This window comes from Muribaculum sp. NM65_B17, assembly GCF_004793735.1.
In the GTDB taxonomy this organism is placed as follows: Bacteria; Bacteroidota; Bacteroidia; order Bacteroidales; family Muribaculaceae; genus Muribaculum; species Muribaculum gordoncarteri.
The window spans coordinates 230,685-346,027 of the sequence record NZ_SRYY01000003.1; the positions used below are offsets into that span (position 1 = coordinate 230,685).

The 115,343-nt window shown below is 52.6% G+C and carries 91 protein-coding genes and 1 pseudogene (1 of these 92 only partly in view); 41 read left to right on the forward strand and 51 right to left on the reverse strand.

Going from position 1 to position 115,343, the window contains the following annotated elements:
* Positions 1–229: 229 nt before the first annotated feature.
* The gene (locus tag E5354_RS05555) at positions 230–1,669 is read left to right on the forward strand and encodes an ammonium transporter (RefSeq protein ID WP_135946721.1); all 1,440 of its coding nucleotides are present in this window, start codon (positions 230–232) and stop codon (positions 1,667–1,669) included.
* A 192-nt stretch (positions 1,670–1,861) separates the two neighbouring features.
* Positions 1,862–2,752 carry a GTPase Era gene (gene era / locus E5354_RS05560; protein ID WP_123395590.1) on the forward strand — a complete coding sequence of 297 codons (891 nt, stop codon included), beginning with the start codon at positions 1,862–1,864 and terminating at the stop codon, positions 2,750–2,752.
* A 134-nt stretch (positions 2,753–2,886) separates the two neighbouring features.
* Here era and E5354_RS05565 read toward each other — a convergent pair whose 3' ends face one another.
* From E5354_RS05565 to E5354_RS05575, 3 genes are read right to left on the reverse strand one after another with little or no spacing between them, the layout of a single operon-like run.
* A complete protein-coding gene (locus E5354_RS05565) occupies positions 2,887–3,678 on the reverse strand; it encodes a hypothetical protein (protein WP_135946722.1) in 792 nt (263 codons plus the stop codon).
* 29 nt (positions 3,679–3,707) lie between these two features.
* Entirely contained in the window at positions 3,708–5,357 is a 1,650-nt protein-coding gene (locus tag E5354_RS05570) for a RagB/SusD family nutrient uptake outer membrane protein (protein ID WP_135946723.1), read from the reverse strand.
* 34 nt (positions 5,358–5,391) lie between these two features.
* A complete protein-coding gene (locus E5354_RS05575; RefSeq protein ID WP_135946724.1) occupies positions 5,392–8,601 on the reverse strand; it encodes a SusC/RagA family TonB-linked outer membrane protein in 3,210 nt (1,069 codons plus the stop codon).
* A 540-nt stretch (positions 8,602–9,141) separates the two neighbouring features.
* Here E5354_RS05575 and E5354_RS05580 point away from each other — a divergent pair.
* The 5 genes from E5354_RS05580 to E5354_RS05600 all read left to right on the forward strand — a co-directional run bounded on the left by E5354_RS05580 (position 9,142) and on the right by E5354_RS05600 (position 17,668).
* Positions 9,142–12,156, forward strand: a complete 3,015-nt coding sequence (locus tag E5354_RS05580; RefSeq protein ID WP_135946725.1) for a SusC/RagA family TonB-linked outer membrane protein — start codon at positions 9,142–9,144, stop codon at positions 12,154–12,156.
* A 20-nt stretch (positions 12,157–12,176) separates the two neighbouring features.
* On the forward strand, positions 12,177–13,697 hold the full coding sequence (locus E5354_RS05585) for a RagB/SusD family nutrient uptake outer membrane protein (RefSeq protein ID WP_135946726.1): 1,521 nt from the start codon (positions 12,177–12,179) through the stop codon (positions 13,695–13,697).
* A gap of 39 nt (positions 13,698–13,736) precedes the next feature.
* Positions 13,737–14,630, forward strand: coding sequence for a Calx-beta domain-containing protein (locus E5354_RS05590; RefSeq protein ID WP_135946727.1), 894 nt, complete (start codon positions 13,737–13,739; stop codon positions 14,628–14,630).
* Positions 14,631–14,873: 243 nt separating this feature from the next.
* Positions 14,874–16,505, forward strand: a complete 1,632-nt coding sequence (locus tag E5354_RS05595) for a C10 family peptidase (protein WP_135946728.1) — start codon at positions 14,874–14,876, stop codon at positions 16,503–16,505.
* Positions 16,506–16,516: 11 nt separating this feature from the next.
* Positions 16,517–17,668, forward strand: a complete 1,152-nt coding sequence (locus tag E5354_RS05600) for a fimbrillin family protein (RefSeq protein ID WP_168353834.1) — start codon at positions 16,517–16,519, stop codon at positions 17,666–17,668.
* A 104-nt stretch (positions 17,669–17,772) separates the two neighbouring features.
* Here the strand turns inward: E5354_RS05600 and E5354_RS05605 are convergent, their stop codons facing one another.
* On the reverse strand, positions 17,773–18,189 hold the full coding sequence (locus tag E5354_RS05605; protein ID WP_135946730.1) for a hypothetical protein: 417 nt from the start codon (positions 18,187–18,189) through the stop codon (positions 17,773–17,775).
* Between the two features lie 519 nt (positions 18,190–18,708).
* Between E5354_RS05605 and E5354_RS05610 the strand changes: the two genes are divergently transcribed.
* The 6 genes from E5354_RS05610 to E5354_RS05635 all read left to right on the forward strand — a co-directional run bounded on the left by E5354_RS05610 (position 18,709) and on the right by E5354_RS05635 (position 28,896).
* Entirely contained in the window at positions 18,709–20,751 is a 2,043-nt protein-coding gene (locus E5354_RS05610) for a M13 family metallopeptidase (protein ID WP_123395600.1), read from the forward strand.
* 221 nt (positions 20,752–20,972) lie between these two features.
* Entirely contained in the window at positions 20,973–24,032 is a 3,060-nt protein-coding gene (locus E5354_RS05615) for a sialate O-acetylesterase (RefSeq protein ID WP_135946731.1), read from the forward strand.
* Between the two features lie 79 nt (positions 24,033–24,111).
* Entirely contained in the window at positions 24,112–25,410 is a 1,299-nt protein-coding gene (locus E5354_RS05620; RefSeq protein WP_135946732.1) for a BNR repeat-containing protein, read from the forward strand.
* A gap of 117 nt (positions 25,411–25,527) precedes the next feature.
* The gene (locus E5354_RS05625) at positions 25,528–26,559 is read left to right on the forward strand and encodes an OmpA family protein (protein ID WP_135946733.1); all 1,032 of its coding nucleotides are present in this window, start codon (positions 25,528–25,530) and stop codon (positions 26,557–26,559) included.
* Between the two features lie 165 nt (positions 26,560–26,724).
* Positions 26,725–27,099 (forward strand): BlaI/MecI/CopY family transcriptional regulator, encoded by a 375-nt coding sequence (locus E5354_RS05630; RefSeq protein WP_168184370.1) that lies wholly within the window; start codon positions 26,725–26,727, stop codon positions 27,097–27,099.
* 6 nt (positions 27,100–27,105) lie between these two features.
* Positions 27,106–28,896 (forward strand): TonB family protein, encoded by a 1,791-nt coding sequence (locus E5354_RS05635; protein WP_135946734.1) that lies wholly within the window; start codon positions 27,106–27,108, stop codon positions 28,894–28,896.
* 174 nt (positions 28,897–29,070) lie between these two features.
* Here E5354_RS05635 and E5354_RS05640 read toward each other — a convergent pair whose 3' ends face one another.
* The 10 genes from E5354_RS05640 to E5354_RS05685 form a co-directional block, all read right to left on the reverse strand.
* Positions 29,071–29,307, reverse strand: coding sequence for a hypothetical protein (locus E5354_RS05640; protein WP_135946735.1), 237 nt, complete (start codon positions 29,305–29,307; stop codon positions 29,071–29,073).
* Between the two features lie 124 nt (positions 29,308–29,431).
* Positions 29,432–31,144 (reverse strand): SulP family inorganic anion transporter, encoded by a 1,713-nt coding sequence (locus E5354_RS05645; protein WP_135946736.1) that lies wholly within the window; start codon positions 31,142–31,144, stop codon positions 29,432–29,434.
* Positions 31,145–31,264: 120 nt separating this feature from the next.
* Positions 31,265–32,926: a putative transporter gene (locus tag E5354_RS05650; protein WP_135946737.1), complete on the reverse strand. Its 1,662-nt coding sequence runs from the start codon at positions 32,924–32,926 to the stop codon at positions 31,265–31,267.
* A 4-nt stretch (positions 32,927–32,930) separates the two neighbouring features.
* Complete coding sequence (gene neuB, locus E5354_RS05655) at positions 32,931–33,938, reverse strand: N-acetylneuraminate synthase (protein ID WP_135946738.1); 1,008 nt, start codon at positions 33,936–33,938, stop codon at positions 32,931–32,933.
* A 6-nt stretch (positions 33,939–33,944) separates the two neighbouring features.
* Entirely contained in the window at positions 33,945–34,904 is a 960-nt protein-coding gene (locus E5354_RS05660) for an ATP-grasp domain-containing protein (protein WP_135946739.1), read from the reverse strand.
* A complete protein-coding gene (locus tag E5354_RS05665) occupies positions 34,901–35,893 on the reverse strand; it encodes an NAD-dependent 4,6-dehydratase LegB (protein ID WP_135946740.1) in 993 nt (330 codons plus the stop codon). Before E5354_RS05665 ends, E5354_RS05660 begins: the two co-directional genes overlap by 4 nt.
* 1 nt (position 35,894) lies before the next feature.
* Positions 35,895–36,347, reverse strand: coding sequence for a lipocalin-like domain-containing protein (locus tag E5354_RS05670; protein ID WP_135946741.1), 453 nt, complete (start codon positions 36,345–36,347; stop codon positions 35,895–35,897).
* The gene (locus E5354_RS05675) at positions 36,344–37,867 is read right to left on the reverse strand and encodes a capsule assembly Wzi family protein (protein ID WP_135946742.1); all 1,524 of its coding nucleotides are present in this window, start codon (positions 37,865–37,867) and stop codon (positions 36,344–36,346) included. Before E5354_RS05675 ends, E5354_RS05670 begins: the two co-directional genes overlap by 4 nt.
* Positions 37,858–38,808, reverse strand: a complete 951-nt coding sequence (locus E5354_RS05680) for a GNAT family N-acetyltransferase (protein WP_123395613.1) — start codon at positions 38,806–38,808, stop codon at positions 37,858–37,860. The genes E5354_RS05675 and E5354_RS05680 overlap by 10 nt, the downstream gene beginning before the upstream one ends.
* A gap of 16 nt (positions 38,809–38,824) precedes the next feature.
* Positions 38,825–39,658, reverse strand: a complete 834-nt coding sequence (locus E5354_RS05685; RefSeq protein ID WP_123395614.1) for a 1-acyl-sn-glycerol-3-phosphate acyltransferase — start codon at positions 39,656–39,658, stop codon at positions 38,825–38,827.
* Positions 39,659–39,771: 113 nt separating this feature from the next.
* Here E5354_RS05685 and rpoN point away from each other — a divergent pair, with 113 nt between their 5' ends.
* From rpoN to ispG, 4 genes are read left to right on the forward strand one after another with little or no spacing between them, the layout of a single operon-like run.
* On the forward strand, positions 39,772–41,196 hold the full coding sequence (gene rpoN / locus E5354_RS05690) for an RNA polymerase factor sigma-54 (RefSeq protein ID WP_123395615.1): 1,425 nt from the start codon (positions 39,772–39,774) through the stop codon (positions 41,194–41,196).
* A 46-nt stretch (positions 41,197–41,242) separates the two neighbouring features.
* Positions 41,243–41,842 carry a hypothetical protein gene (locus E5354_RS05695; RefSeq protein WP_135946743.1) on the forward strand — a complete coding sequence of 200 codons (600 nt, stop codon included), beginning with the start codon at positions 41,243–41,245 and terminating at the stop codon, positions 41,840–41,842.
* Positions 41,843–41,878: 36 nt separating this feature from the next.
* Entirely contained in the window at positions 41,879–42,385 is a 507-nt protein-coding gene (gene purE / locus E5354_RS05700) for a 5-(carboxyamino)imidazole ribonucleotide mutase (RefSeq protein ID WP_123395617.1), read from the forward strand.
* Between the two features lie 22 nt (positions 42,386–42,407).
* Positions 42,408–44,069, forward strand: a complete 1,662-nt coding sequence (ispG, locus tag E5354_RS05705) for a (E)-4-hydroxy-3-methylbut-2-enyl-diphosphate synthase (protein WP_135946744.1) — start codon at positions 42,408–42,410, stop codon at positions 44,067–44,069.
* Between the two features lie 79 nt (positions 44,070–44,148).
* On the opposite strand, the gene E5354_RS05710 is transcribed toward ispG, so the two are convergent.
* From E5354_RS05710 to ribD, 15 genes are all read right to left on the reverse strand, one after another.
* Positions 44,149–44,697, reverse strand: a complete 549-nt coding sequence (locus tag E5354_RS05710) for a hypothetical protein (RefSeq protein ID WP_135946745.1) — start codon at positions 44,695–44,697, stop codon at positions 44,149–44,151.
* Positions 44,698–44,715: 18 nt separating this feature from the next.
* A complete protein-coding gene (locus tag E5354_RS05715; protein ID WP_135946746.1) occupies positions 44,716–45,210 on the reverse strand; it encodes an RNA polymerase sigma factor in 495 nt (164 codons plus the stop codon).
* 68 nt (positions 45,211–45,278) lie between these two features.
* Positions 45,279–46,058: a peptidoglycan editing factor PgeF gene (gene pgeF / locus E5354_RS05720; protein WP_168353835.1), complete on the reverse strand. Its 780-nt coding sequence runs from the start codon at positions 46,056–46,058 to the stop codon at positions 45,279–45,281.
* A complete protein-coding gene (gene obgE / locus E5354_RS05725; RefSeq protein ID WP_135946748.1) occupies positions 46,033–47,220 on the reverse strand; it encodes a GTPase ObgE in 1,188 nt (395 codons plus the stop codon). Before obgE ends, pgeF begins: the two co-directional genes overlap by 26 nt.
* A gap of 52 nt (positions 47,221–47,272) precedes the next feature.
* On the reverse strand, positions 47,273–48,328 hold the full coding sequence (locus E5354_RS05730) for a nucleotidyltransferase family protein (protein ID WP_135946749.1): 1,056 nt from the start codon (positions 48,326–48,328) through the stop codon (positions 47,273–47,275).
* Positions 48,325–49,026, reverse strand: a complete 702-nt coding sequence (locus E5354_RS05735; protein WP_135946750.1) for a cytidylyltransferase domain-containing protein — start codon at positions 49,024–49,026, stop codon at positions 48,325–48,327. The genes E5354_RS05730 and E5354_RS05735 overlap by 4 nt, the downstream gene beginning before the upstream one ends.
* A gap of 9 nt (positions 49,027–49,035) precedes the next feature.
* Positions 49,036–50,205, reverse strand: coding sequence for a UDP-N-acetylglucosamine 2-epimerase (gene neuC, locus E5354_RS05740; RefSeq protein WP_135946751.1), 1,170 nt, complete (start codon positions 50,203–50,205; stop codon positions 49,036–49,038).
* Entirely contained in the window at positions 50,202–51,056 is an 855-nt protein-coding gene (gene murI, locus E5354_RS05745) for a glutamate racemase (RefSeq protein ID WP_135946752.1), read from the reverse strand. Before murI ends, neuC begins: the two co-directional genes overlap by 4 nt.
* 127 nt (positions 51,057–51,183) lie before the next feature.
* Entirely contained in the window at positions 51,184–51,678 is a 495-nt protein-coding gene (locus tag E5354_RS05750) for an OmpH family outer membrane protein (protein WP_135946753.1), read from the reverse strand.
* A gap of 100 nt (positions 51,679–51,778) precedes the next feature.
* A complete protein-coding gene (locus E5354_RS05755) occupies positions 51,779–52,294 on the reverse strand; it encodes an OmpH family outer membrane protein (protein ID WP_135946754.1) in 516 nt (171 codons plus the stop codon).
* A gap of 75 nt (positions 52,295–52,369) precedes the next feature.
* Entirely contained in the window at positions 52,370–54,991 is a 2,622-nt protein-coding gene (locus E5354_RS05760; RefSeq protein ID WP_135946755.1) for an outer membrane protein assembly factor, read from the reverse strand.
* A 47-nt stretch (positions 54,992–55,038) separates the two neighbouring features.
* Complete coding sequence (locus tag E5354_RS05765) at positions 55,039–55,785, reverse strand: isoprenyl transferase (RefSeq protein WP_135946756.1); 747 nt, start codon at positions 55,783–55,785, stop codon at positions 55,039–55,041.
* A 16-nt stretch (positions 55,786–55,801) separates the two neighbouring features.
* On the reverse strand, positions 55,802–56,503 hold the full coding sequence (locus E5354_RS05770) for a DUF6089 family protein (protein WP_135946757.1): 702 nt from the start codon (positions 56,501–56,503) through the stop codon (positions 55,802–55,804).
* Positions 56,504–56,528: 25 nt separating this feature from the next.
* On the reverse strand, positions 56,529–58,058 hold the full coding sequence (locus tag E5354_RS05775; RefSeq protein ID WP_135946758.1) for a DUF6242 domain-containing protein: 1,530 nt from the start codon (positions 58,056–58,058) through the stop codon (positions 56,529–56,531).
* Between the two features lie 172 nt (positions 58,059–58,230).
* Entirely contained in the window at positions 58,231–59,244 is a 1,014-nt protein-coding gene (gene ribD, locus E5354_RS05780; RefSeq protein ID WP_135946759.1) for a bifunctional diaminohydroxyphosphoribosylaminopyrimidine deaminase/5-amino-6-(5-phosphoribosylamino)uracil reductase RibD, read from the reverse strand.
* Between the two features lie 58 nt (positions 59,245–59,302).
* Here ribD and prmC point away from each other — a divergent pair, with 58 nt between their 5' ends.
* From prmC to E5354_RS05795, 3 genes are read left to right on the forward strand one after another with little or no spacing between them, the layout of a single operon-like run.
* Positions 59,303–60,178 (forward strand): peptide chain release factor N(5)-glutamine methyltransferase, encoded by an 876-nt coding sequence (gene prmC, locus E5354_RS05785; RefSeq protein ID WP_123395634.1) that lies wholly within the window; start codon positions 59,303–59,305, stop codon positions 60,176–60,178.
* A complete protein-coding gene (locus tag E5354_RS05790) occupies positions 60,171–60,659 on the forward strand; it encodes a regulatory protein RecX (RefSeq protein ID WP_135946760.1) in 489 nt (162 codons plus the stop codon). Before prmC ends, E5354_RS05790 begins: the two co-directional genes overlap by 8 nt.
* A gap of 18 nt (positions 60,660–60,677) precedes the next feature.
* Entirely contained in the window at positions 60,678–61,376 is a 699-nt protein-coding gene (locus E5354_RS05795) for a ComF family protein (protein ID WP_168353836.1), read from the forward strand.
* A gap of 9 nt (positions 61,377–61,385) precedes the next feature.
* On the opposite strand, the gene E5354_RS05800 is transcribed toward E5354_RS05795, so the two are convergent.
* Complete coding sequence (locus tag E5354_RS05800) at positions 61,386–62,165, reverse strand: DeoR/GlpR family DNA-binding transcription regulator (RefSeq protein WP_135946762.1); 780 nt, start codon at positions 62,163–62,165, stop codon at positions 61,386–61,388.
* Positions 62,166–62,744: 579 nt separating this feature from the next.
* On the opposite strand from E5354_RS05800, the gene glpA reads away from it, so the two are divergent.
* From glpA to E5354_RS05840, 8 genes are all read left to right on the forward strand, one after another.
* Positions 62,745–64,400 carry an anaerobic glycerol-3-phosphate dehydrogenase subunit A gene (gene glpA, locus E5354_RS05805; protein WP_135946763.1) on the forward strand — a complete coding sequence of 552 codons (1,656 nt, stop codon included), beginning with the start codon at positions 62,745–62,747 and terminating at the stop codon, positions 64,398–64,400.
* Between the two features lie 12 nt (positions 64,401–64,412).
* Entirely contained in the window at positions 64,413–65,654 is a 1,242-nt protein-coding gene (glpB, locus tag E5354_RS05810; RefSeq protein ID WP_135946764.1) for an anaerobic glycerol-3-phosphate dehydrogenase subunit GlpB, read from the forward strand.
* A gap of 4 nt (positions 65,655–65,658) precedes the next feature.
* Positions 65,659–66,933, forward strand: a complete 1,275-nt coding sequence (gene glpC, locus E5354_RS05815; RefSeq protein WP_123395639.1) for an anaerobic glycerol-3-phosphate dehydrogenase subunit GlpC — start codon at positions 65,659–65,661, stop codon at positions 66,931–66,933.
* Positions 66,934–66,959: 26 nt separating this feature from the next.
* Positions 66,960–68,354, forward strand: a complete 1,395-nt coding sequence (gene pgtP / locus E5354_RS05820; RefSeq protein ID WP_123395640.1) for a phosphoglycerate transporter protein PgtP — start codon at positions 66,960–66,962, stop codon at positions 68,352–68,354.
* A 27-nt stretch (positions 68,355–68,381) separates the two neighbouring features.
* Entirely contained in the window at positions 68,382–69,860 is a 1,479-nt protein-coding gene (locus E5354_RS05825) for a glycerophosphodiester phosphodiesterase family protein (protein ID WP_123395641.1), read from the forward strand.
* A 33-nt stretch (positions 69,861–69,893) separates the two neighbouring features.
* Complete coding sequence (locus E5354_RS05830) at positions 69,894–71,231, forward strand: porin (RefSeq protein ID WP_123395642.1); 1,338 nt, start codon at positions 69,894–69,896, stop codon at positions 71,229–71,231.
* Between the two features lie 198 nt (positions 71,232–71,429).
* Positions 71,430–72,212: a HipA family kinase gene (locus E5354_RS05835; protein WP_123395643.1), complete on the forward strand. Its 783-nt coding sequence runs from the start codon at positions 71,430–71,432 to the stop codon at positions 72,210–72,212.
* Positions 72,190–72,573 carry a DUF3037 domain-containing protein gene (locus E5354_RS05840; RefSeq protein WP_123395644.1) on the forward strand — a complete coding sequence of 128 codons (384 nt, stop codon included), beginning with the start codon at positions 72,190–72,192 and terminating at the stop codon, positions 72,571–72,573. The genes E5354_RS05835 and E5354_RS05840 overlap by 23 nt, the downstream gene beginning before the upstream one ends.
* Positions 72,574–72,617: 44 nt before the next feature.
* On the opposite strand, the gene E5354_RS05845 is transcribed toward E5354_RS05840, so the two are convergent.
* The gene (locus tag E5354_RS05845; RefSeq protein ID WP_123395645.1) at positions 72,618–73,349 is read right to left on the reverse strand and encodes a hypothetical protein; all 732 of its coding nucleotides are present in this window, start codon (positions 73,347–73,349) and stop codon (positions 72,618–72,620) included.
* Positions 73,350–73,749: 400 nt separating this feature from the next.
* On the opposite strand from E5354_RS05845, the gene nifJ reads away from it, so the two are divergent.
* The 3 genes from nifJ (at position 73,750) to E5354_RS05860 (ending at position 78,871) form a co-directional block, all read left to right on the forward strand.
* Entirely contained in the window at positions 73,750–77,259 is a 3,510-nt protein-coding gene (gene nifJ, locus E5354_RS05850) for a pyruvate:ferredoxin (flavodoxin) oxidoreductase (protein WP_370463596.1), read from the forward strand.
* Between the two features lie 221 nt (positions 77,260–77,480).
* Complete coding sequence (locus E5354_RS05855) at positions 77,481–78,284, forward strand: KilA-N domain-containing protein (RefSeq protein ID WP_135946766.1); 804 nt, start codon at positions 77,481–77,483, stop codon at positions 78,282–78,284.
* 155 nt (positions 78,285–78,439) lie between these two features.
* Complete coding sequence (locus E5354_RS05860) at positions 78,440–78,871, forward strand: hypothetical protein (RefSeq protein ID WP_123395647.1); 432 nt, start codon at positions 78,440–78,442, stop codon at positions 78,869–78,871.
* A 427-nt stretch (positions 78,872–79,298) separates the two neighbouring features.
* Here the strand turns inward: E5354_RS05860 and E5354_RS05870 are convergent, their stop codons facing one another.
* The 3 genes from E5354_RS05870 to tyrS form a co-directional block, all read right to left on the reverse strand.
* Positions 79,299–79,493 carry a hypothetical protein gene (locus E5354_RS05870; RefSeq protein WP_135946767.1) on the reverse strand — a complete coding sequence of 65 codons (195 nt, stop codon included), beginning with the start codon at positions 79,491–79,493 and terminating at the stop codon, positions 79,299–79,301.
* On the reverse strand, positions 79,472–80,497 hold the full coding sequence (locus E5354_RS05875; RefSeq protein WP_135946768.1) for a glycosyl hydrolase family 8: 1,026 nt from the start codon (positions 80,495–80,497) through the stop codon (positions 79,472–79,474). Before E5354_RS05875 ends, E5354_RS05870 begins: the two co-directional genes overlap by 22 nt.
* Positions 80,498–80,705: 208 nt before the next feature.
* Positions 80,706–81,998, reverse strand: coding sequence for a tyrosine--tRNA ligase (tyrS, locus tag E5354_RS05880; protein WP_135946769.1), 1,293 nt, complete (start codon positions 81,996–81,998; stop codon positions 80,706–80,708).
* A 173-nt stretch (positions 81,999–82,171) separates the two neighbouring features.
* On the opposite strand from tyrS, the gene E5354_RS05885 reads away from it, so the two are divergent.
* The 6 genes from E5354_RS05885 to E5354_RS05910 all read left to right on the forward strand — a co-directional run bounded on the left by E5354_RS05885 (position 82,172) and on the right by E5354_RS05910 (position 88,813).
* Positions 82,172–83,602 carry an ATP-binding cassette domain-containing protein gene (locus E5354_RS05885; protein ID WP_135946770.1) on the forward strand — a complete coding sequence of 477 codons (1,431 nt, stop codon included), beginning with the start codon at positions 82,172–82,174 and terminating at the stop codon, positions 83,600–83,602.
* Positions 83,603–83,683: 81 nt separating this feature from the next.
* The gene (locus E5354_RS05890) at positions 83,684–84,679 is read left to right on the forward strand and encodes a M28 family peptidase (protein ID WP_135946771.1); all 996 of its coding nucleotides are present in this window, start codon (positions 83,684–83,686) and stop codon (positions 84,677–84,679) included.
* A 19-nt stretch (positions 84,680–84,698) separates the two neighbouring features.
* Positions 84,699–85,142, forward strand: coding sequence for a SufE family protein (locus E5354_RS05895; RefSeq protein ID WP_135946772.1), 444 nt, complete (start codon positions 84,699–84,701; stop codon positions 85,140–85,142).
* A gap of 61 nt (positions 85,143–85,203) precedes the next feature.
* Positions 85,204–86,895, forward strand: a complete 1,692-nt coding sequence (locus E5354_RS05900; protein WP_135946773.1) for a peptide MFS transporter — start codon at positions 85,204–85,206, stop codon at positions 86,893–86,895.
* A 158-nt stretch (positions 86,896–87,053) separates the two neighbouring features.
* Complete coding sequence (locus tag E5354_RS05905) at positions 87,054–88,013, forward strand: acetylornithine carbamoyltransferase (RefSeq protein WP_135946774.1); 960 nt, start codon at positions 87,054–87,056, stop codon at positions 88,011–88,013.
* A 5-nt stretch (positions 88,014–88,018) separates the two neighbouring features.
* Positions 88,019–88,813 (forward strand): formate/nitrite transporter family protein, encoded by a 795-nt coding sequence (locus E5354_RS05910; protein ID WP_135946775.1) that lies wholly within the window; start codon positions 88,019–88,021, stop codon positions 88,811–88,813.
* Positions 88,814–88,898: 85 nt separating this feature from the next.
* Here E5354_RS05910 and E5354_RS05915 read toward each other — a convergent pair whose 3' ends face one another.
* On the reverse strand, positions 88,899–90,086 hold the full coding sequence (locus E5354_RS05915; protein WP_135946776.1) for a MalY/PatB family protein: 1,188 nt from the start codon (positions 90,084–90,086) through the stop codon (positions 88,899–88,901).
* A 140-nt stretch (positions 90,087–90,226) separates the two neighbouring features.
* On the opposite strand from E5354_RS05915, the gene E5354_RS05920 reads away from it, so the two are divergent.
* From E5354_RS05920 to E5354_RS05930, 3 genes are all read left to right on the forward strand, one after another.
* Complete coding sequence (locus E5354_RS05920) at positions 90,227–92,470, forward strand: RelA/SpoT family protein (RefSeq protein ID WP_135946777.1); 2,244 nt, start codon at positions 90,227–90,229, stop codon at positions 92,468–92,470.
* 11 nt (positions 92,471–92,481) lie between these two features.
* The gene (locus tag E5354_RS05925; RefSeq protein WP_135946778.1) at positions 92,482–94,602 is read left to right on the forward strand and encodes an HD family phosphohydrolase; all 2,121 of its coding nucleotides are present in this window, start codon (positions 92,482–92,484) and stop codon (positions 94,600–94,602) included.
* A 162-nt stretch (positions 94,603–94,764) separates the two neighbouring features.
* Positions 94,765–95,484, forward strand: coding sequence for a DUF4919 domain-containing protein (locus tag E5354_RS05930; protein ID WP_123395659.1), 720 nt, complete (start codon positions 94,765–94,767; stop codon positions 95,482–95,484).
* Between the two features lie 79 nt (positions 95,485–95,563).
* On the opposite strand, the gene creD is transcribed toward E5354_RS05930, so the two are convergent.
* The 14 genes from creD to E5354_RS06000 form a co-directional block, all read right to left on the reverse strand.
* Entirely contained in the window at positions 95,564–96,955 is a 1,392-nt protein-coding gene (gene creD / locus E5354_RS05935; protein WP_135946779.1) for a cell envelope integrity protein CreD, read from the reverse strand.
* Positions 96,956–96,985: 30 nt separating this feature from the next.
* The gene (gene meaB / locus E5354_RS05940) at positions 96,986–98,083 is read right to left on the reverse strand and encodes a methylmalonyl Co-A mutase-associated GTPase MeaB (RefSeq protein ID WP_135946780.1); all 1,098 of its coding nucleotides are present in this window, start codon (positions 98,081–98,083) and stop codon (positions 96,986–96,988) included.
* Positions 98,084–98,107: 24 nt separating this feature from the next.
* A complete protein-coding gene (locus E5354_RS05945; RefSeq protein WP_135946781.1) occupies positions 98,108–99,187 on the reverse strand; it encodes a DUF1573 domain-containing protein in 1,080 nt (359 codons plus the stop codon).
* A 6-nt stretch (positions 99,188–99,193) separates the two neighbouring features.
* Complete coding sequence (locus E5354_RS05950; protein ID WP_123395663.1) at positions 99,194–99,574, reverse strand: DUF1573 domain-containing protein; 381 nt, start codon at positions 99,572–99,574, stop codon at positions 99,194–99,196.
* 82 nt (positions 99,575–99,656) lie between these two features.
* Entirely contained in the window at positions 99,657–100,439 is a 783-nt protein-coding gene (locus E5354_RS05955; RefSeq protein WP_246863750.1) for a TIGR02757 family protein, read from the reverse strand.
* Positions 100,436–101,623, reverse strand: a complete 1,188-nt coding sequence (locus E5354_RS05960; RefSeq protein ID WP_135946782.1) for a mechanosensitive ion channel family protein — start codon at positions 101,621–101,623, stop codon at positions 100,436–100,438. The genes E5354_RS05955 and E5354_RS05960 overlap by 4 nt, the downstream gene beginning before the upstream one ends.
* An 87-nt stretch (positions 101,624–101,710) precedes the next feature.
* Positions 101,711–102,436 carry a YebC/PmpR family DNA-binding transcriptional regulator gene (locus E5354_RS05965; RefSeq protein ID WP_135946783.1) on the reverse strand — a complete coding sequence of 242 codons (726 nt, stop codon included), beginning with the start codon at positions 102,434–102,436 and terminating at the stop codon, positions 101,711–101,713.
* A gap of 45 nt (positions 102,437–102,481) precedes the next feature.
* Positions 102,482–104,944: a phenylalanine--tRNA ligase subunit beta gene (pheT, locus tag E5354_RS05970; protein WP_135946784.1), complete on the reverse strand. Its 2,463-nt coding sequence runs from the start codon at positions 104,942–104,944 to the stop codon at positions 102,482–102,484.
* A gap of 178 nt (positions 104,945–105,122) precedes the next feature.
* Complete coding sequence (locus E5354_RS05975) at positions 105,123–107,945, reverse strand: TonB-dependent receptor (RefSeq protein WP_135946785.1); 2,823 nt, start codon at positions 107,943–107,945, stop codon at positions 105,123–105,125.
* A 162-nt stretch (positions 107,946–108,107) separates the two neighbouring features.
* Entirely contained in the window at positions 108,108–110,705 is a 2,598-nt protein-coding gene (locus tag E5354_RS05980; RefSeq protein ID WP_135946786.1) for a TonB-dependent receptor, read from the reverse strand.
* Positions 110,706–110,713: 8 nt separating this feature from the next.
* Complete coding sequence (locus E5354_RS05985) at positions 110,714–111,628, reverse strand: GLPGLI family protein (RefSeq protein WP_135946787.1); 915 nt, start codon at positions 111,626–111,628, stop codon at positions 110,714–110,716.
* Between the two features lie 279 nt (positions 111,629–111,907).
* The gene (locus tag E5354_RS05990; RefSeq protein ID WP_135946788.1) at positions 111,908–112,384 is read right to left on the reverse strand and encodes a cytidine deaminase; all 477 of its coding nucleotides are present in this window, start codon (positions 112,382–112,384) and stop codon (positions 111,908–111,910) included.
* A 49-nt stretch (positions 112,385–112,433) separates the two neighbouring features.
* On the reverse strand, positions 112,434–113,486 hold the full coding sequence (locus E5354_RS05995) for a PspC domain-containing protein (RefSeq protein ID WP_135946789.1): 1,053 nt from the start codon (positions 113,484–113,486) through the stop codon (positions 112,434–112,436).
* A gap of 11 nt (positions 113,487–113,497) precedes the next feature.
* Entirely contained in the window at positions 113,498–113,824 is a 327-nt protein-coding gene (locus tag E5354_RS06000) for a PadR family transcriptional regulator (RefSeq protein ID WP_123395672.1), read from the reverse strand.
* 235 nt (positions 113,825–114,059) lie between these two features.
* On the opposite strand from E5354_RS06000, the pseudogene E5354_RS06005 reads away from it, so the two are divergent.
* Positions 114,060–114,170: pseudogene (locus E5354_RS06005) on the forward strand (DUF3873 family protein); the annotation flags it as partial.
* Positions 114,171–114,296: 126 nt separating this feature from the next.
* Here E5354_RS06005 and E5354_RS06010 read toward each other — a convergent pair.
* Both E5354_RS06010 and E5354_RS06015 read right to left on the reverse strand, forming a co-directional pair.
* Complete coding sequence (locus tag E5354_RS06010) at positions 114,297–114,833, reverse strand: GNAT family N-acetyltransferase (protein ID WP_123395673.1); 537 nt, start codon at positions 114,831–114,833, stop codon at positions 114,297–114,299.
* A gap of 240 nt (positions 114,834–115,073) precedes the next feature.
* Positions 115,074–115,343: the 3' portion of a beta-ketoacyl-ACP synthase III gene (locus E5354_RS06015; RefSeq protein ID WP_123395674.1), read on the reverse strand. The gene runs 714 nt beyond the window's last position; 270 of the gene's 984 nt are visible here — the last part of the coding sequence; the start codon falls outside the window, past its right edge — the gene reads right to left on this strand; it ends in the stop codon at positions 115,074–115,076.

Sequence of the window (115,343 nt, forward strand, 5' to 3'; positions counted from 1 at the left end):
GTGACAACAGGCAATTTTGACAGCTGTTTTTGATGTAGGAACAAGTGTTGATAATGGTTGAAATGGTTGTATAACATGACTATGTGTGATGACATATTTATATTTATAGGTGATAAATATTAGAAAAATGAATGCGTTATGAAATATTTTAAAGAAAATTGCTAAAATATTTGCTATTTTAATATCATTTGACTTATTTTGTGCCAAATGATTTTAACTTATTGTTGTTATGAGTTTCTTTACAGCTAAAAAGATTGATTTAGGATGGCTCACGGCATTTGTGCTTATGATTGCCATTAGCGTTGTTGGCTTGTTTGTTAGTCCCGGAGAAGGCATTTTCGATATGCCTAACGATCATCTGTATGCCAATGTGGCATGGATGATAACCGCTACTATTTTTGTGTTGATGATGACTCCGGGGCTTTCGTTTTTCTACGGAGGCATGGTCAGGGTCAAGAATGTGATTTCGACGATGCTTCAAAGTTTCATTGTCATGGGATTTGTAAGTGTAATCTGGGTTGTGTTTGGGTTCAGCCTCGCTTTCGGAAATGATGTGTGGCATGTCATAGGCAATCCTGCCGACTTCTTCATGTTTGAGAATGTGGGAGTGCTCAATGTCACCGATCCGAGCCGTGAGGGCATGAGTCAGATTGGCATTGCCACGACCACGATTCCGCTTGCGTTGTTTGCGCTGTTTCAGATGAAATTTGCCATCATCACCCCGTCGCTTATCACCGGATCCTTTGCCGAGCGAGTGCATTTTGCGGGCTATCTGCTGTTTATGGTGTTGTGGACGGTGTTTGTCTACTGTCCTCTTGCTCACTGCACGTGGCACCCTGACGGCTTGTTTGCCATGCTTCATGTGCATGACTATGCCGGAGGCATCGTGGTTCATGCCGCATCGGGTATTGCGGCTCTTGCCGGAGCGATATTTCTCGGCAAGCGTTCATCGAAGCGTGACGCCAAGCCGGCCAATGTGCCGTTTGTGTTGCTTGGAGCTGCGTTGCTGTGGCTGGGATGGTTCGGATTCAACGGCGGTAGCTCGCTTGCCGCCGACGGCATCGCGGTTTCGGCATTCTTGAACACCAACACTGCAGCTGCAACGGCCATGGTTACATGGGTGGTGTTTGACGCATTGCGCGGCCACAAGCCGTCGGCAATGGGAGCGGCCATCGGTGCCGTTGTGGGGCTGGTCGCCATCACTCCGTGTGCCGGATGGGTCACTGTGGGACAGAGCGTGTTCATAGCCTTCGTGATAACGATATGCTGCAACATGGCAGTGAGCTGGAAGAGTTACGGACAGATGCTTGACGATGCACTCGATGTGTTTCCCACTCACGGACTTGGCGGAATTCTGGGAACGGTGCTGACAGGAATATTCGCATACGACTTTTTTGCAGCCGGCGATGCCGAGATGATTTCGCGCACCGAATTTTTCTGGAATCACATCCTGGTGCTTTTGATGGTGTTTGCCTATACGTTTTTAATGAGTTACGGTCTTTATTGGATAACCAACAAGTTGGTTCCGCTGCGAGTTTCACGCCGCAGCGAGGAAATCGGCCTTGACCGCTCGCAACATGACGAGGAGTACGGCATAGAGGGCGTCACGGGCCTTGCCGAGGATACCCCTACAGTCGATGAGTGGTTCAGAGGCATGGAGGAGAGTTGATCCCCTAACCGAAGGGAGTCTAATCCTTATCATTATTTCGGTTCAAAATCCGGTTGCGGCCATGATGTCGCGGCCGGATTTTGTACTTTAATCATGTCACGCACTCTTTTTTAATGACATGACGATAACTTTCGGCTCGATTTTTGTTATATAGGATAGAAAAAGAATATTAACATACAAAATTCAAGTATTATGAACGAAAACCATAAATCGGGTTTTGTTAACATCGTAGGCAATCCAAATGTGGGAAAATCGACGCTTATGAACGACCTTGTGGGTGAGCGTATAAGTATAATAACCTCAAAGGCGCAGACTACGCGTCACCGCATAATGGGCATAGTCAACACCGACGACTACCAGATAGTGTTCTCCGACACCCCCGGAGTGCTGAAGCCCAACTATAAGATGCAGGAAGCTATGCGTGAGTTCTCGGAGGGTGCATTGACCGACGCCGATGTGCTGCTCTATGTGACCGATGTTGTAGAGGATCCCACCAAGAATGCCGACTTCCTCGCAAAGGTGGCAAAGGAAACCGTGCCCGTGCTGCTTGTCATCAACAAGATTGACTTGCTGAAGGGCAACGATGAACTGGAGTCGATAGTGGGTCGCTGGAAAGATCTGCTTCCCAACGCCGAGGTGTTCCCCACATCGGCCAAGCTGAAGTTTAACACCGACACGCTGATGAACCGCATCATCGAGCTGCTTCCCGTGGCTCCGCCATATTTCGGTAAGGATGCGCTGACCGACAAGCCGGCCCGATTCTTCGTCACCGAGATAATCCGCGAGAAGCTGTTGCTGAATCTCGACAAGGAGGTGCCTTACTCGGTTGAGGTCGTGGTGGAGAAATTTGAGGAAAAGGAGGACTCCATCCACATAATGACAGTGATCTACGTTGAGCGTGACTCACAGAAGGGCATTATCATAGGCAAGGGCGGCACAATGCTCAAGCGCATAGGCACCGAGGCCCGCAAGGACATCGAAACCTTCTTTGGCAAGCACGTTTATCTCGAACTGTTTGTCAAGGTGGAGAAGGACTGGCGCAACCGCGAAAACAAGCTGCGTTCGTTCGGATACATAGAGTGACGACTGCCTGCCACCGGGCGGCATGTCACGCGACAGCATAAATCCACAGATGTAAAAAAATGAGAATCGGAGGAGCCGTTTTACCGACTTCTCCGATTCTGCTGTCTTTAAGGATTGTTGTTGCTTTTATTCAATCAGTTGTTCCAACCGGCAGGCATTGTTATTGACTCCCAGCTGCGGGCGAGCAGTGCGAGATTGGCACCGCTGTAGTAGGCGAGCTGCTGAAGGAACACTACATCGTCGCCGTCGACATAGGACTGGCTCAGATTGGGAAGATAGTAGGTGAGGTCGCCTTGGTCGTAGTAGCCTGTGGCCTGAAGCGGGTAGTACTGTACCTGCGAGTAGGTGTCGTCGAGCATGAACCAGATGTTGTAGCCTGTCGCGATGAGATTCTCAAGCATGAAGGCTTGAGGATTCTCCTGTGCGCGATAGACGGGCTGAGGCCACTGGTCGCCGAATATGTTGGTAGTGTAGACACCGTCGCCTATGTAGTTCCATGTGAAGTCTTTGTACAGGCTGACTGTGATTGCGCCGATTCCCGAAATCGAAGTGTCATCATCGGTAATTGCCAGTTTCACTGTTATGTCCTCGGCAAACGGGATGGATGCTGCATCGACAGTTATAGGATATTCCACGCAGCTGACTCCGGCAGGGAATGTGACCTGCGAGGGGCATGAGATTCCCGCAGCGTCGGTTGTGGCGGTTACGGGGAGTGTAGCCTCGCCGTTGGAGTCGTCACGTGTTATCTGAACCGTTATGGTCGACGGGAAATCGGGACTGCTGTACTTGTAGGATACGCTCGATTGCTGGAAGCTGAACTTGTTGTCGGCTTCGGAATACTGATCCCAGTATCCGTCCTCGCTGCACGACGACAATGCGGCCATTGCAGCCAGGGCAAAAACAATATGTGATTTTAAGAATTTCATTATTCTGAATGGTTAAAGTTGAGTGATTGTTACTTCACCGCACTCGGGCGTGTAGCCGCAGGATTGATTTCTCCGAGCAGCGGGTTGCCGTTTTGCTCGCCTTGCGGAATCTGGAAAATCAGACACGGGTCGCCGGCGGGGATGTTGTAGGTCTGCGCTGCGGCAAATCCGGCTCCTCGGCGATCAACACCTCTCTTGAGGCGCATCATGTCGTACCATCCGAGTCCCTCGCCCCAGAATTCGATGCGACGCTGGCGATATACTTCATTCTGTACTCCTTCGGCCGATGCCTCGGTGCACACATAATCGGGGTCGCGATAGGTCTGGACGAAGTTGGTGAGTGTCTGTGCTCCGAGCGACGGGTTTCCACCCATTGCCTGAGCCTCGGCGATGATGTGATACATCTCCTCGACACGCATCAGCGGCACATCGCAGGCGTTGTTGCTCTGGTACATCAGATTCTCATAAGGAGCATACTTTACCTGGAGGTAGCTGCTTGAGCCTCCCGAAAGGTAGTAGAGATACTCGTCACACTGCATCTGTCCCTTGTACCATGATTGCTTGGACAGAGAGCTTGACACGGGAAGTGACGCTATGCCGGCATAGCTGCCATTTCCGCTCTCGTCGATCCACCATCCGCTGCGCACATCAGTTTTCGAGAGTGTGCGGTAAAGATTCTGGTTGACGCGGCGCCATCCGCCTACTGATGCATATCCGTAGCAGAGCGAACCCATCATCGACGGGAAGTTGCATATACCTGTGGTGACGCAACGGTCGGACGGCTCGATGTTGACCGACCACATCCATGAGTGCTCGCTTCCCGAGTTGAAAGCAGGAGCCGAAAGCTCGTCAAAGCTGTAGGGAGTGGCCTTGGAGTTGGTGATGGCATATTGAGCGTCGGCTGCGGCCTCGTCCCAACGGCCCATGCACATGTAGACACGTGCACGTAGTCCGTGAGCGGTGGAGGCGGTGACAAATTTCTTGTCGTTGCGTGAGGTGGTGCCGAGTCGGCCCGAGTTTTCAAGAAGTTCGATTGCGGTGTTGATGTCGCCCAGAATCTGAGTGTAGACATCCTCAACCGATGCGCGGGGCATTCCGTTGGCGGCAGCCTCGGCTTCGTTCTGCTCGGTGATTATGGGCACGCAGGGCTTGGTTTCGTTGCCGAGGTAGGTGTGCTGATAGAGCTGTGCGAGTACGTGGTAGTCGAAAGCTCTCACGGCGTAGGCCTGACCGAGATAGTACATGTTGGTCTTGTCGGTCGACTCTTTGTCGAGCGATGAGATGAGGCTGTTGCAGGCATATATCTGCTTGTACATCGTGTACCATATAATGTTGGTAATCGATGAACCTGCGGTAATGTCGCTGTAGGCCACCTGTGCGTAATAACGGTTGTAGCCGGTGTAGGCGCTCACCATGTCGGCGCCTCTCACATCGAGAGCAAGCATTATCGAGGGGTATCCGAAATCGGTGTGCTCGTCGGAGTAGACCTTTCCGTATTGCTTGAAGTTACTTGCTATGGTGTTGACTCCGGCCTCGGCCATTGCCGGGTTTCCTCCAAGCACCTCCTCGCGCTGGTCGGAGGTGATGGTGCTTCCCATCGGGGCGGTGTCGAGGTCGTTGCATCCGACCACGGCGATTCCCGCAACGGCTATGGAAAATATCTTGTTAAGCAGTTTCATTGTTCAATAAAATTCAATTGGTTGTTAATCATTATCAGAACACGACTTTCACGCCACCCGATATGCAACGCATTGCAGTGTAGGTTGATGTTGTCGATGATGTGTAGCTCTGTCGCGGGTCAAGGCCCTTGCGTGCGCTCCAAAGAGCGAGGTTGTCGGCTGCTCCGTATACGCGTATGCTTTCGATGCCTATGCGCTTGGTGACGGAAGAGGGCAGCGTGTAACCCAAGGTGATGTTGTTGATGGCAAGGTAGTTGGATGTTATAAGACCGCGAGTTGTCGTGTAGTTGAAGAAGGGGTAGGCTTCCTCGGCGTCAAGACGGGGAACATCGGTGTAGGGATTCTCGGGTGTCCATGCGTTGAGAATGTCCTTGTGGAATGTCTGTCCGTATTCGCCCGATGTGCCGGTACCCATCATTTCCTGATAGCCCGAATCGAATATCTTGCCTCCGAGCTGGTAGGAGCATGCTATGGCGAGGTCGAAACCGTAGACTTTCAGCGTAGTTCCGAAACCTCCGTAGACTACGGGAAGAAGGTTGCCGGTGGCGCAGCGGTTGGCCTGGGCTCCCGAAGCGGTGTCGCCGTTGTAGGCTACCGACCAGTCGGTGGTGGGGAACTCGTTGCCTTCAGCGTCCTTGCCCCAGTAGAGTGCGCGTCCTGTTGCGGGATCCACGCCTGCATACTTGACCATGTAGAGCTGATACATCGACTCGCCTTCGCGGTAGATGCGTGAGCCCGAGATGAGTTCTCCTTCAAGTTCGGGAGCGAGTTTCAGGATCTTGTTGTTGACAAATGTAGCGTTATAGTTGATGTCCCATGTGATGTTGCGTGTGGTTACGGGACGGTAGTTCAGCTCTATTTCAAAACCGCTGTTGCGCATCGAGCCGATGTTCATCGGTATCGATGAGTAACCGAGCGACGGAGCCACGGGCTTGTTGTAGAGCATGTCGCTCGTCTGGCGGTTGAAGAATTCAGCGCTACCGCTGAGCATTCCCTTCCACAGGCTGAAGTCGACGCCTACGTTGAATGCGTTGGATGTTTCCCATGTGAGGTCGGGATTTCCCTTGTAGCTCAGCAGTCCGTCGCTCCACTCGGTGGCACCTGAAATGGTGAACTGGTCGAGGTAGGCGTAGTTGTTGCCTATGCCGTCGTTACCCTGCTGGCCGAATGACGCGCGCAGTTTCAACTGGTCGAGCCACTCGCTTGTCGACATCATGAATGCTTCGTGGGCAATGTCCCAGGCTGCCGACACGGAGTAGAAGTTACCCCAGCGGTTCTTGGGATGGAAGCGTGACGAACCGTCGCGACGGTAGCTGAAGCTTGCGAAGTACTTGCTGTCGAAGTCGTAGTTGATGCGTCCGAAGTAACCGCGGGTAGAGTAGGCACCGTAGGAGCCGTAGCCCTTGCGTCGGTCGTCGTTGAGGGTGTTGTTTACCGCCCAGCTGCCGGGATTGTAGAGGTTGTTACCGATGGCCTGGGTGTACTCGTCGTTCCACTCGTAGCTTTCGTAACCGAGGAGGAAGTCAAAAGTGTGCTTGTCGAAGAATGTCTTGCGGTAGTTGGCAAGTGCCTGCAGGTTGAGTCCCTTGATGCGCTCGGCCACCTGAAGAGCTTGACCGTTGTAGGATGCCGACTGTCCGTAGAGGGGATTGGATATGATGTGGGTGCGGGTGTTGTCGATTGTCAATCCCACGTTGCCGGTAATCGAGAGGCCTTCGATGGGTGTAATCTGTACAAACCACTTTCCGTTGAACAGGTCGGTGAGATACTCCTCGGTGTCGTAGAGAAGCGACGACGCGGGGTTGGCCATCGACATGTAGGCGCGGGTGAAGTTGGTGCTCTGTCCGTCACCGTAGTCATATACAGGACGGTTGTAGGTAGTGTTCATCATCAGCGAGCCGTCGGCGTTGCGCACGAAGATGGGGTAGACGGGTGCAATGTAGTTGGCCACCTGGAAGGCGTTGCCCGATGAACCGCTTTCGGTCTGCAGGTCGGGATACTTTGACTTGCTGAACGAGTAGGAGATGTTGGTGCCGATCTTCAGCCACTTCTTGGCCTGATACTCGACGCTTGCACGTGTCGACAGACGGTCGAATGCCGAGTTGTCGATGATACCCTCGTCGTTGAGGTAGGCGGCCGACACGTAATAGTTGAATCGGTCATTGCCTCCCGACACGCTCACGTTGTACTCCTGACGGAGTCCGTTGCGGAATGTGGCCTTGCTCCAGTCGTCGGGGGTGTAATAGTAGGTGCCGTCGCTGTAGCCACGTGTGGCGTTGGGGTTGAATGTTCCGTCGGGGTTGATGAGCGACTGTCCGTCGGGAATTGTGTAGATCAGATAACCTATGGGGCCGTTCTCGGAAGTGTCGAGAAGCTTGCGGTTGGCGTAGACATGTGCGTCGGCAGCGCTGTAGCCGAGGTGGTATATGGCTGCGTTACGCTGAGCCGCATAGGTGAGCTCCATGAACTGCTCGGGGCTTGTGATGACATCGTAGTTTGACACCTGGCGTGAGTTGGAACCCCAGCGGGCGTCAAATGTCACCTTGGCGTTGCCTTCCTTGCCTCGCTTTGTGGTGATGAGGATTACACCGTTGGCACCGCGCGCTCCGTAAAGGGCGGCTGCGGCTGCGTCCTTGAGCACAGTCATCGACTCGATGTCGGCTGGATTGAGTCCTGCGATGTCGCCGTCGTAGGGCATTCCGTCAAGCACATAGAGGGGAGTCATGGATGCGTTGATTGAGCCCACACCGCGTATGCGCACGGTCGACGATGTACCGGGCTGGCCGTTGCTGTTGAGTGTCTGCACACCGGCCACCGTACCGCTGAGGGCGTTGGTGATGTTGGACACGAGGCGATCCTCGATGTCGGCTGCGCTTACCACTGATGCCGCACCGGTGTAGGCCGATTTCTTGGCTGTGCCGTAAGCTACTACCATGACTTCGTCAAGCTTGTTCTCCGAGTTGGTAAGACGGATGGTCATGTGCCCGTCGGTGATGGGCACCTCCTGCGTGAGCATTCCCACGTAGGATACCAGGAGTTTAGTGACGCTTGACGACACTTTCAATGAAAATTCGCCTTCGATGTCGGTAGCAGTTCCGAGGCCGCCACCTACGGGGAGGATGGTCGCGCCGGGAAGCGGCTCGCCGTCGCCGGCATACACGACTGTTCCCGTCACGGTGCGTGTCTGTGCCGACACGGCCGTCACGGTCAGGAGTGCAAAAAGTAAAAGAATGAACTTCTTCATACTACAATTTTTAATTAGACATATAAAGTTTTTAAATGTTGTATAGAACTGAGCTTAATGTTAAGCCTTATTTGCACATTTGGATAGTATCTTTTGCCGAGAGATACTAATCGGTGATTCTGTGCGCGTCTAATCAAACGATTCCCACTGCGTTACTTCCCGCTTTTGCAACATCAATTGTGTTAAAATAGTGCTATTTGAGCCATAAAATGTGAAATTTTCCTGTTAGCTTATTTTATTTAAAATGACAAAATGGATTTTTGAACATGAATAATTTTAGATACGTATAAATATGTGATTATTAGGAGCATATCGGTGGTGAAATGTGCAAATGAGTGCGTTTTCAACGGTGCCAAAATGTTAAAACAAAGAAAAAAAATGCTACAAATTGTTTATATTACAGCTTTTTGTACTAACTTTGTAAGGTGTTTTAGTATCTCTCGGCAAGAGATACTACGTGTAAGTGCAAATAAGGCTTAACATTAAGCTCAGTTCTATACAACATTTAAAAACTTTATATGTCTAATTAAAAATTGTAGTATGAAGAAGTTCATTCTTTTACTTTTTGCACTCCTGACCGTCGTATCGGTTTCGGCGCAAAGCCGCAGCATACGCGGAACAGTCGTGTCGGCGGCTGACGGCGAGCCTCTCGTGGGCGCGACGGTAGTCCCGGTGGGAGGCGGCAGCGGAACGGCTACCGACCTTGACGGAAAATTCCACCTGACAGTATCCAACAAAGTAAGTCAGCTGACGGTTTCCTATATAGGAATGAAGCCGGTGACCGTGCCCGTACAGGACAACATGACCATTCGTCTTGAAACCTCGGACACTCGCCTCGACGAAGTAGTGGTGACCGGTTACGGTTCGGGCAAGAAGCTCGGTTCGATCGTCGGTTCAGTGGCTGTTATCGGTGAGCAGAATTTCGAGAACCTTACCACTCCTACTTTCGTAGACGCCCTTCAGGGTCAGGTGGCCGGTCTTTCGATTTTCTCGTCATCGGGTGACCCCTCTTCGGTTGACAACCAGATTCGTCTTCGTGGTTTGAACTCTCTTAACGCAGGCACCACTCCGTTGTTTATCCTCGACGGTGCCCCCGTTACCCAGACAGTGTTCACGACCCTTAACCCTAACGACATCGAGAGCATCACCGTGTTGAAGGATGCCGCATCGGTAGCCATCTACGGTTCACGTGCTGCCAACGGTGTTATCGTTATCACCTCAAAGAAAGGTAAATACGGACAGCAGGCCCGCGTTACCATCCGTGCAAAGTATGGTTGGTCGCAGCTTACTCCCGACAAGGTCGACATGATGAACTCTGACCAGTACATCGAGTATCGCGACAAAATCGGTCAGCCTGTTTCTCAAGGCATCAAGGATCTCGTAAACAAGCATGGCATCTCCACCAACTGGCGTGATGAGATATTCGACGGCAGCGCTCCCACCTATTCACTTGAAGGAGCTGTTACCGGCGGTACCGAGCGTACATCTTATTATATATCGCTCAACCACCTGAATCAGGAAGGTATCATCGCTCAGTCGGGCATGCGTCGTGAAACTATGCGCGTAAGCGTTGACTCAAAGGTTACCGACTGGTTCCGCGTAGGCTTGCAGACCAACCTCGGTTATACCAAGTATGAAACCAACAACGAGTCAGGTGCATCCTACTCGGGCGACGGTCTCTATGCTACCAACCCGATGGTGTTTGCCCGCAAGGCTCTCCCTTACGATTCTCCTTATTATTATACATTCGACGACAATGGTAATATAATGTGGGGCGACCGTGCCGAATATCTACACTATTCCGGTATGCCTACTCCCGACTACATCCGTAGCGGCCGTAGCGTGCTTCGCAATCGTCTTACTATCAACGCCGCTCTCTATGAGGCGTTCACTCCCATAAAGGGTCTTACCCTCCGCGCTCAGCAGGCTGTCGACGCTTACGACACCCGACTGAAGAACCTCGGTTTCCCGAACGAAACCCTCTACACCCCGATGGGCGATGTATATGCCAACGGTGGTACTGCCGGCGAGCTTGTAACCGGTTACAACCAGCAGTCATTCTCACGCTACTATGCGTTTACCTACACCAACACTGCCGAGTATAACTTCAACATCGCCGATGTTCACAATGTAAGAGCTCTCGTCGGTGAAGAGTCGATCATCTCTCAGAGCGAAGGCTTCGGAGTATTCTCGGAAGGTCAGAGCGACCGTCGTCAGATGCTCCTCACTCAGGGTACAAGCGTCGCCATCAGCGACTTGAGCGAAAGCCTCGTTCGCACTGTGATGAACTCTATATTCGCTCAGCTCAGCTACGACTACGACAGCAAGTATTTCTTTGACTTCACTTATCGTCGCGACGGTAGCTCGAAGTTTGCTCCCGGTCACCGTTGGGCCAACTTCTTCTCGGTAGGCGGTATGTGGAACATCAAGTCAGAGAAGTTCCTCCAGCCCTACACATGGCTCGACGACCTTAAGTTCCGCATCAGCTACGGTACTACAGGTAACTCTTCAATCGACAACTATATGTACTACGGCCTCATCGGTGCCGGAAAAGTATATAACGGACAAGGCTCACTCGGCATCTCACAGGCCGCCAACAGCGACCTCACCTGGGAAACCGTGAAGTCATTTGACCTCGGCTTGAACTTCGGCCTCTTCAACATCCTTGATGTCGATGTCGACTTCTACAACAAGCAGACTTGCGACATGCTTCTTGAGATTCCTTACAGCTACACTACCGGTTTCGACGGTGGCTGGGGTAACGTAGGCGGTATGCGCAACCGTGGTGTCGATGTTGATGTAAAGGCCAACATCATCAATACCCGTGACTGGACATGGAATGTTCGCGCCAACTTCAACTACAACAAGAATGAGATCACCGACCTCTACGACGGTCTTGATGAACTTCCGTTCCTCAACGCCAACGTTATCTATAAGGTCGGTCACGATGCAGGTTCGTTCTATTGCGTGAAGTACGCAGGTGTTGACCCCCGCGACGGTCAGCAGATGTGGTACACCAAGGACGGCAACCTCACCAAGGTGTTTAACGAAACCCGCGATTCACAGATTCTTGACAAGTCGCAGTATTCACCCTGGTCGGGCGGTTTCGGAACCGACTTGCGCTGGAAGGGTCTTTCACTCCGCATGGACTTCACCTGGGCAGCCAAGAAGTACATGATCAACAACGATCTCTACTTCATCACCAACAATAACTTTGCTACATCCTACAACCAGCGCGTTGAGATGCTTAACGTGTGGACCAAGCCCGGTGACATCACCGACATCCCTGCTCCCGGTCAGGCTCTCCAGTTTGACGACCGCTGGCTTGAGGACGCTTCATTCGTTCGTCTGAAGAACCTCACTCTTCAGTACTCACTTCCTAAGGCATGGGTGAAGAAAGCTTGTCTGTCAGGCGTAAATCTTCACTTCACCGGCCGCAACCTGTTGACCTTCACTTCGTTCACCGGCTACGACCCCGAGCCCGAACGCAACCTTGTGGCATTCTTCTATCCCAATACCCGTCAGTACGAGTTTGGTATTGAAGTTAGTTTCTAATCTATTATTGAAATCGTAATATGAAAAAATATCTTTTATACGCATTGTTCGCTGTGGGCTTGCTCTCATCATGTAACATGGACGAGGCACCTTACGGAGCACTTGATGACGACAACGCCATCCAAAGCGCAAACGACGCACAACGCTATCGCAACGGATTCTACAGCGGATTCCGTTCGATGACCTCGGGCTCTTATATCACCAAGCCTGAGCTTCAGGCCGATATGTTCAACGGCATCACCATCAACGGTAACCGTAACGGAACAATCGCCAACGGAAATCTGCTTGCCGGCGACGGCGACGTGCTTTCATTGTGGAGCACCTGCTACAGCCGCATAGCATCGGTCAACTACTTCCTGTCAAAGGCCGAGCCCCTTCTGGAGAATACCGAGGATGCCGACGACCGTCTTGACATTGAGCGTTACATCGGTGAGGCTCACTTCACCCGTGCATTCTACTACATCGCACTTTTCGATCGCTTCTGCCAGGTATATTCTGCCGACAAGGGCGACACTCCCGCTCTCGGTGTGCCCATCACACTTGAGTACAATCCTACTGCCGACCGTAGCAAGTACCCCGGCCGCAGCACAATGAACGAGTCGGTAAAGCTTATCAACGACGAGCTTAACCTCGCTCTCACTGCAATGCAGACCTACGAGGCTTCCGACAAGAAGCACGTTGCTCCCATGTCGCCCTACATCTGCTCTTACACCGTAATGGCAATGCAGGCACGCTTCGCCCTCATGATCGGTGACTACCCCACCGCTATCAGCAAGGCTGAGTCGGTTATCAACTCCAAGGTCTACACTCTTGCCAATACCGATAACTATATCGACATGTGGGTCAATGACGAAAGCTCGGAAATCATCTTCCGTCCCTTCGCTTCAAGCTCTGAGCAGCCCAACTTGAATTCTACCGGTAGCGCCTGGATTTCAATCTATGACGACCGTGCCGATTATATCCCCGGCTTCGAGGCTCTTGCCATGTATGAGGACGGTGATGTTCGCTTCGATGCATTCTTCAACATTCGTGGCCTTACCGTCGACGGTGCCGAATATCCTTGCTACAACTTCAACAAGTTCCCCGGCAACCCCGCGCTTAAGACTTCGACTGCCAACAACCTCATGAACATGCCCAAGCCCTTCCGCTTGAGCGAGCAGTATCTCATCCTTGCCGAGGCCGCTGCCATGAACAATCAGCCCGACAAGGCCAATGCAGCCCTCAACACTCTTCGTGCCAACCGTATAATCGATTGGGAGGATGCCAACTACTCAGGTCAGGTTCTTATTCAGCAGGTTCGCGACGAGCGCACCAAGGAGCTTATCGGCGAAGGATTCCGCATCACCGACCTCCGTCGCTGGAAGCAGGGATTCAAGCGCAGCTACGACTATCCCGCTGCCTGGGGTCTTGATCCTATACTTGTAACTGCCGGACTTTCGGTTCAGTACTCAGCCGACGACCACCGTTACACTTGGCCCATTCCTTCTGATGAAATCCAGGTTAATCCTCAGTTGAAGGGTCAGCAGAATCCCGGTTACTAATCAATGTAATTGTAACATTCTAAAACATTATTATTAGTCATGAAATTAAGCAAAATATTAGCAATCGGGTTAGCTGTCCTGACCATGACTGCCTGCTCCGATGACGACGAATTCAATTTCAACTCCGACGGCAACGTGACCGTTGACATGGCTCAGCCTTCAATCACATTGAAGGAAAACAAGGGCTACTTCAATGTTCCCGTAGTCGTTTCGGGTGAAGCCAACGGATATGTACAGGTTACTGTCGAGGTTCAGGAGGCTACAGGCAATCCCGCCATGGACGATGTTCACTATATCGTAACATCAAAGACTATCAACATTGCCAGCGAAGACAAGGTGGGCAATGTTGAAATCAAGACCGTTGATGACGGTGAAATCAACGAGAACCGCGAGTTTATCGTGACAATCGTTGACGCAAAGGGCGCAAAGATCGGTAACGAGCGCTCTACCACCGTTACAATCCGCGACAACGACTCTGAGTTCTATGAAAAGCTGATGGGCAAGTGGGCTCTCAACTTCGTTTCAAAGGGTGCTCCCGACAAGTGGGATGTTAATGTGGTAGGTTATGAAGAAACTGAGGCCGGTTACAACGAAACCCTATACATAACCGGTATAATGGGTTATAGCTGGGCTCAGCTCGAAGTAAGCTACTTCTTTGACAAGGCCACCAATGTAGGTTATCTCGAAGTGCCCCTCGGAACACTTGTTGCCGACGGTGTAGACTTCGGAAGCTTTACCGGCACAGTGCTTGCAGCTACGGTTGAGAACGGATATGTGGTTACCGACGGAACATTACGCGCCGAGTGGAACGACATGTTCACTGAGATTACATTCCAGGATTCACCCGTGCTCTACCTCGCAGTGTTTGACGAGGCTACCGGTGACTTCATGGGAGGATGGAAATCGCTGAATCTTGTCAACATGACACGATAAATTATCTCATACCCAATTTGAATATTAGGGAAAGGCGTGCGAGTCATTGCACGCCTTTCTTTTTTTGTATGTAATCATCGTGAAATTATGCCGGGGACCCCGTTTGTTTATAAATAAAATGCTATCTTTGTGATACGCACCGACTGTCATGTCATCGCGTTTCAACGTAACTTATGTTTTAATCTCGGATAACAACCAATCTGACAATCACTTAAAAAATCTGATATAAGTAAATTTCAATTCATGACAAAGCGAATACTATCAATTCTCTTGTTGACGGCCGCCACCGTTGTGAGCGTGTGGGCCGGCCCGGTCGACCGACAGCGTGCCGAGGCCGCCGCCGTGGCACATATCAAGGGCGTGACAGGAAAGAGCCGCACGGTTAAGCAGGTGCAGGCTGTGGGCGATGCGTTTTATGTCGTCAATCTCGCTCCCCAAGGATGGGTGATGGTGTCGGCCGACGACAAGGTCGACCCTGTAATCGGATATTCGGCCACGGGTGCGTTGTCCATGTCGGCGATTCCCGACAATATGGCCTATATGCTCGATTCCTACAAGAAGCTCGTCAAGCTTGGCACCGACGAGGAGTTGTCGCCGCGCATCCGTCAGTGGGAGTCGGTTGGCAAGGTCTTGTCACGTGCATCGGGATCTGCCGTAGAGCCTCTTATCAAGGTGAAGTGGAACCAGCCCGCGCCTTTCAACAAATATTGTCCCGGCGAGGGTGACAACAAGGCTATCGTGGGCTGTGTGGCCGTTGCCATGTCACAGGCCATGAGCGTGCAGGCCTATCCTTCGCGTCCCACAGGCTCGGTGAAGTACACTCCGGTAGGCTACGGACAGCTCAGCATCAACTTTGACGAGGAGCGCGCCTACAATTGGGACGACATTCTTTCGGGTGCCAACACCTATGATGAGGCTGCCCGCCTGATGTGGCATGCCGGCATGAGCGTGAGAATGGGCTACGGCCCCGACGGCTCGGGCATCCCCTCCAACGAGGTCAATCGTATAACCAACGCCCTCCGCGACAACTTCGGCTACGGCGACGAAGTGGCCTATGTGTGGAAGGACGCTTATCAGGGCGATTGGGAACGCCTCGTGCTCAACGAGCTTAACGCCGGCCGCGCCGTGATATACAATGCTGTCGACACCAAGCTCAGTGCAGGTCACAGCTTCAATGTCGACGGCTATGACGGCAATTCGGGCTATCATGTCAACTGGGGATGGGGCGGCAACGGCGACGGTTACTTCCGTCTTGACAACCTGCGTGACTCTCCCTACTACTTCGACGACTATCACGTGATTGTGATAGGCATCGGCGCTCCCGACCGTCTGCTGCGCAGCATCGGGCTGAGCGGTACGGTGATCGAGGAGGGACTTCCCGCCGGATCTACCGTGGCCACCGTCACGGTCAACGGCGAGGCCCCCACATCGGGCATGACATTTGAGCTTCGCGGACTATATAACGCCGGCACCGACAGCTATGCCGAGGCTCCCTTCGTAATCGAGAACGGAATGTTGAAGACCACGCGCACTCTCTCATGCTCGGCCGACGGCGTGATCGCTGTCGACATAACGGTCACCGACAATGCATCGGGCGAATCGCTCACCCAGGGATTCTCTATCGAGGTTCAGCCGTGGCGCAGCATCGCCGAGGCAACATCGATGTCATTTAACCGCACGACAGGCGAATTCCTCCTGAAGACAAAGCACAACGTGAGCTACACGCTCAAGTCACCCACCGGCACCGTAATCGCATCGGGCGCTCTCGACCCGCTGCCGCAGCTGCAGTTCAACCGCTCGCAGCTTGCCGATGGAGTTAATGTGCTCGAGCTTCGCTGCAGCACTGAAGTCAAGACTATTAAAATCACCAAATGAAACACCCGATTATGAAACTATACAATCTTATCAACGGATGCACCGCTCTCCTTGTGGTCGCCCTAATGACAGCTTGTAGCGACAAAGGCGGCGACTCGCCCGACACGGGCAACACCGGCAATCCCGACGACGACCAGACCGTTGCCGTGGGCATCACTACCGAGGTCATCACCCGCGCCAATGTCACCACCGAGTTTACATCGGGTGCCGAGATGAACATATACCCCAAGACCTACGGACGCCTCGATGCGCCCAACATGGTTGAGAACGTGAAGGCCACCATGGGTGGCTCGGGCTGGACGATAGCCCCCGAGATTCGCATCAAGAAGGGTCAGAATGCATTCCTCTACGCCGTGGCTCCGTTCAATGCCGCCTATACCGACCCTGCGGCGATTCCCGTCAACATCGCCGAGCAGGTCGACCTGCTCTACTCGGGCGAGTATGTCCCCGCATCGTTCACCACCCACAACGTGAAGCTCAACATGAAGCATGCGCTCGCTCTCGCCGCCTTCAACATTGCGTCGCAGGGCTACACCGGTGCCGGCACGCTGACTTCGCTCGGCATCTCGGGCGAGGAGGTCTACACCTCGGGTAAGATGAATGTAAGCACCGGAAAAATCACGGTCGAAGGCAAGGATCCCCTGAATGTGGGCGTTAGCAAGACTGTTGCGGCCGGCGGATGGAACTCCGATTTGCCCCGCGTGTGGGTGATTCCATTCTCGACCAAGGGCAAGCCCGCCACTCTCACTGCCGTGATCGACGGCAAGAGCTATGTCATCGACTTCCCCGAAGTGGAGATGCGTACCGGATTCCAGTATGTGTTCCACCTTGTGCTCACCAACACCGGACTCGTGTTCATCCCGTCCATGACCGAAATCGTGTCGCTTAACGTGGCCGATGACGCAATGGAGGCGATGGAGGGTTACGGAATATTGAAATTCGGATTCACCGGCAGCACATTCACGTTCCCATATTTCACGGGCGACAACGTGTTTGGCACTATTCTTCCGGCATCGGGTGCGGGTGCAAGCTACGCAATAGGCGGTTCGCTCGATCTCGCTACTCCCGACACCAAGGATATTGTAGTTGAAACATGGAATTCGACAGGCTTTGAACTGAACAATCTCGAAGGTATCGAGTCAATCGACATCTCGGGTTATTGATGTAATCTGTCACCATTGAAATAAAGGACTCCGCGCCCCTTGTCACACTCGACGGGCGCGGAGTCTTTTTTATGAGCCGGCTCTTATGCCATGTCGGCCGACATTCAATGACGCTCTATTCCCATGGCGCGTCTGTCGAGCTGCGAGTAGCGGCAATTCAGTATCAGACATTCGTTTCCTATTATCGACATGATTATTTTGGCCTTGTCGCTCGATGTCGACAGCTTTATCAGCAGGGCCGCGCTTGTGCCTCCGGCCACACACCGGGCGGTAATCGATATCTCGTCATCTGACCGCGAGCGGTTTATCTCTACGAGCCTTCCGAGAGGCGACAGATTGCCGTTGTCGTCGGGGCTCATCAGAAACAGTGCCCCCGATGCCGTGCGGTGTATTTCGATAAGCGCATAGTAGTTGTCGGGCGGCATGGGGCTGCCCGTGTCGATGCTTACGCTGTTTACCGTAAACCGGCACGCGGTTACTATGCCGGCCGATGGCTTCAGATGCTTGATTAGTGATTTCAACCGATTTTTAATCATCGCGATGCGAGAGGCCTCTCATCCTCGGTTGAGGCCTGCAAGTACACAAAAAAGGTGTGAGGAATTTCATTGTCCTATCGTCACCTCAGGCTCTCGCATGGCCTTGTTCCACCGATAAGACAATAGCCCCACACCGTATGCGTATATCGTTCTCGCCATAGTGATGGCAAGAATAATAGGCACGCGATGCAGGTGCCATTGTCAATCATCTTTGTGGAACAGTCAAATTTGCGAGATTTGAGTTGAAAAAGATAATTTCAATAACACCTTTCAATATATATGTGCAGATAAGGAGGTCAACTCTATGGCCTCCGGACTATCTGTTACAAAGATAAGGAAAAATGTCATTGGTGGGGCACTATTTAGTACACTTTATTGCGTTTTGGGGGATAAATTTAACGACAACTGTTGATTAAATTGCTACTGATGATGATTTTTTGACTACTTTTGCAGGATGTTTCATTCATGGACATCAATTAAGAATCACAATATTGCTTATTTATTATGAAATCATTAAAATTTCTTGCACTTGCCGTAGCTTTCGGTTTCATGCTGAGCGCTTCGGCCGAGGAGCATCTCAAGAGCCTCAATCCGGCCTACTTTGACAAGTCGACACCCGCCGGCGAGGATTTCTACAAGCATGTCAACAAGGGTTGGCAGGAAAGCCATCCGCTTACACCCGAACATGCACGTTACGGTAACTTCAACATCCTCAGCGATTCGAGCGAGGCTCGCGTGAAGGACATCGTGCTCAATCTCGGAGCTACAAATCCCCAGCCCGGATCAGTTGCCTTCAAGGTGTGGACAATCTACAGCCAGGCCATGGACTCGGTTAGACGCAACGCCGAAGGCGCAAAGCCCATCCTTGCCGACCTCAAGAAAATCGAAACCGCTCCCGCCGACAGCATGGAGAACCTCTTCTTGTGGCTGCACGCCAACTATGCAAGCCCCTTCTTCAGCGCCGGCCCCATGGAGGATCTCGCCGACAGCAAGGTGTATGCCATGTATGTAAGCGGTGGCGGCATGGGTCTTGGCGACCGTGACTACTATCTGCTCGACGACGCCCGCAACAAGCAGGTGCGCGAGGCTTACAAGAAACTCATCGTAACGCAGATGCGTAACGCCGGTTACTCCAAGAAGGATGCCAACCGCGTTATGAACAACGTGATGAAGATTGAAACCGCGCTTGCCGATTCGGCCTGGACACGCGAACAGAGCCGTAACATTCCGGCCATGTACAACCCCCGCTCATTCGAGCAGCTCAAGGCCATGTATCCCAATGTCAACTGGGACCGCTTCTTCATCGAAACAATGGGTATCAAGTCGCCCGAGAGCGTCATCGTGACCGAACTCAGTTCGGTGGCTCAGGCCAACAACCTCATGGGCTCGCTCACCGATCGCGAAATCAAGGACTACTACCTGTGGAAATATGTGAGCCAGGCTGCCGGAATGCTCAGCGACGACTTTGCCAATGCCGCATTTGAATTCAACAAGGTGGTGAGCGGCGTGCAGCAGCAGCGTCCGCGCTGGAAGCGTGCCCTCGGTGCCGCTGAAGGTGCAATGGGTGAGGCAGTCGGACAGCTCTATGTCGAGAAGTACTTCCCCGAATCGTCAAAGCAGTATATGCTCGGTCTTGTCGAAAATCTGCGCACCGCACTCGGCAAGCACATCATCAATCTCCCCTGGATGAGCGACGACACCAAGCTCAACGCTATCAAGAAGCTCAACGCCTTCACCGTGAAGATCGGTTATCCCGACAAGTGGAAGGACTACAGCTCGATGACAATCGACCCCAAGTTGTCCTACTACGAGAATATGCACAACGTGTCGATGTGGCACCAGAAGGAAGAGCTCGCCAAGTGGGGCAAGCCCGTCGACAAGACAGAGTGGGGTATGACTCCTCAAACAGTCAACGCCTACTATAATCCTCTTGCCAATGAAATCGTGTTCCCCGCTGCCATTCTTCAGGCTCCCTTCTTTGACCCGGAGTCGAGCGATGCCGAGAACTACGGCGGTATAGGCGTGGTGATCGGACATGAAATGACTCACGGATTTGACGACCAGGGCCGTAACTTCGATGCCGAGGGCAACATGGTCAACTGGTGGACTCCCGAGGACACCGAGGCATTTGCCAAGCTCACACAGGGTCTTGTGGATCAGTTTAACGAAGTGGAAGTTCTGCCCGGCCTCCATGCCAACGGACAGTACACTCTCGGTGAAAACATCGCCGACCAGGGCGGCCTTCGCGTGGCAATGACCGCATTCCTCGACTCACAGAAGAAGAAGGGTGTCGACATCAACAGCCCCGAGGCCAAGATCGACGGTTACGACCCCATGCAGGTGTTCTATCTGAATTACGCCAACCTTTGGGCACAGAATACCCGTGAGGAGGAAATTCGCTCGCTCACTTCGGGTGATGTACACTCGCTCGGCGAAAACCGAGTTAACGTAACGTTGCGCAACCTCACTCCCTTCTTCAAGGCGTTCGGCATCAAGAAGGGTGACAAGATGTATCGTCCGGCTGAGGAACTCGTCGTTATCTGGTAAAAAGTTATCTCGTAAAATCGACTCTATAAACGCGGGTCGGGGCTTTAAGCCTCGGCCCGCTATTTTTTGCATCTTCGTGATGGTCAATTGCTTTTATTTCCCAAAAAATCGTGTCAGGAATGGGATTTTTCACTGATTTACATTGCCGATTGGCGTTTTTTTTGATAGTTTTGTATTTATTATCACATAATACACTCATCAATTTCAAGACAGATTCTATCATGAAAAGGAAAATCCCATTTCTTGTGATGGCACTACTTGCCATCCTGCCAATTTTCAAGGTCTCAGCGGCCGCGGAGAGTAAGCCCGACCCCAAATTTTACATCTACCTCTGTATCGGTCAGTCCAACATGGAAGCCGGTGCCACACCTGCCGAGCAGGACAAGGATTTCAACGATCCGCGTTTCCAATTCATGGCAGCCGTCGACATGCCCAACCTCGGGCGTGAGATGGGGAAATGGTACACTGCCGTGCCGCCTATCTGTCGTGAAGGCAACAACCTCGGCCCGGTGGATTTCTTCGGTCGAAAAATGATTGAGGTTCTTCCTCCCGACTATCGTGTGGGCGTAATCAATGTTTCGGTTGCGGGAGCTAAGATCGAGCTTTGGGACAAGGACGACTATAAGGAGTATATCGACAACGAGCGCGACTGGATGAAGAACATCGTCAGCCAGTATGGCGGCAATCCTTATGAGCGTCTTGTGAAGATGGCAAAGCTTGCCCAGAAGGACGGTGTCATAAAGGGCATCCTCATGCACCAGGGCGAGTCCAACTCGGAGGACCCCCTATGGCCCGAGCGCGTAAAGAGAATCTACGACAACCTGTGCAAGGATCTTAATCTCAACCCCAAGCAGACTCCTCTTCTTGCCGGTGAACTTAAGTATGCCGAGCAGGGTGGTGTGTGCGCGGCGTTCAACACCACCATTATGCCCAACCTTCCGAAGGTACTTCCCAACGCACACATAATTTCGGCTCTCGGTTGCGAGAGCACGGGCGACCAGTTCCACTTCAGCACCGAGGGAATGAGGCTTCTCGGACAGCGTTTCGCCGACAAGATGCTCCAGCTTCAGGGATTCAAGCCCGAGGAGAAAAGATCCCTCACCCTCAAGCCCGACAAGCTCGGAATCGAGATTAGCCCGACTCTCCGGGGAATATTCTTTGAGGACATAAACAATTCGCTTGACGGCGGTATATGTGCGCAGCTCATCCAGAACAATTCGTTCCAGGCCTACAATGTGCCCGATGCTCCGGCTCACGAATTTTCAACTTGCGACAGCGTGTTCTTCGGTTGGACGGTCGTAAGCAAGGGTGATGCCAAGGGTAGCGCAAGGGCTGTCGCCGACAAGCCTCTCGTGAAGAATCTGAAGCGTCACTACGATTTCGACCCCAATGACAAATATGACGACGAACAGCGTTACAAGCAGTACAGCGTACGCTTTGAAGTGGAGAATCCCGGCGACGGTTTTGGAATTGCAGCCAACGGCTTCGGCATCGCCGAACACGGAAGAGGCAAGGAGTTCTACTATTCCAACAATACTCAGACCCCGTCGATTCCGGCCGTAAAGGATGTAAGTTACGACCTCGGAATGTTCCTTCAGGGTGAGGCCTACAAGGGTGGTTTCAAGGTCTATCTTGAGGATAAGGACGGTAATATAAACTCCAATGTACTCACATTCACAGGCATCCCCGACGACTGGAAGAAATATGAAGGAACCCTGAAGGCACTTAACAGTGCTGACAGCCGCCTTTGCATCGTCGCCGATGCTCCCGGTGTCTTCTACCTCGATTTCGTCACTCTGCTTCCTGAAGCGTCACAGCTCTGGAACAATGGAAAGAGCGGTCCCTTCCGCAAGGACCTCATGCAGGCGCTCGCCGACCTTAATCCCACGTTCATGCGTTTCCCCGGCGGATGTGCTTCCGAGGGACCCAACTATTTCGGACAGGTGTTCTGGAAAAACTCCATCGGCTCTCCTGAGGAGAGGATAGGATTCCGTAACCATTGGGGCTACTGGACTTCACAGTATGTGGGCTTCTACGAGTATCTCCTTATGGCCGAGGCGCTCGGCGCAACTCCGCTGCCCGTGCTTAATAACGGCGTTACGTGCCAGTTTGCCGGACATCAGTATGTAGCACCCCTCGATACCGACGAGGATAGGGCAAGATTCAACAGCATATTCGTACAGGACGCTCTCGACCTTATTGAATTCTGTAACGGCCCCGTCGACAGCAAATGGGGTGCGCTGAGAGCTGAAATGGGACATCCCGAACCCTTCAACCTCAAATATCTCGGCATCGGCAACGAGAACAGGGGCGATGCTTTCTGGGAACGCTTCGACATCATGTACAATGCTGTCAAGGAAAAGCATCCTGAGATTGTTGTCGTTTCAACTTCCGGTGCCGCTGATGCAGGCCGGGAGTTTGACGCCAACATGAAGGAGATCGATTCAAAGTATGCCAATACGATAGTCGACGAACACTACTATAAGAACAACGACTGGTTCTACAGCCACCGTGACCGATACAACTCTGACAAGACTCGCGGTGCCGAGGGACTTACCTACGACCGCAACCGTCCTACGAGAGTATTTGTAGGCGAGTTTGCCAACAACATGACCAACAATGACTATGCTTCCGCCATGGCCGAGGCCGCCTATTGGACAGGACTGGAACGCAATTCCGATATGGTTGTCATGGCGGCTTATGCACCTCTTTTCTGCAAGAAGGGCTACAACAAGTGGAACTCCAACCTTATATGGTTTGACAACCGCGGAATGTGGCGCTCATGCAACTATTACTATCAGAAACTGTTCTCCGAAGCAGGTGACAGAGCATTCTTCATGTCCGATGCCATGAAGGGCAGCGCTCCCGACACCACTATATACACATCGCCCACTATCGACACCGCCACAGGTGAGATTTTCATCAAGTTTGTCAACTCGGAGGCTGTCGACAAGCGCATCACCGTCAATGCCGGTTCGGGAACACGTTATGAGGCCGAAATGGAATTCATCTCGTCGCATGACACTTCGATTAAGAATCAGAAGGAGCAGAACTACTATTCCAGCCATCCCGAATATAATAAGGATCCCATGGATAACGTTCCTCCGGGCCTGAAAGAGCGACCCGGCATGCGGGAAATGGCATGGCGCTTTGCCAAGAGAGTGTCATATAACGAAGCGGTGGTTCCCCACACAGTCGATCTCGGCACGGTTAAGGGCAAGTTTGAATTCACCATGCCTGAAAATTCGGTCGGAATCCTACGCTTGAAACCGGTGAAGTAAATTTATCTTCCCCGGAAAATACACTACATTGTCAATATTTACATATATTATATAAATCCATTATCCATTTCACACATCTATGAATCTGTTAAAGAATTTATTTATCCTATCATTCGCGACAGCCGGAACCCTATGGGCTTCGGCTGTCGTTCCACGTCTTGTAAAGGCAGCCGACAACGGGTGGGGAAGTACCTCGGTCAACACCACGGTGTTTCGCAACAACTCACTCGTCACCCATGACGGCGTGCAGTACATCAGTTACTATGATGCCGACGGCTATCTCACGCTCGGCAGCCGCGATGTCGACGCCGATCGATGGAATATTCACCGCACTCAGTATAAAGGTAACGCCGCCGACGCCCATAATGTCATAAGCATGATGGTCGATGGCGACGGCTATCTTCATGTTTCGTTTGACCATCACGGCCATCCGTTGAAGTATTGTCGCAGCGTTAAGCCGGGGTCGCTTGAACTTGGTGAGCTGGAGTCCATGACCGGCATCGACGAGGACAATGTCACCTATCCCGAATTCTATACGCTTAAAGGCGGCGACTTGCTTTTTGCGTTCCGCTCGGGATCATCGGGCCGTGGCAACCTGGTCATGAACCGCTATGACCTGAAGAGCCGCAAGTGGCATCGCGTGCAGGATGTGCTTATCGACGGCGAGGATGAACGTAACGCCTACTGGCAGCTCTATGTCGACGCGGCGGGCACGATACACCTGTCTTGGGTGTGGCGTGAAACGTGGCTTGTGGAAACCAATCACGACCTGTGCTATGCGCGTTCGCTCGATAACGGCGTGACATGGCAGCGTTCCGACGGCACCCCTTACACTCTGCCCATAACGCAGGACAATGCCGAATATGCTTGGCGCATACCCCAGAACTCCGAACTGATAAACCAGACGAGCATGAGCGCCGATGCCGAGGGACATCCTTACATAGCTACATATTGGCGTGACGCCGACAGAGAGGTGCCGCAGTATCGCATCGTGTGGAACGACGGCGCGAAGTGGAATGCTCGTCAGGTGACGCAGCGCACACAGCCCTTCTCGCTCGCGGGCGGAGGCACCAAGATGATTCCCATAGCGCGTCCGCGCATGGTGGCCCACGGTGACTCCATATATTATATATTCCGTGATGCCGAGCGTGGAAGCCGCGTGTCGCTGGCTTATACCGATGCCGGCCCGTCGGGTGAATGGAAGGTTGCCGACCTCACCGACTTCGCAGTTGATGCATGGGAGCCCTCGCTCGACTCCGAGTTGTGGAAAAGCTCACGCCGTTTGCACGTATTCGTGCAGCCGTCGTTGCAGGGCGACGGTGAACGCATGGTCGACTCGCCCGAGCAGCCCGTCTATGTGCTTGAAGTGACGAAATAATCGGAATTTTAGAACATTTTAGCTTGTAACCCACCGATTTTTAACAATATATGTCAGTCAAAGGCCGATAATGATGTGTTTTAAATACATCATTAATCAATTAAAACGGACAAAATTATGGCTGACAAGGATTTTACCCACCGAAAGCTTCAAGGGCATCCACAGCCCAAGAGCCTGAATGCCAAGGAGGTTCAGAAAGAACTGCCGGGGCATATACAATCAAAGGAGTTGGAAGTGCATCCCGAACCGATGGGGCTTCCCGCTCATGAAAATAGCGGCGCTGCGGATGCTGCAGGAATCGCCGCTGCGGCAATGGGAGCGACAGCTGCCGCCGCAGGTGCTGCAAACAAACCGTCGGCCGACGTTGAAACCGCCGATGTTGACAATACTCCAAAATATGTGAAGTGGGGCGCTATCGGCGTGCTTGCTCTCGTTGTGGCCGCTTTGGCCGGATTGTTCCTGGGTGGCCGTCACTGGAATCTCGCTTCGTCGGAACCGCAGATGGCACGTAACACTGTCGTCACTAAGGTAAATTCGCCTGCAGGCACTTCGTCGACCGTCGACTCGCCTGCTCCCACATCACTGTTCCTCGTCGTCATGGGCGATGACAAGAATGTGGAGATAGGCGATGAAAATGCCGATGTCGCAATTAACACTACATCGGTCACACTCCCCGATGTCGATGTCATAGCACAGTATGACGAAGGCGATAACGTTGTCGCTGCTCCTTCCGATGCCGCCACGGCTTCGGCAACTGCAGTCACAGCCCCGACAACTTCGGCCACCGCTGCCGCCCCGACAACTTCAGCAAGCAATAACGTTGACGCTTCCGGTGCATCGGCCGATAAGATGAATGTTATTTGCCTTTTCGGATTTGACAGCTCCGAAGTACAGGATACCAAGGCTCTTGAGAACCTTGCGACCGAAGCAAGGAATAGCGGGCGCAACGTAGTTATAAAGGCCTATACCGACGAAGTGGGCAATGTCGAATACAATAAGGCATTAAGCATGCGTCGAGCAAAAGCTGTCAGCGATTATCTCGTGGCTCACGGCGTTCCTGCCGATCACATCTCGACTCAGGGTATGGGCCCGACTCACGCATTTGCAACCAATACACGCGACCGCTTTGCACAAGTGACTCTTAATTAGGTGATTTAGCTATATTGACTGTGGCAGTCCGGAGCTTCAATGCTTCGGGCTGTCTTTTTTATGTGATGCAGCGAACTGTTATTTATAGTTTATTAACATTTAATAGTCTTGCATAACTAAAAACATTAGTTTATATTTGCAACAGATAATAAATCATCTCAGTTTATGGCAATCAAAGAACTTACAAGAAAAGAGGAAGAGATCATGAACTTCTTCTGGGCTCACGGACCGTTGTATGTAAAGGACATCCTTGAATTCTACGACGACCCAAAGCCTCATTTCAACACTGTGTCAACCATCGTGCGCGGTCTTGAGGAGAAGGGATTTGTGGCTCATGAGGCTCACGGTAAGACCTACCGTTACTATGCCTCGGTATCGCAGTTTGACATGGGTCGTCGCACTCTCAAGTCGATTGTTGAGCGCTTTTTCAAGAACTCCTATCTCGGCGTAGTGTCATCGCTGGTTAAGGACGAGGACATAACGGCCGATGAGTTGCGCCGTCTTATCGATGAAGTTGAACGTAACGAAGAGAAGAAGTAACGCATCATGGGCGCTCTCCTTGTATATTCGATTATCGTCGGCGTTACGCTCATCCCCATCTACCTTATAGTGAGGTTGCTCATGAGCGGGTTGACATGCTGGCGTTTCAACCGGGGACTGATATTGTTCGGTTACCTGATAGCATTGGCTATGCCATTTGTCATCGGCTGGATTCACTCGATTGACTTCGGTGACGGTGCCGTGCTCGACATTGAAGTGGGGCTGCCGTCGGTCATGGCTGTCGTTGCCGACGGTGAAGTCGATGCGGTTTCCCCGGTCAAGTGGTGGTGTGCGGGTGTGATGGCTCTATATTTCACGGGGCTTCTATTCTTCCTTTTGAGGGAGCTGTTCATCTGGAACAGGATGCACTCGGTCATCTCACGCAGCAGCCATGTCACGATGCCCGACGGCAATGTGCTCTGCATCCACTCCGATGAAAGCATCGCACCGTTCAGCTGGTACCGTTACATCGTCATGTCGCAGAAGGACTACGACGAGGGAGGCACTACCGTCATCATGCATGAATCGATGCACATAAAGGCGAGGCATTGGCTCGATCTGCTGCTTGCCGAGGCTGTGGCTCTTCTCGTGTGGTATAATCCCGCAGGATGGCTTATGCGCAACGAGCTGCAGGCCGTTCACGAATACGAGGCCGACAACGGAGTCGTGACCGGTGGCGCAAATGTGCGTGACTATCAACTATTGCTAATACAAAAGGCCGTTGGCTCCAGATTCCCGTCCATCGCCAACAGCCTTGACCATTCTAATTTATCTAAACGTATTAAAATGATGCTACGTAAAAAAAGTTCTCCCGTGCAGCGTTGGCGAGCCATAGCCGCCGTGCCTGCCTTGGCGTTGACCGCCGTTGTGTTCTTTAATCCCGGTGTCGCAGAGGCTCTTGAGTCGCTGTCGACTGCCAAAGTTACCAATTATGTCGCAATTATGCAAGAGGAGCCGGCTGCTGCTGCGGTTGCCGAGCCTGAACAGTCGCCGCTTGCCTTGCCGTCACAGTCGGGCGAAGGTGACGACGCATATACCGCTGTTGAAACTATGCCTCGATATGAGGGCGGCGAGGCGGCTTTGATGAAGTTCATCGACTCCAATCTTAAGTGGATTCCCGGCGGCAAGAACGGCAGGCTCATCATGCAGTTTGTAGTGAAAAAGGATGGCACTGTAGGCGATGTCAAGGTTCTGCGTTCTCTTTCGCCCGAGCAGGATGCCGAGGCCGAGCGCGTAGTGCGCATGCTCAAGTTCACTCCCGGCATGATGCAGGGCAAGCCCGTCGATGTTTGGTACACCCTTCCCGTGTCGTTCCGCAGTAAGGCTGATGCCAAGCCTGCATCCCCCAGAACAGCTCCGGCAGCCGGAGAGAGCATAGCCGGTGATGACGCATATACCGCTGTTGAAACTATGCCTCGATATGAGGGCGGCGAGGCGGCTTTGATGAAGTTCATCGCCTCCAATCTTAAGTGGATTCCCGGCGGCAAAAACGGCAGGCTCATCATGCAGTTTGTAGTGAAAAAGGATGGCACTGTAGGCGATGTCAAGGTTCTGCGTCCTCTTTCGCCCGAGCAGGATGCCGAGGCCGAGCGCGTAGTGCGCATGCTCAAGTTTACTCCCGGCATGATGCAGGGCAAGCCCGTAAATGTGTGGTACACTCTTCCGGTGTCGTTCCGTGAAACCAAGCAGTCCAATTCAAACACCAACTCCAATACGGCTCCCGGTACTACGACAACCACCACGACCACTACCGACGGGATGTCGACAACCGAGGTTTCCTATAGCCCGGGCAATTGATTGCAATCTACTTTTTAATTAGATATATTGACACCGGCCGTCCGTTGAGGATGGCCGGTGTTCTGTTATGGGGCTGAGGCTGTTAGTCAAGCCTCCGATAAGGCGCAAAAAAAAAGCTGTCCACTTTAGAGTGGTCAGCTTATTTCATTTGTGGGAGAATTCTAATTCTCTAAATTACTTTACAGAGTCAGCGGGAGCAACTACAGAGTCAGCGGGAACTGAATCAGCTACTTCTACAACTTCTTCTACAACTTCTTCTACAGCAACTACAGAGTCAGCGGCAGCAGCCTCAGCAGCGTTGTCAGAAGACTTGCAAGAAAACATTGATACGCTGAATACAACAGCAAGTAATAAAACTAACTTTTTCATTTTCTTTTTAATTAATAATAAAACAATTTCTTTTAGCTTCAAAAACGATGCAAAGTTAATATAAAAATATTATACGCAAACAATTTTTTAGAATATTTTTCGTCGTAAAATTGCATTTCTCTAAAAAATCTCAAATTTTGTATCTAAACATCGCTTATTTTAACATTTACGCATCGTGATGACGGGCGCGATGCTTGTCGGCGATGCGGTTGGCCATGACAACGGCGCGTGATATGTTGTCGCAGATGTGATCCTCGCCGATCATGGTGTCGATGCCGGCTTTGAGAAGCACCTGGCGCACCTGCTGGTTTACGCCCGAGAGCACTATGTGTATGTTGTCGCTTTGCGATGATTTGATGAGTATCTCAAGGTTGTGCACGGCTGTCGCGTCGATGAAGGGCACTTTGCGCATCCTTATTATACGCACTATCGGCTTGGACCCGAGTGTGCTGCGCATCATTTCATCAAACTTAGTGGCTACACCGAAGAAGAACGGGCCGTCGATTTCATATACCTCTACGCCGTGTGACACATCGAGCACTTCATGGGTTGTAGCATCGGTGCCTTCGGCCACGTCAAGCTGCTCGGAGTACACCTTGATTTGTGTATTCTCCATGACACGACGCAAAAACAGAATTATGGCGAGCAACAATCCTATTTCGATGGCTATCGTAAGGTCGAAGATGACGGTGAGCAGGAATGTGACGAGGAGAACCGATATGTCGCTTTTGGGGGATTTGAATATTCCCACTACGGTGCGCCAGCCGCTCATGTTGTACGACACGACGATAAGCACTGCGGCGAGGCAGGCCATGGGCACCATGTTGATTAACGGCATCAGGAACAGGAATATCAACAGCAGAACCACTGTGTGGATTATTCCGGCCACGGGGGTGCGTCCGCCGTTGGTGATGTTGGTCATTGTACGGGCGATTGCACCGGTTACGGGTATTCCGCCGAAAAACGGCACTACCACGTTGGCGATTCCCTGGCCGATAAGCTCGGTGTTGGAGTTGGTGTGCGATCCGGTGACACCGTCGGCCACCGTAGCCGATAGCAGTGACTCTATGGCGCAAAGGATGGCGATTGTAAATGCCGACGGGAGCAGAATGTTGATTGTGTTCATCGACAGCTCAAAGCCCTTGGGCTGAGGAATGTCGGTGGGAAGGTTGCCGAATCGGTCGCCGATTGTTTCTACGGCTATTTCGGGGAATGTGGCTTTGAGCAGATACACGGCCGCCGTCACGATGATTATTGCTATCAGCGAGCCGGGCAGCTTCTTTGAAATCATGGGGGTGAGAATGATGATGAGGAGTGACACCACACCCACACCGAGAGTGGGAAGGTCGATATTGGCTATGTTGCTCAGGTAGACTCCCCATTTCGACAGGAAGTCGCTCGGTACATCGGTAAGTCCGAGTCCGAGGAAGTCATTGATCTGGGTTGAGAATATCGTGAGGGCGATACCGCTGGTGAATCCCACTACAATAGGATAGGGTATGAACTTGATCACGGTTCCGAGGTGGAATATACCGAGCAGTATGAGTATCAGTCCGGCCATTAGGGTTGCTATTGCAAGGCCCTGAAGTCCGTAATTCTGGATAATGGAGTAGACGATTACGATGAAAGCACCTGTAGGACCGCCAATCTGGACTGAGTTGCCTCCAAATGCCGATACGAGGAAACCTCCGATTATGGCGGTAATCAATCCGATTGTAGGGCTTACGCCTGATGCTATACCGAATGCGATTGCGAGAGGAAGGGCCACGATGCCCACAACAATACCTGCGATAAGGTCGTCCTTAAAGCGGCTAAGCGAATAGTGACTTAACGCCGAAATCAGCTTCGGCCTGAAATCAATTGTACCTGAAAGGTTCATAATGTAATGATTGTAAGTAAATACCCTGTTTTGATTTTGAAGCCGCAAAGATACGAAATAATTATATATTATTTATGCTTTTTAACACAAAAAAGCGTCTCCGTGGCTATTTACCCTGATTTACATTAGGGCGAGGATCACTATTTGGACGAGGATTACGCGGGCAAACATGCTTAGGGGATAGACGGTGGCGTAGGCTATTGACTGGTGGTCGCCGGGCAGGATTGAGTTGGCGTAGTCCAGTGCCATGGGGTTGGCCATTGAGCCGCAAAGCATTCCCGTGGTGGTTCCGAAGTCAAATTTCAGCACTTTTACTGTGAATAGTCCGAGTATCAGCACCGGCACTATTGTCAGCAACATTCCGAGCAATATCCACAACAGGCCTTCGGAGCGGAATACCGTTTCAAAGAAGTGTGCTCCCGATTCAAGTCCCAAGCAGGCGAGATAGAGCGCAAGGCCGATTGCGCGGAGCATGAGATTGGCGCTCGTGGTGGTGTAGGTGACCATGTGCAGTCGAGGACCGAATGTTCCCACGAGTATTCCCATGATGATGGGGCCTCCGGCAAGTCCTATGCTTATGGGAACTCCTATGCCGGGGAAATGGAAGGGAATCGACCCCAATGCGATGCCGAGCACGATGCCGATGAACACGGCAAAGAGGTTTGGCTCGTTGAGTACGTTTATGGTGTTGCCTATCATGGGCTCAATCTTGTCGATTGCCTTCTGCTCGCCCACTACTATTATCTTGTCGCCAAGCTGCAGGCGAAGGTCGGGGGTTGCCAGAAGCGCGAGTCCGCTTCGGTAAACGCGGCTTATGTTGACACCGTAGAGGTTACGCAGCCTTAGCGAGCCGAGAGTCTTGCCGTTTATCTGTCGGCGTGTGACGATGAAAGGCTGTGACACGAGCTGGCGGTCGACGGTGTTCCAGTCGATATCGTTTGCGTTCCAGTCGGTCTTGTCCTGTTCGCCGAATACTATATGCAGGGCCTCTACATCGTCGGGAGTGCTCACTACGAGCAGTCGGTCGCCGGCTTCAAGGCGTGACGACGATGTGGGTATCGACACCGTGCCGTTGTGCCACAGTCGCGATATTACGAAGTGACAGTTGGACAATCGTGCTATCTCCTCGATTGTCTTGCCGTAGATTCCGGGGTTTGACACCTCAAACTCGGTGATTTTAGGCTTCGGAAGCGAGCCTATGGGAGCATCGCTTATCTCATTGGGCTTGATGAAGAGCTTTCGCATTATGATGACGGCGATTATCACTCCCACAACACCGAGCGGATAGGTGACGGCACATCCAAGTGCGGGTGTGCTCGACGGGATGCCGAGCTGCGACAGAGTCTGTTGCACGGCTCCGAGCGCCGGGGTGTTGGTGGTGGCGCCGCAGAAGAGGCCCATCATGTCGGGGATGCTTACCGGCGTGACATAGGTCAGGGCTATGGCGGTTATGAGCGTGAGCAGAGCCAGCGACAGTCCGAGAACATTTAGCTTGACTCCGCCGTGGGCGAGCGAACTGAAGAATCCCGGACCCACTTGCAGGCCCAGCGCATAAACAAATATCACCAATCCGAAATTCTCGGCATATTTCAGCATCGCCGGGTCGATTGACAATCCTATGTGACCGGCAATGATTCCGATGAAGAACACGAATGTCACGCCGAGCGAGATGCCGGCTATTTTCACCTTGCCGAGTGCCATGCCTATAGCGCATATAAGCGACACTATCACGATGGCCTGCAGCGACGAGTGTTCTATCAACAGTAGGTTTATCCAATCCATTGCGTTACAGTTGGATTAACGAGTCGTAGGGGAAGTCACGTGTGGCGCGTTGGCCTATTACCGAGTCCCACAGCATGGGGCTTATGCCGTTGCCCGGACGCTTTACCGTTATGTTCTCTTCGGTGAATGTTTCACCAGCTTTTATGTCACGTGCCGCCACGATGCTTTTGCGGGCTATGGTGATGTTGGCTGCTTCCGAGGGCGACACGTGCTTCTCGGCCGAGCCTGTTGCCTGCTCGATGTTGCGGATGGCTGCCACCATCGCCTTGAGCTCCTGAGGATCGAGCGACGCCTTGTGGTCGGGGCCGGGCATTGTCTTGTCGAGGGTGAAGTGCTTCTCGATCACTTCGGCGCCCATTGCCACCGCAGCCACAGGCACTTCGATGCCCACGGTGTGGTCGCTGTAGCCCACGGCTCCGCAATGCAAGGTGCGTAACGCATCCATCGCTTTAAGGTTGACGTCACACATCGGGGTGGGGTATTGGGTGTTGCAGTGCAGCAGCGTTATGTTACGGCGCGGGATGCCTCCCTTTTCAAGCACTTCCACAGCCTCCTCTATTTCGTCGAGCTCACACATGCCGGTCGACATTATCACTTTGCCTCCTTTGGCGGCTATCTTGCGCAGATAAGGCAGGTTGGTTATCTCGCCCGAGGGAATCTTCCAGTAGTCCATGTCGAGGCGGTCGAGGGTGTCGATTGACACGAGGTCAAACGGGGTGCTCATGAACCCTATCCCCTCCTTGCGGCACAGCTCGGCAAGTCCCTCGTAGTCGCTGAGCGGCAAGTGTATGGCGCGACACATCTCAAGCTGGCTCTCATCGTTGCCGGTGTTCTCTTTCTGGTATTCGGCTTTGGGTGCGATGGACGATATCACAAGTTCGGGCACGGCTGTCTGAAACTTTACGTAGTCGGCACCCGCCTCCTTGGCGGCATGCACCATGCGTTGTGCGAGTTGAAGGTTGCCGTTGTGGTTTACTCCGGCTTCGGCTATGATAATGACTTTTTTGCTCATTGGTCTTTATTTGTCGTTCGGATTGTTGTAGAATACCACTTCCTGCTGGTAGCGGCTTATTTCGGTACCGTCACGCCAGTTGTCGCATGGAGTCAGCGACATTCCCGCCCATTCCGACAGGATGAATGACGGCAGGTCGGCGCCGGCGTGAACCGAGCACACGGCTCCGCCTCCGAGTCGGGGATTGATCTCCATGAGAAGCAGCCGGTCGGTGGTGATGTCACGCAGGAATTGCAGCGTGACAGCTCCGCGTAGATGCAGGCGCTCGATGACCTTGCGTGACAGTTCCATGATGCGGTCGTCACGCAGCGTCACGGTGCGTGACACCTCTCCGCCCACCACTTCGAGCCGCTTTCGCGGCACGGTGCATATCGGTGTGCCGTGGGCGTCGATGTAGCAGTCGACGGTGTACTCCTCGCGTTGCGCTATGTACTCCTGGATTAGGTAGTCGGCGATGTGTTCGGCTATTTCGTCAAACTCTTTGTCCGATGATATTATCCTTATGCCGCGTGACGCAGAGCCGAAACGCGGTTTGGCGATGAGCGGAAATGTGCGGTTGCCGTCAAATGTGGCCGGTATGGGAAGGCTGTTGCGCTCAAAGAGTGTTGCCGAAGCAGCTTTGTCAAATAAAGTTTTCATCGTTTCGGCATCGCCCGAAGGGGTCCATGCGTCACCGTAGGTGCTGCAATATAGCGATGCAGGCTCGATGGCTCCGTCGACAAAGGGGATTATGATGTCGATCGAATGGGCCGTCACGGTGTCGTGCAGGTGCTTTAGCAGATTAGGGTCGCGCCAGCGCAGCCCGATTATGATTTCGGCGATGACGCTCACCGGCACATGACTCTCAAGCTCGTAGCTGAACAGGTAGACTTCAAGCCCCAGGCGACGGCCGGCGTCGATAAACATGCGTCCTATCGACACCCGCTTTGCTCCTCCGAGAAACAGTATGTTGACGCGACGGCTCATCGGTTGTAAACGTTGTATTTATACTTGGCGAGATTGTCGGGATTTCTGAACCAGTCGACAGTGGCGCGCAATCCCTCTTCAAGGCTCCACTCGGGTCGCCAGTCGGTGAGCGTTTCAATCTTGGTGTTGTCGCCGCACAGGCGGAACACCTCGCTCTTGGACGGACGGATGCGCTCGGGATCGACCACCCAGTTTATGTCGGCATCCATTATTTCGGCAATCTTCATCAATGTCTGCTTCATGGTCACTTCGGTGCCGGTGGCTATGTTTATCTCTTCGCCCTCGACACCTTCGGCGCGTGCTATTGCGAGAAAACCCCGGCAGGTGTCCTTTACAAAGTTGAAGTCGCGGGTGGGCGACAGGTCACCCACCTTTATTTCACGCACTCCGTTGGCTATCTGGGTGATTATTGTAGGTATTATGGCACGTGCGCTTTGGCGGGGTCCGTAGGTGTTGAACGGGCGGGCAATCGTCACCGGCAGGTTGAAGGCGTTGTAGAAGCTTTTGGCTATGGCATCGGCTCCTATCTTGGTGGCCGAGTAGGGCGACTGCGGCTGACGGGGATGATTCTCATCGATGGGCACGTAACGTGCCGTGCCGTAGACTTCGCTGGTGGATGTGACGATGAGTCGGCGCACATTGTGGTCGAGCGCCGCCTGACACATGTTGAGTGTGCCCTTTATGTTGGTGTCGACATAGCTTTCGGGGGCGACATAGCTGTAGGGGATGGCTATCAGCGCAGCGAGATGAAACACCGTGTCGCATCCCTGCGTTATGTGACGGCAGAATGCAGCGTCACGCACATCACCGCTCACCACTTCAAGGCGCGGATGCTTTATGTCATCGAGCCAGCCCCAGTAATTGAATGAGTTGTAGACGCTTAGCGCCCTCACTTCGTAGCCCTCTTCAAGCAGAAGTTCGGTGAGGTGCGAGCCTATGAATCCGTCGGCTCCTGTCACGAGTACTTTCTTGTTGCCTTCGTTTGCCATGTTACCATTTGTTTAGGAAGTAAATATATAGAGTGCCGTCATCGGCCGTATATTGCAGTCGCATGTCGTCGACTTCGAGTTTCAGCACCTTCAGTTCGGTTATGCCGCGCGTTATGTGGGTTTCGGGCCAGGGTGTGTACATGTCTTTACCGTCGGGATGACTGTCGTCGGTGTGGGTGAAGTCGAGCTGCAGCGTGTTGTCGCCGAGCTCCTTCCATGTTCCCCAGCGCTCTTCGTGTTCGTTATACGGGAGAATCTTGCGCATGCAGAATACCGACGACTGAAACTGCCAGAAGATGTCGCCTTTATACTTTTCATCGATCAGCCCGTCGATGGTGATGCGCTCAAGTTTCCAGCTTCCAAACCACGTGCCTATGTCGCCGTCGTTGCGGGTGCAGCCGGCAATGACGGGAAGCAGAATCGCTATCAGTAATGTGATTATCGTTCGTTTCATCGTCGGCCTCCTATGTTGAATGAACCTTTATAGGATATTGTCACCAGGATGCCGAAGTTGTTGCCGTACATGTTGCCGTGGTCCCATGCCAGTTGGCATTTCAGGTCCATTTCAGGCGTGTTCTGCATCTTGTATATGCCCTCCAGCATTATTGAAGTGTCGCGCACTTTGTGAAGTCGCGGCAGGTAGGAGTCGCCGCGTCCCGTGCGATGTGAAATCATCATGCGGTAGTCGATCTCCGACGATATGTTGCCTCTCAGTGCCGCATGAAAGCCGCGCACGCGGGTGTCGGCATAACGCATGTATCCGTCGAGGTTATAGAGCGGCGACGGAATGAACGGAGTGCCCTGCGACATTCCGTAACAGGCATATCCGTTGTAGAAGTAGTTGTTATAGTAAGAGTCAGAGCCTGTGGCCTCGTTGGTTATGGTAGTTCCGGGATGGTCGCCGGTCGACCAGTGCAGCGGCCCCGATTGGTTGGTGAAATCGAGGTACTCAAATACCGCTCCGGTTATGAAGCCGGGCTTTGAGGCGCGGAACTCCAGGCCCCACAGTCCGTCAAATCCGTTCATCTTGCCTATTCCCGAGCCATCCTCCCACGGCGATTGCAGGTAGGCTCTCACCTCATTGCCGTTGCACAGCCGGTAACGCAGGGCTATGTCCCAGCTCCCGAGGTGGTTGCCACGGTAGAAGTATTCGCCGTGATGGGGTATTATCATCTGGTAGAAGTCACGCAGCTTCAGCGGCGCTTTCACTTCCGACATAATCTCGCCGTTGCGGTAGGTGACGCATGTTCCGGCAAATTGGGCCGCCGCCTGCATTCCGAATGTCGCCGAAAACGGTTGCGACGGATTGGTGCGCAGATATAGACGCTTGTAGTTGTTCCAGCGTCCCGAGGTTATGAACGAGTTGTAGTGGTTGAAGTGGTCGCGCAGCCAGTTGTTGTCGTGAGGTTTGCCGTAGAACAGCACGGCGTCGATCTGCAGCCAGCCGTTGGTCAAGGGTATATTTTGGAAATCGATGAATCCTATCTTGATTCCCGGCATGGGGCGGGAGTTGGCGCTCCACGTTATGTCGCCGCTCGACAGGTTGTCGTCGAGCATTGCCGACCCTGTTTCTTTCATCCCGGCAGTCATGAACAGGCCGCGGAACTTCACTTCGGCATATAGTTGCTGTAGCCATATCGGTGCCGGGCCTTGGCCTCGTGTCACCCACTTGCCGTCGATAAATGCGTCGTAGTTGGTTTTCGACGAGTAGCCTCCTATCACATCGGCTCCGAAGCCGTAGCTAAAGCGGCTGTCGCGTGACATGGAGTGGCTTAATGACGCTCTAAGTAGCGTGGAGTAGGGCTGGGTTACCGTTCCGTAGACATTGGATGCCATGTAGTAGGGTGCAAAGTCACCGGTGCCGAGATTCTCGATTATCTCGCCACGGTAGTCGATTGTCACCTCAGGGTGCATTGTAAAGGTCGACATGACGGCTATCAATGATGCCGCCGCGCATTTCAGGCTTAGTCGCATGGCATTGACTCGGGGGCATGATAGGTGTCGATGTGACGGCCTTTTTTTTCCTCGAAGATTTCCGATACAGCAAAGAATATTCCGCTTTCTTCGACATTGCCAAACTCGTCGTTGATGGCCGTGCCAAACATTCGCATCGAGGGCGACAGACTCATGTAGGCGTTTACGAGCGGCGGTATATTGTAGCCGTGTTCGCGTATGGCCTTGTTGAGTATCTTGTAGTCATCCTTGAATGTGGTGCCTGTGAAGAGCCGGTCCATTGCTTCGGTGTCGGTGTGGGTGTCGAGCGGCGTGATCGGTGTCACGAGCGAATCGTTGTCAGGAAAGTGCTTTGACAGGAAATAGAGTATCATGTTGCGGCACTCGGCGTTGTAGCTCGGATACATCGTCACCTTGCCGAACAGATATTTTACCTTGGGATATATGACGGTTAGGGCACCCAGTCCGTCCCATAGATTGTCGAGGGCGTAGAGTGCGTTTACTCCTGCGCGTGTCGACTGGTATTCGAGCCTTACAAATGAGCGTCCCAGCTCAAGCGTGTAGGGAAGAAATTCGTCGAGGAAACGCTGTGAGAAGTTAAACATGTGGCTTGTGGCCAGCCTTGGGCGTCCGTCGGGCTGTATGCGTATGTCGTCGCCGGTAATGAATCGGTAGCCGCCGATGATTTCACGCTCGCGGGGGTCCCACACTATGAGCTGCCGGCATGGCGGAGTCATTGTGTCAAACTCGTCGATGTCACACTCCTTGCCTGTTCCGCCGCCTGCGGCACGGAACGCTATTTCACGCAAGCGACCTATTTCGCGCATTACGTTGGGTGAGTTGTGGGCGTCAACGATGTAGACGTTGTTGCCTCCTTTATTGGCGGTACGTAGAAACTTGTCGGGCGTAAGCTCCGCTTCAAGTACCTCGACGGGTATCGGCTCAATAATCTTCTGGTCCATTTATGCGGTTATGCTATTATTGGATTTTAGATTTTAAATCATAAACTATGCGCTTCATCGCCTTGGCTTCGATAGCGGCGTTGCGCCCTCCCTTGAATCGATTGTAGGGAATGGGCTTGCCGGCCACTATTGTAAAGCGGGCGTGACGGCTTCGGAATATTTCGCGCGGCAGATATATCATTTCGATATTGAACTTGAGGCCGACACGAGTCCGAAGTTTTGCAAAATTATAAAAAAACGGCGAATTTTTGCCATCAAAGTACACCGGAATTATGTCGCGGTGGTATTGGACGGCTTTATTTATGAACATTTTCTGCCATTTGAGGTCACGTATGCCTTCGTCGCGTTTGCGTGACACAAGTCCTGCCGGGAAAATGATTATGGGGTCGTTGCCGGCAAACACCTCCTCGATGTTGCTCGATGATTTACGGCTCTGCTTGCCGTGCTTGTTGATGGGCAGAAACACGTTGTCGAGCGGCTTGACGGCCATAAGCAGGTCGTTGACAATGAATTTCACCCCGGGGCCGTAGATCTTGCTCACCCAGTCGATGAGGGTTATGCCGTCGAGTGCGCCGAGCGGATGATTGGACACGATTACGACACGGCGGTTGTCGGGCAGGTTGTCGCCTCCTATTACATTATACTTTATGTCAAGGTCGTCGAGTACCGCGTGGCAGAATTCGGCTCCCCGCTTCCCGCTTGTGCGCTCGAGTATTCCGTTTAGCTCGTCCTGGCAGATGGTGTGTTCAAGCCATTTCACCATAAATCCGGGAATGAACTTGGCATACTTTGACGCGCGGCTGTTAAGCGTAGCCGATATGTCCACTCTCAAATTGTCATTTTTTGCCATATACTTTCTTGGATTTACGATGCAAAATTAATCAATTATTTAAATTTAAACGTTTGTAGAGGTGATTTGACGATGTAAATTGTTACTTTTGTAGATTAAAAGTGTGTAGCGACATGGAGGAAGCGCTTAATCTATCATTGCAACAGAAACTGCAGCAGAAGCTTTCTCCGCTTCAGGTGCGTTTTGTCAGGATGCTTGAAATGAACGGACCCGAGGTGGAGGATGAGGTTAAGCACGCCCTCGACGACAACCCGGCGCTTGAGGTGGCCGAGGAGTCGGAGCACGAGGAAAGCGACTTCAATGAGTCGGCCGAGGACATGCAGCTCGCCGACTACGGCTCGGAGGACGAGATTCCTTCCTATCGCCTTGAAGCACGCAACCACAGTGCATCCGACACCTATTACGAGCCGGTGGCTGTCGACTCGTCGTCGACACTGCTTGAAACCCTGATGTCGCAGCTTGCCGAGCATGATCTTGACGACACGCAGCTTACCGTGGCTCAGTATGTCATAGGCAATCTTGACGACAACGGCTATCTGCGGCGTGATGTGGGGTCGATGAGCTACGACATAGAGTCCCAGACGGGGCGTCATGTCACCACCCGTCAGGTCAGGGAGATGCTCGACCTTGTGCGCACTCTCGACCCGGCCGGAGTCGGGGCTGTCGACTTGCGCGACTGCCTGCTGATTCAGCTGAAACGCAAGGATGATTCGGTGGCGGTGAGGACCGCACGCGAGATTGTGGCTCACTATTTCGACCTCTTCTCTAAGAAGCATTACGACAGGTTGTGTGCCGCGCTCGACATAACTCAGGAAAACCTGCGTGACGCAATGGCGGTGATACGCTCGTTGAATCCCAAGCCGGGAAGCTTCATAGGCGGTGACCCTGCCGAGGAGCGTACGCGTCACATCGTGCCCGACTTTGCTGTGGATGTCGAGGGCCGCGACATAACGCTGTCGCTGCTCAACAACATCCCCGAGCTGCAAATCGAGGAAACATTCCGTGAGGACGATGTGGAGCGTCCCGATGCCACTTCTCGTGAACGCGAGGCCTCGCTGTTTATAAAGCAGAAGCGCGACGAGGCAACGGAGTTCATCAAGATACTCAGGATGCGTCAGGAAACCTTGTTCAATGTCATGCACGCCATTGTCAAGATCCAGCGTGACTTTTTCCTGAACGGTGACGATGAAACTCTCATACGCCCCATGATATTAAAGGATGTCGCCTCGATTACAGGCTACGACCTTTCGGTGATATCGCGTGCCACGGCCGCGAAGTATGTAGCCACAGCCCGCGGAGTCTACCCGTTGAAGATGTTTTTCAACGAGCGTCCCAAGGACGACGAGGACACTTCGACTCATGAGATACTGGCGGCCCTGAAGGCGGTGATCGACAAGGAGGACAAGCGTCATCCGCTGAGCGACGAGGCTATAACATCGATGCTTGTTGAAAAAGGATATGATATAGCCAGGCGCACGGTGGCAAAATATCGCGAAAAACTCGGGCTTCCGGTGGCGCGATTGCGTAGAGAACTCTAAACAATTAAAACTAAGAGGCGTTAAACATTAATAAAGAATATTGTTTATGAACAAGATAGCACATATTTTCTCTTGGATACTGAGTCCGGTGCTTATTCCCACTTATGCGGTGTTTGTGGCATTGTGGGTGACTCTGCTGAGTTTCCTGCCCGTTGATGCCAGGTGGGGTGTGGTGGCGATGACATGGGTAATAACCTGTGCCATACCCGTGGTGGCCATACTGCTGCTCTACAAGTTCAAGGTAATTTCGGCTCCCGGACTTAACCAGCAGAGAGAGCGTTACATACCCTATGTGGTGACTGCGCTTTGCTATCTGGGATGCGGATTGTACATGTATCGCGCCCATGCGCCCATGTGGCTTGTAATGTTCATGGTGGGCGGTGCCGCCGCCGCGTTTGTGTCATGCTTCATAAACATCTGGTGGAAAATCAGTGCCCACGGAGCCGCCATGGGCGGATTGCTTGCATTGATGTTCCGCATCCTTGTCGACGGATTGAACGTAATCGACATCTGGCCTCTTATTTCGATTACCATACTGCTCACCGGCATTTTGGGCTCGGCGAGAATAGTGCTCAACTGTCACACCTTCTGGCAGGTGATCGCAGGAGTCGCCAACGGCTTCTTCTGGGTGTTCCTGCTCACATGACAATGAATGTAATTCATCACTTGACAATAAAAAATTATGAAACCAATCGTTAGCATCATCATGGGTAGCACTTCCGACATGCCTGTAATGGGCAAGGCCGCACAGCTGCTTGATGATTTTGAGATTCCGTTTGAAATAAACGCATTGTCGGCTCACCGCACGCCTGCCGAAGTCGAGCGATTTGCAACCGAGGCTGCGTCACGCGGGCTGAAGGTGATTATCGCCGCCGCCGGAATGGCCGCTGCTCTTCCGGGCGTGATTGCCGCCAACACTACGTTGCCCGTAATAGGCGTGCCCATCGCATCGACGCTCGACGGCATCGACGCTCTGCTCTCAATCGTACAGATGCCTCCGGGCATTCCCGTTGCCACAGTAGGCATAAACGGCGGATACAATGCAGCACTGCTTGCAGTGGAGATGCTTGCATTGAGCGACGAGCGCATCGCAGCACGCTTTGCCGAGTTCAAAAAGGGCCTTGCCAACAAAATCGTGAAGGCCAATGCCGAGCTCGCCGAAATCAAGTATAAATTCAAAACCAACTAACCACAACTTAACACCCATTCCTGTGTTTCGCTTCAATTATATGCGCCGCCGGTCAAGGGCGGTCAATGTAGGCGGTGTGCCGTTAGGTGGCGACAACCCCATACGCCTGCAGTCGATGACCAACACATCGACCGTCGACACCGAGGCTTCGGTTGCGCAGTGCCGCCGAATCGCCGATGCCGGAGCCGATTACGTGAGGCTTACGGCTCAGGGAGTGCGCGAGGCCGAGAACATCGGCGTGATACGCTCGGCTCTTCGTGAGCAGGGTTGCAACGTGCCCCTTGTCGCCGACATTCACTTCAATCCCAAGGCTGCCTTTGCCGCCGCCGAAGTGACCGACAAGGTGCGCATTAATCCCGGTAACTTCGTGGATCCGGGCCGCACATTCCGCAAGCTCAGCTACACCGATGAGGAGTATGCTGCCGAGATTGAAAAAATCGACCGTGCCGTCACTCCGTTCTTTGAACTTTGCAAGGCTCACGGCACCGCAGTGAGAATCGGTGTAAATCACGGCTCGCTCAGCGACCGCATAATGAGCCGTTACGGTGACACTCCGGCCGGCATGGTGGAGAGCGCGATGGAGTTTCTGCGCATAGCCGTGAAGCGTGATTTCCTCGACATAGTAATCTCAATCAAGGCAAGCAACGTGGTGGTGATGGTGGAAACCGTGCGCCGTCTTGTAAAGGCCATGGATGCCGAGGGCATGGATTTCCCGCTTCATCTCGGAGTCACCGAAGCAGGCGACGGCGAGGACGGCAGGGTAAAGAGCGCCGTAGGTATAGGCACTCTGCTTGCCGACGGAATAGGTGATACGATACGTGTATCGCTCAGTGAGGACCCCGAAAACGAGGTGCCTGTGGCCGCCGCTCTCGTGGAGTATATATGTCGGCGCGAAGGTTCTCCCGAGATAGACGGAGTTCCGGCCGACGGATATGACCGCATTGCGCCGCAACGCCGCGAGAGTGTCGAGATTGACGGCGTAGGCGGCAACCGCCCACCCGTAGTTATAGCCAAGGTTGAGCGTGAGCTTGACTACTATCTGTTGATTGATGCTTCGCGGCCTGTCGACGACTATGTGGAGTTGCTCGCTGCCAATCCCGACAAGGTGGTGGTGATTACATCGTCACACATTAACGTTCCCGGCTCGATAGAGGCTATGGCCCATGCCATGACCCGCAAGGGATTCCGCAATCCTGTAATCCCGATGATTGATTACGGAAGTGCCGGTTATGAGGATGTGGCTTTGATGGCTGCCGCCGATTTCGGGGCATTGTTGCTCAACGGATTGCGTGACGGCATGTGGCTTAAGGCTGCAAGCCTTGATGATGACGCTGTAATGCGCCTGTCGCTCGGCATATTGCAGGCTACGCGATTGCGCATAAGCCGCACCGAGTACATCGCCTGTCCCGGATGCGGACGCACGCTATTTGACCTGCAGTCGACATTGAAGGCTGTGCGTGAGGCTACATCACATCTTAAAGGATTGAAAATAGGCGTGATGGGCTGTATAGTGAACGGTCCGGGCGAAATGGCCGATGCCGATTACGGATATGTAGGTGCCGCAGCTGGTCACATAAGCCTCTACAAAGGCAAGGAGTGTGTCGAGAAGAACATTCCTCAGGCCGAGGCGATTCCTCATCTCATTGCTCTCATCAAGGAGTGTGGCGACTGGGTCGACCCTTGATCGGCGTTTAAAACTTATAACAAAAGGGGAGAAGCTTCACATGAAAAAAAGCTTCTCCCCTTTGTTATTGTCGCAGCGGTCAACGGTAGGACGATATAAGCTCACGGTAGTTGTTCATGATGCGGTAGTAGGCGTTTAATCCTACTAAAACTCCTATAATCAATCCGCACAAGCATCCGGCAAGCATGTATTTGTCGTTTATGTTGTGAATTATCAGCATTGTCAATAGTGGAATGGCAATGATAATCAGTATCACCTGGAAAATATGGTGACGCTTGCGATAGAATCGAGCCTGTTCGGCAATGGTTTCAACTCCCATTGTGTTGAAGTCGAGCCGTTTCAATGATTTCCACAGGTAGAGGTCCATAAGTCCTGCAATTGCAAAAAACACCATGAAATAACAGGCAATTGTAGGGCCTATAAAGCGGTTTTCAATCCACATTAACGACAGGAGCACCATTAACGGCGCGATTATGGAGAATCGTTGATAGGTCGATACGAGCCGATCTTGGGCTGTTTTCAGTTTTGAAAGACGCATCCGGTCGATTTGCCATGAATTGGCATCCTCAAGAGCTTCAATACGCTTGTTTAGGTCGTTCCATTGTTGTTTCATTTCTTCGGGATCCATATTGTGAATATTTAATAATTATTCATTGGAATATTTTACCAGTTTCTCCTTGATGCGATGCAATCGCGAGGCCACGGTGTTGCGCGGAATACCCATGATGTCGGCTATGTCGTCATATTTGCGGTCGCTAAGCCACAGCAGTATAAGAGCCTTTTCCACTCGGTCGAGGCGGTTGATAAGATTATACATCTCGCGCAGTCGGTCGGGCTTTTCGATGCCCGAATCGTAAATTTCAGGAATGGAGTCGATGGAGGTGTATTCGCTCTGATGCCTCTTGTGCTTGCGGAAGTAGCTCACGCAACTGTTGAGGCTCACACGATAAATCCATGTCGACGGCGACGACTCGCCACGATAGCGGTCAAATCCGCGCCAAAGGTTAATCATAACCTCCTGCCTCAGGTCGTTGAGATCGTCGGAGTCCACGGCGTAGAAATAGCATACTTTGGTTATCGTAGGCCCGTACTCCTTTATCAGTCGGATGAATGATTGTTCTTTGGCGTCGTTGTTTTGCATCGTTGATAGGGTTGTTTATCCCGTTAGACGCATCGTTTTCTATATAGTTCCCGAAAAGTAAAAATTTTTTATGCGGGGAGGGGGTGCTGCATGATGAAGGTGAATATGCGGCCGGAGTTGATGCCAAGCACGCGTGCCGAGAAGAGTTGCGATGGATTGCAGCGTGTGCAGCTCGGTGGCATTGTTATGTTGTTCTCTTTTATGCCGGCTTCTATAAGTGACTGCCGCAGATAGGCGGCGAGGTCGACATGTGGCTTGCCGGTAGCGAGGTTGCGTGTTACGCAGCTTGCGGGGAATTGCGATGCCACTTCATCGCCCACCTCGAAGCATCGGCTGCATATACACGGCCCCATTGCGACTTGGATGCATGAAATGTCGGCGCCCTTGGCGAGCATTTGCGATAGCGTTACGTTGGCGATGCCTCTTATGGCTCCGCGCCATCCGGCATGAGCCGCCGCTATTATGCGGTTTACAGGGTCGGCCATAAGCACAGGCACGCAATCGGCTGTGGAGATGCCTATTGCTGTGTTGTCAAGCGATGTGACAAGTGCGTCTATGCCCTGGAGCGTATCGCTGTCGACGGGCAGGCGGTCGATGGTGACGCAGTTGACCGAGTGGGTCTGTCGCGGGACGATGAGCCGTTCCGGCTCTATGCCAACGGCATTGCATAAAGCATGGCGACAGGAGGTAGTGTGAGCCTCGCTGTCGCCTGTGTAGTGACATATATTGAAGTGAGAGTATGCGTCGTCGGTGTCGGCATTGTCGCCACGTGAGGTGTACCACGCCTTTACGCCGTCACACAACTCTATCGTGTTAAGCCAATCAGGGTTGGGGCTCTTCGCTGTCATAGTCCTCCCAGTTGTCATCCCATTCGTCGTCCCACTCTTCGTCATCGAGCATATCCTCGTCGGGTTCGGGAGCCGGCGCGTTTTCGAATATGAATTCGTCCTCTTCGCGCACACGGTGATGGCCGTCGAGGCGTCGATGGGTTATGGTCATGGGCTCGGCGCGGTTGGCTTCGTCGGTTATGGCGCGCCACAGGATGTCCTTCAGTGCCGTGAGTCCCATACCCGACACCGCCGAGATGAACACATGGGGCAGGTCGTCGGGCAGCTCCTTCTCGATTTCGGCCATAAGCTCTTCATCGAGCAGGTCGCTCTTGCTAATGGCGAGCACACGCTGCTTGTCCATCAGTTCGGGATTGAAGCGGGCAAGTTCGTTGAGCAGAATCTCATACTCGTTGCGGATGTCGTTGGCATCGGCCGGAACCATGAACAGCAGCACTGCGTTACGCTCGATGTGACGCAGGAATCGAAGTCCGAGGCCCTTGCCTTCGCTCGCACCCTCGATTATACCGGGGATGTCGGCCATTACAAACGAGCGGTTGTCGCGGTAGCTCACTATGCCCAGCTGCGGCTCCATTGTGGTGAAGGGATAGTCGGCAATCTTTGGGCGTGCCGCCGAGATGGCTGAAAGCAGTGTCGATTTTCCAGCGTTGGGGAATCCTACAAGACCCACATCGGCGAGCAGCTTCAATTCGAGTATTACCGATTTCTCGATTGCGGGTTCGCCGGGTTGTGCGTAACGCGGAGTTCGGTTGGTCGAGCTTTTGAAGTGCCAGTTTCCGAGTCCTCCGCGACCGCCGCGCAGAAGCTTTATCTCCTCGCCGTCCTGAGTCACCTCACACAGGAAGTCGCCGGTTTCGGAGTCAAACACCACTGTGCCGCAAGGTACTTCGATTATCTTGTCCTCGCCGTCCTTGCCCGAACTGCGGTTGCCGGTTCCGCTCTGTCCGTTGCCTGCAAACACGTGACGCTGATACTTCAACGGCAGGAGTGTCCACATGTTTTTATTGCCGCGCAGGATTATGTGGCCTCCGCGACCTCCGTCGCCACCGTCGGGACCGCCTTTGGGAATGTACTTGGCGCGGTAGAAGTGACGCGATCCGGCACCGCCTTTGCCTGAACGGCACAGGATTTTTACATAGTCTATGAAATTGCTGTCAGCCATAAATGCTTGAGTTTTGTCGATAAAAATGAAACGTTTTATTTCCCGATAGGGTTCAGTGGGTGAGGTCGTGGTGATGACGCATAAGTTCCTGAGCCTGTTTGAAGTCCGACGGTGAACCGATGTCCATCCACAATCCGTTTATGGGGAAGAAGCTCACCCGTCGGCCGTCGGCTATGGCGCGTTCGATCAGTTCGGGTGTGTCGATGCGCTCTCCCGGCTTCAAGGTGTTGAGCAGGCTGTTGTTGATGAGGTATATTCCCGCATTGGCCTGATAGGTATAGGTGGGCTTCTCCTCGATTGAGTTGACATGACTGCCGTCGGTCATCAGTATGGCGTAGGGCACCGACACCATATAGGGCACCGATGCAACCGTTATGTCGGCCTTATCCTCGATGTGCTTCAGATACATGTCCTCATAGGAAATCGTGGTGAGGAGGTCGGAGTTCATCACCAGTGTCACTCCGTTGTCGTCACGCTCGACGAGCGACACGGCACCGAGCGTACCCAACGGGGCTGTTTCGCGCAGACATTTCACGTTCACGCCGTAACGGGGTTCGCTGAAGTGCTCGTGAATCATCTCGGCCAGATAGTTGGTGGTGACCGTTATGTCGGTTATGCCGTGAGCCGCGAGCGACTCGACATTGTAGTCGATGATAGGGCGCGACCCTATCTTGAGCAGGGGCTTGGGCGTAGTGAGCGTAAGCGGGCGCAGGCGTTCGCCACGGCCTCCGGCCATGAGTATCGCCGAAACGGGCAACACCGACCGGCAGCGCGTAAGGTCGATTATGCGCTGTATGCATCCATTGTCGTCGAGCACCGGCAGCAGCGATATTCCAAGCTGACGGCACCGGCGCAGCTCGGCGACATTGCTTTCGCCCGAATGCAGGTATCGGAAATTGCGGTGCATGACGCTGCGCACCTTGTCGAGCAGTCCCGAGCCTTGAAGCAGGCATCGGCGAATGTCTCCGTCGGTGAGTGTGCCGGTCATGCGGCCATCGGCGTCGACGGCGAGGAGTGTCATTACTTCGCCCGACAGCTTGTTGAGAGCGTCGAGAGCGTCAAGTATCGTTATGCCGTCGCTTATTATGTGGGGATCGTCGTAGCTCATTTTGTGTTGTTGTTTATCATTGATTCGGCAATAAGCCAGTCGGTAGGAGTGTCGAGGTCGATGCTTCGCTCGCGTGGCATGACAAATGGCAACCGCTTCGGCATCATGCCGAGCGGATAGCGGCGAAGGCTATCGGGATTGATTACGTAGACAGCGCCGTTCTGCTCCCACGCCTTGGGAACATCCTGACGGCGGGTGTAGAGGCCGTCGCCCTTTGACACGTGGAGGCATCCGTCGTCGCCCGTTTCAAAGCAGTTGTAGTAGGGGTTGCACGACGCTTCCATAACCGAGAGCACCATGTCGACATCGGGCGAGTATAACTCAAGGCAGCCTTTTACATCGTCGACTGTGCGGAACGGCGATGTGGGCTGGAGCAACACCACTTTGTCGAATGGGCGGTGAAGCGTGTCGCGCCAGTAGCCCATGATGTCGATTATGACCTCGCGCGACCCTGCAGTGTCGGTAGCAAGCTCGGCCGGGCGCATATAGGGTACTTCAAGTCCGGCCCCGCGCACTACATCGGCTATGGCCGGGTCGTCGGTCGACACGGCGATGAGGCTGTCGGGGGCAAGCTGTCGGGCTATTTCCACCGAGTATAGTATCAGCGGTTTCCCTCCGAGCGGCTTGATGTTTTTGTGGGGAATGCCCTTGCTGCCGCCTCGGGCCGTTATTACATAGAGTGTTGATTGGTCGGTCATATTGTGATGTCAATGGTGAATGTCGTGAAACTTCTTGCCTGATAGCTCCGACAACGGGGTGTTGGTTATCGCGTCGACTATCAGTCGCAATGTATCGGTCTTTGCATAGGGATTTTCGGTGACGGCGGCCTCGTTGCGCCCTTCCTCGCTGAGCGAATATGCGATTCCGCGTGCTATGTCGTCGGGCGTGCAGCTGTAGTGACGCACCGACGAGGCGGCGAGCCGTCCGCGCTGGCGTATGCCTATGTCGACTGTGGGGATGTGCATCGAAGGCACCTCCACGATGCCGCTCGACGAGTTGCCCACAACCGCGCCTACATAGTGCAGTGCCGAGAGGTAACGCCGTTTGCCAAGTGAAGGCACCACCTTGACGCGATGCTGCCGGGTGGCTGCGTAACGCTCGATCATGTCGATTATCACCTGTCCGGCGGTGTCGCTGTTGGGGTAGGTGATTATGACATTGTTGTGGGGGAAGCGGTCGAGAGCTTCAAGAAGCGCGGCGCATTGTTGATTTACGGGCGTGGGGTCGAGCGTTGCCGGATGATAGGTCACGAGCAGCGTGTTGCGGTCGACGGTCATGCCTATCGACTCTTCAAGCTCCTCGCGTGACATGACAGGCTCATGAACGATGTTGTACACGCCTATCGCGCCTGTGTTTATGACTCGTTGCGGCTCTTCGCCCATCTGGATTACACGATTGCGGTTTTCCTCGGTGGCCGTCAGGTGTAGTGATGCCATCTTTGTTATGGCGTGGCGTATGCTGTCGTCGTAGGCTCCTTCCGATATTTCGCCTCCGGCAATGTGTATGATCGGTATTCGGAAAATCAATGCCGCCGAAGCCACGGTAAGCATCTCGTAACGGTCGCCGAGCACTACAAGCAGGTCGGGCGACAGTCGGCTCAGGGCATCGGCTGTTCCGGCCATGCACCGGCTCATGGAACGCACGGTGGCCGCCGCGCTGTCATCGTCGTTGTCGTTGAGCATGGGCACTTCGGCATCGACTGTAAATCCGTCGGCGATGATTTCGTCGACGGTGTGTCCGTAACGGTCGCTGAGGTGCATGTTGGTCACGAGCAGCTGCAGCTCGATGTCGTCGCGCGACGCGAGCTCGCGGGCAATGCCGCTCAACAGTCCCCATTCGGCACGGGTTCCGGTTGCAATGCACACTTTTCGCTTCATAGGCAGTCGATTTGTGTAGCCGTGACGGGCGCTCCGATGAAGAGCGATGCCAGTTCGGCAAATTTGTCGGGGCTCTCGGTCGTGCGGTAGCTGCATGTGCCGCCTTTGCTGCACTTCGCCTCCATCTCGGGATGACGCTGCAGGTAGGCTACGAGGCTTTCGGCAACAATCTCGCCTTGCGGAAGCACACGTGCGCTTTCGGGCACATAACGGCGTATCTTGTCGTAGAGCAGCGGATAGTGGGTGCAACCGAGTATGATAGTGTCGATGGCCGGTTCTTTGGCCATAAGCCGGTCGACCTCCTGCTTGACGAAGTAGTCGGCGCCGGGCGACGAGGCTTCGCGGTTTTCAACGAGCGGCACCCACATGGGACATGCCTGTGTGTAGGTGTGAAACGTGGGATGCAGCTTGGCTATCTCGAGCTCGTAGCTGCCGCTGCGTATTGTGCCGGGCGTGCCCACGATGCCTATGTTGCCGTTGCGCGATATTTCGCCCACCTTTTCGACGGTGGGGCGTATGACACCGAGCACGCGGCGGTCGGGGTCGATGAGCGGCAGATCGTTCTGCTGAATCGTGCGAAGCGCCTTGGCCGATGCGGTGTTGCAGGCGAGAATCACCAGATGACATCCTTGGTCGAAGAGGTAGCGCACGGCTTCGAGCGTGAAGCGGTACACGATGTCAAACGAGCGCGTGCCGTAGGGCGCACGTGCGTTGTCGCCGAGATATATGTAGTCATACTGCGGCAGCAGCTCCCTTATCTGGTTGAGGATTGTGAGTCCGCCGTAGCCTGAATCGAAGACTCCTATAGGCCCGGGTACACTGTGTTGGTTGTTGGCGGTTGATTTATCCATTCGGCATTTCGTTACGTGAAATCGCGCGAAGTCGGTTGCTCGATTTGCAGGTGGGATTATTGAAAAATAGGCCGCACCGGTTAAGGGAGCGGCCTATTGTGCTTTTAGGTCGATGAAAGTCGGACTATCAGATACCGAGCTTTGTGCGCACCATTGAAGTTACATCGGTAACATCGGTGCCTACATAGAGGGGAACGTTGCTCTCGAAGATGAATGTGAGGTTGTTCTCCTTACCTACTGCCTGGATGGCGCTCTGAATCTTCTCCTGGATGGGAGCCATCAGGGCTGCCTGCTGACGCTGAAGATCCTGCATGGCGGTAGAGTGGAACTGCTGCATCTTCTGCTCCTGCTGCTGGATGTCCTGCATGCGGCGCTCCTTGATTGATTCGGGAGTGTTGGCATCGAGAGCCTGGAAGTCGGCAAAGTCTTTTTCAATCTTTTCCTGAAGCTTCTTGAGCTCTTCTTCATACTTCTGGGTTGAAGCCTGAACCTGCTCCTGTGCGGCTTTGAGTTCGGGCATTGCCTCAGCGATGGTCTGGGTGTTTACAACACCGAATTTGGGAGCCTGCGCAAAGGCAAACATAGGAATCGCTACAAGGAGAGCGAGTAAAATTTTCTTCATATCGGTTTTAGAATTGTTAAAATTTTCCGGTTAAGTTAATTTGTCGTTGCAAAGATAATAAACTATATTGATTTATGCCAATGGACGCAAGCAAAAATGCTTAGTTGCCTATGCCCAGCTTGGCAAGAACCTCGTTGCTCACATCGATGCGCGGTGAAGCAAAGATTATGTTGGCCGACGATGCACGGTCGAAGATGCACATGTAGCCGCGTTCCTCGCTCACTTTTTTCACTGCATTGTAGATTTCGTCCTGAATGGGAGCGATAAGCGACTGGCGCTTCTTGAACAGTTCGCCTTCGGGACCGAAATATTTGTAGCGCAGCTCGGTGGCCTCTTTCTCCTTGGCCACGATCTGAGCCTCTTTCTGCGACTTCTGCTCATCGGTCATGAACACCATGTCGTTCTGGAAGCTCTTGTACATGTTCTGGGCTTCGGTAGCTTTGGCCTCGACCTCTTTCTGCCAGCGTTGCGACAGTTGGTCGAGCTGTTGGTTGGCTATTTCATAAGCCGGTATGTTCTTTAGGATATACTCCATGTCAATGAGCGCAAACTTCTGTGCCGATGCGCCAAATACGCAAGCCATTATTGCGATGAGCGCGATTGTCAATTTTTTCATGTTGTGATTCAATTAAATGGGTTTATGATAATATGACGCTTGGGCGCGAATTTGGTTTATCCTTTTTAAGAATTTTTAGAACTCCTGACCGAGAATGAAGTGGAATTGGCTTCCTCCCTTGCGGCCGAATACTGTGTCGAAACCGTAGGCCCAGTCGATACCCATCATACCCACCATAGGCAGATAGATGCGCACACCGGCACCGGCACTGCGCTTGAGGTCGAAGGGCGAGAAGCTCTTGACATCGGTCCATGCGTTACCGGCTTCGAGGAATGTAAGACCGTAGATGGTGGTCGATGCCGACAGCATGAAGGGGAAGTGCAACTCGACTCCGACACGCGAGTAGGCGTAGCCTTCCTTGGTCCAGGGAGTGAACTGTCCGTTCTCGTAACCGCGAAGACCGATGGTTTCGGTTGCGTAGGTGTAGGAGCCCGACATACCGTCACCACCCACGTAGAATGTTTCGAACGGTGACTTCAGCCACTTGTTGTAGCTGCCGAGCAATCCGAAGTCGGCGCGGGTCATGAGCACGAGGGTCCACTTGCCGTCGGGATCGGTGAGCGGTGTATAGGTGCGTGACTTGATGCGGAGCTTCCAGTACTCGATCCAGCGGTAGAGCTGCTTCTTCGACTCGACGGTGTTCTCCTTGTAGAGCTTCTCCCAGTTCTTCTTGCCGCTGAAGAGCGATGCAGGAGGAGTGAGCTGAAGGTTTACCGAGAAGATTGATCCGCGGCGGGTGTAGAGCGGCTGGTCGATTGACTGACGGGCGAGAGTAAGACCGAGTACAATCGAGTTGGATGTACCGTTGTTCATATAATAGAGGTAATCCCAGTTCTTGAGGTAGTACCACTGATAGCCGATTTCGGCCTGGAATGTGAATGCGTCATCGGGCCAGTGGAGTCGCTTACCGATACCTACGTTGATACCCACCATCTGGAGTACCTTGTTGGGGTCGTAGGCATCTTCGATGGTACTTTGGTAATAGTCGTTGCCCAAATAGCCTCCCCACATGCCGCCGTAGCCGTAGCCTGAGTTCATCCAGCGACGGTTGTAGAACGAGGAGTTGATACCGGTCTGACGGCTGTACCATGCCGAGATGGATAGCGAGTTGGGTCGCTTGCCGCCAAACCACGGGTCGAGGAACGATATTGCGTAGCTCTGATAGTATTTTGCGTTGGTCTGTGCGCTGATGGTGAATGTCTGTCCTTCACCCTGAGGTATGAGTCCCTTGTAGGAGCCGGGGTTGAACAGGTTCTTGATTGAGAAGTTGGTGAACTTGAGGGCGAGTTTACCGATAAGACCGGTCTGTCCCCAACCGAACGACACCTCAATCTGGTCGTTGGCCTTTGACTCGAGGTCGAAGATGATGTCGACTGTACCGTTCTCTGCGTTAGGCTCGGGGCGTATGTCCATGTTTTCGGGGTCGAAGTGGCCTGTCTGGGCTATTTCGCGGGCCGAGCGGATGAGGTCCTGCTTGTTGAACAGCTCACCGGGCTTTACAAACAGCTCACGGCGTATGACCTTTTCATAAAGGCGGTCGTTACCGTTGATGATCACGTTGTTGATGGTGGCCTTTGGTCCCTCGATCATTCTCATCTCAAGGGCGATTGAGTCGCCGTGTACGTTCTTCTCGATGGGTATGAGCTGATAGAAGAGATAACCCTGATTTTGATAGATGTTGGGTATGTTGTCGTCATCGCCCTTGTTGGGGTCGGTGCGCTTCTCGAGAATCTTCTGGTTGTAGACATCGCCGGGCTTCATGTCGAGTACATAGTCAAGGAAGTCGCTCGGATAGACGGTGTTGCCCACCCAGTCGATTGAGCTGATGTAGTACTTCTTGCCCTCTTCAAGGGTGATGTAGACGTCGACGGTCTTGTCGTCGTAGGGGACTACGCTGTCGCTCAGGATTTTTGCGTCACGGTAGCCCTTTTCGTTATACTTTTCGATGATGCGGTTCAAGTCGTCCTGGAAGTCGCTTTCAACAAATTTCTTCTGGCGGAAGAGGTTGATGAGCTTGCCCTTCTCGTTGGTCTTCTTCATCGTGCGCTGGATGGCGTTGTCGCTCAACACCTCGTTGCCGTCGATGTAGATTTTGTGTACCTTCACCTTGTTGTTCTTGTTGACATAGATGTCGACAATGTCTTCGCCGGGTGCCGACAGGTCGGGAGTCTGCTCGATGCGCACATCGGCGTTACCGAAGCCCTTCTGCGAGTAGAAGGCCTTTATTATCTGCTTTGCGCGGTTTACGATGTTGGGGGTTATCTGGTTACCCTTCATCAGCTGCAGCTTCTCTTCGAGATCCTTGCGCTCACCGCCGCTTGTGCCGTGGTAGTTTATGGCTGCGATGCGGGGCTGCGGCTTCAGTGCGAATTCGAGCCACACCTTGTCGCCATACATCTTCTCGACCTTTATCTGAATCGACGAGAAGAGTCCCTGACGGGCAAATCGTTTTGCGGCGTTGGTTATGTCGTTACCGGGTATTTCGATGAAGTCGCCTACGTTGAGTCCCGAGTATCCTATCACGATGTCGTCCTCGTAGTTGGGTACTCCGGTTACCTTGATGCCTGCGATTTCGTAGGTGCTCGGCATTCCGGTGTAGATTATCTTAGGGTTGTAGACGGTGTCAGTGGGGGCATTCTGTGCGAATGAACTTGCACTGAAGAGAGCGATTAATATGATTAGCAGCTGATGACGCATAATCTGACTTTGAGTGATTTATTATCTTGTTTTGTCGTTATTGTTGTTTATTGTTGTTGCACCTGGTCGCTTGTGAGGCCAAACCTGCGCTCGCGCGACTGAAATTGCTCCAGGGCGTCAAGAAAGTCGTCCTTGGTGAAGTCGGGCCAGTAGGTAGAGGTGACATATATTTCGCTGTAGGCAATCTGCCACAGCAGGAAGTTGCTCACGCGGAAGTCGCCGCCGGTGCGTATGAGCAGGTCGGGGTCGGGCATGTCGGCGGTCGACAGGTTGCGGCTGATGGTGTCGTCGGTGATGTCGTCGGGGTCGAGGCTTCCGGCCTGTACCTTTGCGGCGATGTTGCGCACGGCCTCGGTTATCTCCCATCGCGACGAGTAGCTCAGGGCGAGCACGAGAGTGAGCCCGGTGCATTGGGCGGTGTCGTCCATGCACTTGCTAAGACGGCGGCGGGCAAAGTCGGGCATTCGTCCGAAGTCGCCTATCATTGTCAGTCGCACGTTGTTCTTTATCAGGTCGGCGGTTTCACGCTCGATTGCGATGACTATGAGGTTCATCAGAGCGTCGACTTCCTCCTGCGGACGGTTCCAGTTTTCGGTCGAGAAAGTGTAAAGTGTCAGGTACTTTATGCCGATTTCCGAAGCGGCTTCGGTAATCTTGCGCACAGTATTTACCCCTTCCACGTGGCCCTCCGATCGGTCGAGGCCGCGTGCACGTGCCCAGCGTCCGTTGCCGTCCATGATGATGGCTACGTGACGCGGAAGTCGCTTGGGGTCTATGTTGTGGTTCCGTGACATTGTCGGTCGTTTATGTTTAATCAATATAGAAGCAGTTGCGGCAACGTTGACCTATCTCGTAACTGATTGTAATCATTATTGTCGAGTACCAGTCGGTGTTCTTGATAAACGAGCTCTTGATCATGTAGGGATCGTCGAGGACTTCGCCGTCGACACGATCGCCGAGCACCTTTGTCATAGTCCATTCAAGCCCGAGATTGATGCGCTGTTGCAGCTTGTACTTCACTCCTGCACCCATAGGCAGATTCATGGCCGTAAACGTGCCTCCCGACGATGCCACCGTGACACCCGCACCCAGTGCGATGTAAGGGCTCCATCGGCTCAGCTTACGGTAGGATTCGCCTATGCCGTAGTTCAAAAAGTTGAATTCGACTCGCGCTCCGAGGTCGTAGACCTGTGAGGTGAATCGGTATTCCGCCCCTCCGGGCAGAACGTTTGTCATGTCGGCACTGTTGCCGCTTAATCCGGCGGTGAGAAGCGTAGCTCTTATCGACCAGCGGGGATCGATGAGGTAGCGGAAGCTCACCTGGGCGGCAAAGCCCGGATGCTTCAGGAAGTTGCTCGTGTTGGCGTCACCGAGGTAACCGCTTGTTCCGAGTCCGGCTCCGAGGTCAAATCGGTAGGCCGTTTCCTGTGCTTGCGTCGGCAGCGTTGCCGTTACCGACAATATGATGGCAATCGCCCAAGAGGCGGCACTTGCTATGATGCAACGTGACATGGCCGGAAGGACGATTGGCTGTGGCTTATTGCAGCGGCTTGAACGTGAGTCGGTTTATGACTCCGCGCCAAACCGTGTTACATACATTGCCGTAGCGGTCGATACCTCCGTATAGATATACATAGGGGCATTCCCACTCTTTTATGGGTGCTATCGCGCGGCTTGAAGCTCCGTTGTCGGCGATCATCCACCATGCCGGCAGGGCGATGGGCGCTGTTTCCTGCCATTTGCCTGAAGCGGAGCGGGCGGTGAGAATGCTCTTGCGCACTATTGCCTGCGAATAGGCCATTGACGGAATATACATCGGCAACTTGGCGAGCTCGTCGGCTACCTTCCATGTTATGCCCTGGTCGAGCGATATGTACACGGTGGGTGAGTTGACGCCGTCGGCTTTGCGTCCGCCGAGTGCAAAGAGTGTGGTGTACTCGGTCACGTGCCAGTTGGATGTCGAGGTCTTGAACGTGAAGTAGGGGAAGAGTGACATGCCTTCGCAGGGGGTGGGGATGCTCTTTTCGCTGATGCGCGACCATTTCGATCCGTCAAATCCCCATGCTTCGCCTGTCAGTGAACCGTCGGCTTTGCGGCCGCTCACCATGAGGGTCTGCGGGTTGGTGCTCCATTTGTTGTCAAACAGCAGCATGTCGCTGGTGCCCGATACGGGGCAGTCGGTTGCGACTTCGCTTTCGGTGAAGTCGGCCGAGGCGGGATACATTGTGTGGATGTATTTGCCGTTTTCGTACTTGTTGCCTATTATCTTGTCGCCGTAACCGCCGTAGATGTGGTTCCATTTCATGCCTGTGGCGCTCCATGACTTGCCGTCGGTCGACTTGTACATGTTGCCTGTGGTCGACAGCACGTAGAGTGCATTGGACGATGCAGTGAGAGAGCGCAGGTTAGGCTCGGCCGGGAATGTCACGGATTCGGTCATTTCCATGTCACCGTCGATTACGGTGAGCGAGTAGTCGGTGGTCTTTACGAAGCTGTACACCTTGTCGAGGTATTCGACAGCCTTCTGAGCTGTGGGAGTGCCGTTGTCGGTCAGCTTCGCCCATTCGGTCTTGCCCCAGTAGAGTGAGTCGGGCTTTACATCATACACGTTTACCTTCACGTCGTAGGTGCGTTTCTGCAGCTCGTTGAGCGATGTGACGATGATTGACACATTTGCGCTGAAGTCGATACTGTCGATCGACGATGTGTTGTAGACGAGCGTTGTGTCCTTCATCACCTTGCTGTCGGTTACCTTCACCTCTATCTTGGAGCTTCCGTTGGTGCCTATGTCGGCAAGAAGCTTGGTAATCTTTGTGCCGTAGGGGAGCGGCTGGGCGTTGAATATGCGTGCGCCCACAAGGTCTATTGTAAAGTATACCGAGTCGAGATTGGCAAGTACTTTTGTGTTAGGCTTCAGGCTGAACGATGTTATGGCCGTGTTGGAGTATAGCACCTCGATGTTATAGCCGTTGTCATCTATCTCGATGGGATCGCTGCTGTTGCACGCTGTAAAAGAGGCGACAAACATGATTGCCATCAGAGCGTATGCTGTTAATTTTCTTGTCATATTATATACAGGCGTTATTTTTCAAACTGCAAATTTAGCAACAATTTCATAAATTGAAGTGAGATTATTGCTAAAATCGCATCAGGCATATTGTGAAAATTGACCGTAAAATTACAATTTATCCTCAAATCGGCATCGTAAATGTAGACAATTAGGTCTATATTGACGCTTTTTATAGGTTTTTAACGCCAAGAAGGCCGTCACGGACAAAATAGTCGATGCGGTTGTTGTCGATTGTTAATGATTGTGAGGGAATTTTATCGACCTTGGGGGCTTTTACGCCTTCGCCGAGTGTCAATGGTGATGTTTCGACACGCATCATGTCCCAAAGTCCCGCATCGATGAACGACTGCAAAAGCTTTGCTCCCCCCTCGACAAGCACCGATGTGGTCCCTTCGGCATAGAGCCTCTCAAGCTCCTTGGCCACGCTACCTGAGCGTGACATGGTGACGGGCAACCCGTCGGTGAGCAGTCGGCAGTCGGCTGGAATGGAGTTGTGACGCGACATTATGACTCTATTGGGATTGCGTCCCGGCCATAGCCGTGACGTGAGCGAGGGGTTGTCGCTTATCACGGTGCCGCTGCCCGCCATTATGGCGTCATGCATTGTGCGCTGACGGTGCATGAGCGTGGCGGTGAGCGGTGTTGACAGCTGTGCGGGCGGCTGCGACGGGTCGCGAAGCCTGTCGATGTAACCGTCGGCGCTCTGGGCCCATTTCAGCGTTACCCAGGGGCGGCGCAGCGAGTGGGCTGTCATAAACACCGGGTTGACAGCCCTGCACTCCTCTTCGAGGACTCCGGTCGTCACCTCGATGCCGGCGTCGCGCAGCATCTTGACTCCGCGTCCGCTAACTTTTTCGTAGGGGTCGAGCGAACCTACGACTACACGTGGTAGGCCCTTGTCGATTATGAGCTGCGAGCATGGCGGGGTCTTGCCGTAGTGGGAGCACGGCTCGAGCGTCACGTAGATTGTCGAGTCCTTGAGCAGCTCCGGGTCCGATACCGATGCGATGGCGTTGACCTCGGCGTGCCCCTCTCCACACCGGCGGTGGTAGCCTTCTCCTATTATCATTCCGTCGCGCACTATCACAGCGCCCACCATGGGGTTGGGCGATGTGTTGGCTAATCCCGCGTGTCGCGCAAGCTCGATGGCACGCTTCATGTATCGAGTGTCGATTTCCATCATTAATTAATAGTGTTTCGTCAAATATTCTTATATTTGTAATTGGTAAAATAGTACTGTTATGACAGCTGACATTACATTGAAGCAATGTGCCGACGGAGTGCGTGACCGCTTGTCGGCACATTATCCTCCCGGCGAGGCTCAGGCCCTGACGCGCATAGTCGTCGAGGAGCTGCTTCACTATGAGCCGGTGGATATTGTGCTGCACAAAGATAGCATAATTTCTCCTTTTATGCAGGAGAAGATAGATAAAGTTGTGGAGAGGCTGCTTGATGACGAGCCTGTCCAGTACATATTCGGCAAGGCCCGTTTCTGCGGACTGGAGATAAAGGTGACTCCCGATGTGCTTATTCCGCGCCCCGAAACTCAGGAGCTTGTCGACTGTATAGTGAAGGAGTGGGGCGGTCGTTCCGACCTGTCGGTGCTGGATGTATGCACCGGTTCGGGGTGTATCGCCGTGGCTCTCGCACGCGGGTTGAAGTGGGCCGATGTTACCGCAATCGACATTTCGGAGGCTGCGTTGGGTGTAGCCCGTGACAATGTCACGCAGCTGAAGGTGAATGTGACGCTTCGTCAAGGCGATGCGCTCGCCCTGGAGAGTCCGGCCGAGCCGTTGTGGGACATTATCGTAAGCAATCCTCCCTACATCGCCGAAAACGAGAAACGTGACATGGAGCAGAACGTGTTGCGCTACGAGCCGCATTTGGCGCTCTTTGTCCCTGACAGCGACCCGCTGCGCTTCTACAAGGCGATAGGGCGTTATGCCTCGGCCTCGTTGTGCGCGGGAGGAGAGCTCTACTTTGAGATAAATCCGCTCTATCGCGACGCTCTTGTGACGATGCTGGAGGGCGAGGGACTTGTCGATGTGGAGTCGTGGGCCGATGCCGAGGGGCGTCAGCGGTTTGTAAAGGCTAAATCACCGCGTGACGATGGCTAAGCGTGCCGTTACCGCCGATGAGGCCCGCGTGAGGCTTGAAACGCTGTGCGCCCGTTCCGAGCAGTGCAGCGGCGAGGTGCGCCGCAAGCTTGTGACATGGGGCATCTCTGCCGCAGAGCGCGAGGCCATTGTGGAGCGGCTTATCGAGCGGCGATTTGTCGATGACGAGCGTTATGCACGGGCCTATGTGCGCGACAAGTTCATATTCAGCCGATGGGGTCGGCGCAAGATTGCTCTCGGGCTTGCCTCCAAGCGCATCCCGCGTGATGTGGCCGATGAGGCGTTGCGTGACGAAATCGACGAGGAGGCCTATCTTGCTGCCCTGAGGTCGCTGTTGCGGGCTAAGACGCGCGGCATGGAGCGGCCTGTCGGGCGTGACGACCGTATGCGCCTGTTCCGATTCGGCGTTCAGCGAGGGTTTGAACCGAGCCTTGTTGGCGACGCGCTCAGGACGGTCGATTGTGATGATGACGATGATTAATGACTAATGTGCGCAGTCATGGATGTGAAGTGGATCGACGGGGTGTTGAGGATGATATATCCGCAGGTGTGTGAGGTGTGCGGACGCTCGTTGTGCCGTGGCGAGGATGTGATGTGCCTGCACTGTTTGCGGCAGCTGCCGCGCGTAAGCTCCAACGGCGACGACTTCAACCTGCTCCATGAGCGTCTGGCTTCCACTGTCGCGATAGAGCGTGCCGCCGGATATTTTCATTATTATAAAGAGAGCCCTTATGTGAAGCTGATTCATCAGGCCAAATACTCGTCACGCCCCGTGGTGGCGCGAAAGATAGCGCGACGGTTTGCAAGGGAGCTGTCGCTTGACGGATTCTTCGACGGCATCGACATGATTGTCCCGGTGCCTCTTCACCGGTGGAAACTGATGCGTCGCGGATACAATCAGAGCGACTATATAGCATGGGGCATTGCCGATGTCACGGGGATTGAGGTGTCGCACTCGCTTGTAGCGTCGCGAGGTCACGCCACGCAGACGGCGCGTAACAGCTATCAGCGATGGGTGAATGCGGGAAGTGTCTACGAGTTGCGCGATGGAGCATCGGTTGCGGGGCGGCATGTATTGTTGGTCGATGATGTCATCACCACAGGAGCCACGCTGCTTGCCTGCTGCGAGGCTATTCACCGTGTCGAGCCGTCGGCGCGGCTGTCGGTGCTTGCCCTCGGGGTGGCGCATATGTCGTGACGGACAGCTCTATTGTTTTTGTGTCACAGGCACCACTGTCAGCTCGATTCCGAGCTCTTCGATGCGGTTGGCTATTTTGTCCGATATTCCTTCGTCGGTTATTATCAGGTCTATTTCATCCATGTTGGCGATTTTGCTGAATCCTCGGCGGCGGAATTTCGACGAGTCGGCAAGCACGATTGTCTTCTGAGCCGTGTGCATCATGGTCTTGTTGAGGTCGGCCTCGCGTATGTCGGTTGTGGTTATCCCGAAGTCGAGGTCTATTCCGTCGACTCCGAGAAAGAGCTTGCTGCATGAGAATTCGGCGAGTGGCGACTCGGCGTATTTGCCTACGACCGAGAGGCTGCTTGTGCGTAACGACCCTCCCAGCTGCACTACATCGATCGACTCGTTGGCGGCAAGTATCTCCGACACCTGAATCGAGGCCGAGATTACGGTAAGCCGGTGTATGGGGCGTATGCAACGCGCAAAGGCAAGCACCGTGGTGCCCGATGCTATTATTATGGAGTCGTCCTTGGTTATCAGTGAAGATGCCATTCGGCCTATGTGCTCTTTTTCGCTGCGTGCGAGTTTCTCTTTTTCGTTTACCGAGCGGTTGTTGATGTAGGGGTTTATAAGGATGGCTCTTCCGTGGCTTCGATATAGCTTGTTGAGTTTCTCGAGCTCGGTCAGGTCCTTGCGAATCGTAACCGCCGACACATCGAGGAGTAAGGAAAGGTCCGATACTTGGATGGATTCATGCATCATCAAGGTATCGATAATAAGCTTGTGGCGCTCGTCTTTGGTCATTTGTAATGATTTATATGTAGGAGATTTTAGTTTCGCAAATTTAGTGAAAATAATTGAATGAGCAATATTTATACGCTTTTCGTCGGCGTTTTTTATTAAAGTTTTGAGCCGACTTTTGTGTGGCGTGGATTTATGTTTATAGGTTTCGATATGATAGTATCGGATGTTTTGTGAGGCCGGTAATTGAAACTGTTTTGAAATGTATATGTTTCGATATAAAAGTAACGCGCTTTTTGGGATGAGATTTTGTCTTGAAATAACACGCTGATAATAAAGGAGGTATGAATTAGATTTAAAATTTTTGTGAACTTTTTAATAAATCTTTTGGTTTTGAATAAAAAAGTTTCTACTTTTGTAGCGAAAGCAAATCTTTCAAAGTGAAACTTAATCGATAAATCTGCCGAAAAACTCAATAAACATCTTATTAGTCATTTTGTCGGATTGTCATTGAATAAAAATAAAGAATTAATGAACAAAGACTTTTGAATGGTAGTTAAAAGTTAAGTGTTACCTTCCGGACCATGAAACACCTCCGGTTTGTTATGCTGCATCAATATCAATCAAAAAAACATAAAATACATGGATAATAATCTCGGCAAAAAGCATTACGATGTCATCGTGATAGGCGGCGGTGCCACCGGAGCCGGTACGGCACGTGACTGTGCGATAAGAGGGTTGAAGACTCTGCTTGTCGAGCGATTTGACTTTACCGCCGGTGCCACAGGACGCAATCACGGACTTCTACATAGCGGAGCCCGATATGCCGTCACTGACCCTGAGTCGGCCGCTGAGTGTATAAAGGAGAACATGATACTCCGTAAAATCGCCCGTCATTGTGTTGAGGACACCGGAGGATTGTTCATAACTCTTCCCGATGACGATCTTGGCTATCAGGCCACATTTGTTGATTCGTGTCGCAAGGCCGGAATCAACGCTGAGATCATCGATCCTGATGAGGCTATACGCATCGAGCCTGCTGTCAATCATCGGCTCATAGGAGCGGTAAAGGTTCCCGACGGATCCATTGACCCGTTCAGGCTTACGGTTGCCAATGTGATTGATGCCCGTCGTCACGGGGCCGACATTATGACTTACAATCAGGTCGTTGGATTTGTAATTGAACAGAATCGTGTGATGGGAGTCAAATTGCGCGACAACAAGACCGGCGAAGAGTCGACCGTTTACTCCGACCTCGTGATAAATGCCGGCGGTATATGGGGGCATCTCATTGCCGAGCTTGCCGGTGTGCGCATCAACATGTTTCCTGCCAAGGGCGCGTTGCTCATCTTCGGTCACCGCATCAACAATGTAGTGATAAACCGCTGCCGCAAGCCGGCCGATGCCGATATTCTGGTGCCCGGCGACACAATTTCGCTCATCGGCACTACTTCGAGCCGCATACTCTACGATCAAATCGACAATATGGAAGTGACTCCCGAGGAGGTTGACATACTCATGAGGGAGGGTATAAAGATAGCGCCGAGCATAGCCTATACACGCATCCTGCGTGCTTATGCCGGTGTGCGCCCCCTTGTGGCCGCCGACAACGACCCCTCGGGCCGAAGCATAAGCCGAGGCATCGTGTGTCTTGATCATGCCACGCGTGACGGTCTTGAGGGATTCATAACCATAACCGGCGGCAAGCTCATGACCTACCGTCTGATGGCCGAATGGGCTACCGACATGGCATGCCGCAAGCTTGGTCGCGATGTGAAGTGCGTTACGGCTGAAACCCCGCTCCCGGGCTCGGAAACAGCCGACTTGGCCGAGGGCAAGCATCACCACAAGTCCCACATAATAGAACTCAGCACCGACCAGAAGGCGGCCGAAGGGCGTCACGGCACACTAAGCAGCCACATTGCCTATCGCACCGAGGAGGACGAGGCTGTGGTGTGTGAGTGTGAGCAGGTTTCGGTGGGCGAGATAAAATATGCCATCGACGAGCTTCATGTCGAGAACCTTATAAATCTGCGCCGTCGCACACGACTGGGAATGGGCACGTGCCAAGGCGAACTGTGTGCCTGCCGCGCCGCCGGAATACTTGTTAAGGCCAACAAGTGTGTCGACCGCACGTTGCGCGACCTGTCGGCGTTCATCAACGAGCGCTGGAAGGGAATGTACCCCGTGGCATGGGGCGAGTCGCTTGTCGAGGCGCAGCTCATGTCGTGGCTCTACGAGGGTGTGTGCGGACTTGACCGAATAGCCGAGCCTGAGGATAAGATTGACGAACAATAACATGAATCACGTATGAAGTACGACATTGTAATAATAGGAGGCGGACTTAGCGGACTCGTGAGCGGTATTTTGCTGACAAAGGCAGGTCGCAAGGTCGCCATAGTATCTTCGGGACACAGCGCGCTGCATTTCAGCTCGGGCTCTTTCGGCCTGTTCGGGCAGCGTGACGGAAACTTTGTGGAGCGTCCCCTTGAGGCAATCGCAAAGCTCCCCGCGTCGCACCCCTACAGCAAGGTGGGCATTGATGCGATAACCGATTACGTAAAGCGTGTAAAGCCTCTGTTTGCCGAGGCGGGAATCAACACCCACGGCAGTGAGGAGCGCAATCATTACCGCCTCACTCCCATAGGCGCTTTCAAGCCTGCGTGGCTCACGATCGACGACTATGCCACAGTGGGAAAGCCTGACAATCTTCCATGGGGGAAGGTGGCCATAATCAACTTCAACGGCTATCTCGATTTCTATCCGAGTTTCATTGCCAAGGGGCTTGAGGAAGCCGGTTTGAGCTGCTCGCTGAAATCGTTTACGCTGCCTGAGCTCGAAACCCTGCGCAAGAGCTCAACCGAGATGCGCGCCGCCAATATAGCGCGTGTCATCGTGGGCGATGTCATCGGCGATGTGGCTCGTGAGGTAAACCGCCTTGCCGGCGATGCCGACACGGTGCTGATGCCGGCCGTCATCGGACTCTTTGACGATGAACCCGTCAAGCTTCTGCGCGAGAAGGTTGACCGTCCGCTCTACTTTGTGTCGACGCAGCCCATGTCGGTGGGCGGAATGCGCTCGCAGATACGCCTGCGCCGTTACTTTAAAAAGCTCGGCGGCACCTATCTGCTTGGCGACAGCGTCACCAACGGAGTTGCCGAGGGCGACAGGATGATGAAGATATCTACGGTCAATCTCGGTGACATGGAGCTTTCGGCCGACTACTTCATCCTTGCGAGCGGAAGTTTCTTCAGCTACGGCATCATGGCCAACCCGGTGTCGATATACGAGCCTATATTCGGGCTTGACGTTAAGGCTCCGACAACGAGGAGCGAGTGGTATCATAAGGATATTTTCAAAGATCACGCCTACATGAGGTATGGAGTGACGACCGATGATGAGTTCCGCGTCATGAAGGATGGCCGGACTCTTGACAACATGTATGCCGTGGGCGCGGTGCTCGGCGGCTGCAATTCGATGAAAGAGGAGTCGGGCGCAGGAGTTGCGCTGATGACTTCAATGAAGGTTGTTGATAACATTTTAGCCCGATGACACTATGGACGATTCGACAGTTAACTATCAGAAAAGCAATATAAGCGACAATAACTTCGAGCAGTGTATAAAGTGTACCATCTGCACGGTCTATTGTCCCGTAACGCCGGTCAATCCCGATTTCCCGGGTCCGAAGCAGGCCGGCCCCGACGGTGAGCGCTACAGGCTTAAGAAGCCCTTCTTCTATGACGAGGCACTTAAATACTGTCTTAATTGCAAGCGATGTGAGGTAGTGTGCCCTTCCAACGTGAAGATTGGCGACATAATCCAGTCGGCACGCATCAAGTACAGCAAGAAATCGCCCGGATTGCGTGACCGCATGCTCGCCAACACCGACTTCATGGGCAACATGGCCACCTTGGTCGCTCCCGTAGTCAACGCCACGCTGGGATTGAAACCGGTGAAAAAGATAATGGATGCCACTCTCGGCATCGACGCCCACCGCACATTTCCCTCCTATGCTTCCGAGAAGTTCACGACATGGTTCAAGAAGGAGGCACGGCTCAACCAAAGCCGCTATCCCCGCCAGGTGGCCTATTTCCACGGATGTTACGTAAACTACAACTATCCGCAGCTTGGCAAGGACCTTGTCACGGTGATGAATGCGGTAGGCTACGGCATCAAGCTGCTGGAGGACGAAAAGTGCTGCGGCGTTGCAAAGATTTCCAACCGATTGATCGACGAGGCCAAGCGTGACGGCAAGATAAATCTCGAGCAGATACGCCGTGCCGTGCTTGAGGAAAATCTCACCGTAATAGGCACAAGCTCCACTTGCACGTTCACGATTCGTGACGAGTATCCCCACCTGCTCGACCTTGACAATGCCGATGTGCGCGACGAGGTGATGCTTGCAACCCGATTCCTCTACAATCTCATCGACTCAGGCAAGGCTAAGCTCGTGTTCCGCGACGATTATAAAAAGAGGGTAGCCTACCATACGCCATGTCACATGGAGAAACTCGGATGGACCATATACTCGACTTCGTTGCTGAAGATGATTCCGGGACTTGATTACGTGGCTCTTGAATCGAACTGCTGCGGAATCGCCGGAACCTACGGATTCAAGAAGGAGAACTACAACTATTCGCAGGGCATAGGCCGACCGCTGTTCAACCAGATTCTCGGAGAGCATGTCGACCTCGTGGCCACCGATTGCGAAACTTGCAAATGGCAGATAGAGATGTCGACAGGAGTGCCCGTAGCCAATCCCATTTCCATAATCGCCGATGCCCTTGACATAGAGGCCACCCGACGCGCCAACTCAGTAAACGGACAATAACAACAAACCAATTAAAACTATAGATTATGTGGAAATTTTTAGCTCCACCGGCTTATAAGGCTGAAATGCCGGCGGAAAAGGTCGATTCTAACTATAAGAAACTGCGATGGCAGGTGTTCTTGGGCATATTCATCGGTTATGCGGGTTTCTACATCGTGCGAAAGAACTTTTCCATGGCCATACCGGAGCTTGCGCCGTTCGGCTTTGAAACCGGAGAACTTAGTATCGTATTGTCGATGAACGCAATCGCCTATGCTTTGTCTAAATTCTTGATGGGCAGCGTTTCCGACCGAAGTAACGCACGTGTATTCCTGCCACTCGGACTTGTGCTGGCCGCTATTTCAATGGCGTTCATGATTGTGCCTGTGACTGCTATCGGTCCCGAACACAAGATGTGGGCCATTGCGCTTATGGCAGTGTTGAACTTCCTTGTAGGATGGTTCAACGGAATGGGATGGCCTCCCTGCGGACGCGTCATGACCCATTGGTTCTCAATCAAGGAGCGCGGCACAAAGATGTCGATATGGAACTGCGCACACAACGTTGGCGGCGCACTCGTGGGCCCCATGGCCGTGTATGGAGCTATATGGTTCGGTTCATGGTTCTACGGCAGCCAGACCCAGTATTACTTCCTTATAGGTACCTATGCTTTCCCGGCAGCCGTGGCTATATTCATAGCGATACTTGCCTACATCCTCATTCGCGATACCCCTCAGTCGTGCGGACTGCCCTCGATCGAAAAGTATCGCAACGACTATCCCAAGAACTACAGCGAGAAGCACGAGCAGGTGCTCACCGCCAAGGAGATATTCTTTAAGTATGTCTTTAACAACAAGATGCTCTGGTTTATCGCCATTGCCAACGCATTCGTCTACATGGTGCGTTACGGATGCCTCGACTGGGCTCCGGCTTTCCTTAAGGATTCACAGGGCTACGACATAAAGGATGCGGGCTGGGCCTACTTCGCCTATGAGTTTGCGGCTATTCCCGGCACGCTCGTGTGCGGTTGGTTGAGCGACAAGGTGTTCAAGGGCCGTCGAGCCATTACTACTATCATATTCATGGCTCTCGTGGCTGTGTTCATCCTGCTTTACTGGCGTTTCTCCTACAATTACACTATCGTGACCCTGTCGTTGATCGGTATCGGATTCTTTATCTACGGCCCGGTTATGCTTATCGGTGTCCAGGCTCTTGACCTTGCGCCAAAAAATGCAGCCGGAACCGCTGCCGGACTTACGGGATTCTTCGGATATTTCTTCGGAACAGCTATTCTTGCAAATATAGTTATCGGTTATGTGGCCGGCAGCGTGGGTTGGGACTGGACTTTTGTCCTCCTCTTGGCGGCTTGTGCGCTCTCCATCCTGTTTATCTCGTTTACCGCTAAGGAAGAACGTTATCTCTTGCAAAATAAAAATCAATAAACTATCTAAATAATAAATTTCACGTTTATGAGCAAATGTTTTATTAAAGTCGGTTTAGTTTCCGCTTTGACAGTTTTGGCCTTCACTTCATGCCAGGAGGAACAGGACTTTACAAATGAAAATGTCGATGCCACACGCGTACAAGTCAACACCATTTCCGAGGAGATGGCAAAGGTGCGTGACTACGTGCCCATGTATGCAGTGATGGCTCACCGAGGGTCAACATTCTGGGGACCCGAGGAAACCGAAGCTGCATGGCGATGGGCTCGCGAAATGGGTGCCGACTACCTTGAATCGGACCTCCAGTGTACGAAGGACGGCGTTATTCTTGCCAACCATGATGAAAACCTGTGTCGCACGACCAACATCGAGAATGTCTACGGTGAGTATGTGCCGCAGACCCGCAAGCAGTTCTACATGGACCACGGCTGTACTGCCGCCGAGGCCGAGGAGCTTTATAAAAAGGATGTGGCAAGTTTCCGACCCTACTATGCCATGTCGTATATGTATGACGAGCTACTCGCCCTTGATGCCGGAACATGGTTCAACCAGTCGAGCCTTGAACAGGCGCGCCCCAACTTTGAACCTGCTTCGCCTTCCAATCCCATGGGACAGCATCAGTATGTGTCGGCACTTTCCGACCAGATTGCATTTGCCGAGGGTAAAATCCTGAAGAGAAACTCGCAGGGCGAGCGCATATACAGCATCACCGGCAAGTGGGATGCCAACAATCCCTACGACTGCCTCACCTATAATCTTGAATACGAGCCCGATCCCCAGGATACAGGCAACCGTCCCGGTGTCTACATCGAGTTCAAGGAGTCATGGCTGAATCCCAAGGACTTTGAACATCGTGTTTATCAGGAGCTTGACCGTCTTGGATGGAACATAATCACCAAGCCTTGTGACGGTGTGCCCAACTATAAGGACGGTAAGGTCAACGTGGGCAACTCCAACGGTAAGGTAGTGCTGCAGACATTCTCGCTTGAATCGCTGCGCCGCACGGCCGATGAGTTCCAGGGCAAGATTCCTATGTGCTTCCTGTTGTGGGAAGGAAAGGGTGCTACCGACCTCAAGTTCAACACTCCTCAGGGCTATGCCGACTTCATCAATATGGCTCTCGAATACAAGGCCCACATCATTGGCCCGTCGATTGCCGGCGCTCCCAACAACTATGGCGAGCTTGACGCACCCTGGCAGGCCTACCTTATCGCCCGCTCGGGAATGCTCAACCACCCTTATTCATTTGACTCCTACGCCCAGATGGGCAAGTACATGGGACAGTACAACTTCGGTAATCCCACCCAGTTTGACGATTTGCTCGGCGTTACAGTCAACGGCAAGCTGTGGACTGTGTACCTTGACGGTCTTTTCACCAACCGCTCGGAGCTGACACTGCGTTATCTCATCGAAAACGGCTTCCGCTGCAATCCGCAGTTCGGCAACGAATACGCTCCCGCTTATGTCCCTGATCCTCTGAAAACTCTTGAACGACTTGGCTACTAAAGTTAAACATACTTCACTAACACGTATATCAAAATGAAAAAACAAATATTTCTCTCGTTGATAGCAGCATGTTCACTCTCGGTAGCTGCACAGGATTTTGACACCAATCCCACAATAAAGGTTGATAACAAGGACGAGGACCTACACTTCACGGTGGGTGCGCGCATGATGATGGATGCGGCGTGGTATCACACCGATTACACTCCCATGAAGTCGGGTGCAAAGCTTACCGATGCCCGAATACGTACCTCGATGACATTCCAGGACTGGTACTTCTATGCCGACTTTGACTTCTCGGGCGGAAAGTTCACCCAAAAGAATATATTCCTTCAGTATTCATTGGCTCCCGACAAATATGACGGCATAAGCTCGTTCAAGGCCGGTTATTTCAACGACCCGCTCGGATTGTCGCGCAACACTTCGATGGGAAGTTATCACTTCATCTCGCGTGCGGCGCCTGCCGTGGCTCTGTGCCCCGGCCGTGAGCTCGGACTCGCCTACCGTTACTATAATAATCCGTTCTACTCTAATATCGGTGTGTTTGCCGAGAATCCCTATAACAATCAGATCTCGGGATTCCAGGGCGTAGCAGTGGGCGGACGCTGGTTGTATCGACCCATAAATGACGGTACTACGGCTTTCCACATCGGTGCGGCTTTCCATTACGGTCACCTTAATTCGGGTGAAACCGTCGATAATGTAAAGAAGACTGTGCTGATACTCGGTACTCCGATGGAAACAGCGGTTGATCCCACCGAGTTTGTTCAGGCCATACTCCCTTACGCCAACAATGTCTACAACATCAACGCCGAGTTGATGTATGTAAGCCCGAAGTTCTTTGCACGCGGTGAGTACATGTGGAAGCATGTCACCAAGAAGCGCGACGACCAGACTCTCTTTGAGGCCAATCTCGGCTCTATCGACTCATGGGGAACCCTTGAGTCATGGCAGGCCGGAAATCCGCTCGGAAGCAACAGTTTCAACGGTGCCTATGTCGAGGCAGGATACAAGATTTTCGGCCCTGACTACAAGTACAACAGTGCCGAGGGATTGCTCGGAGGCCTTAACGGACGCTCGCTTGAAATCGTGGCCCGTTACAGCTACACGGGATTGAACGACCTCGTTGACGGTGAATATTATTCGGCCGGACGCGACCAGTACTATCCCAACGGTGTAATTGCCGACTATCCCGCGACATCGCTTAGTGTGGGCGGCGGTAACCTGCATTCGGTAACTATCGGAGCCAACTATTCGTTCAATAAGTTTGTCCAGGTGATGCTTGAGTACAATTACAATCATCTTGACCGTGACAAGTATATGAGCGATTCCAATTTCAATTGCATCCAGGGGCGACTCATGTTCTCTTTCTAAAAAAGCAAGCGACACACAATAAAAATAAAATCTTTCAATTAGTCTGTTGGCGGCCGTGTCATGTGACACGGCCGTTTTTTACGCATTTTAACTCCGAAATAGGTTGTATGGCTGTGGCTTTTGTGCCATTTATAGGATGTGCGGTCGACCTGATAAGGTGTAAAAGTGTTATATTTGCATATCCCAAAATTCAGTGACATGGAACTACGACGACAGCAGGTCACACGTTATGTGACACCATTGCGCGAAGGAGGTTCGCTTCCGGCTCTTGCCGAGGCCGACGACGGATTCAAGTATGTGGTGAAATTCAGGGGTGCCGGTCACGGCACCAAGGCGTTGATTGCCGAACTGATAGGCGGCGAGGTGGCGCGTGCGCTGCGGCTTAAGGTGCCCGAACTCGTGATGCTCGACCTCGACGAGGACTTCGGCCGCACCGAGGGCGATGAGGAAATTCAGGATCTGCTTCAGGCGAGTCGCGGGCTGAATGTGGGGCTTCATTTCCTGTCGGGAGCGTTGACGCTCAACCCGGTCGTGAATCAGGTCGACGAGCGCCTTGCTTCGCGTATCGTGTGGCTCGACGCGTTCCTGACCAATGTCGACCGCACGGTGCGCAACACCAACATGCTGATGTGGAATCGTGAGGTGTGGCTTATCGATCACGGCGCATCGCTCTACTTCCACCACTCGTGGCGCGACTGGGAGAAGGCCATGTTGTCGCCGTTTCCCTACATAAAGGAGCATGCGTTGCTGCGAAAAGCGTCACATCTTGAGGAAGCCGACCGGGAGTGTCGCGAGCTACTTACACCCGACAAGCTTGCCGAGATAGTTGATCTTGTGCCCGACGAGTGGCTGCAATGGGACGGCATGGAGCTTACTCCCGATGAGATAAGGGATGTCTACAAGACTTTCCTCACCGAGCGATTGAAAAATTCTCACATATTCTTAAAACAGGCGATAGATGCACGACAAGCACTTGTATGAATACGCGGTAATACGCTATGTGCCTCGCGTGGAGCGTGAGGAGTTTATCAATGTGGGGCTTATAATGATGTGCAAGCGCCGGCGATGGCTGCGCGTGGAGCTGTGGATCGACGAGCGCAAGATGGCCGTGCACGACTGTGAGCTGACTCGCGACGAATTGGCGCAACAACTCAGCGCGTTTACCCTCATAGGGGAGGGACAGCGCGAAGGCGGCAGCATAGCGTCGCTGGAGGCTGAAGAGCGTTTCAGGTGGCTGACGGCGGTGAAGAGCGCGTGTGTGCAGACATCGCGTCCGCATCCGGGCATCACCGACAATCTTGATGCCACGTTTGCGCGGCTTATGGAGGAGCTTGTGAAGTGACGCTCCTTAGCCCCCAATGTTAACGAATATCGGGAAACAAGATATTACTCGATATATAGCTTGGGAAGAGAAGCTGAGTCGACCTCTTCCTTCACCCAGAATGTAGCCTTGTCGATGGGCTTCTTCTTGACCTTGCTGTTGTGGGAGGTGAATGTGTTGTCGTCCTCAGTGGGGGTGACGGCATCGGATGTCGACATGGCCATTTCCTGCGACGAGCCTCCCTTGCGTGAGGCTACGGTGCCTTTGACGGTGCGTGTGGGGGTGGGAATCTTGCCGAGATCCTGCATCACATGAGGCTGGTCGGGATTTTTCAGGTCGACGATTATAGGCACATACTCGCTCTCGCCGAGAAACTGGCCGTTGCGGCCCGGATTGCAGTAGAGCGACACCTTGGCGTAGATGCGATATTTGCGGCCGGGCTTCAGGTGCAGCTCGTCGATGGGTATCAGAATCGATTGGTCGGGCACGTTGTACTCATCCTTCTTGGCCTTGAACATGCTTTGGGCCGCCACGTAGTTGAGCGACGGCGACAGGCGGTAGTTGTCGTTGGCGTCACGCAGGGCCCAGCCTCCAGGGCTGCTGTAGAATATTGCCTGACACTCGATGTCCTTTCCCCTTACTCCTGCGAGATCGAAGTCGACATGGATTGCCATGCACTGGATGCTGTCGTTATCGACTTCGGGGAGTATCCACACTTTTTTTATCGTAGATGCTGTTTCGGCCGAGCACATTAGCGCGGCGCATGTCATTATTATGGCTGAAATGAGTATTCGCATTTTGATTTTCACTGTATTGTTTTTGTAACGGGAGTGCAAAGGTAAGCATAAATTTCGTGTCGTGAAAACGCGTTTGCCGCTTTTAACGCCACTTTGGCTTATTTAAACATGCGTCATGTCACGTTGGCCTCGGGGCTGTATTAGATTTGGGTTACGGGGTGTTATATTATGTCATTTATGATACAAAATTTCATAAAGATAGGGGGATTGTTTTGGCGGTTAACCGATTAATCATTAAATTTGTAAGCTGAAACGGAAAGACGCTTCGTTGCATCATTCCGTTGACACGATTAAGTAATTTAATATTCATATTTTCCATAAAATAGATTACAAGATTATGAGTAAAGAAAAGAAATTCTTGACCTGTGATGGTAATCAGGCTGCCGCTCACGTGAGCTACATGTTCTCGGAAGTTGCTGCCATTTATCCTATCACTCCTTCGTCGACAATGGCTGAGTATGTTGATGAATGGGCTGCCGCAGGACGTAAAAACATCTTCGGTGAAACCGTTTTGGTGCAGGAAATGCAATCGGAAGGTGGAGCCGCCGGTGCTGTTCACGGTTCTCTTCAGGCCGGTGCCTTGACAACAACTTACACTGCTTCGCAGGGCTTGTTGTTGATGATTCCCAATATGTATAAGATTGCCGGCGAGTTGCTGCCTTGCGTATTCCACGTGTCGGCTCGTACATTGGCTTCTCACGCTCTTAGCATCTTCGGCGACCATCAGGATGTGATGTCGGTTCGTCAGACCGGTTTCGCAATGCTTGCCGAGGGTTCGGTACAGGAAGTGATGGACCTCGCAGGTGTGGCTCATCTTTCGACCATAAAGTCACGCGTGCCCTTCGTCAACTTCTTTGACGGATTCCGCACATCTCACGAAATCCAGAAGATCGAGATGATCGAAACCGACGATCTCGCTCCGCTTCTCGACCGTGAGGCTCTTGCCGACTTCCGCTCACGCGCCCTCAACCCCGAAAATCCCGTAGCACGCGGTATGGCTGAAAACGGCGACGTATTCTTCCAGCATCGCGAAGCCTGCAACAAGTACTATGATGCAGTGCCCGCAATCGTGGAGGATTACATGAACAAGATTTCGGAAATCACCGGACGCAAGTATGGCTTGTTCAACTACTACGGAGCACCCGACGCCGAGCGCGTAATCATTGCCATGGGTTCGGTTACACAGGCCGCTCAGGAAGCTATCGACTACCTTGTAGAGCAGGGTGAGAAGGTGGGTCTTGTTTCAGTTCACTTGTATCGCCCCTTCTCGGCAAAGCACTTCCTTGCCGCTGTGCCCAAGACTGCAAAGCGCATCGCCGTGCTTGACCGCACCAAGGAGCCCGGAGCCAATGGCGAGCCTCTTTACCTCGATGTAGTTGACTGCTACTACGGAGTTGAAAACGCCCCCATGATTGTAGGCGGCCGTTACGGTCTTGCTTCAAAGGACACCACTCCCGCTCAGATACTTTCGGTTTACGAAAACCTCGCTCTTCCCGAACCCAAAAACAACTTCACTCTCGGTATCGTAGACGATGTTACCTACATGTCGCTCCCGATGAAGGCTGAGGTTGCTCTCGGCGACAAGAGCACCTATGAGGCTAAGTTCTTCGGTCTTGGTGCCGACGGTACTGTAGGTGCCAACAAGAACTCTGTTAAGATTATCGGTGACAACACCAATAAATATTGCCAGGCTTACTTCGCCTACGACTCCAAGAAGTCGGGCGGTTTCACCTGCTCTCACCTGCGTTTCGGCGACAAGCCCATCCGCTCGACCTATCTGGTGACCACTCCTAACTTCGTGGCATGTCACGTACAGGCTTACCTGCACATGTATGATGTGACTCGCGGTCTTCGCGACGGCGGTACATTCCTTCTCAACACCATCTGGGAAGGCGAGGAGCTTGCAAAGAATCTTCCCAACAAGGTTAAGCGTTACTTTGCCGAGCACAACATCACCGTTTACTACATCAATGCAACCCGCATTGCTCAGGAAATCGGTCTTGGCAACCGCACCAACACCATCCTTCAGTCGGCATTCTTCCGCATCACCGAGGTTATCCCCGTTGACCTTGCAGTAGAGCAGATGAAGAAGTTCATCGTAAAGAGCTACGGCAAGAAGGGCCAGGATGTTGTCGACAAGAACTATGCAGCTGTTGACCGCGGTGGCGAATACAAGAAGCTTGATGTTGATCCCGCATGGGCATCACTTCCCGATGATGCAGTGGTTGCCAACAACGACCCCGAATTCATCAACAAGGTGGTTCGCCCCATCAACGCTCAGGACGGCGACCTTCTGCCCGTATCGGCATTCATCAACGATGCCGACGGTACTTGGGCTCAGGGTACTGCCAAGTATGAGAAGCGCGGTGTTGCCGCATTCGTTCCCGAATGGGACAAGGACAACTGTATACAGTGTAACAAGTGTGCCTACGTTTGTCCTCACGCTTCTATCCGTCCGTTCGTCATCACTCCCGAGGAACTCGCAGCAGCTCCTTTCGGCGAAGATGCTACAATACCTGCAATCGGCAAGACATTCACCGGAATGCGCTTCATGCAGGCTGTCGATGTTCTCGACTGTCTTGGTTGCGGCAACTGCGTCGATGTATGTCCCGGCAAGAAGGGCGTGAAGGCTCTCGCTATGAAGCCTCTCGAAACTCAGCTTGATATCCAGAAGAACTGGGATTACTGTGTTGACAACGTTAAGTCAAAGGCTTCGCTCGTTGATGTAAAGGCCAATGTCAAGAACTCGCAGTTTGCAACTCCGCTCTTTGAATTCTCGGGCGCTTGCTCGGGTTGCGGTGAAACTCCCTATGTTAAGCTTATAACCCAGCTCTTCGGCGACCGTGAAATCGTTGCCAACGCTACCGGTTGTAGCTCAATATACTCGGGTTCTGTTCCCTCGACTCCCTACACCAAGGATGAGAACGGCCGCGGTCCCGCATGGGCTAACTCGCTCTTCGAGGACTTCTGCGAATTCGGTCTTGGTATGAACATCGCCAACGAGAAGATGCGTGAGCGTCTTGATGCAGCTATGCGCGGCGTTCTTGACTGCCCCGTATGCAGCGAAGAGATCAAGGCTCTCGCCACCAACTGGCTCGATGAGAAGAACGACGCTGCCAAGAGCCGCGAAATCGCCGACAAGCTCGTTCCGTTGATGGAAGCTTGCGGTTGCGACGCTTGCAAGAAGGTTCTTGAACTCAAGCACTTCCTCGTAAAGCGCAGCCAGTGGATAATCGGTGGTGACGGTGCTTCCTACGATATAGGTTTCGGTGGTCTTGACCACGTTATCGCATCGGGCAAGGATGTCAACATCCTCGTTCTCGACACCGAGGTTTACTCAAATACCGGTGGTCAAGCTTCAAAGGCTACTCCTATCGGTGCAATCGCCAAGTTTGCCGCAGCCGGTAAGCGTATCCGCAAGAAAGACCTTGGTCTTATCGCAACAACCTACGGTTACGTATATGTGGCTCAGATCGCTATGGGTGCCGACCAGGCTCAGACCCTCAAGGCCATCCGCGAGGCTGAGGCTTACGACGGACCGTCGCTTATCATCGCCTACGCTCCCTGTATCAACCACGGTATCAAGGCCGGTATGGGTAAGGCACAGCAGGAAGAGGCTAACGCAGTAGCTTGCGGTTACTGGCAGTTGTGGCGTTACAATCCCGCAGCCGAGCTTGAGGGCAAGAATCCGTTCACTCTCGACAGCAAGGAACCCAACTGGGATGCATTTGAGGACTTCCTCAAGGGTGAAGTGCGCTACGCTTCAGTAATGAAGCAGTATCCTGCTGAGGCTCAGGAACTCTTCCAGGCAGCCAAGGCTAATGCCAAGTGGCGTTACAACAACTACCGTCGCCTTGCTCAGCAGCAGTGGGGTGTTGATCCGGAAGTTGAAACACTTGAAAACAACTAATAAGCCGCTCCTTAAAAGAGTGACCCAATAGACAAAGGCGGTCGGTTCTTCATAGAATCGACCGCCTGTTTTTTTGCACAAAAAAGTGCGCTTCGCGACATTATGGGGTGAAATCCACCTCCGTCCTTTCCCTATAGACAATCTCAATAAAAAGACGCGCAAAATACTGAATTATAAATAAATTCGCTAATTTTGCGTTATTAACCAACACTGTATCCGCAATGGCAAAAATCACCGTACAGAATACCGAAGTCAATGTTATAAATGTAAATGGCGAAGACTATATCTGCCTTACGGATATGTTGCATGCTAAAGACGGAGATTTTTTTATAACTGATTGGTTGCGCAACCGCAATACACTTGAATTCATCGGCATTTGGGAGAAAGTGTATAATCCAAATTTTAATTATGGCGAATTCGCCATAATTAGAAATCAGTCCGGCCTAAATAGCTTCAAAATAAGCGTCAAAGAATTTGTAGCAAGAACAAATGCAATAAGCCTTCAAGCCAAAGCCGGTAGATATGGCGGCACGTACGCACACCGGGATATAGCCTTTGAATTTGCGATGTGGATAAGTCCTGAGTTCAAAATCTACATAGTCAAGGAGTTTCAACGGCTTAAGACCGAAGAACAAAAAGCATTGGGTTGGTCGGTAAAACGCGAATTATCCAAAATCAATTACCACATACACACCGATGCGATAAAACAAAATCTCATTCCCGAGGAGGTTACTCAGGCACAGGCAAGCATTATCTATGCCAACGAAGCCGATGTACTCAATGTTGCGATGTTCGGTATGACGGCAAAGCAATGGCGCGAGGCTCATCCTGACAGGAAAGGCAACATACGCGACTACGCTACAATCAACGAGCTTATCTGTCTATCTAATATGGAAAACCTCAATGCTATTTTCATCGAGCAGGGCATGACTCAAAGCGAGCGTCTTGTAAAGCTGAACCAAATAGCCATTCATCAAATGAGCGTATTGGAAAGCCGAAACAATGACGGAAAGCTATTGAAATAAACATAATCCGTAACAAGATTATCATACATCCTACACCATCAAATCCCCGCGTTAGCGCAAATCCTCACCCGGTATATGCCGTCATTATGCGCTTCGCGACATTGTGGGGTGAAATGCGGGGCTTCGGTGTACTATATTTGCTGAAAAAAGTAATTATGGAAAACGCAACAACCAAAACATCGAGCCGCAAGGGCAAGAATCTGAAGTTTGATCAGGAATGGAAAGATGCAGTCGACCGCCTGCCTAAACACTATCGCGACGAAATATGCGCCGCAATCGAAGCCTATCAGCGCGACCTGACGATAATCGAGGTGACACCCGGAGTGCCCCGCGCCATATTCATGCTCATCATGCCCACAATCCGTCGCCGCTACCGCGCCCGTGAACTGCGACGCCTTGCCCGCGCCCGCAAAACCGCCACCAAATCCGCACCTTCACGCCCCACAGAACCCACGCAGCCGACAACTGCTCAACCGACACCCACGCAGCCACAGCCTGTCATTCAACAACAAAAATCCGGCCGAAGCAAGCTTGACAAGCTGCTCCGCCGCAAACGTAGGGACGCGATACATCGCGTCCGCAAATAGTTAATGCCCATAAATGTTGAACGGGGTTGAATTGCCCATGTTGCCCGTGAATTACCCGTTGTTGATGTGGACGCGATGTATCGCGTCCCTACAATACGTGGGTGCATAAAATAAGCAAGGAGCCAAGCGTGTTGCTTAGCTCCTTGGGATAGTGTTGTCTTACCAGGATTCGAACCTAGACAGGCAGAACCAAAAACTGCAGTGCTACCATTACACCATAAGACAATCCTTATTGCTCAAGCCGTTAGGCCTAAAGCGTTGCAAAGGTAAGGAGATTTTTCGACCTATGCAATATTTTGCTGCTAAATTTGGTTATTTGACAATCAATAGGAAGTAATCTTGAACGGGTTTATGCTTTGTCGTTGAGCGCGGGCTTTGTCGTTGAGCGCGGGCTTTGTCGTTGAAAGGAATCCGCGAAGCCTGATGCTTAAAGGTCAAGGGTGAAATAGCCTGACAGATGAAGCATTGACAAGAAGTAAACCATGCCTTCGTAGTAACGGTATTTTCCGGTAGGAGGTTCGGTATCCCACAGCCGTTGTATGAATTCTGCTGCGAGAGCGCGTTCGTCCGGATCATCCGATTTTGCAAGAGCGATCGCGCCTACGGCATTTGAGCCATCCATGCTCCAAACGGTTTGCTGCCGTCAACGGGGAAATGACCATGGGTAAATCCGTCATTTTTGAAAAATGCGAGCATGCGTTTCATCACATCGCTTTGCCGTGACTTGTCTTTACCGGTAAGATAGTAATCCATGCCTATGTTCATAGCACATCTAATGGCGTCATACATGTAGACTGATGTGTCATATCCTGCATGCGGCCACCTATACGGCGAGCCGTCGTAGTTGCTGTAATCGGGATGTAGGCCGGTGACCGGATGTGCGCTTTCGATGAGATGGTTGCGAGCTGCGTTGGCCGCTTCTTTCCAGAACTCGCGGTCGGTAGCTGCTGTCACTGCCCAATAATCAAGAAATGCGGGAAGTTGGTATGACGGGTCGGTAAATCTGTGTCCGACATTGTCGGGAACAAAGGTGATAAGGTTGTGGTCACGGTCGAAGAGGTCGTATACACCTGTTGTTTTCCCGTCTTTTGTCATTATTTTTCTCAGTATATCGTTTGCTTCGTCTATGTAACGCGGCTCATTCCACCGTTTGCCGGCGAGAAACAGTGAGGTGACATAATATAATTCGCCGTCGGAGGCATTGCTTGTGCCGATTTTAGTGCCGTCGGGGGCGCATTGCCAACAAAAATATCCGCTCCAGGGCGAATCGTCGCTGTAAGCCATGTGATCCTTGCTCCACTTCCACAACTTGTCAAATTCGTTGCGCTTGTCAAGCTGCACGCTTATCATCATGCCGTAAGACATGCCTTCGGTGCGCACATCGTTGTTGCCCGTATCCATTATATATGCCTTGTCGTTGTCGGTAAGGTAGTATATGCTGCGCTGTCCGTCAGCTTCATATTTTGTTATGTCGCCGGGTGTGAAGAAGTGGCTCCATATTTTTTCTATTTTCTCTTTTGTTTCGTCTTCCGTCTTACCCAGAACTGTGGCAAACATGTTTTCGGCACTTGCAACAGTGGCCGTTAATGCTGTAAATGCTAAAATTATACTTCTAAGCTTATTCATGATTATATGTGATGATGTTATAATCGATTTAGGGTTAATCGTTATTTCGGTTTTTCCGCGTGGGTTATGAAAAGAGCGTCTTTGAACACATTCATGCGCTCAAAGACGCTCTTATTTTCTCTCTATTCGGCATTTCAAATATTGCCAAAAAATGTTTGGAACCCTATTTGAAAAGAATAGCTGATGTCAGCTATTGGCTGAATTTGATTTATTTGGCAATCAAAAGGAAGTAGTTCTTCTTGCCCTTCTGGACGAGTATATACTTATCGTTGAGGAGCAAGCTTTGAGTTGCAGGCTCGTTGATTTCGGTCACTTTCTCCTTGTTGATGGAGAAGCCGCCCTGCTGTGCGAGCTTGCGAAACTCGCCTTTGCTGGGGAACACGGCAGCCTTTTCGGTGAGCAGGTCAACGATTTTGACCGAGCCGTCGAGGTCGGCCTTTGCAATCTCAAATGTGGGCACGCCTTCAAATACGGCAAGGAGTGTGTCCTCGTCGATGCGGCGCAGGATGTCGCCGGCCTTGTTGCTGAAGAGAATCTGCGATGCCTCGACAGCAGCTTCATAGTCGGCAGCCGAGTGTACCATAGTGGTGACCTCCTTGGCGAGGCGTTTCTGCAACGGACGCTGTCCGGGATCCTTGGCCTGTTCGGCAACAAGCTCGTCGATCTCTTCGCGGGTAAGCTCGGTGAAGATCTTGATATATTTCTCGGCATCGGCATCCGATACGTTCAGCCAGAATTGGTAGAACTTGTAGGGAGAAGTGTATCGGGGATCGAGCCATACGTTGCCGCTCTCGGTTTTTCCGAATTTTCCACCATCGGCTTTTGTGATAAGCGGGCATGTCAGCGCGAAAGTCTCACCGCCGTTGGTGCGGCGAATAAGCTCGGTACCGGTTGTGATGTTGCCCCACTGGTCAGAGCCGCCCATTTGCAGCTTGCAGCCCTTGGTTTCGTATAGGTGGAGGAAGTCGTATCCCTGAAGGAGCTGATAGGTGAACTCGGTGAATGAAAGTCCGTCACGAGCCTCACCGTTGAGGCGTTTCTGCACCGAATCCTTCGCCATCATGTAGTTGACGGTGATGTGCTTGCCCACGATGCGGGCAAAGTCGAGAAACGAGAAGTCCTTCATCCAGTCGTAGTTGTTGACGAGCTCGGCCTTGTTGGGAGCGTCTGACTCGAAGTCAAGGAACTTTGCGAGTTGCTTCTTTATGCATTCCTGATTGTGACGCAGGGTGGCTTCGTCGAGCAGGTTACGCTCGGCCGACTTGCCCGAAGGGTCGCCTATCATGCCGGTAGCGCCGCCCACGAGTGCCAGCGGCTTGTGGCCGCAACGCTGAAGGTGACGGAGCATCATCACTCCGCACAAGTGTCCTATGTGAAGTGAGTCGGCAGTGGGGTCGATACCCACGTAAGCGGTGACCTGCTCTTTTTCAAGCAGTTCTTCGGTGCCGGGAATCATGGTGTGTACCATCCCGCGCCATTTAAGTTCGTCGATAAAATTCATCGAATGATAAAAATATAGTTTGTATCTAAATGTATCAAGTGTATTTTGAGTTGCAAAATTAATCATTTATCATGACATTGCGCAATGTAATTGGCGTAAAAAGCTTAAATTTGTGCAATTATGATTTTGAATTGTAATGGCGGCGATTGCCGTCAGGTATAAAAGGCATTGAAATGAATGACTTGATAAAGCTTGAAAGCGATAAGTTGCGTTATATGGGGCTGTCGGTTGACAATCCCTGCCATGTCACCGTAAAATCGGGGGTGACTGCGGTGATAGGCGCCAACGGCTCGGGCAAGTCGACGCTCGGGCGAATACTTGAGAAAGGATGGAACATTGCCACCAATATTGTGCGTCCGTGTCGTCCCGATCTTAAGGTGAAGTTCATCGAGTTTGGCGATATACACTCATTGAGCGGTTTCCATGTAGAGTACTACCAGCAGCGTCATGAGGCGACGATGAACGATGAGGTTCCCACAGTGAGGGAGCTTATGGGACAACGCATCGACATGCCGCAATGGGACGTCTATTGCCGCCGGATGCGTCTTGAGGGAATCGAGGACAAAAAGGTTAACTTCCTGTCGAGCGGCGAGCTGCGCAAGCTTCTTGTGGTCAATGTGCTGCTTGAGTCGCCCGACCTGCTTATAATGGACAATCCCTACATAGGTCTTGATGCTGCGTCGCGCGACTTGCTCGACGAGGCTATAGCCGACATGTCGTCGCGCGGCATCTCGGTGATGCTGCTGTTGTGCAATCCCGGCGAGATACCTACAGTGGTCGACACGGTGATACCGATGATCGACATGCGCATAGGCGAGCCGATAACGCGTGAGGGCGATGTGCAGCTTGTGCGCAACCGCGTCATGTCGCTTATGGATTATGCTGTCGACCTTGAGCGCATCCCCAAGTCGACTCGCGTGACAAAGCCTTACGAAGTGGCTCTTGAACTTCGCGGCTGCAATGTTAAATATGGCCGACGCATGATTCTTGAGAACGTGTCGTGGACTGTGCGCCGCGGCGAGTGCTGGGCCCTTGCCGGACCCAACGGTGCCGGAAAGTCGGTGTTGCTCAGCCTGGTATATGCCGACAATCCGCAGGCCTATTCCAACGACATCACAATCTTTGACCGCAAGCGGGGAAGCGGCGAGAGCATCTGGGACATAAAGAGCCGCATCGGCTATGTGTCGCCCGAGATGCACCTCTATTTTCGTCACCATGGCACTGTGGCCGATGTCGTCGCTCAGGGCCTTGGAAACACGCTGGGAAGCTTCGGCCGCACCAACGCCTCCAACTATGAAGCCGCTATGCGCTGGCTTGAGCTGTTTCATCTTGAGTCATTCGCCGACAGGCGCTACTCTACATTGTCGACAGGCGAGCAGCGGATGGTGCTGATTGCACGCACGCTCATCAAGCACCCCGACCTGCTGATTCTCGACGAACCCCTGCATGGACTCGATGCCGCACGCAAGCGCAGTGTGAGGGCGGTTGTCAATGCGCTTGTGCATCGCGACTCGCCCACATTGATATATGTGACCCACTTCCTGCCCGAGGTGCCTGAGTGTGTTTCGTTCACCAAGACCCTTGAAAGGTTAAAAAATGTATAAAAGCGGGTGGGGCGAGAGATCGAATCGTTGTCAAACTGTTACTTTTTTTGTAACTTTGACAAATTGGATACCTATAAATATATGAAATCACTCCATTTTGCTATATTCATTCTTGCAATGTTTATCGCAGGCTGTAAAAGCGGCAAGAAACAATCGACAGTTGAAGTCATCGAGGCTCCGGCGACTATCGACATCGTGAATTTTAATGCCGACAGCGCGTATAAATATGTCAAGACCCAGGTCGATTTCGGGCCGAGGGTTCCCGGCTCGACGGGACACGCGGCTTGTGCCGACTACCTGATAAACAGCCTGTCGCGCTATGGCGCCGACACTGTCATCGTGCAGCGGGCTGCCTTGAAGAATTATCTCGACGGCGACATGCCCATTATAAACATAATGGGCCGATACGGAGTCGACAAGCCCGAGAGAGTGCTGCTCGTGGCGCATTGGGACACACGCCCCTGGGCCGACAGCGACCCCAATATCGAAAACAGGGCGAGGGCCGTGCCCGGAGCAAATGACGGAGCCAGCGGAGTGGGCGTGCTGCTTGAGTTAGCGCGTCAGATGAGCGCCAAGCGTCCTGATGTGGGAGTCGACATCCTCTTTGTCGACGGTGAGGACTCAGGCCGCTCCGACGGATGGGGCGCGTCGGAGGAAACGTGGTGCATCGGAACCCAGTACTGGATTAAGAATATGCCTTACACGCAAAGCACGCTTCCCCGCTACGGAATATTGCTCGACATGGTGGGCGGCATCGATGCCACATTCCCGCGTGAATATGTGTCGGACTACTATGCCCGCGCGGTCAACGACAAGGTATGGAGCATGGCCTCGGCCTCGGGTTATGGCAAGGTGTTCAGTAACGATCAGCGCGGCGGTCTTATCGACGACCACACGTTTATCAACCGTGCCGGCATCCCCTGCATCGACATCATCGAGTGTGGCCATCCCGAAACTGGTACATTCTCGCCTGTGTGGCACACCGTCAACGATGACATGGAGCACATCGGAAAGAGCACGCTAAAGGCGGTGGGACAGACTGTGGCCAATGTAATATATCACGAAAAAGCCGAATAACAACAAAACTGCACATACAATGACTATAAATCAGCTACAAGACGAAATAATTGAAGAGTTTGCCGACATCGATGACTGGATGGACCGTTATGCCTATATAATCGACATAGGCAATGCGTTGCCTCCCATCGACGAGGCCTATCGCACACCGGAGCATCTTATCGAGGGTTGCCAGAGCCGTGCATGGCTACATGCCGAGTTGACCCCCGAGGGAAAAATCGAGTACACTGCCGACAGTGACGCTATAATCGTGAAGGGAATCATAAGCATGCTTGTAAAGGTGCTGTCGGGTCACACTCCGCGTGAGATAGTTGACAGCGACCTCTACTTCATCGACCGCATAGGCCTATCGGAGAACCTGTCGCCGACGCGAAGCAACGGACTCGCCGCCCTCGTGAAGCAGATGCGGCTCTATGCCGTGGCATTCCTTGCCAAGCAGCAGGCTGAAGGCGCGGCCCAATGAAGCCCCCACAGTCACATGTAAAGAAATATTCCAATCATTATAAATAATTAAAAGTCAACTTATGTTTAAGAATCAACCTGCGGGCTTGTACGTGCTGTCGCTTGCCAATATGGGCGAACGTTTCGGCTACTACACCATGCTCGCGATCTTCCTGCTGTTCCTGCAGGCGAAATTCGGCTTTGATGCCGCAGTTTCAGGTCAAATCTATGCCATTTTCCTTGCTTTGGTCTACTTCATGCCTCTGATTGGAGGTTGGGTTGCCGACAAGTGGAGTTTCTCAAAGTGTGTCGTCACCGGTATCTGCATCATGTTTGTGGGCTATCTTATAATGGCCATCCCAACAGAAATACGCAGCACATCGTCGCTTGTAGTGCTATGTGCCGCTCTTGCGCTGATTGCCGTCGGCACGGGATTGTTCAAAGGCAATCTCCAGGTTATGGTGGGCGACCTCTACAACGATCCCCGTTATTCGTCGCAGCGCGACTCGGCGTTCTCGATTTTCTACATGGCAATCAACATCGGCTCGATGTATGCACCCATGACCGCCACAGCCATGTGTAACATGGCCATGAAGGGTCAGGGTCTTGTCTATAATCAGAAGCTTCCCGCACTGTGTAACGCATATCTTGACGGACATGAAAATGCCGCCGATCTCGTGGCTACGATCAATGAGAGCGGAATGCAGGTGGGCACATCACTCGGCGATTTCTGTATGAAATATATCGACACGTTGTCGACCGGCTACGGCTACGGATTCGGTGTGGCATGTGTTTCGCTCATTGTCAGCTTCCTTGTCTACATCATCGGCCGTCGCGCTTATGCACAGGTAATCACCGACAAGAAGTCGGCATCGGCCGCATCGGCTGTCAACAACGGTCCCGAACTCACTCCCTCGCAGACCAAGAGCCGCATCATCGCTCTTCTTCTCGTGTTTGCTGTTGTCATTTTCTTCTGGATGGTATTCCATCAGAACGGTGCCACTCTCACTGAATTTGCCAAAAGCTGTACTTCGCCCGAAGCTACAGGATGGACCCGAATCGGATTCAACGTGTGGGCTCTTACCGCTATATTCATCGGCGTTTATGCACTTTTCAACCTGTTCCAGACCCGCAGCAACTCAGGCCGCGCAATATCGGCTCTAATCCTTGCTGCCGTGGCAGGTGCTCTTGTTTACATCTACAATATAACTCCCGAAGTGGTTGAGGGCATCCAGCCTCAGCAGTATCAGCAGTTCAACCCGTTCTATGTGGTTGCGCTCACTCCGGTGTCGCTCGCGTTGTTCGGATGGCTCGCTTCGCGCAAGAAGGAGCCTTCGGCACCCCGCAAGATCGGCTACGGTATGGTAATGGCCGGTATCGCTTACGGTGTCATGGTTATTGGTTCGCTCGGTCTTGCCGGAACTCAGGGAGCCGTATCGCCCAACTGGCTGATTTCGACCTATCTGTTGCTCACGTTTGCCGAGCTGCTGTTGTCGCCTATGGGTATCTCCTTCGTGTCAAAGGTGGCTCCTCCCAAGTACAAGGGTGCCATGATGGGCGGATGGTTTGCAGCTACGGCCATCGGTAACTACCTCGTGTCGATACCCATGTTGCTTTGGGGCAAGATTTCGCTTGCATGGCTTTGGGGAATCCTCATCATCATCTGCGGCATCTCGGCTACATTTATCTTCGCTATAATGAAGAAGCTCGAGGCCGCTACATCCGATGCTCCCGCGCTTGACCCCGTTGACAATGTTGAGGATGACGCTATATGATGTAACCCGTCGACTTGACTAATAAAAACGGCAAGGCAACCGCAGGTATTTTACCGCTACGGTTGCCTTGCTTGTTAATTTTAGTTGACAAATTGCCGCTGGTTAGCGAATAAATGATTAACTTGCACTCGATTTAAAAGAGAAAAAATATACCTGTAATGCGAAATTTTACCAATGTACATGACATAGGCGACCTCCGCACTGCTGTGGCCGAGGCGCTTGAAGTGAAGGCCAACCGATTCGGCTATAAGAATCTCGGTGAGAACAAGACTTTGCTCATGCTCTTTTTCAACTCATCATTGCGCACCCGATTGAGCACCCAGAAGGCTGCTATGAATTTGGGCATGAACGTCATGGTGCTCGATGTCAATCAGGGAGCATGGAAGCTCGAAACCGAGCGCGGAGTCATCATGGACGGCGACAAGCCCGAGCATCTGCTTGAGGCCATTCCGGTTATGGGATGTTACTGCGATGTGATAGGCGTGAGGTCGTTTGCGCGTTTTGAATCCAAGGCCGACGACTACGAGGAGAAGATAATCAACCAGTTCATCCGATATTCAGGCCGCCCCGTGTTCTCGATGGAAGCGGCTACGCGTCATCCGTTGCAGTCGTTTGCCGACCTGATAACAATCGAGGAGCACAAGACCGTGGAGCATCCCAAGGTGGTGATGACATGGGCTCCTCATCCCAAGGCTCTTCCCCAGGCTGTGCCCAACTCGTTTGCCGAGTGGATGAACGCTGCCAGCTACGACTTCGTGATAACGCATCCCCACGGCTATGAACTCGCTCCCGAGTTTGTGGGCAATGCCAAGGTTGAGTATGATCAGGACAAGGCTCTTGAGGGTGCCGACTTCGTATATGCCAAGAACTGGAGCGCCTACATGGATCCCAATTACGGCAAGGTGATAAGCACCGACCGCAGCTGGACCGTGACGGCCGAGAAGATGGCGCTGACCAACAACGCTTACTTCATGCACTGTCTGCCCGTGCGTCGCAACATGATTGTTAGCGACGATGTAATCGAGGGCCCGAGGTCGCTGGTGATTCCCGAAGCCGCCAACCGTGAGATTTCGGCTCAGGTGGTGTTGAAGCGTATTCTTGAAGGATTGCAGAAATAGAGCCGATGAGTACGAAGAGCCCCAAGGAGGTGATAGATGCCGCTCTTGTCACAGGATGCAACAAAGTGGCGTTGCCGTCGCGTGACTTCGGCCGATTTGCGTTGCTTACGGTTCTTGCCGGGGTCTACATTGCATTCGGAGGCACGCTGTCGGTGATTCTCGGGTACGGATTTCCCGAACTGACGGCGGGCAATCCCGGTCTTCAGAAGCTGCTTAGCGGAGCCGCGTTCCCTATAGGACTTATACTTGTGGTGGTGCTTGGCGCCGAGCTGTTTACCGGCAACAATGCGTTGCTCATGCCGCCGCTCATGGCCGGTAAGTGCTCATGGCGCGATGTCGCCGTTAACTGGGTGCTGGTCTATCTTGGCAACTTCGTGGGTGCTATCGGCTTCGTATATGTGTTTGTCTATGTCACGGGGCTTATGTCGCCCGAGCCTTATCATGCCGCGATAGTGAAGATAGCCGAGGCCAAGGTGTCGATGCCGTGGCTTACGGTCATGGTGAAAGGCATCGGAGCCAACTGGTGCGTGTGTCTTGCGATATGGCTTGCCATGGCGGCCAAGAGTAGCGGGGCCAAGATGTTTGGCTGCTGGCTTCCTGTCATGGCTTTCGTTGCGCTGGGCTACGAACACTCGATTGCCAACATGTTCTTCATCCCTTGCGGAATGCTTGAGGGGGCATCGGTCACTCCGTGGCAAATGGTGTGCGACAACCTGATTCCCGCCACGATAGGCAACATTATAGGAGGTGCTTTGCTGGTGGGATGTGTGCACGTATATCTACATCGCGTCAAGTCCTGAATTACTGAACGATAAAAACAACAGGCGGCGTGTCGGGTTATTGAAAACGACACGCCGCCTGTTGTTATCTTGCTTGTTGATATGCTTATTCGGCGCACACCGATGCGAGTGCGTCGGCAAGCGATTCAAGCGAATAGCGTATTACCGAGCGCGGAGAGCCTATGTTGAGGCGCATGAATCCGTTGCCTTCGGCTCCAAACATCGCTCCGTCGTTGAGCGCGAGATGAGCCTTGTTGACAAAGAGCTTTATGAGCTCGTCGTGCGACATGCACAGCCCGCGGCAGTCGAGCCACACAAGGAATGATGCCTCGGGACGAATTACCTTTATGTCGGGCAGCTTCTCGGCTACGATCTCCTCCACTTCGGCGATTGTGCCTTCGATGTATTCAAGCATCTCGTCGAGCCAATCCTCGCCTTGGGTGTAGGCGGCTTCGGTGCCTATGGTGGCTATGAATGTGGGAGCATCAAATTCATTCACCATGAGCCAGTGGAAGAAGGGTTCGCGTAGCTTGGGATTCTTCACCACGCACCATGAGCTTACAAGGCCGGCGATGTTGAATGTCTTGGAGGGGGCTCCCAGGGTTATCGACACTTCGGCTGCCTCGGGGCTTACCGATGCGAAGGGGAAGTGGGGCTTGCCGTAGAGCATGAGGTCGGCATGGATTTCGTCGCTTACCACCGTCACGCCATACTTCTTGGCGAGTCGTGCAACTTCCTGAAGCACCTCGACGCTCCACTGGATGCCCACGGGGTTGTGGGGGTTGCAGAGAATCATCATCTTGGGGTGCTCGTCGCGGAATATGCGTTCAAGACCCTCGAGGTCCATGCGGTAGTTGTTGCCGTCAAATATCAGGGGATTGTTGACCGCTACTCGGCCGTTGCCTTCGGTCACCATGCGGAACGGGTGGTACACGGGCGGCTGTATCACCACTTTGTCGCCGCGCTGGGTGAAGAAGTTGATAGCAAGCGCAATGCCTTTTACAACTCCGGGTATATAGGTAATCTCTTCACGTTTTACATTCCAGTTGTGACGGCGGGCAAGCCATCCTGTGATTGAGTCCCAATAGCTTTGGGGAGCTCCGGCATAGCCGTAGACGGGGTGCTCGATGCGTCGCGACAGTGCTTCGCGGATGCGTGGCGACACGGCGAAGTCCATGTCGGCGATCCATAGGCCGAGCAGGTCGTCGCGTCCAAAAAATTCATTCAGTGAATCTACTTTCATAGCACCACTTCCGTGGCGGTCGATAAGTTGATCGAAATTGTATTTTCCCATTGTGGTATTTAATTTACTAAAGAAACCTCGCGGGTTTCACTTACACTTTATTTTTTTGCAAATATACTATTTTTAGTGCGATTGATTCAATCTTTTTTGCTAAGTTTGTATTACATTACAACAAAAACTGGCTTACAGCGATGGACGAACGCAGAAAACTTACTCCCGAAGAAGAAGACAGGCTCGTCGAAGCCGAATTTCAGGATGTGCTTAACGGCTATCTTGCGAGTAATCACCGCAAGAAGGTGGAAATAATAGAAAGAGCGTTCCGATTTGCAAAAGAGGCCCATAAGGGCATCAGGCGCAGGTCGGGAGAGCCTTATATATTGCATCCTATAGCCGTAGCCAAGATCGCGAGTCAGGAAATCGGCCTTGGCTCGACCTCGATTTGTGCCGCCTTGCTGCATGACGTGGTGGAGGACACCGAGTACACGGTGGAGGACATAGAGCAACATTTCGGCAAGAAGATTGCACAGCTCGTAGCCGGACTCACCAAAATTTCGGGCGGTATATTCGGCGACAAGGCATCGGCCCAGGCCGAGAATTTCCGAAAGCTGCTGCTAACCATGAGCGAGGACATACGCGTGGTGCTTATAAAAATGGCCGACCGACTGCACAACATGCGCACGCTCGGTTCAATGTCGCCCAACAAGCAGTATAAGATAGCCGGTGAAACTCTCTACATATATGCTCCGCTGGCCCATAGACTCGGCCTGTTTGCAATAAAGACCGAACTTGAGGATCTCAGCTTCAAATATGAGCATCCGGCCGCATACTCGCGTATAAGCGAACAGATAAGGGAGTCGGAGTCGAGGCGTGCCGCCGTTTACAACGACTTCTCGCTGCCCATCAAGGAGAAGCTCAACGAGATGGGAATAACCTATGATGCCAAGGCTCGGCTTAAGTCGGTCTATTCTATATGGCGCAAGATGGAAACCAAGCACATCCCGTTTGAGGAGGTCTATGACCTCTACGCCATGCGCATAATATTCGACTGCCCCGACCAGAGCAAGGAGAAGGCTATATGCTGGCAGATATATGCCGCCATTACCGACCTCTACAAGCTGCATCCCGAGCGCACGCGCGATTGGATAAGCAACCCCAAGGCCAACGGCTATCAGGCACTGCATCTTACCGTGATGGGTCCCGACGGCAACTGGATTGAGGTGCAGATTCGTTCGCGACGGATGGATGAGATTGCCGAACTCGGATTTGCCGCACACTGGAAATATAAGATAGGCGAGGGCGACGAGGAGAGCGAGCTTAATGCCTGGCTGTCGACAATCAAGGACATCCTTGACAATCCCGAACCCAACGCCATCGACTTTCTCGACACACTTAAGCTGAATCTGTTTGCCTCGGAAATCGTGGTGTTCACCCCTAAGGGCGAATTGCTCACGCTCCCCAATAACTCGACGGTGCTCGACGTGGCATTTGAGCTTCACTCGCAGATAGGAATGCACTGCATTGCCGGAAAAGTCAATCATAAGCTTGTGCCGCTGAGCCACAAGCTGCGCTCGGGCGATCAGGTGGAGGTGCTCACCTCGCAGTCGCAGACCCCCAAGCCCGAGTGGGTCAACTTCCTTGCCACCGCAAAGGGCAAGACAAGGTTGCGTGCCGTGCTGCGCAAGGAGCTGCAGCCTATTATCGAGAAGGGTAAGGAGATATATGATAATTTCCTGAAGGAGCATTCGATAATGGAGAATAACGAGGTGCTTACCAAGATTCTCGGAGCGCTTCATTTCCAGAATCGCGAAACACTGTTCACCGCTCTCGGCAACGGAGAAGTGACGCTCCCTCAGTATCTGGTCAAGATGCTTCGTCCGGTGTCGTCGTCGCTTATATCAAAGATACTCCGTCCGCTCAAAGGTAACAAGGGAAAGAAGTCGGGCGAAAACAACGAGGATGTCGCGCCCGCCAAGGCTCCCATCAACATGAAGGAAACCTACATTCTGCGATGTGGCGAGGATGGCAACAACTTTAAGATATCGGATTGCTGCAGCCCCATTCCCGGCGATGATGTAATGGGATGGGTAAACGACGACGGCGATGTGGAGTTGCATGCGCTCACGTGTCCCCGCGCACAGGTGCTGAAGGCAAGTTACGGAAGGAGAATATTGAATACGGAGTGGGCCGAGCAGACCCACAAGTTCCTTGCCAATATAAGAATGGAGGGTATCGACCGATTCGGCATCCTTCAGGAAATCATACAGATGATATCGATGCACATGGCTATCGACATCCGCAAGCTTGACATCGAGGCCGAGAACGAAGTGTTTCATTGCGACCTTTCGGTGCTTGTAAGTGACACAAATGTAGTGACCGACCTGTGCAATAAGGTGAAGCAGATACGTGGTGTGCAACGAGCCAGCCGAGTGAACTGACATTATTTCCAATGATGATGAACAACCTTTTTTCAAGAAACAATATCATAAAGGCGCTGCTATTCATCGGCGCCGTTGTGATTATCATAGGGTTCCTTCCCCGCAAGGACACCAACACCTACCACTACGAGATGGGAAAGCCCTGGGCCTATTCGCTGCTCACTGCGCCAAGCGACATGCCAATATACCTTGACACTATAAGTGCGCGTCACGTGCGCGACAGCATTGACGCGTCGTTCCGTCCCGTATATGAGCGTGACCAGAACATCGAGAAGTCGGCAGTGGCCGCCTACGCTACGAGAGTCAACAACACCGAGTCGCTCGGCCTGAGCCCGCTCGAACGCAACCGACTGATAAACACGCTGCGCACACTGCTTGAAAGCGGCATCGTGGATCAGGAAACCTATCAGGAGGTTAAGTCGGGGCGATTGCCTGAGGTGCGTTTCATCCATGACAATACATCGATCTACATACCCACCGACGGATTCATGTCGGCCCGCGTGGCCTACGAGAGGCTCGACAGCATATTCAACGAGGAGCATTACCGCCGTGCGATAGAGCTGACGGCCATGTCGCAGTTCCTTGTCCCCAACATCGTGCGTGACACTGTAGCCACCGAGCGTCTTTACGACGAGATGCTTCAAAAGGCCATGGCTCCCGTGGGCGTGATTCAGCAGGGTGAGCGAATAATCGACAAGGGCGACATTGTCACCCCCGAGCTTTACTCGCTGTTGCAGACCTACGACTCGATGACCGGACAACGTTCGGCGAGCAAGGTCGACCGTCACTATTACCCCATCTTAGGACAGCTGCTCTATGTGATGATACTGCTTGCCTCGCTCTATTTCTTCCTCGGATATTTTCGCTGGCGCATATTCGGCAACACCCGTGCCATGGTGCTTATAATGGCCCTTATCACGGCGTTTGTTGTATTCTCCTATGGCATGGGCGACACGTTCCGCAGCGGATTGTATATGGTGCCGTTTACCATCGTGGCTATCCTGATGGTGGTGTTCTTCGACGGCCGCACGGCATTCTTTGTCTACATCACCGAGATTATGCTGTGTACGATAATCTCCAATTTCCCGCTCGAGTTCATCTTCGTGCAGTTGATTGCCGGAATCACGGCCATAACCTCGCTCAAGAATCTCGACCGTCGGTCGCAGCTTGTGCGCTCGGCACTATTTATTTTCCTCGCCTACAGCATCTCCTATACGGCTGTGGAGGTCATGCAGGTGGGAACGCTTGAGAAGCTGAACACAAGGATGTTTGGCTGCTTTGCGATCAATGCCGTGCTCATATCGTTTACCTACATACTGGTGTTTGTGCTTGAGAAGATTTTCGGATTCGTGTCGTCGGTTTCGCTTGTCGAGCTGAGCGATGTCAACAATCCCATTCTCCGCGAGCTGTCGGAGGAGTGTCCCGGTACATTCCAGCATTCGATGCAAGTGAGTACGCTCGCTTCCGATGCCGCCCACCGCATAAACGCCAATGTGCAGCTTGTGCGTACCGGAGCTTTGTATCACGACATAGGCAAGATAAACAATCCCGCGTTCTTTACCGAGAACCAGCATGGCGTGAATCCGCATGACGCACTCAACCCCATGCAGAGCGCTCGCGTGGTGATAGGCCATGTCATCGACGGACTGAAAAGGGCCGAGAAGGCTCAGCTGCCCGATGTGGTTAAGGACTTCATCACACAACATCACGGAACCGGAAAGGCGAAATATTTCTACAACACCTATTGTAACGCTCACCCGGGCGAAGAGGTGGATGAGGCTGCGTTTACCTATCCCGGTCCCAATCCTCAGACACGCGAGGCTTCCATATTGATGATGGCCGATGCGGTTGAGGCTGCGTCACGCTCGCTGAAGGAGCATACGGTGGAGAACATAACGGCGCTTGTCAACCGCATAATCGATGCGCAGATTGCCGAAGGGCTTCACAACGAGTCGACCATTTCGTTCCGTGACGTCAACATCATAAAGGAGGCTTTTGTGGAGCGACTGCGCACGATGTATCACGTGAGAGTGAGCTATCCCGACCTGAAAAAGCCGGCCGAGCCCGCGCTGCCCGCCGATAAAAAGCCCGAGGTGAAAACCGAGGATGAAGCTACCGCGACATCGAAGTGACCTGCGCTGTGGCGTTAAACTACTTTTTATGATTGAGTTAATACTTGTTTAATCGGGACGATATTACAAAAATTTCAGTAATTTTGTTAATGACGACCGGATTGGCGAGTGCGTGACTCCCGATTGCGTGTTGTCGCATATTTTTATAATATTGGTTCCGTCATGAAAAGAATTGCATTACTGTTTATATCAGTCATCGTCCTTGCTTCGGCTTCAGGGATGGGTGCGGCACCACGTGACACTAAAAAGCAGAAGTTTGAGAAGCCCGATATGGAGAAGATTCGCGAGGAGGTCAACGACCCTTCGTCGAAGTATTACTACCCGCTGTTGATGAAGAATTTTGAAACCAACGATACTTTGCTCGACCTTGACCAATACCGTCACCTCTATCTCGGCTATGTATTTCAGGAGGATTATAACCCCTATCGCAAAAGCGAACACACCAACAAGGTTGAGGATCTTTACTATAAGGATAAGCACACTCCGGCCGAGTGTGACACTATCATAAAGTATGCCGAACTGTCGTTGAAGGATGATCCTTTTGACCTTCGTCAGATGTCGTTTCTCATATATGCCTATCGAGAGAAGCAGAAGAACAATCTCGCCAATATATGGCAATATAAACTTAATCACATCCTTGAGGCGATAGTGTCGACCGGCACCGGTCTTGACGAGGAGAACGCCTGGATAGTGATAAATCCTCAGCATGAATACAATCTGCTGAACTTCAAGAATTATATTGCCAAGTCGCAGGAGTATAAGCCGCCACATTACGACTATATAACGGTGAACCAGGAGGACTCCAAGGACCCGAAAGGATTCTACTTCAATGTGCTGTACATATTGCAGGAGTACTACCGAAAGTTCCCCGACAGCAAGTAACGGCAAGCGCAATAAATGGAAAAGGCTCAGTATTCAATCCGAGCCTTTTCTATATCAACATGGTGGTGTGACGACAGCGTCACTTCCATTTCATCTTGAGCGAGCCGTACATTATGGCTGCGAGTGCGATGAACAATCCCACGCTTCCGGCAAGGAGCGCATAGGTTTCGAGGTTGAGCAGCACATAGATGTAGATGTATATTATCGACAGCAGTCCGCTGATGACCAAGGCGGCCTTGCGTGACTTGAGCACACCGAAGATGTAGAGTCCCACGAGCGCGATGGTCATCACTGCCGCCACAAGATAGCTTAAGCCGAAGCCGATGTGCTCCGACAGCGACAGCAGCAACGAGTAGAATAGCACCAGGGCAAGGCCTATGAGCAGGTACTGGAACACGTATATGGGATGCTTGGTAATCGTTTCGGCAAACAGTGCGGCGATGAATGTGAGCAGTATTACGAGTGTCGCATACTTCAATGCGCGCGATGTTTTCTGATAACGGTCGACCGGAACAAGCATGTCCACGCTTACAACCGATTCATTGATGTTGTAGGTGTTGGAGCCGGTGAATGCTTGCGGATAGTTGCGGTTTATGGCATTGAGTTTCCAGTTAGCGCTGAATTTGCCGTCATCGACAGTGCGCTCCGAGGGGAGTATCATGCCCTTGAACGAGGGTGACTTGCAGGTGCCTTCGATGGTTATGTCACTTGCCTTGCCTACGGGAGCAAATCCTATCTCCTTGGAGCCTTTGGCCGTAATCGACAGTGAATAGGGTACCGATGTCGAGTCGGCCAACTGCGAGAGGTTGATCGGCGCCGACAATGCGTTGCGCCATCCCCGGCTGTCGCTCTCTTTGGTGGAATAGGTTGATATTACCTCATAGTCCTCGATCGGCTCGTAGTCGGAACCTCCTTCCATTTCGCAGCTTTCATTGCCCATGCGGAAGGCCGACAGAGTTTCGATGCCCTTCAGCTCACCGATGACAACGTTGACGCGCGCGTTGTCGAACTTAAGAGCGGTCAACGGGATTCCGGTCTTTTCGAGATAGGTCATGTCGAAATTTCCTGAGAGCGTTATGTCGCTGTTGTAGACGATAGTTTCGTAGATGCTGCGTGACAGCTTGCGCGATTCGATCGCGGCCTTTGCATCAAGTGAGGCCGGGAGCAGCGTCACTACGCCCACCGAGTCGACAGCGCCCTTGTTGTGGTAGGGTATCGTGACGATTGGGCCTATTATCGTCTGGGGGCCGCTCCATGATTCGCTGATTTCGGTCACGGTGTCCTTTTGACGCTCCTCGCGGTCATCGGTAAGCGCGAAAAGGAAGGCATCGGGAATCAACAGCAACAGGCACAGGATTACAATGAATATAATCTTGAATGTAAGCGTCGATGTGAACGGCACGGGATTGTAGCCCGACGGCCTCGGCGGTATGGGAGGCATGGGCGGTACAGGAGGAGGAACTGTTTCCATTGTAATGTGATTTTAGATGATGTGATTGGTTTATTTTTGCGTGAAATAGTAGTCGAGCACATCGCGAGCCGCCGTGAACGAGCTTTGGACATTGGAGAGCACGCGGTTCTCCTTCTCGATCAGCAACCGCTCTACTTCGGGATTGCTGTAGAAGTGGTTGCGCAGCTGCTCGTTGATTGTTTCATACATCCAGTAGCGGGCCTGTTCCTGACGCTTGCGCTCGAAGTAGCCGTTGTCCTTCACAAACTTGAAGTAACGGTCGATCATCTCCCACACTTCGGCGATGCCGAGGTCGTAGTAACCCGAGTAGCACAGCACTTCGGGAATCCATCCCGACATTGTGGGCGGGAAGAGGTGCAGTGCGCTGCGGAACTGGGCCTGAGCAAGACGGGCGCGGTCGACATTGTCGCCGTCGGCCTTGTTTATCACTATTCCGTCGGCCATCTCCATGATGCCTCGCTTGATGCCCTGCAGTTCGTCGCCTGTTCCGGCAAGCTGGATGAGCAGGAAGAAGTCGACCATCGAGTGCACGGCGGTTTCGCTTTGTCCCACTCCCACGGTTTCCACGAATATGTTGTTGTAGCCGGCGGCTTCACACAGCACAATGGTTTCGCGGGTCTTGCGGGCCACGCCACCGAGGCTTCCGGCCGACGGGCTGGGGCGGATGAACGCCGATGGATGCACGGCAAGACGCTCCATGCGGGTCTTGTCGCCGAGAATCGAGCCTTTGGTGCGTTCGCTTGACGGGTCTATGGCGAGGACGGCGAGCTTGCCGCCATCCTTCAGTATGTGCAGTCCGAATACATCAATCGATGTCGACTTTCCGGCACCCGGGACTCCGGTTATGCCTATGCGTCGTGAATTTCCCGAGTAGGGGAGGCACTTTTCAATCACCTCCTGGGCTATCGCCTGATGCTCGTGGGAAAGGCTCTCGACAAGCGTGACGGCGCGGCTCAGGATTGTGACATCGCCTTTAAGTATTCCTTCGACGAGTTCTCCCGAAGTGGGAAGCGGCTTGCGGCGTCGGGGTTTCAGGTAGGGATTGACCGATGGCGGTTGGGTGACACCGCTGTTTACGGTCAATCCGCTGTATTTGTCGTCGTTTTCGATGTGATGATGTTGATTCATGGGTGAGGTTGTTGGGTAAAATGTTTAGTCAATGTATTCGCCCACGACGCGCACGGTCGACTGTGGACGGTCGGGGTCGTTGGTTATTATGATGACGCGTGCGTTGAGCAGCTCGTCGGCCGACTTTGACGGGTCGACCTTGATTTCAATCTTTCCTTGGCTGCCGTTCTTGATTTTGTCCTTGTTGACCTTTACGGTCACGGCGGGATCGACTGAGTAGGCCTTGCGGATGATGAGCGGCTCCTTGCCGAAGTTGTCGACTGTCACCTCGGCTGTGTGAATCTTGTCGCGTGACATCTCCTCAAAGTCGACGGCATTGGTCGACAGCGCGATGCGCGGGGCCTTTTCGCGCTGCTCGGGAGTAAGCTTGCTGAAATCCTCGTTCAGGATGGCCGTCAGCGACACGGGCATTGTCACGGGGGTTTCGTTGTCGGAGAGGATTATGATTTCATCGGTGCAGAGGCCCCAGTCGTCGGAACGTGACGAGTCGTAGAAGAATGTGAATGTCATCTGCTCGCCCGGAGGCACTGCCGCAGGAGCTGCATCGACCTTGATGTAGTCGGGCAGATTGGATACCGAGGGATAAATCGTGTCGGGGCTCTGGTTGTAGGCGTCGAGGAATGCGGTCTTTACGCGTCCCTTGGCGATTTCGCCAAACGGCACCATGGTGTTGCGGAGCTTAAGCGGGCCCACTTCGATGGGGAAGCGTGCGCGCAGGGTGTTGGTGGCGCCTATCACGACTCCCTTTATGGCCAATGTCATGCGGCTCGGCTCGGTGTTGGTGTCGACATGGATTTTCTTGGTGAACTTTCCGGGTCGTCCTGCCGGGTCGTAGGTCACGGTGATTGTGGCTGTGTCGCCGGGAGCTATGGGGTCGCGGGTATAGGCGGGTACGGTGCATCCGCAGGTGGCGCGTGCGGCAAGAATCATGAGCGGCTCGTCGCCGGTGTTGACTACCTTGAAGTCACACGACACTTTGCCCATGTCCTCGTCAAATGCTCCGAAATCGTGTGACTTTGTAAGCCAGGTGGCTTCGGGGGCGGCCTGTGCGACAGCCGCAATCGCCATCATCGATGCGCACAATATTGACTTGCAGTTGATCATCGTTGTTTATTTCTTGGGGATTACACAACCTGTTATCTTGATGTTTTTGCGCTTCTCCTTGGTGTTGGATTTTACGCGAATGGTCTTGTCGAAGTCGCCGGGTCGTCCCGCGGGGTCGAATGTCACGCGTATCTTGGCGCTTGCGCCGGGCTTGATGGGCTCCTTGGGGATTACCGGGGTGGTGCATCCGCAGCTTGCCGATGCCGATATGATAATGAGAGGATCGGTGCCTACATTCTCGATTATGAAGTCATGGCTCACGGGGCCGTCGGCTTCACGTATGTTACCGAAATCGAATGATGTTTCCTTGAACTTGATCTGCGGATTGCCTGCGTAAGCGATTGCGCTCATGGCGACAGCGATGATTGTGATAAGTATTTTTTTCATTGTGATGCAATATTTATGTCTAACCATTATAACACGTAAAGATACAAAGTAAGATTTTCAACCTCGGGATTATTGCGTTAATTTAGGTTAACGTAACTTCGGGGAGCATATTGTCGACACCGAGCCCGAAGAGTGCGTAGTCGTACAACACCGGGTCTTCGGGACGGAAGTCACGCAGCCGCGAGGTGAGCTCGAGCACGGCCTTCTTGTCGTCGGATCTTCGGTTGAGCAGTCCCAGCTCGCGGGCGGTGTTGCCTACGTGTACATCGAGCGGAATGTAGAGCTGCGAGGGGGTGATGACATTCCACACGCCCATGTCGACGATTCCGTCGTTGCGCACGAGCCATCGCAGGGCCATGTTGACGCGCTTCAGTGCCGTTGTCGTGAGGTTGCCGGGCAGGCAGCGGCAATCGGCCTCGCCGTTGTTGGCGGCGGCAAGCTCGCGGTTGAGCGAGGCGACAAGTTTCCACGACGGCAGCTCGTCGTCGGCTATGGCCTCGGCTTTTGCAAAGTCGGCAAGTGACGCATGACGGCTGTAGACGGCGTGCAGTCCCCTGAGGAAGTGACGCAGATTCTTGGAGAAGAATGTGCGGTGGATGTTCATGTCGGGCAGCTCCTCATATCCTTCATCCATGACATAGTTGTAGGGGTCGTTGTCCATAAGCGCGAGCATGCGGTCGCAGTCGCGGCATATCATTTTGCGGTTGCCCCATGCTATTGTGGCGCTGAGCAGCGATGCTATCTCTATGTCCTGCAGCTTGCTGAACCGTCGCGGAAACTGCACGGGGTCGCGGTCGATGAAGTCGATGTTGTTTATGCGCATGGCCTCGCGGTCGAGGAGGTCCTTTAAGTCATTATCGGTCATTGTCGGTAAATTGAACGGGTTATGTCGTCGCCTGTAGGGCTTTGGAATATCTTGAGTCCGAACTCGTTGATCATTGCTATTACGTGGTCGAATATGGCAGCCTGGGTGTACTCATAGGCTTTCCATTCGGTTCCGTCGGTGAAGAAGTATAGTTCCACGGGGAGTCCGTTGGCCGTGGGTTGCAACTGGCGTATCATAATCATCATTGCGGTGTTGACATCGGGATGTGACGCAAGATAACGCTCCACGTAGTTGCGAAACACGTGAAGGTTGACCTCGGCGTGTCCCGTGCGGGTGAATCCTTCAAGCCATCCGAGCTCTTCGTAACGCTCCATTTCCTCGGGCGTGCAGAAGCGTATCGTGTTCATGTCGATGTTCAGCGAGCGCATTACACGTCGTCCGCCGCTTTGCTGCATGCCGCGCCAGTTCTGGAACGACTCGCTCACAAGCGCGTAGGGCGGCACGGTGACGATGGTGTTGTCGTAGTTCTGCACCTTCACGGTTGTCAGCGTCACCTCCTTGACAATGCCGTTGACATTGCGTGACGGTATTGTGATCCAGTCGCCGTCGTGGAGCATGCTGTTGGCCGAGAGCTGCACGCCGGCTACAAGTCCGAGTATGGTGTCCTTGAACACCAGCATCAGTATGGCCGCCGATGCTCCGAGTCCGGTGAGAATCGTGATGGGATTCTTGTCGAGCAGAGTGCTTATCCCGATGATGACGCCTATTCCTATGGCGATGAGCTTGAACATCTGATAGAGGCCGCGCAGCGGATGATGACGCAGTCCTTCCTCCTCGGAACCGGCCCGGTAAAGCCCTTCAAGGAATGAGCACAGCAACCTGATGATCAGGACTATGATGTAGAGTTGGAGCAGTTTCAGGACATAGGATAGTGCGGTTTCGCATCCTTCAAGCACTATGGGAATGAAGAAGTAGATGATTATGGGCGGGGTGAGGCTGCAAGCATTGCGCAGTATCTTGTCACTGAGCAGGTAGTCGTCCCACTTGGTTGTTGTGGCCGAAGTGACGCGGTGGATTACGCGGATTACGACCTTTCGGCAGAAGAGGTCGACGCCGAAGGCTACCAGCAGCACTATTGCAAGAACGACAAGCCTGTGGGTGATTGTGGTTAGAGAGTCGGAATCGATGCCGAACGTGTCGGCAATCCAGATGTCGGGGGCCATTGATAGAATTGTTATTGTTGTGTAATGACTGAGGGCGACAGGATATCCGGTCGCCCTCAATAGTCTATGGGTTGGTTGTTGAGTTGTTTACTCGGAGTCGTCCTCTTTCATGTTGTGGAATACATTCTGGACATCCTCGTCCTCCTCAAACTTCTCAAGAAGCTTGTCGAGCTGCACGCGCTGCTCGGGAGTCACCTCCTTGAGGTCGTTGGGGATGCGCTCAAACTCGGCGCTGATGATTTCGTAGCCGCTCTCCTCGAGATACTTCTGGATGTTGGCAAACTCCTCAAATGCGCCGTAGAGTACGATTTCCTCTTCATCGGGCTCAACTTCGTCGACACCGTAGTCGATGAGTTCAAGTTCAAGATCCTCGATCGAAACACCGTCCTTGGGCCTGATCTTGAACACGCTCTTGTGCTCGAAGAGGAATGAGAGTGAACCCTGTGTGCCGAGTGTGCCGCCGTGCTTGTTGAAATAGGAGCGCACGTTGGCCACGGTGCGGGTGTTGTTGTCGGTTGCGGCTTCCACTACGATTGCGATTCCATAGGGGCCGTATCCTTCGTATACGATTTCCTTGTAGTCGCCCGCATCCTTGTCGGTTGCCTTCTTGATGGCGCGTTCAACGGTGTCCTTGGGCATGTTTGCGGCCTTTGCGTTCTGCATCAACACGCGCAGACGCGGGTTGGTGTCGGGGTCGGGGCCTCCGGCCTTGGCTGCAATTGTTATTTCCTTGCCTATGCGGGTGAATGTGCGGGACATGTTGCCCCAGCGTTTCAGTTTTCTTGCTTTGCGGTATTCAAACGCTCTTCCCATATCGGTTTGTTATTTTGAGTTTTTATTGTTGATTTATTTATCAGTTTATCGAAGTGACGCTCCGAGCTGTTTCTGCAGGTTGTTGATGATTTTAGTCATCATTGCTTCAATCTGCTTGTCCTGCAGGGTCTTTTCATCGTCCTGGAACATCATTGTTATCGCGTAGCTCTTTTTGCCCTCTTCAAGGTTCTTGCCTTCGTAGACATCAAACAGGGTTACTTCGCGAAGCAGGCGCTTTTCGCTGTCACGCACCACCTTCTCGACCTGAGCCATGGTCACGGCCTTGTCGAGCAGCAGCGCGAGGTCGCGTTTTACGGCCTGGGTCTTGGGCAGGGGCGAGAATGTCACCTTCTTCTTTATCGAGAGCTTGACGATTTCATTCCAGTCGAGCTCGGCGAAGAACACTTCCTGCTTTACACCGCAACGCTTAAGCATCGACTTGCTCACGATGCCCATAACACCGAGGCTCTTGCCTGAACGGGTGTTGATCGACAGAGCTGCGCTGTAGAGCTTGTCGTCGGTCTTCTTCAGCTCGATTTCACGCTCCGAGATGCCGAGGCGCGCCAATGTGTTGGCTACGATGGCCTTAAGGTCGTAGATTGTGGCTTTCTCTTCGGGACGGGCCCAGTTGCCGGTGCGTATGTTGCCGGTGAGCCACAATCCGAGGTGTTCCCACTCCTTGTAGGGGGCTATGGGATTTTCGGCTGTCGACTCAACGGTGTTGTCGCACTGGTAAACCTTGCCGAATTCATAGAGCATGAGGTCGCCGTCGCGACGGTTGACATTGTGCTCGATCACTTCAAGACCGCCGAAGAGGAGCGACATTCTCATCACGTTGAGGTCGTTGCTGAGCGGGTTGAGGAGCTTTACGGGTGCGCTGTGCTCGTCGGTCAAGCCTTCATAGTAGCTTTCGGCTGTGAGCGAGTTGTTGAGTATTTCGTTGAATCCGGTTGCCGACAGCTGGTTGCTGATAAGCTCGCGGAGGTCATTGGATGAGTCGGTCATGGTTTTGAACGACAGCGACGAGTGAAGCTCGCTGGAGAACTCCACATTGTTGTAGCCGTAGATGCGAAGCACATCCTCAACTACATCGCAGGGACGCTGCACATCGACGCGATAGGTGGGCACGAGAAGGTTTACGGCATTGTCCTCGTGGCCGGTAATCTCCATTTCAAGCGAAGCGGCTATGGAATCGATTGTTTCGGCGGGGATGGCTTTTCCGACGAGGGCATTGAAGTAACCGTAGTCGAGTTTGACGGGGAAGGGCTTGATCGCTTCGGGGTATAGGTCGATGATGTCGCCGCATATCTCACCGCCGGCAAGTTCCTTGATCATCAGCGCTGCAAGCTTGATGCAGTAAACGGTGGCGTTGGGGTCGGTGCCGCGTTCGTAGCGGAATGAAGCGTCGGTGTTCAATCCGTGACGGCGTGCCGTCTTGCGCACCGATGTGGGGTTGAAGTAGGCGCTTTCGAGGAACACAGAAGTGGTTTCTTCTGTTACACCTGAATCAAGACCTCCGAATACACCGGCGATGCACATGGGCTCCTCGGCGTTGCATATCATCAGGTCGCGAGAATCGAGCTTGCGCTCAACACCGTCGAGAGTGGTGAAGGGGGTGCCTTCGGGGCAGTGACGCACTACCACTTTGTCGCCCTTTACCTTGGCGAGGTCGAAGCAGTGCAGGGGCTGGCCCATTCCGTGCAGGATGAAGTTGGTTATGTCGACAACGTTGTTGATGGGGCGCTGTCCTATGGCCGAGAGTAGTGTCTTGAGCCATTCGGGGCTTTCGGCCACCTTGATGTTGCGTATGGTGAGTCCCGAGTATCGCGGACAAGCCTGGGCATCGGCCACTTCCACGGCTATGGCTCCGTCGTTGCGGTCGGCCTTGAATGAATCGACCGAAGGGCGGTGAAGCTGTGAAGCGTTGTCGTGACAAGCGAGCCATGCGCTCAAGTCACGTGCCACGCCGTAGTGCGATGCGGCATCGATGCGGTTGGGGGTGAGATCCACTTCAAGAACGTAGTCGCTCTTGAGGTTATAGTATTCGGCGGCCGGAGTGCCGGGCTTGATCTCTTGATCGAGGACTATGATGCCGTCATGGCTTGTGCCGATGCCGATTTCATCCTCGGCGCATATCATGCCCATTGACTCGACGCCGCGAATTTTGGATTTTTTGATTGCAAACTCCTTGTCGCCGTCATAGAGCGTTGTGCCTACAGTGGCTACGACCACAGTCTGTCCGGCAGCAACATTGGGTGCACCGCACACAATCTGTGTGGGTTCTCCCGTGCCGAGGTCGACCGTAGTTATGTGAAGGTGGTCGCTGTTGGGGTGTTCTTCGCAAGTGAGGACTTTGCCTATTACGATTCCGCGCAATCCTCCGCGAATCGATTCGACCTCCTCTACGCCTCCCGTTTCAAGGCCGATTGATGTGAGTGCATCGGCGAGCTTCTCGGGCGTGAGCGAGAAGTCGATGTACTGTTTAAGCCAGTTATATGATATGTTCATTTTATAATGTCTTGATTGTGGAGGTGATGAATGGATGCTCCACACATAAATTCGCGCAAATTTACAAAAAAAAAGTGGTAATCACTCAACCTGAGATAAAGAATAATGGGGCGGGTGTTAAAAAGCGATGGCGACAGTAGGGTCTACTGCCGCCATCGGTTATGGTGATGACTATGAGTTATCGACGAGGGGGACGACCTCCGCCTCCACTGGGACGACCTCCGCCATGGCCGGGTCCGCCGAATCCGCCGGGACCTCCGAACTCTCCTCGGTTGGAGTTTTTGCTACCCTTGCCGAATGTGTTGAAACGGTAGGAGAACGAGAGCATGAAGTAACGGGTGAGCGAGTTGTAGCTTGAGTCGTCGATGTAGTTGGCGGTGACGCTGCGCGATATGTTTTTGCGTTGTTGCAGGAGGTCATATCCGCGCAACATTACAGTGGCTTCGCGTCCCTTGAGGAACTGATAGGAGATCGATGCGTTCCACATCCACTGCTTCTGGTCGTAACCTGCCGAGTAACCGCTGGTTGTCGAGAAGGTCAAGTCGCTGTTGATTACGAGTCCGAACGGAGCGTACCATACTGCGTAGAAGCTTCCTCCGTAGTCCTGTACATTGCGGTTGACGGCCGATTGCAGGGTGTTGCGGGTGTTCTGCAAGCCGTAGTAGGGGCGGAGCTCAAATTCCCAAGCCTCGGGACGGAATGCAATAGCTATCGACGGGCGCAGATTGAGCGAGTTACTGCGGTTGCGAAGACCGTTGTTGAAACCTATGTTCTGGTTGTAGGATGCGTGCATATTGGCGTTGAACTGCCAGTTCTTGTTGCGGAAGGGGAGCGACAGCATCGAGAAGAGTGACGAACTCCAGTTGCCGTTGACATTGGTATAGGTAGTCACTTGACCGCCGGTTTCGGGGCTGAACGTGGTCTTGGAAACGATGCTGTTCTGTCGCATGCTGAAGTTGAGCATCGCCATGATTGAACGCTGTGCCTCCATGTTGAAGTCGTTGAAGCGGATGCGGATGTTGTGGGTAAATGCGGGCTTCAGGTCGGGATTACCGATTACGATGCGCAGCGGGTTGCTCTTGTCGGCCACAGGCTGCAACTGTTGCATCGAGGGCTCGGAAGTGTTGCCTCGGTAGTCGACATTGAGAGTGCGTGACTTGGTGAACTTGTGGCGATAACGCATGTAGGGTGCGAGATTCCATACCCAGCGGGTGGGGATGTTACGCTCCGAGTTGATCAAATCGTCGCTGCGTGACATCGAAGGAGTAAGTGTCAAGCCGACTTCCATGTTGTAGTTGCTGCGCACCTGTCGGAAACCAAGCTGTATGCGCTGGGTGAAGAAGTCGTTGCGGAAACGGTTGCTGAGCGAGTCGTTGAACACGAGGTTGTCGTAGTCGATTATCGGGTCGCCTACCTCGGGATATGTGACGGGATGGTCGTAGACGAGCTTGTCGGCATTGTTCCAGCGGTAGTTCAGGTTGTAGCTGAATATAAGGAAGCGGGCGTTCTTGATGTTGCCCAGCGGCTCGGTCCAGGTGGCGCGCAATCCCACGCGGTTGCTCCAGGTGTGATTGTCGGTGTACTGGTCGTAGAGGTCGATCGAGTCGTTCAGCAGGAAGAAGCGGTTGAACGAGTAGCTGTCATAGTCCTCGGTTGTATTGCTGAGGTTGTAGTTTAACGACAGCGAGAATGATCGTCCGGGATGTGAGCCCGACTTGCGGTTGAACCAGATGTCGCCGCCTGCGCTGTAAGATGTACCCTTCGATGAGCCGGAGTTCAAGCTTCGTGTCACTTTGGAGCGGTTGGCATCGCCTGCGAGAGTGAGCGAAGAGTCGCCGCTGAGGTAGCGGTTGTAGTTTAACGAGAATCGGGGACGGAACTCAAATGTAGTGAGGGTGTCCTTTTCCCACTTGATGCGGAAATTACCGCGTATGTTGTGACCCTTGTTGCGGGTGCTTGACGCGCTTTCATTGAATGATGTAGAGTCGGGGAAGAGGTACTGACGGTTTCTGCGTGTACGTGTGTCACGGTCGGTGTGGCTGTAGTCGACATTACCTCCCACGCGGAATGTTTCATCGGATTTTCCTACGTTGAAGTTCACGCCCAGCGACTGCGAAGTGGTTATACCGTTGCCACCGCCGAAGTTCATGAATTGTCCGCCACCATCGGTGAATCCAAGCTGATTCACGTTGTTGAAGTTGCCGATGAATGTAAACTGATTGTCGTTCCAAAGACGGTTGATATAGAAGTTGCCGGCATAGCGGTCGTCGGTACCGTAACCTGCGTTCACAACGCCGTAGTAGCTGTTTTTCATATCCTTCTTCACCGTCAGGTTGATCACGGTTTCCTCCTCGCCGTCGTCGACACCGGTGAGTCGTGCAAGGTCGCTCTTGCGGTCGATCACCTGAAGCTTTTCAATCATGTCGACAGGCAGGTTCTTGGATGCCACCTTGGGGTCGTCGGCGAAGAACTCCTTGCCGTCGACAAGAATCTTGGTGACGCTCTTACCTCCTGCGGTAATCTTACCGTCGGAGTCGACATCGACACCCGGAAGCTTCTTGAGAAGGTCCTCCATCACGGCATTGGGCTGTGTCTTGTAGGAACCGGCATTATACTCAATGGTGTCCTCCTTAACTGTGATTTCGGTCTTGACGGCCGTGACAACGGCTTCCTTAAGCATGATCGATGACTCCCGCATGACAATGTCCTTGAGCTGCAGGTTGGATGATCCTACGGTTAAGTTGGAGTCGGAGTTGGCGTAACCGATGTATACGCATTGCAGAATGTATTTTCCCGACTTGACATTGGAGATGGTGAATCGTCCGTTGACATTGGTTGTCACTCCCTTGATAAACGCACTGTCTTTTGCAGCAAGCAGCTTTACGGTAGCTTCGATTAGGGGTTCACCGGTTTCGTCGATGACCTTTCCTTTTATGTCGGCGGCTGTCACGGCCGCGGCACAAAACACCGTAAAGAGTAAGGCGATGAGTATTCGTCGCATTTTAAATCAGTATAAATAGGTTGGTAATTAATTTCAATTTACAGTTACTATGACTTTCTAACTAAATAAAGGTTTAATTTATTTTGGCGAAAAAATGGCAAATTTCTATAAACGGGCTGATATTTACGACAATTGCCCTGTATTTACGGTTGTTAATAGACATCAGCGGGTGAATGTGACGCTAAACGTGAACGAGCGTTGACGCAGCCTGTAGGAGTAGCTATAGGTGTCGAGTGCGCTGTAAACGGTGTAATAGTAGTTGCGGGTGTCGAGGATGTTGTCGGCGCGTAACGTGAACTTGAATTGCTTCAGCTTGTAGCTTATGCCGAGGTCGAAGAGCGATATGCTCTTGTGTTCGTCGGCGGTTATCTGCTTTCTCAGCAGTTCGGTCTGTCCGAAGAGCTCCATTCCGTCAAGCGGATAGAGCGATAGCTTTATGTCGTGTGACATCATGTCAAATGAGCTGTGACTTGAAAGGTAATGGCTGAATGACTTGCTGTAATTCCCGTAATAGCGAATCTCGATAAGCCGCCAGGGAGCCAGCGTTATGTCGGCACTGATGCTGTAGGATTGACCGTAGTAGGGTATGGGTCGGTTTTGCTGCATCATTTTGTTGCGCGACCACGAGTAGTTGCCCGACAATGTGATTTTTGCTCCAATGTGGATTATCTGCTTGGTGACGGATGCCGATGTCGACAGCGACTGTGAGGAGTTGTCGGCGGCTATTGCGCTTGTGGCAATATCGCTTGAGTCGACAATCTGAGAGCTCATGAGATTGCGCTTGGCGTCGGAGTAGTTGGCCGATGCGTTGAAAAACCAGAAATCCATGGGCTTCTTGAATTCAAACCGAAATCCCGATGAGAAGGTGCGGCTTCGTGCGAGCAGTCCCGATGCTGCCCTGTTGGTGCGATAGGATGTCATGACGGGAGCCGTCATCAGGTCGAGCACATCACCGATGCTGTGGTTAAGCGATGAGTTCACGGTCAGTGACGAATTGCCCGAAATGTTGTACTTCAGGCGCATCGAGGGGTCAAACAGAGGGCGGTCGTAGTCGATTTTGCTTCCTGTGGCGTGATTGCGGGCGTGCATGACCATCATTCTGAGCGTCATGTGGAGGTCGAGTTCCACTTTGCGAGCCGGGGCTACGTATTGGTAGCTTGGCGACAGGGATAAGTTGCCGAAATTTCCCGTAATGTCGTTGAGATGCGATGTTCCGACGAGGTCGCTTTTGAGCCGTGAGCGTGAGTATTTCACCGAGAGGGGCAGATACATTGTGGAGCGCCGTCGGTTGTAGGCTGTCGATGCATTGGCCGAGAACTCGAGCCGGTTGCTTGAGAGGTGCTGCGTGGCCTCGGTGTCGTTGTCGTCGCTGTTTTGTAAGGCGACATTGAGGTCGGCTTCGGGTGCGATGCGGTATCTCAGTGACGATGACAGGTTCCACTGCATGGGGCCTCGGTTGATGCGCCATGAAAATGAGTTGGAGAGGTTGACCGTGCGTGCTTTGCGCAACTGGTTTATGTCACGGTTGTCCTCGATTGTCGAGATGCGGTCGGTGAGGAAGTCGGCGCGGGCCGAGAAGCGGTTGTCGACATAACGTGACGCGCTGTTGTGGTTGTAGGTGACATCGAGCGACGGGCGATGGGTGCGACTGTAGGGCGATATTGCTTCATTGAATGTCACGATCTCCTCGCCGGCGTAGTATCGGCTGAACTGACTGTAGGAGTAGTCGGTTGCGCTATAGGCGTAAGTGGCGTTGGCTTTCAGCGACGACACATCGGTGAACTTGCGCATGAATGACGCATTGACAAGCCGGTCGTCGGGCGAGATGTAACGGTAGCCTTTCAGGGGCGGTCGGCTTCCCGACAGTGAGCCGAGCGCCTGTGAGGCCAGGCTTTCATTGTCGGCTCCCGGGATTGTGATGTGGTCGTAGGCATCGGCTATGGCAAACTGGCGATCGTTGCCTGCCTTGGCCGAAACGATTGTCTGGAACTGCGGGGTGAACATCATGCCTGTGACTCCGATGCGATAGAGCCACTCGTCGCCGTAACCGACGAGCATCTCGGAGGTGCCGACCGGCTTGAACCTCACGCTGTTGTCGAGCGTGACATTCAATGCTACATCGTCACTTGGCTTGCCCTTGTCGACGAGTGCATCGTGATGGTTGCTCAGCACCTCTACGTTTTTGACATACTTGGCCGGCATGTTGCGGGTGGCGAGATTGTATTTGCCTCCGAGCATGTTCATGCCCTCGATGTAGAAGTTGCTGATGCTTTTGCCGAGGTAGCTGATTTGGCCGTTGCCGCTTACGTTTATTCCGGGGAGTTTCTTCAATCCGTCCTCAAGCGTCACATCGCTCTTGCCTAGGAACGATGCCAGCCTGTAGACGAGTGTGTCGCCGCGCTCGTTTATCATCGGGGCCGCTACGGTGACCTCCTTCAACTTGTTTTCGGCGGGGTGGAGCGTTACGCTTAGGTGCTGCTGCCTGTTGGCAATGCGCAGCGTCGCCTTGTCGTAGGAGATGCATTGTGCCGTCACATCGAGCGAGTCGGCTGCAAGGGCAGGGACTTTAAGCGAGAACTCGCCTTTGGAGTTGGCTGAAGCGAAGGCCTTTATGCGGCCCTCGGAGTATAGGCGCACGACCGTTCCCGGAAGAGGCTGCTTGTCGGCATCTTCAACATTGCCTGTTATCGTCACCTGGGGCAGGGCGGTGACGATGCCGAAAATAGTCATGAGAAATGTGATCAGCGGTCGTGCGTTCATGGCAGCGGTTATTTAAGTTCGATGGGGGTGTAGCCGTTGGGGCGCTGTATAAGCGGTACTCCGTTTATGAGTATCGATTTGTTGGCGGTGACGGTTATGTTGCTGATCGATTCGGTTGAGATGCGACGCATCGGGTCCTCCTCCATGTAGTTCTTCGATTGAAGGAACTTGTCACGCGAAGTTTTCTGGATATTTATGTTGCGTAACTTGCCCATGGGCATAGCCGATTCACGGAACGATACGGCGGTGAATGTGTGCCGGCCTTTGTCGTCGCTCACCTTCATTATAAGTCCGGGCAGGCCGGCGAATTTCCACGGGCCGTTGCTCGATGCAATCTCTTCGGTGTACCAAGCTTCCCAGTTGCGGCCTCCGTAGGTCATTGTGGCTTTCATGCAAGGATATCCGCACACGGTGAGCGTGTCCTCGGTCAAAGTCCATTCAAACGGGGCGAAATCCTCCTCATACTCCACGATGTTGGGAATAACGATGTCGGTATAGGTGGTTTTGCCTTCGGGAATGTTTTGGTAGACCTCTCCGGTAAACAGGAATTCTTTTTTGTTGCGTTTGTTGGTGAGTTCGGCTATCTCATTGCCGTCGGCATCGGGCTTCATCGCAAGAGAATCGATGCAGTAGGTGGCCATGTCGGTGAATTTTGCCGAATTGTTGCCAATCTGCAGGATGGTCGAGTAGGTTTCGGGGACTGTTTCGCCGCTTTTGGCGGTTGCCATGATGTCGTACTGATAGACACATTCGTAGAGTGAATTGCCAAGGGCGGTGTATTCCTTAGGAGGGTTGTCGGAAGCGGGATTCTTCTTGACGGCCGATGTCCCTGTTACGCGTATCCCGTCGGATTGCGCTTGGGCTGTGATTGTGGGCATTGCAATTATCGCAAAGGCCATTGCATAGATGTGAAATGATTTCATAACGATAACTATAATCTTAGTTTACAGTGCAAATATATCTCTTTTCCGAGATAACCTAAAATTTTAGTTATCGATTTAACATACTTTATGTCAAAAAATAGTGATGACTGTTGTCATGTCGTAATACATGTTGCCAAGTGGTATATACATATATGTGGTATATACATATATGTGGTATATACGTATATAATGATGAGTACGTATATATTAAAGCGAGGCTGTGTCGGTGGGTTTTGTGACACAGCCTCGCTCTCTATGGTTTAGTTGTGCTTGCCTCGTTTACTCAAACTCGGTGAACGACAACGGCATGAGTGATTTTACCGACGGAAGGATGTAACATTCGCCGGCTCCGGCAAGAATCACTTTCACGTTGTGGCTCGCGAGCGTTTCGTATTCAAGCAATGCCTGCCGACAGGCTCCGCACGGCGATATAGGCATCTTGATTTCGTTGCCCGATGTTTCGCGTGCAGCTATTGCGATGGTCATGAATTTGGCATCGGGATAGCGTGAGTGGGCGTAATAGGCGGCGGTGCGCTCGGCACAGAGCGACGACGGGTAGGCAGCATTCTCCTGATTGGAGCCTGTGACTGTTTCTCCGTTGTCGAGGAGTATCGCAGCGCCTACCGAGAAATGGCTGTAGGGTGAGTAGGCGCGGAATGTGGCCTCGCGTGCGGCATCGACGAGCGAGCGGTCGGTCGGGTCGAGTTCATCATATTGCATGACTACTATCGGGGTGGTTATTTGCAGTTCTTTCATATCGCAAGCGTGTTATGTATTAATGCAAATGTAACGCTTTTGTTCGTGATTATGAAAAACTAAAGGAGAATGTAGGTAGTATTGCGAAATGATTTAACACAAAGCTTGCGATTATTAATACTATTCCTATTATCCAGAGTGAGAGGAGAATGATGCGGCTGGCCTTGCTTATCGGCTTAGATGAGGCGAAGATGAAGTTGTAGATTACCATAATCAAGGCGAGCAATGGGATGCCGATTAAGAGTGTTATACCGGAATATAATAACAGGAGATTAGCGTTGACGCAACTTATTCCAAAGGAATTAATTTCTATTGGGAATAAACTGAAGAATCCAAATGTCCCTTGGATTAAAGACAGTAAAAAGGAACCCATTCCGACTATGAAGTAGGCCATAAAACCAAATACTGCAATGGCTACCAATATAAATAAAATCTTGAAAATAACAGTGAAAACCGATTTCGTGCCATTGCAGGCATTGTTGAATTTAGATTTGACATCATTAGAATTGATGTAGTCGCGGGCCTTGTCATACTGTCGGGTCACTGTCTGGGCTATGTTGTCGAGTGTGGGAGCTTGGCCCTCCATTGCCATTCGGTCGGCCGGAGTTTTGGCTTCGGGTATTATGATGCACAGGACTACATAGAGAACTACAGTGATTATATTGGTGAAGAGAGTGAGGCATATAAACAGAATGCGTATCCACAAGGGATCGACATTCAGGTAAACTCCCAATCCGCTGCACACTCCGCCCAACACCTTGTTGCAAGGATCGCGGAAAAGCTTGCGGCATTTGGCTGATGATGCCTGATGACATTCGTCGTCCTCGTCGTTGTCGCATGACGAAAAGTCCTCGGGGCGTCCGACGCGGTTGATGACCTCGCGCACATCATCGATTGTTATCACTGTTCCGGGCTCGGTACCGTATTTTTCGGCGAAGATGTCGCTTATGCTGCTTTCGATGTCGCTTATGATTTCATCGGAGCTGTTGTTGCCTGCGAAAACCTGTCGGAGGGTGGTGAGGTAGTCCTTGAGCATATAGTAGGCATCTTCGTTGATGACGAATATGCGTTGGCCCATATTGATGGTGATTGTACGTTCCATTGTTTTGTCGATTAATAGTTGCGTAGATGGTTTACTGTGTTGTTGATTTCATTCCAGGATTTCTCGAGCTCATCGAGAAATGACTCGCCTTGGGGAGTGAGAGAGTAGTACTTTCGTGGAGGGCCTAATGTCGACTCTTTCCATTCGTAGGTCAGCAGCCCGTCGTTTTTGAGCCGGGTGAGGAGAGGGTAGAGAGTCCCTTCTACGACAATCAGCGACGCTTCCTTCAGGGAGCTTATGATGTCGGTAGAGTAGGCCTTGTGCCTGTGCAGCAAAAGGAGGATGCAGTATTCAAGCAGGCCTTTTCGCATTTGTGATTTGATGTTATCGGGATTCATTTTATGTGAAAAATGGTTATTACGCTGCAAAGATAAGAGCGATTATAGTACTATGCAATACAAAGTACTATAATTAACAGAAATTAACGAGAGGAGGCGGATAACCGGATTGAAGTATTTTGGGTAAAACAACGCAAGGTCAGCGACCCTGAACAGACATTTGAATAACGCATGATATTTGTAAAATTCTAAAACTTGAAGATATGGCAACGAGAATGACCGCCCACGGAGAAAGCACTATCAATATGACTATCGCCACACTGATGGGGAGTTGTTCTCCTGCGTGGCTGGAACACTCAAAGAGTGCAGGCAACGCCGTGATGAATGGCTGAACAAGAAAAAATAATTGACCTGCCATAGTCAATCAGCAAGGCGTGACGACCTCGTGATGAAGTCGCCACGCCTTATTTCGCTCAAAATTTCAGCCGCCAAAAGGCGGTGATGGCATTTGCAATTTATAATAATCTACTGATTATAATATAAAAGCATTAGAATAACGGACAAGACCTGCCGGGATGCCGGTTTCTACAAACGGGAATACCATGTAATATTTATCCGGAACATCAAATGGAGCGTGGATGTCAAATTTTGAGGCTTCTATATATCCTGATTTTGAATAATATTCCGGCGACCCAAGTACAACACAACATTTATATCCATATTTCAATGCCTTGCAGTGAGCTCCTTTTATCAAAGATTTACCGATACCTATGTTTTGAAATTCAGGAAGAACGGATAGCGGGGCAAGAGCCAAAGCAACAGTGTTGCCAATCCATATTTTCGACAACATTATATGTCCGACAGCCTTGCCCTCATGAGTTGCAATCAATGTCAGCTCAGGAATATATTCATCGGTTTTTCTAATACGGTCGACAAGATAGTGTTCGTCTCCGTCAGAATGTTGTGCTGACATAAATGCAGTTTTAATCAATGTGCGGATTTCTGCAAAATCAGATTCACGCTCCTGCCTGATTTCAATGCTCCGGGATATAAAATTGGTTGTGTACATACGACAAAGTTAGTGATTTTATCGGACAAACAATGCAATAAACTCCGTTAACCTGCATTGATGTAGCTGCTTATGGATTACAGCTCTGTTATCACCCAAAATGTCCAACCTGCCAAGTATTAAGAACTCCGTGTTGACAAATATTGGGGAACGGGGCGCTGAAGGTTATCGCAGGGACAATAAAAAACGCCGTGTCAAAAGGCACGGCGTTGTATTGTGAGGATGAATGGAGTCAGAGCATCAGAGGTCCCATATAATATATAGAGCACCCCAGGTAAATCCTGCTCCGAATGCGGTGAGTATAATCTTGTCGCCCTTCTTGATGGTGTTCTTGTACTCATCGATGCACAAGGGTATCGATGCGGCCGATGTGTTGCCGTAGTGCTCGATGTTGACGAGTACCTTGGAGTGGTCGATGCCTGCACGCTCGGCCACGGCTTCGATTATGCGAAGATTGGCCTGATGAGGAATGAGCCAGTCTACATCGTCCATAGTCAATCCGTTGCGTGT

Excerpts from the sequence above, each read along its gene's own strand:
- glpA (WP_135946763.1), top strand. The coding sequence starts at position 62,745 with ATGGATAATAATCTCGGCAAAAAGCATTACGATGTCATCGTGATAGGC.
- E5354_RS05995 (WP_135946789.1), bottom strand. The coding sequence starts at position 113,486 with ATGGAACGTACAATCACCATCAATATGGGCCAACGCATATTCGTCATC.
- E5354_RS05875 (WP_135946768.1), bottom strand. The coding sequence starts at position 80,497 with ATGAATAAGCTTAGAAGTATAATTTTAGCATTTACAGCATTAACGGCC.
- E5354_RS05685 (WP_123395614.1), bottom strand. The coding sequence starts at position 39,658 with ATGGCAAAAAATGACAATTTGAGAGTGGACATATCGGCTACGCTTAAC.
- E5354_RS05945 (WP_135946781.1), bottom strand. The coding sequence starts at position 99,187 with ATGATCAACTGCAAGTCAATATTGTGCGCATCGATGATGGCGATTGCG.
- E5354_RS05710 (WP_135946745.1), bottom strand. The coding sequence starts at position 44,697 with ATGGATCCCGAAGAAATGAAACAACAATGGAACGACCTAAACAAGCGT.
- pheT (WP_135946784.1), bottom strand. The coding sequence starts at position 104,944 with ATGAACATATCATATAACTGGCTTAAACAGTACATCGACTTCTCGCTC.
- E5354_RS05900 (WP_135946773.1), top strand. The coding sequence starts at position 85,204 with ATGTTTAAGAATCAACCTGCGGGCTTGTACGTGCTGTCGCTTGCCAAT.
- E5354_RS06010 (WP_123395673.1), bottom strand. The coding sequence starts at position 114,833 with ATGTACACAACCAATTTTATATCCCGGAGCATTGAAATCAGGCAGGAG.
- E5354_RS05990 (WP_135946788.1), bottom strand. The coding sequence starts at position 112,384 with ATGAAAGAACTGCAAATAACCACCCCGATAGTAGTCATGCAATATGAT.
- E5354_RS05800 (WP_135946762.1), bottom strand. The coding sequence starts at position 62,165 with ATGACCAAAGACGAGCGCCACAAGCTTATTATCGATACCTTGATGATG.
- E5354_RS05830 (WP_123395642.1), top strand. The coding sequence starts at position 69,894 with ATGAAAAAACAAATATTTCTCTCGTTGATAGCAGCATGTTCACTCTCG.
- E5354_RS05645 (WP_135946736.1), bottom strand. The coding sequence starts at position 31,144 with ATGAACCTTTCAGGTACAATTGATTTCAGGCCGAAGCTGATTTCGGCG.
- glpC (WP_123395639.1), top strand. The coding sequence starts at position 65,659 with ATGGACGATTCGACAGTTAACTATCAGAAAAGCAATATAAGCGACAAT.
- E5354_RS05925 (WP_135946778.1), top strand. The coding sequence starts at position 92,482 with ATGATGATGAACAACCTTTTTTCAAGAAACAATATCATAAAGGCGCTG.
- E5354_RS05730 (WP_135946749.1), bottom strand. The coding sequence starts at position 48,328 with ATGAGCTACGACGATCCCCACATAATAAGCGACGGCATAACGATACTT.
- meaB (WP_135946780.1), bottom strand. The coding sequence starts at position 98,083 with ATGAATCAACATCATCACATCGAAAACGACGACAAATACAGCGGATTG.
- E5354_RS05790 (WP_135946760.1), top strand. The coding sequence starts at position 60,171 with ATGGCTAAGCGTGCCGTTACCGCCGATGAGGCCCGCGTGAGGCTTGAA.
- E5354_RS05960 (WP_135946782.1), bottom strand. The coding sequence starts at position 101,623 with ATGGCCCCCGACATCTGGATTGCCGACACGTTCGGCATCGATTCCGAC.
- E5354_RS05825 (WP_123395641.1), top strand. The coding sequence starts at position 68,382 with ATGAGCAAATGTTTTATTAAAGTCGGTTTAGTTTCCGCTTTGACAGTT.
- E5354_RS05670 (WP_135946741.1), bottom strand. The coding sequence starts at position 36,347 with ATGAAACGAACGATAATCACATTACTGATAGCGATTCTGCTTCCCGTC.
- obgE (WP_135946748.1), bottom strand. The coding sequence starts at position 47,220 with ATGGCTGACAGCAATTTCATAGACTATGTAAAAATCCTGTGCCGTTCA.
- E5354_RS05665 (WP_135946740.1), bottom strand. The coding sequence starts at position 35,893 with ATGGCAAACGAAGGCAACAAGAAAGTACTCGTGACAGGAGCCGACGGA.
- E5354_RS05920 (WP_135946777.1), top strand. The coding sequence starts at position 90,227 with ATGGACGAACGCAGAAAACTTACTCCCGAAGAAGAAGACAGGCTCGTC.
- E5354_RS05915 (WP_135946776.1), bottom strand. The coding sequence starts at position 90,086 with ATGGGAAAATACAATTTCGATCAACTTATCGACCGCCACGGAAGTGGT.
- nifJ (WP_370463596.1), top strand. The coding sequence starts at position 73,750 with ATGTTCTCGGAAGTTGCTGCCATTTATCCTATCACTCCTTCGTCGACA.
- E5354_RS05680 (WP_123395613.1), bottom strand. The coding sequence starts at position 38,808 with ATGGACCAGAAGATTATTGAGCCGATACCCGTCGAGGTACTTGAAGCG.
- E5354_RS05860 (WP_123395647.1), top strand. The coding sequence starts at position 78,440 with ATGGAAAACGCAACAACCAAAACATCGAGCCGCAAGGGCAAGAATCTG.
- E5354_RS05600 (WP_168353834.1), top strand. The coding sequence starts at position 16,517 with ATGAAACTATACAATCTTATCAACGGATGCACCGCTCTCCTTGTGGTC.
- E5354_RS05765 (WP_135946756.1), bottom strand. The coding sequence starts at position 55,785 with ATGTCACGGAACCACAACATAGACCCCAAGCGACTTCCGCGTCACGTA.
- neuB (WP_135946738.1), bottom strand. The coding sequence starts at position 33,938 with ATGAGCAAAAAAGTCATTATCATAGCCGAAGCCGGAGTAAACCACAAC.
- E5354_RS05615 (WP_135946731.1), top strand. The coding sequence starts at position 20,973 with ATGAAAAGGAAAATCCCATTTCTTGTGATGGCACTACTTGCCATCCTG.
- E5354_RS05840 (WP_123395644.1), top strand. The coding sequence starts at position 72,190 with ATGCACGACAAGCACTTGTATGAATACGCGGTAATACGCTATGTGCCT.
- E5354_RS05575 (WP_135946724.1), bottom strand. The coding sequence starts at position 8,601 with ATGAAGAAGTTCATTCTTTTACTTTTTGCACTCCTGACCGTGACGGCC.
- E5354_RS05950 (WP_123395663.1), bottom strand. The coding sequence starts at position 99,574 with ATGAAAAAAATACTTATCACAATCATCGCTGTCGCCATGAGCGCAATC.
- murI (WP_135946752.1), bottom strand. The coding sequence starts at position 51,056 with ATGGATAAATCAACCGCCAACAACCAACACAGTGTACCCGGGCCTATA.
- E5354_RS05580 (WP_135946725.1), top strand. The coding sequence starts at position 9,142 with ATGAAGAAGTTCATTCTTTTACTTTTTGCACTCCTGACCGTCGTATCG.
- E5354_RS05910 (WP_135946775.1), top strand. The coding sequence starts at position 88,019 with ATGAGTACGAAGAGCCCCAAGGAGGTGATAGATGCCGCTCTTGTCACA.
- E5354_RS05675 (WP_135946742.1), bottom strand. The coding sequence starts at position 37,867 with ATGCGACTAAGCCTGAAATGCGCGGCGGCATCATTGATAGCCGTCATG.
- E5354_RS05885 (WP_135946770.1), top strand. The coding sequence starts at position 82,172 with ATGAATGACTTGATAAAGCTTGAAAGCGATAAGTTGCGTTATATGGGG.
- tyrS (WP_135946769.1), bottom strand. The coding sequence starts at position 81,998 with ATGAATTTTATCGACGAACTTAAATGGCGCGGGATGGTACACACCATG.
- E5354_RS05980 (WP_135946786.1), bottom strand. The coding sequence starts at position 110,705 with ATGAACGCACGACCGCTGATCACATTTCTCATGACTATTTTCGGCATC.
- glpB (WP_135946764.1), top strand. The coding sequence starts at position 64,413 with ATGAAGTACGACATTGTAATAATAGGAGGCGGACTTAGCGGACTCGTG.
- E5354_RS05890 (WP_135946771.1), top strand. The coding sequence starts at position 83,684 with ATGAAATCACTCCATTTTGCTATATTCATTCTTGCAATGTTTATCGCA.
- pgeF (WP_168353835.1), bottom strand. The coding sequence starts at position 46,058 with ATGACAGCGAAGAGCCCCAACCCTGATTGGCTTAACACGATAGAGTTG.
- E5354_RS05610 (WP_123395600.1), top strand. The coding sequence starts at position 18,709 with ATGAAATCATTAAAATTTCTTGCACTTGCCGTAGCTTTCGGTTTCATG.
- creD (WP_135946779.1), bottom strand. The coding sequence starts at position 96,955 with ATGGAAACAGTTCCTCCTCCTGTACCGCCCATGCCTCCCATACCGCCG.
- E5354_RS05570 (WP_135946723.1), bottom strand. The coding sequence starts at position 5,357 with ATGAAACTGCTTAACAAGATATTTTCCATAGCCGTTGCGGGAATCGCC.
- ribD (WP_135946759.1), bottom strand. The coding sequence starts at position 59,244 with ATGATGGAAATCGACACTCGATACATGAAGCGTGCCATCGAGCTTGCG.
- E5354_RS05845 (WP_123395645.1), bottom strand. The coding sequence starts at position 73,349 with ATGCGAATACTCATTTCAGCCATAATAATGACATGCGCCGCGCTAATG.
- E5354_RS05770 (WP_135946757.1), bottom strand. The coding sequence starts at position 56,503 with ATGTCACGTTGCATCATAGCAAGTGCCGCCTCTTGGGCGATTGCCATC.
- E5354_RS05760 (WP_135946755.1), bottom strand. The coding sequence starts at position 54,991 with ATGCGTCATCAGCTGCTAATCATATTAATCGCTCTCTTCAGTGCAAGT.
- E5354_RS05650 (WP_135946737.1), bottom strand. The coding sequence starts at position 32,926 with ATGGATTGGATAAACCTACTGTTGATAGAACACTCGTCGCTGCAGGCC.
- E5354_RS05660 (WP_135946739.1), bottom strand. The coding sequence starts at position 34,904 with ATGAGCCGTCGCGTCAACATACTGTTTCTCGGAGGAGCAAAGCGGGTG.
- E5354_RS05795 (WP_168353836.1), top strand. The coding sequence starts at position 60,678 with ATGGATGTGAAGTGGATCGACGGGGTGTTGAGGATGATATATCCGCAG.
- E5354_RS05985 (WP_135946787.1), bottom strand. The coding sequence starts at position 111,628 with ATGAAATCATTTCACATCTATGCAATGGCCTTTGCGATAATTGCAATG.
- E5354_RS05585 (WP_135946726.1), top strand. The coding sequence starts at position 12,177 with ATGAAAAAATATCTTTTATACGCATTGTTCGCTGTGGGCTTGCTCTCA.
- E5354_RS05930 (WP_123395659.1), top strand. The coding sequence starts at position 94,765 with ATGAAAAGAATTGCATTACTGTTTATATCAGTCATCGTCCTTGCTTCG.
- E5354_RS06000 (WP_123395672.1), bottom strand. The coding sequence starts at position 113,824 with ATGAATCCCGATAACATCAAATCACAAATGCGAAAAGGCCTGCTTGAA.
- E5354_RS05715 (WP_135946746.1), bottom strand. The coding sequence starts at position 45,210 with ATGCAAAACAACGACGCCAAAGAACAATCATTCATCCGACTGATAAAG.
- E5354_RS05855 (WP_135946766.1), top strand. The coding sequence starts at position 77,481 with ATGGCAAAAATCACCGTACAGAATACCGAAGTCAATGTTATAAATGTA.
- E5354_RS05595 (WP_135946728.1), top strand. The coding sequence starts at position 14,874 with ATGACAAAGCGAATACTATCAATTCTCTTGTTGACGGCCGCCACCGTT.
- purE (WP_123395617.1), top strand. The coding sequence starts at position 41,879 with ATGAAACCAATCGTTAGCATCATCATGGGTAGCACTTCCGACATGCCT.
- rpoN (WP_123395615.1), top strand. The coding sequence starts at position 39,772 with ATGGAGGAAGCGCTTAATCTATCATTGCAACAGAAACTGCAGCAGAAG.
- prmC (WP_123395634.1), top strand. The coding sequence starts at position 59,303 with ATGACAGCTGACATTACATTGAAGCAATGTGCCGACGGAGTGCGTGAC.
- E5354_RS05835 (WP_123395643.1), top strand. The coding sequence starts at position 71,430 with ATGGAACTACGACGACAGCAGGTCACACGTTATGTGACACCATTGCGC.
- pgtP (WP_123395640.1), top strand. The coding sequence starts at position 66,960 with ATGTGGAAATTTTTAGCTCCACCGGCTTATAAGGCTGAAATGCCGGCG.
- E5354_RS05955 (WP_246863750.1), bottom strand. The coding sequence starts at position 100,439 with ATGACCGATAATGACTTAAAGGACCTCCTCGACCGCGAGGCCATGCGC.
- E5354_RS05635 (WP_135946734.1), top strand. The coding sequence starts at position 27,106 with ATGGGCGCTCTCCTTGTATATTCGATTATCGTCGGCGTTACGCTCATC.
- E5354_RS05695 (WP_135946743.1), top strand. The coding sequence starts at position 41,243 with ATGAACAAGATAGCACATATTTTCTCTTGGATACTGAGTCCGGTGCTT.
- E5354_RS05630 (WP_168184370.1), top strand. The coding sequence starts at position 26,725 with ATGGCAATCAAAGAACTTACAAGAAAAGAGGAAGAGATCATGAACTTC.
- E5354_RS05565 (WP_135946722.1), bottom strand. The coding sequence starts at position 3,678 with ATGAAATTCTTAAAATCACATATTGTTTTTGCCCTGGCTGCAATGGCC.
- E5354_RS05905 (WP_135946774.1), top strand. The coding sequence starts at position 87,054 with ATGCGAAATTTTACCAATGTACATGACATAGGCGACCTCCGCACTGCT.
- E5354_RS05775 (WP_135946758.1), bottom strand. The coding sequence starts at position 58,058 with ATGACAAGAAAATTAACAGCATACGCTCTGATGGCAATCATGTTTGTC.
- neuC (WP_135946751.1), bottom strand. The coding sequence starts at position 50,205 with ATGAAGCGAAAAGTGTGCATTGCAACCGGAACCCGTGCCGAATGGGGA.
- E5354_RS05755 (WP_135946754.1), bottom strand. The coding sequence starts at position 52,294 with ATGAAAAAATTGACAATCGCGCTCATCGCAATAATGGCTTGCGTATTT.
- E5354_RS05625 (WP_135946733.1), top strand. The coding sequence starts at position 25,528 with ATGGCTGACAAGGATTTTACCCACCGAAAGCTTCAAGGGCATCCACAG.
- E5354_RS05555 (WP_135946721.1), top strand. The coding sequence starts at position 230 with ATGAGTTTCTTTACAGCTAAAAAGATTGATTTAGGATGGCTCACGGCA.
- E5354_RS05590 (WP_135946727.1), top strand. The coding sequence starts at position 13,737 with ATGAAATTAAGCAAAATATTAGCAATCGGGTTAGCTGTCCTGACCATG.
- E5354_RS05750 (WP_135946753.1), bottom strand. The coding sequence starts at position 51,678 with ATGAAGAAAATTTTACTCGCTCTCCTTGTAGCGATTCCTATGTTTGCC.
- E5354_RS05975 (WP_135946785.1), bottom strand. The coding sequence starts at position 107,945 with ATGCGACGAATACTCATCGCCTTACTCTTTACGGTGTTTTGTGCCGCG.
- E5354_RS05870 (WP_135946767.1), bottom strand. The coding sequence starts at position 79,493 with ATGGATGGCTCAAATGCCGTAGGCGCGATCGCTCTTGCAAAATCGGAT.
- E5354_RS05965 (WP_135946783.1), bottom strand. The coding sequence starts at position 102,436 with ATGGGAAGAGCGTTTGAATACCGCAAAGCAAGAAAACTGAAACGCTGG.
- E5354_RS05735 (WP_135946750.1), bottom strand. The coding sequence starts at position 49,026 with ATGACCGACCAATCAACACTCTATGTAATAACGGCCCGAGGCGGCAGC.
- E5354_RS05895 (WP_135946772.1), top strand. The coding sequence starts at position 84,699 with ATGACTATAAATCAGCTACAAGACGAAATAATTGAAGAGTTTGCCGAC.
- E5354_RS05620 (WP_135946732.1), top strand. The coding sequence starts at position 24,112 with ATGAATCTGTTAAAGAATTTATTTATCCTATCATTCGCGACAGCCGGA.
- era (WP_123395590.1), top strand. The coding sequence starts at position 1,862 with ATGAACGAAAACCATAAATCGGGTTTTGTTAACATCGTAGGCAATCCA.